Annotated in this window: 90 protein-coding genes and 2 tRNA genes; 28 read left to right on the top strand and 64 right to left on the bottom strand. The window is 34.2% G+C overall.

The window, feature by feature from the left end; translation table 11 throughout:
• Positions 1–133: 133 nt before the first annotated feature.
• From ABW637_RS21530 to ABW637_RS21500, 7 genes are all read right to left on the bottom strand, one after another.
• Positions 134–679 carry a 3'-5' exonuclease gene (locus ABW637_RS21530; RefSeq protein ID WP_367586803.1) on the bottom strand — a complete coding sequence of 182 codons (546 nt, stop codon included), beginning with the start codon at positions 677–679 and terminating at the stop codon, positions 134–136.
• A 17-nt stretch (positions 680–696) separates the two neighbouring features.
• Positions 697–1,224: a tetratricopeptide repeat protein gene (locus tag ABW637_RS21525; RefSeq protein WP_367586802.1), complete on the bottom strand. Its 528-nt coding sequence runs from the start codon at positions 1,222–1,224 to the stop codon at positions 697–699.
• A 2-nt stretch (positions 1,225–1,226) separates the two neighbouring features.
• Positions 1,227–1,922, bottom strand: coding sequence for a peptide chain release factor H (gene prfH, locus ABW637_RS21520; RefSeq protein WP_367586801.1), 696 nt, complete (start codon positions 1,920–1,922; stop codon positions 1,227–1,229).
• Between the two features lie 15 nt (positions 1,923–1,937).
• Positions 1,938–3,329: an RtcB family protein gene (locus tag ABW637_RS21515; protein WP_367586800.1), complete on the bottom strand. Its 1,392-nt coding sequence runs from the start codon at positions 3,327–3,329 to the stop codon at positions 1,938–1,940.
• A 746-nt stretch (positions 3,330–4,075) separates the two neighbouring features.
• On the bottom strand, positions 4,076–4,672 hold the full coding sequence (locus tag ABW637_RS21510; RefSeq protein ID WP_367586799.1) for a hypothetical protein: 597 nt from the start codon (positions 4,670–4,672) through the stop codon (positions 4,076–4,078).
• The gene (locus ABW637_RS21505; protein WP_367586798.1) at positions 4,669–6,054 is read right to left on the bottom strand and encodes an RtcB family protein; all 1,386 of its coding nucleotides are present in this window, start codon (positions 6,052–6,054) and stop codon (positions 4,669–4,671) included. Before ABW637_RS21505 ends, ABW637_RS21510 begins: the two co-directional genes overlap by 4 nt.
• A complete protein-coding gene (locus ABW637_RS21500; protein WP_367586797.1) occupies positions 6,051–6,359 on the bottom strand; it encodes a DUF6331 family protein in 309 nt (102 codons plus the stop codon). Before ABW637_RS21500 ends, ABW637_RS21505 begins: the two co-directional genes overlap by 4 nt.
• A 153-nt stretch (positions 6,360–6,512) precedes the next feature.
• Here ABW637_RS21500 and ABW637_RS21495 point away from each other — a divergent pair, with 153 nt between their 5' ends.
• Entirely contained in the window at positions 6,513–7,526 is a 1,014-nt protein-coding gene (locus tag ABW637_RS21495) for a helix-turn-helix transcriptional regulator (protein WP_367586796.1), read from the top strand.
• Positions 7,527–7,730: 204 nt separating this feature from the next.
• On the opposite strand, the gene ABW637_RS21490 is transcribed toward ABW637_RS21495, so the two are convergent.
• The 3 genes from ABW637_RS21490 to mutS all read right to left on the bottom strand — a co-directional run bounded on the left by ABW637_RS21490 (position 7,731) and on the right by mutS (position 10,825).
• Positions 7,731–7,814 (bottom strand) — tRNA-Leu (locus ABW637_RS21490).
• 19 nt (positions 7,815–7,833) lie between these two features.
• Positions 7,834–7,905, bottom strand: a tRNA-Gly gene (locus tag ABW637_RS21485).
• A gap of 292 nt (positions 7,906–8,197) precedes the next feature.
• A complete protein-coding gene (mutS, locus tag ABW637_RS21480) occupies positions 8,198–10,825 on the bottom strand; it encodes a DNA mismatch repair protein MutS (RefSeq protein ID WP_367586795.1) in 2,628 nt (875 codons plus the stop codon).
• Positions 10,826–11,229: 404 nt separating this feature from the next.
• On the opposite strand from mutS, the gene ABW637_RS21475 reads away from it, so the two are divergent.
• A complete protein-coding gene (locus ABW637_RS21475) occupies positions 11,230–11,778 on the top strand; it encodes an RNA methyltransferase (RefSeq protein ID WP_367586805.1) in 549 nt (182 codons plus the stop codon).
• Positions 11,779–11,856: 78 nt separating this feature from the next.
• On the opposite strand, the gene folK is transcribed toward ABW637_RS21475, so the two are convergent.
• Positions 11,857–12,981 (bottom strand): 2-amino-4-hydroxy-6-hydroxymethyldihydropteridine diphosphokinase, encoded by a 1,125-nt coding sequence (gene folK, locus ABW637_RS21470; RefSeq protein WP_367586794.1) that lies wholly within the window; start codon positions 12,979–12,981, stop codon positions 11,857–11,859.
• Between the two features lie 97 nt (positions 12,982–13,078).
• Between folK and ABW637_RS21465 the strand changes: the two genes are divergently transcribed.
• The 6 genes from ABW637_RS21465 to ABW637_RS21440 all read left to right on the top strand — a co-directional run bounded on the left by ABW637_RS21465 (position 13,079) and on the right by ABW637_RS21440 (position 21,167).
• On the top strand, positions 13,079–13,798 hold the full coding sequence (locus tag ABW637_RS21465) for a queuosine precursor transporter (protein WP_367586793.1): 720 nt from the start codon (positions 13,079–13,081) through the stop codon (positions 13,796–13,798).
• 76 nt (positions 13,799–13,874) lie between these two features.
• Positions 13,875–16,514, top strand: coding sequence for an AsmA family protein (locus ABW637_RS21460; RefSeq protein ID WP_367586792.1), 2,640 nt, complete (start codon positions 13,875–13,877; stop codon positions 16,512–16,514).
• A gap of 528 nt (positions 16,515–17,042) precedes the next feature.
• Positions 17,043–18,320 (top strand): beta-helix domain-containing protein, encoded by a 1,278-nt coding sequence (locus tag ABW637_RS21455; protein WP_367586791.1) that lies wholly within the window; start codon positions 17,043–17,045, stop codon positions 18,318–18,320.
• 62 nt (positions 18,321–18,382) lie between these two features.
• On the top strand, positions 18,383–18,823 hold the full coding sequence (locus ABW637_RS21450; RefSeq protein WP_367586790.1) for a hypothetical protein: 441 nt from the start codon (positions 18,383–18,385) through the stop codon (positions 18,821–18,823).
• 145 nt (positions 18,824–18,968) lie between these two features.
• Positions 18,969–19,601, top strand: a complete 633-nt coding sequence (locus ABW637_RS21445; RefSeq protein WP_367586789.1) for a LysE family transporter — start codon at positions 18,969–18,971, stop codon at positions 19,599–19,601.
• A 105-nt stretch (positions 19,602–19,706) separates the two neighbouring features.
• Positions 19,707–21,167, top strand: coding sequence for a pyridoxal phosphate-dependent decarboxylase family protein (locus ABW637_RS21440; RefSeq protein ID WP_367586788.1), 1,461 nt, complete (start codon positions 19,707–19,709; stop codon positions 21,165–21,167).
• On the opposite strand, the gene ABW637_RS21435 is transcribed toward ABW637_RS21440, so the two are convergent.
• Entirely contained in the window at positions 21,164–21,958 is a 795-nt protein-coding gene (locus ABW637_RS21435) for a DUF2797 domain-containing protein (RefSeq protein WP_367586787.1), read from the bottom strand. The genes ABW637_RS21440 and ABW637_RS21435 overlap by 4 nt on opposite strands.
• 116 nt (positions 21,959–22,074) lie before the next feature.
• Here ABW637_RS21435 and ABW637_RS21430 point away from each other — a divergent pair, with 116 nt between their 5' ends.
• Positions 22,075–23,604, top strand: coding sequence for a GH3 auxin-responsive promoter family protein (locus ABW637_RS21430; protein WP_367586786.1), 1,530 nt, complete (start codon positions 22,075–22,077; stop codon positions 23,602–23,604).
• 242 nt (positions 23,605–23,846) lie between these two features.
• Positions 23,847–24,188, top strand: a complete 342-nt coding sequence (locus tag ABW637_RS21425) for a hypothetical protein (protein ID WP_367586785.1) — start codon at positions 23,847–23,849, stop codon at positions 24,186–24,188.
• A gap of 101 nt (positions 24,189–24,289) precedes the next feature.
• Here the strand turns inward: ABW637_RS21425 and clpX are convergent, their stop codons facing one another.
• The 8 genes from clpX to ABW637_RS21385 form a co-directional block, all read right to left on the bottom strand.
• The gene (gene clpX / locus ABW637_RS21420; RefSeq protein WP_367586784.1) at positions 24,290–25,522 is read right to left on the bottom strand and encodes an ATP-dependent Clp protease ATP-binding subunit ClpX; all 1,233 of its coding nucleotides are present in this window, start codon (positions 25,520–25,522) and stop codon (positions 24,290–24,292) included.
• Positions 25,523–25,691: 169 nt separating this feature from the next.
• Positions 25,692–26,366 (bottom strand): ATP-dependent Clp endopeptidase proteolytic subunit ClpP, encoded by a 675-nt coding sequence (gene clpP, locus ABW637_RS21415; RefSeq protein ID WP_367586783.1) that lies wholly within the window; start codon positions 26,364–26,366, stop codon positions 25,692–25,694.
• 103 nt (positions 26,367–26,469) lie between these two features.
• On the bottom strand, positions 26,470–27,792 hold the full coding sequence (gene tig, locus ABW637_RS21410; protein ID WP_367586782.1) for a trigger factor: 1,323 nt from the start codon (positions 27,790–27,792) through the stop codon (positions 26,470–26,472).
• Positions 27,793–27,885: 93 nt separating this feature from the next.
• On the bottom strand, positions 27,886–28,227 hold the full coding sequence (locus ABW637_RS21405; RefSeq protein ID WP_367586781.1) for a phage holin family protein: 342 nt from the start codon (positions 28,225–28,227) through the stop codon (positions 27,886–27,888).
• Positions 28,228–28,312: 85 nt separating this feature from the next.
• The gene (locus tag ABW637_RS21400) at positions 28,313–29,878 is read right to left on the bottom strand and encodes a G-D-S-L family lipolytic protein (protein ID WP_367586780.1); all 1,566 of its coding nucleotides are present in this window, start codon (positions 29,876–29,878) and stop codon (positions 28,313–28,315) included.
• Between the two features lie 3 nt (positions 29,879–29,881).
• Entirely contained in the window at positions 29,882–31,129 is a 1,248-nt protein-coding gene (locus ABW637_RS21395) for an OmpP1/FadL family transporter (RefSeq protein WP_367586779.1), read from the bottom strand.
• A gap of 122 nt (positions 31,130–31,251) precedes the next feature.
• The gene (locus tag ABW637_RS21390) at positions 31,252–32,019 is read right to left on the bottom strand and encodes an alpha/beta fold hydrolase (protein ID WP_367586778.1); all 768 of its coding nucleotides are present in this window, start codon (positions 32,017–32,019) and stop codon (positions 31,252–31,254) included.
• Between the two features lie 8 nt (positions 32,020–32,027).
• A complete protein-coding gene (locus ABW637_RS21385) occupies positions 32,028–32,741 on the bottom strand; it encodes a pyridoxine 5'-phosphate synthase (RefSeq protein WP_367586777.1) in 714 nt (237 codons plus the stop codon).
• A 101-nt stretch (positions 32,742–32,842) separates the two neighbouring features.
• On the opposite strand from ABW637_RS21385, the gene ABW637_RS21380 reads away from it, so the two are divergent.
• The 8 genes from ABW637_RS21380 (at position 32,843) to murI (ending at position 40,905) form a co-directional block, all read left to right on the top strand.
• Positions 32,843–33,499: a CBS domain-containing protein gene (locus ABW637_RS21380; protein ID WP_367586776.1), complete on the top strand. Its 657-nt coding sequence runs from the start codon at positions 32,843–32,845 to the stop codon at positions 33,497–33,499.
• Positions 33,500–33,541: 42 nt separating this feature from the next.
• Entirely contained in the window at positions 33,542–34,426 is an 885-nt protein-coding gene (locus ABW637_RS21375; RefSeq protein WP_367586775.1) for an NAD kinase, read from the top strand.
• A gap of 100 nt (positions 34,427–34,526) precedes the next feature.
• On the top strand, positions 34,527–35,204 hold the full coding sequence (gene porG, locus ABW637_RS21370) for a type IX secretion system protein PorG (RefSeq protein WP_367586774.1): 678 nt from the start codon (positions 34,527–34,529) through the stop codon (positions 35,202–35,204).
• A 3-nt stretch (positions 35,205–35,207) separates the two neighbouring features.
• The gene (gene uppS / locus ABW637_RS21365; RefSeq protein ID WP_367586773.1) at positions 35,208–35,945 is read left to right on the top strand and encodes an undecaprenyl pyrophosphate synthase; all 738 of its coding nucleotides are present in this window, start codon (positions 35,208–35,210) and stop codon (positions 35,943–35,945) included.
• A gap of 4 nt (positions 35,946–35,949) precedes the next feature.
• Positions 35,950–38,583, top strand: a complete 2,634-nt coding sequence (locus ABW637_RS21360) for a BamA/OMP85 family outer membrane protein (protein ID WP_367586772.1) — start codon at positions 35,950–35,952, stop codon at positions 38,581–38,583.
• Between the two features lie 35 nt (positions 38,584–38,618).
• A complete protein-coding gene (locus ABW637_RS21355; RefSeq protein ID WP_367586771.1) occupies positions 38,619–39,482 on the top strand; it encodes an OmpH/Skp family outer membrane protein in 864 nt (287 codons plus the stop codon).
• A gap of 45 nt (positions 39,483–39,527) precedes the next feature.
• Positions 39,528–40,037 (top strand): OmpH/Skp family outer membrane protein, encoded by a 510-nt coding sequence (locus ABW637_RS21350; protein ID WP_367586770.1) that lies wholly within the window; start codon positions 39,528–39,530, stop codon positions 40,035–40,037.
• A gap of 79 nt (positions 40,038–40,116) precedes the next feature.
• A complete protein-coding gene (gene murI, locus ABW637_RS21345; protein WP_367586769.1) occupies positions 40,117–40,905 on the top strand; it encodes a glutamate racemase in 789 nt (262 codons plus the stop codon).
• 5 nt (positions 40,906–40,910) lie between these two features.
• Here the strand turns inward: murI and ABW637_RS21340 are convergent, their stop codons facing one another.
• The gene (locus ABW637_RS21340; RefSeq protein WP_367586768.1) at positions 40,911–41,642 is read right to left on the bottom strand and encodes a LytR/AlgR family response regulator transcription factor; all 732 of its coding nucleotides are present in this window, start codon (positions 41,640–41,642) and stop codon (positions 40,911–40,913) included.
• Positions 41,639–43,846 carry a tetratricopeptide repeat-containing sensor histidine kinase gene (locus ABW637_RS21335; RefSeq protein ID WP_367586767.1) on the bottom strand — a complete coding sequence of 736 codons (2,208 nt, stop codon included), beginning with the start codon at positions 43,844–43,846 and terminating at the stop codon, positions 41,639–41,641. The genes ABW637_RS21340 and ABW637_RS21335 overlap by 4 nt, the downstream gene beginning before the upstream one ends.
• Before the next feature lie 217 nt (positions 43,847–44,063).
• Here ABW637_RS21335 and ABW637_RS21330 point away from each other — a divergent pair, with 217 nt between their 5' ends.
• The 3 genes from ABW637_RS21330 to ABW637_RS21320 all read left to right on the top strand — a co-directional run bounded on the left by ABW637_RS21330 (position 44,064) and on the right by ABW637_RS21320 (position 47,092).
• Positions 44,064–45,236: a vWA domain-containing protein gene (locus tag ABW637_RS21330; protein ID WP_367586766.1), complete on the top strand. Its 1,173-nt coding sequence runs from the start codon at positions 44,064–44,066 to the stop codon at positions 45,234–45,236.
• A gap of 18 nt (positions 45,237–45,254) precedes the next feature.
• The gene (locus tag ABW637_RS21325) at positions 45,255–45,767 is read left to right on the top strand and encodes a rhodanese-like domain-containing protein (RefSeq protein ID WP_367586765.1); all 513 of its coding nucleotides are present in this window, start codon (positions 45,255–45,257) and stop codon (positions 45,765–45,767) included.
• A gap of 125 nt (positions 45,768–45,892) precedes the next feature.
• Positions 45,893–47,092 carry a threonine aldolase family protein gene (locus ABW637_RS21320; protein ID WP_367586764.1) on the top strand — a complete coding sequence of 400 codons (1,200 nt, stop codon included), beginning with the start codon at positions 45,893–45,895 and terminating at the stop codon, positions 47,090–47,092.
• 19 nt (positions 47,093–47,111) lie between these two features.
• On the opposite strand, the gene ABW637_RS21315 is transcribed toward ABW637_RS21320, so the two are convergent.
• Entirely contained in the window at positions 47,112–48,134 is a 1,023-nt protein-coding gene (locus ABW637_RS21315; protein WP_367586763.1) for a PorP/SprF family type IX secretion system membrane protein, read from the bottom strand.
• A 254-nt stretch (positions 48,135–48,388) separates the two neighbouring features.
• Between ABW637_RS21315 and ABW637_RS21310 the strand changes: the two genes are divergently transcribed.
• The 5 genes from ABW637_RS21310 to ABW637_RS21290 all read left to right on the top strand — a co-directional run bounded on the left by ABW637_RS21310 (position 48,389) and on the right by ABW637_RS21290 (position 53,971).
• Positions 48,389–49,294 carry a NifU family protein gene (locus tag ABW637_RS21310; protein ID WP_367586762.1) on the top strand — a complete coding sequence of 302 codons (906 nt, stop codon included), beginning with the start codon at positions 48,389–48,391 and terminating at the stop codon, positions 49,292–49,294.
• Positions 49,295–49,419: 125 nt separating this feature from the next.
• Complete coding sequence (locus tag ABW637_RS21305; RefSeq protein WP_367586761.1) at positions 49,420–49,620, top strand: dodecin family protein; 201 nt, start codon at positions 49,420–49,422, stop codon at positions 49,618–49,620.
• Between the two features lie 149 nt (positions 49,621–49,769).
• Positions 49,770–51,803 carry a thioredoxin domain-containing protein gene (locus ABW637_RS21300; RefSeq protein WP_367586760.1) on the top strand — a complete coding sequence of 678 codons (2,034 nt, stop codon included), beginning with the start codon at positions 49,770–49,772 and terminating at the stop codon, positions 51,801–51,803.
• 464 nt (positions 51,804–52,267) lie between these two features.
• Positions 52,268–52,969 (top strand): hypothetical protein, encoded by a 702-nt coding sequence (locus ABW637_RS21295; protein ID WP_367586759.1) that lies wholly within the window; start codon positions 52,268–52,270, stop codon positions 52,967–52,969.
• A 300-nt stretch (positions 52,970–53,269) separates the two neighbouring features.
• Positions 53,270–53,971: a hypothetical protein gene (locus tag ABW637_RS21290; protein WP_367586758.1), complete on the top strand. Its 702-nt coding sequence runs from the start codon at positions 53,270–53,272 to the stop codon at positions 53,969–53,971.
• On the opposite strand, the gene tsaB is transcribed toward ABW637_RS21290, so the two are convergent.
• The 14 genes from tsaB to cyoE all read right to left on the bottom strand — a co-directional run bounded on the left by tsaB (position 53,925) and on the right by cyoE (position 66,092).
• Complete coding sequence (gene tsaB, locus ABW637_RS21285; RefSeq protein ID WP_367586757.1) at positions 53,925–54,587, bottom strand: tRNA (adenosine(37)-N6)-threonylcarbamoyltransferase complex dimerization subunit type 1 TsaB; 663 nt, start codon at positions 54,585–54,587, stop codon at positions 53,925–53,927. The genes ABW637_RS21290 and tsaB overlap by 47 nt on opposite strands.
• Before the next feature lie 104 nt (positions 54,588–54,691).
• Complete coding sequence (locus ABW637_RS21280) at positions 54,692–56,020, bottom strand: TolC family protein (RefSeq protein WP_367586756.1); 1,329 nt, start codon at positions 56,018–56,020, stop codon at positions 54,692–54,694.
• 99 nt (positions 56,021–56,119) lie between these two features.
• Complete coding sequence (locus ABW637_RS21275) at positions 56,120–57,244, bottom strand: efflux RND transporter periplasmic adaptor subunit (protein ID WP_367586755.1); 1,125 nt, start codon at positions 57,242–57,244, stop codon at positions 56,120–56,122.
• Between the two features lie 36 nt (positions 57,245–57,280).
• Positions 57,281–58,543, bottom strand: a complete 1,263-nt coding sequence (locus ABW637_RS21270) for an ABC transporter permease (protein WP_367586754.1) — start codon at positions 58,541–58,543, stop codon at positions 57,281–57,283.
• Positions 58,544–58,559: 16 nt separating this feature from the next.
• Positions 58,560–59,789 carry an ABC transporter permease gene (locus tag ABW637_RS21265; RefSeq protein ID WP_367586753.1) on the bottom strand — a complete coding sequence of 410 codons (1,230 nt, stop codon included), beginning with the start codon at positions 59,787–59,789 and terminating at the stop codon, positions 58,560–58,562.
• The gene (locus ABW637_RS21260; protein WP_367586752.1) at positions 59,782–60,483 is read right to left on the bottom strand and encodes an ABC transporter ATP-binding protein; all 702 of its coding nucleotides are present in this window, start codon (positions 60,481–60,483) and stop codon (positions 59,782–59,784) included. Before ABW637_RS21260 ends, ABW637_RS21265 begins: the two co-directional genes overlap by 8 nt.
• A 219-nt stretch (positions 60,484–60,702) precedes the next feature.
• Positions 60,703–60,933 (bottom strand): CAMCR motif-containing small membrane protein, encoded by a 231-nt coding sequence (locus ABW637_RS21255; protein WP_367586751.1) that lies wholly within the window; start codon positions 60,931–60,933, stop codon positions 60,703–60,705.
• 32 nt (positions 60,934–60,965) lie between these two features.
• The gene (locus ABW637_RS21250) at positions 60,966–61,508 is read right to left on the bottom strand and encodes a DUF420 domain-containing protein (protein ID WP_367586750.1); all 543 of its coding nucleotides are present in this window, start codon (positions 61,506–61,508) and stop codon (positions 60,966–60,968) included.
• A complete protein-coding gene (locus tag ABW637_RS21245) occupies positions 61,501–62,235 on the bottom strand; it encodes an SCO family protein (RefSeq protein WP_367586749.1) in 735 nt (244 codons plus the stop codon). The genes ABW637_RS21250 and ABW637_RS21245 overlap by 8 nt, the downstream gene beginning before the upstream one ends.
• A 93-nt stretch (positions 62,236–62,328) precedes the next feature.
• On the bottom strand, positions 62,329–62,982 hold the full coding sequence (locus tag ABW637_RS21240) for a hypothetical protein (protein ID WP_367586748.1): 654 nt from the start codon (positions 62,980–62,982) through the stop codon (positions 62,329–62,331).
• A 123-nt stretch (positions 62,983–63,105) separates the two neighbouring features.
• On the bottom strand, positions 63,106–63,465 hold the full coding sequence (locus ABW637_RS21235) for a cytochrome C oxidase subunit IV family protein (RefSeq protein WP_367586747.1): 360 nt from the start codon (positions 63,463–63,465) through the stop codon (positions 63,106–63,108).
• Between the two features lie 28 nt (positions 63,466–63,493).
• Positions 63,494–64,477 (bottom strand): cytochrome c oxidase subunit 3, encoded by a 984-nt coding sequence (locus ABW637_RS21230; protein ID WP_367586746.1) that lies wholly within the window; start codon positions 64,475–64,477, stop codon positions 63,494–63,496.
• Between the two features lie 140 nt (positions 64,478–64,617).
• Positions 64,618–65,199: a cytochrome c oxidase subunit 3 gene (locus ABW637_RS21225; RefSeq protein WP_367586745.1), complete on the bottom strand. Its 582-nt coding sequence runs from the start codon at positions 65,197–65,199 to the stop codon at positions 64,618–64,620.
• The gene (gene cyoE, locus ABW637_RS21220; RefSeq protein ID WP_367586744.1) at positions 65,190–66,092 is read right to left on the bottom strand and encodes a heme o synthase; all 903 of its coding nucleotides are present in this window, start codon (positions 66,090–66,092) and stop codon (positions 65,190–65,192) included. The genes ABW637_RS21225 and cyoE overlap by 10 nt, the downstream gene beginning before the upstream one ends.
• Before the next feature lie 229 nt (positions 66,093–66,321).
• Between cyoE and ABW637_RS21215 the strand changes: the two genes are divergently transcribed.
• Positions 66,322–67,191 carry an MBL fold metallo-hydrolase gene (locus ABW637_RS21215; protein WP_367586743.1) on the top strand — a complete coding sequence of 290 codons (870 nt, stop codon included), beginning with the start codon at positions 66,322–66,324 and terminating at the stop codon, positions 67,189–67,191.
• A 59-nt stretch (positions 67,192–67,250) separates the two neighbouring features.
• On the opposite strand, the gene ABW637_RS21210 is transcribed toward ABW637_RS21215, so the two are convergent.
• From ABW637_RS21210 to ABW637_RS21080, 27 genes are all read right to left on the bottom strand, one after another.
• Positions 67,251–67,994 carry an energy transducer TonB gene (locus ABW637_RS21210; protein WP_367586742.1) on the bottom strand — a complete coding sequence of 248 codons (744 nt, stop codon included), beginning with the start codon at positions 67,992–67,994 and terminating at the stop codon, positions 67,251–67,253.
• A gap of 111 nt (positions 67,995–68,105) precedes the next feature.
• Positions 68,106–68,960 carry an energy transducer TonB gene (locus ABW637_RS21205; protein ID WP_367586741.1) on the bottom strand — a complete coding sequence of 285 codons (855 nt, stop codon included), beginning with the start codon at positions 68,958–68,960 and terminating at the stop codon, positions 68,106–68,108.
• Positions 68,961–69,145: 185 nt separating this feature from the next.
• Entirely contained in the window at positions 69,146–69,871 is a 726-nt protein-coding gene (locus ABW637_RS21200; RefSeq protein ID WP_367586740.1) for an energy transducer TonB, read from the bottom strand.
• Between the two features lie 165 nt (positions 69,872–70,036).
• Positions 70,037–70,438, bottom strand: a complete 402-nt coding sequence (locus tag ABW637_RS21195) for a VanZ family protein (protein WP_367586739.1) — start codon at positions 70,436–70,438, stop codon at positions 70,037–70,039.
• The gene (gene gcvH, locus ABW637_RS21190) at positions 70,410–70,790 is read right to left on the bottom strand and encodes a glycine cleavage system protein GcvH (protein WP_367586738.1); all 381 of its coding nucleotides are present in this window, start codon (positions 70,788–70,790) and stop codon (positions 70,410–70,412) included. Before gcvH ends, ABW637_RS21195 begins: the two co-directional genes overlap by 29 nt.
• 138 nt (positions 70,791–70,928) lie before the next feature.
• The gene (gene sov / locus ABW637_RS21185) at positions 70,929–78,110 is read right to left on the bottom strand and encodes a T9SS outer membrane translocon Sov/SprA (RefSeq protein ID WP_445012733.1); all 7,182 of its coding nucleotides are present in this window, start codon (positions 78,108–78,110) and stop codon (positions 70,929–70,931) included.
• A 5-nt stretch (positions 78,111–78,115) separates the two neighbouring features.
• Positions 78,116–78,697: a Holliday junction branch migration protein RuvA gene (gene ruvA, locus ABW637_RS21180; protein WP_367586736.1), complete on the bottom strand. Its 582-nt coding sequence runs from the start codon at positions 78,695–78,697 to the stop codon at positions 78,116–78,118.
• A gap of 146 nt (positions 78,698–78,843) precedes the next feature.
• On the bottom strand, positions 78,844–81,144 hold the full coding sequence (locus tag ABW637_RS21175) for an NADP-dependent malic enzyme (protein ID WP_367586735.1): 2,301 nt from the start codon (positions 81,142–81,144) through the stop codon (positions 78,844–78,846).
• A 137-nt stretch (positions 81,145–81,281) separates the two neighbouring features.
• Positions 81,282–83,225, bottom strand: a complete 1,944-nt coding sequence (locus ABW637_RS21170; protein ID WP_367586734.1) for a trehalase family glycosidase — start codon at positions 83,223–83,225, stop codon at positions 81,282–81,284.
• A gap of 15 nt (positions 83,226–83,240) precedes the next feature.
• Positions 83,241–84,959 carry a sodium:solute symporter gene (locus ABW637_RS21165; protein WP_367586733.1) on the bottom strand — a complete coding sequence of 573 codons (1,719 nt, stop codon included), beginning with the start codon at positions 84,957–84,959 and terminating at the stop codon, positions 83,241–83,243.
• Positions 84,960–85,163: 204 nt separating this feature from the next.
• Positions 85,164–86,090, bottom strand: coding sequence for a tRNA epoxyqueuosine(34) reductase QueG (queG, locus tag ABW637_RS21160; protein ID WP_367586732.1), 927 nt, complete (start codon positions 86,088–86,090; stop codon positions 85,164–85,166).
• A 7-nt stretch (positions 86,091–86,097) separates the two neighbouring features.
• Positions 86,098–87,426 (bottom strand): cytochrome P450, encoded by a 1,329-nt coding sequence (locus ABW637_RS21155; protein ID WP_367586731.1) that lies wholly within the window; start codon positions 87,424–87,426, stop codon positions 86,098–86,100.
• 31 nt (positions 87,427–87,457) lie between these two features.
• On the bottom strand, positions 87,458–88,480 hold the full coding sequence (gene ruvB, locus ABW637_RS21150; protein WP_367586730.1) for a Holliday junction branch migration DNA helicase RuvB: 1,023 nt from the start codon (positions 88,478–88,480) through the stop codon (positions 87,458–87,460).
• Between the two features lie 122 nt (positions 88,481–88,602).
• Positions 88,603–89,214, bottom strand: a complete 612-nt coding sequence (locus ABW637_RS21145; protein WP_367586729.1) for a MarR family winged helix-turn-helix transcriptional regulator — start codon at positions 89,212–89,214, stop codon at positions 88,603–88,605.
• A 55-nt stretch (positions 89,215–89,269) separates the two neighbouring features.
• On the bottom strand, positions 89,270–89,533 hold the full coding sequence (locus ABW637_RS21140; protein ID WP_367586728.1) for a DUF2024 family protein: 264 nt from the start codon (positions 89,531–89,533) through the stop codon (positions 89,270–89,272).
• 5 nt (positions 89,534–89,538) lie between these two features.
• Entirely contained in the window at positions 89,539–90,264 is a 726-nt protein-coding gene (locus ABW637_RS21135; protein WP_367586727.1) for a hypothetical protein, read from the bottom strand.
• A 70-nt stretch (positions 90,265–90,334) separates the two neighbouring features.
• Complete coding sequence (locus ABW637_RS21130; protein WP_367586726.1) at positions 90,335–90,568, bottom strand: thioredoxin family protein; 234 nt, start codon at positions 90,566–90,568, stop codon at positions 90,335–90,337.
• Between the two features lie 164 nt (positions 90,569–90,732).
• Positions 90,733–91,284: a DUF7010 family protein gene (locus ABW637_RS21125; protein WP_367586725.1), complete on the bottom strand. Its 552-nt coding sequence runs from the start codon at positions 91,282–91,284 to the stop codon at positions 90,733–90,735.
• A gap of 233 nt (positions 91,285–91,517) precedes the next feature.
• Positions 91,518–92,210: a hypothetical protein gene (locus ABW637_RS21120; protein ID WP_367586724.1), complete on the bottom strand. Its 693-nt coding sequence runs from the start codon at positions 92,208–92,210 to the stop codon at positions 91,518–91,520.
• 157 nt (positions 92,211–92,367) lie between these two features.
• The gene (locus tag ABW637_RS21115; RefSeq protein WP_367586723.1) at positions 92,368–94,185 is read right to left on the bottom strand and encodes a cytochrome c oxidase subunit I; all 1,818 of its coding nucleotides are present in this window, start codon (positions 94,183–94,185) and stop codon (positions 92,368–92,370) included.
• A gap of 46 nt (positions 94,186–94,231) precedes the next feature.
• Entirely contained in the window at positions 94,232–95,308 is a 1,077-nt protein-coding gene (locus ABW637_RS21110) for a cytochrome c oxidase subunit II (RefSeq protein WP_367586722.1), read from the bottom strand.
• Between the two features lie 32 nt (positions 95,309–95,340).
• Positions 95,341–96,672 (bottom strand): quinol:cytochrome C oxidoreductase, encoded by a 1,332-nt coding sequence (locus tag ABW637_RS21105; RefSeq protein ID WP_367586721.1) that lies wholly within the window; start codon positions 96,670–96,672, stop codon positions 95,341–95,343.
• A gap of 30 nt (positions 96,673–96,702) precedes the next feature.
• A complete protein-coding gene (locus tag ABW637_RS21100; RefSeq protein ID WP_367586720.1) occupies positions 96,703–97,362 on the bottom strand; it encodes a c-type cytochrome in 660 nt (219 codons plus the stop codon).
• A gap of 5 nt (positions 97,363–97,367) precedes the next feature.
• A complete protein-coding gene (locus ABW637_RS21095; protein ID WP_367586719.1) occupies positions 97,368–97,907 on the bottom strand; it encodes a DUF3341 domain-containing protein in 540 nt (179 codons plus the stop codon).
• 4 nt (positions 97,908–97,911) lie between these two features.
• Positions 97,912–99,651: a helix-hairpin-helix domain-containing protein gene (locus ABW637_RS21090; protein WP_367586804.1), complete on the bottom strand. Its 1,740-nt coding sequence runs from the start codon at positions 99,649–99,651 to the stop codon at positions 97,912–97,914.
• Between the two features lie 35 nt (positions 99,652–99,686).
• The gene (locus ABW637_RS21085; protein WP_367586718.1) at positions 99,687–102,815 is read right to left on the bottom strand and encodes a TAT-variant-translocated molybdopterin oxidoreductase; all 3,129 of its coding nucleotides are present in this window, start codon (positions 102,813–102,815) and stop codon (positions 99,687–99,689) included.
• Positions 102,816–102,868: 53 nt separating this feature from the next.
• Positions 102,869–104,191, bottom strand: coding sequence for a c-type cytochrome (locus ABW637_RS21080; RefSeq protein ID WP_367586717.1), 1,323 nt, complete (start codon positions 104,189–104,191; stop codon positions 102,869–102,871).
• A gap of 222 nt (positions 104,192–104,413) precedes the next feature.
• Between ABW637_RS21080 and ABW637_RS21075 the strand changes: the two genes are divergently transcribed.
• The gene (locus ABW637_RS21075) at positions 104,414–104,878 is read left to right on the top strand and encodes an SPOR domain-containing protein (RefSeq protein WP_367586716.1); all 465 of its coding nucleotides are present in this window, start codon (positions 104,414–104,416) and stop codon (positions 104,876–104,878) included.
• Positions 104,879–105,024 lie beyond the last annotated feature (146 nt).

Raw genomic sequence — 105,024 nt, 5'->3', positions numbered from 1 at the left:
ACCACACTTAAATCTTAATATGAAAACACCTAATTTTGTACATAACAAAAAAACCAGAGAAGCTAGCTTCTCTGGTTTAATATAAATTATTTTAAAACTGTCAACTTATTTTAGGACGACTCAGTTTTTATTACTATTTTTTCAAACACCAATCCAGAATTTTAGCAATATTCCTGGCATCATCTACTCCCCTATGATGGGTTCCTTCTAATGGAATTTCTAAAATCCCTAATGCTCCTTTCATTCCAACTCTTCGTCTTAAGCCTTTGACTTTAGAGAAAAGTACTTTCACGTTAATATGATTTTGTGATAAAGGGTAATCCACCCCTATATCTAAACATTGTTTCTTCATCATATTCAAGTCATATTGACCATAACTTGCCCAAGTATATTCTGTACTGTTGTATTGTATTCGAAGCATTTCACAAGCTGCTTCAAAAGAAATACCTTCTTCATCTAACATCTCTTGGGTAATAGTTGTCAGCTCTGTACAGAAAGGACTTACTTCTGATTTTTCAGGCTTTACAAGTATACCATGATTTTTAGAAATAGTCCCAGTTTGAGTATCCAAAAGACAGATACCTATCTCTATGATTTCACTTATTTGCCCTTGCGGAACAGATCCATTCCAGCAAGTAGCTTCAAGATCTATAATTATAATTGTATTTGTTGTTTTCATTTTTTTGTTTGTATACATTATTTCTTTTCCGATTTTTTAGAAGTATTATTCCTGGATTTTTTTTTCTCTGGCATTTTACCTTTAATCCTGGATTTTTCTTCCTTTAAATCATTAATAAAATGATTGTTATATGCATTCTCTTTTGCTAATTTCAAACACTTCAGTGCTTTTTTATAATTCTTTTTATGCTCAAAAAGAATGGCTTTCTTGAGATATAACTCTGCTTTATCAGTTCCTTTTAGGGTTAATGCAAAGTCGATTAACTTTTCTGCTTCATCATAATCCTCATTCCATAACAAAACATTGATGTACTTAGGATACACATCCACAGCGTGCATGTCTTGTGCCAGGGCTTGTTGAAAATATTCTTTTGCCACCTCAAAATTTTTAAGTTGTTCGGCATAAATCTGTCCCATTAAACCTAAGGCAATAGCATTATTTTCGTCATATGACAGCGCATAGTTCAAAGACTCTACGGCCTCTTCCAAATTATATGGATAGGCATCTAATGCCTGAAATAAATATTTATCTAATAAATTGCTCATTTTTATTCGTTTAATTTGTTGCGTAAATCCTGTTTTAATTGATTTCGCTTGTTTTTAAAGGTTTTTTGCTTCTTTTCTTTTTTGAAATCGGTTCCTTTAAATATTCTTATTGGATTACCTCGTTGCACACTCAAATGATTCTCCCATTGATCAGTTAATGATCGCTTAAGTTTATCTAACTGCACTTCTAGCATTTTTTCTTTTAATCGCTCGATGGCCATCTTTTTATTTTGATGCTGAGAACGACTATCCATAGCTACGACACTTGTTCCTGTCGGTTGATGTACCGCTCTTACAGCAGAATTTACTTTATTTACATTCTGACCACCAGGACCTGTACTTCGCATCGTTTGAAAAGTAATATCCTTTTCTGAAATCTGCTTTAGATGTATCGGATCTAGCTCATAAATACCTATAAACCAATTTTTTCGCTTATGATATTTGCGAAAAGTGGATGTTCCAATCCATTGTAAGGTTCCTATCCAAGAACTTAAGAATGTCTTTACTTCTTTTCCTTCAAGTTGAACTGTAACAGATTGAACAGTCCCATTTTCAGAACCTTTTATTCTTTGAATAATACTGTATGAAAATCCAGCTTGTTGTGCTTCCACTAAAAAATATTTAAGAACCTGGGCTACAACCCAGCAGCATTCTGCCGGGCCTCTACCCGCTGTTATTTGTATAATTTTTTGATTCATTTTGTTACTCTTTTTTTACTTGTCCATACGAACAATTTTGGGTGTAAATGTTCCTAATACTTCCACCAATTCCTGTTGATTTGCCATCACTTTATTAATATCTTTGTACGCCATAGGTGCTTCATCGATTCCTCCTCCTATAAGTGTAACATCATGTGCTTTTAATTGCTTTTTGATTTCACTTTTGGTGAATTTCTCTTTACACTTTCTTCGAGAGTGTAAGCGACCGGCACCATGTGATGCAGATTGTAAACTTTCTTCATTTCCTAATCCTCTCACAATAAAACCAGGCGCAGTCATAGATCCTGGTATGATTCCTAATTCTCCTTTGGCGGCAGGCGTCGCTCCTTTTCTGTGTACAATACACTCTTCTCCATTGACTTCTTGTTTCCAGGCAAAGTTGTGATGGTTTTCGATTTTTGCAATTGGTTTCGAACCCAATAGTTTTGCTATTCGAGCATGAATATCATCATGGCATACTTTTGCATAATCACCAGCAAGATTCATTGCCAACCAATATTCATGACCATCGTGCGTATTCAAATCCAACCAAGCCAATTGTTGCACATGCTTTGGTAACGGACATTGTTTGGTAGCCAAATAGGTATAATGTTTTGCTATATTAGCGCCTAACCCTCTGGATCCGCTATGTGATAACACTCCCAGATATTCTCCAATCGGTAATCCCCATTCATTAGTACTTTCTGAAATCGAAACCACTCCAAACTCTACAAAGTGATTACCTCCTCCAGAAGTGCCTAATTGTTTATAAGCTTTGTCTTTTAACCTTTTTACTAACGGAATGGTTTTAAATTCATCTCGTTCAAAGATCTCATGATTGTGCTTTACTTTGTGAGTTTCATACATGCCAAATTTCGTATGTTCGGATAGTATATTCTCCAGCTGATGCTTTTTTCCTTTGAGATAAGAGATAGCTATGGGATAAATCGTTAAACACATTCTACAGCCTATATCCACTCCTACACCATATGGAATCACTGTATTTTTTGTTGCCAGCACTCCACCGATTGGTAAACCGTATCCGGTATGTGCATCAGGCATCAAAGCCCCAGCAACTGCCACTGGTAATTTTAAGGCATCAAACAATTGATATTTAGCCTGCTCATCAATTTCATTTTCACCATATATTTGAAATGGAGCTCGAGTGGTTTTTAAAGCATGTCTTTTTACTTCAACAGGATTTAGTAAACTCTCGGCAATCTTTCCCCAAACCCCATCACCTTGATAGTTTTCAGGGTTGAGTAATACCTTTTTGGCTTCTGTTAATATTTGTTCTTTCTTTACTCGTTTATGATATCGATTAATCTGACCCAAAGTCACATTAATACTATTGTTTTTTGGAAAGCCTAATTTGATTAAGTCTTTTCCGCTTAGTTTCTTTCCCATTATTATAGGTTGTAACATTAATCAATAATGAGTATTCATTACTGACGTAAACTGTATAGTTTGTTTCGGGAAGTTTTATTGAGATTTCGACAAGCTCAGTCTAACACATCAGTGTGACAAAGTGGAAAGCAAAAAATCCGAAACTTTTGGGCTTCGGACTTGGTTGAATATATAAGAAAACTTATTTATCTGTGAAGTCCCGAAGCTTACTCAAAAAAAGACCTTGTCCTTTTGGAGTCGTAGTAAGTAGCTTTGTAAAAGTCATTGTACTTCGGTTTTTAAAGATTATACTATTATTGTTTGCAACACTTCGACAAGCTCAGTGTGACATTTTGTTTTATTGCGATGCAAATATGAAATCTATTTTTAAATTACACAAATAAAATATCGATTTAATATATTGATTATTAGTGATTTAAATTAAAATAACGCAAAATAATCCCTGTCCGTTTTTCAACGGATATTGACTATTTTTCTAATCAACTGTAGTTCTGAAACTTATCTTTCAAATGCCATTTGATTTTATATCAGTAGTTTTCTCAAAAAAAATCATAAAAAAAGCGTCCAATTTCATGGACGCTCTTGCTTTTTATATCTTATTATAGTTTTACTACCTATATTTTTGATTTGAAAACAGCTTTTCAGCGTCCTTTTTATGTAAAAAATATAGCAACATAGGCTTAAAACTTTTTTTTGGTTCGTAATTATGGTGCAAATATGATATAATTATCTTATTCCCTCCAAATTTATTTCCAAAATTGAAACCATTTTTTGTTTTCACTAACCTTTTTGATCGAATCAGACGTATTTGACTTTTCTTTTTGATTAACTGCTTCAATTTTATCATATCTTAGATTCAATAATGTATTATAACCTTCATTCGAATCATAAGCATTAATGTATAATTTTGAATAGGCTTTTATTTGAATTAGCAGCTCTTTCATGGAAAGATTATTACATCTAATAGTGATTAAATCCAGTTCATTATGAAAAAGAAAAAACTGCATCAAAGTATCATATTCATAGCTATATTCAGTATTTAACTGTGCTAAATCATTCACGATACTAAATACATTTTCTGGATCCTCGTTTTCAATAATTTGCGTGCAATATTTCCTTATTACATAAGTCAAATACTTACTTTCGTCCCATACATCATATATCAAATTTTCTAGTTTATTCTTCCAATTTTTATCTCTATAATTAATTGTAATAACATCAGTAATGAAATCATTGGATTCCATCTTTTCAACATAAAACTCCTGATAAATTATACTTTCAAATTCGTTTACAGTTATTAGGCCTATAAGTACTTTGAATATATTTAGTTCTAATTCTTTCATTTCTTTCTTATCTTTTTACTTCGTCTCCAAGGCGCATTCTTTTGCCAATCACCAGCCATGATACATCCGTATGGAAGTACTTCGTCAATCACATTACCCAACCCAAATTCATCCATTTGATTTCTAACGGTTTCCGCATTTTTATAGGCACTTGGTAGTTCAGTAACGTCAATTTCATTAGAAAAGAAACGAATATCCAAACCTTGTGTTTCTTCCTGAAATACTTCTTCATTGGTTCTACCTTCTTTACTCCTTCTATGTTGTGTCCTGCTCACATTACGCCCTGCTCCATGTGGTGCAAAACCAAGATTAGTAGTTGTGGTTTCACCATTTACAATTAACACAGGTTCAGACATGTTTAGAGGAATCAATCTTGGCCCTGTAATATCGGGCATGAACTTAGCATCCAATGGCGTCGCGCCTTTAGCATGGTAGAACAGATCTTCATCTTTAAAAACGAAGTTATGTTCATTCCAGTAACGATCCCATCCGTCTATGTTTAGAGCTTGTAATGTAGCATTATGAAGCACTTCATGATTTGTTTTTGTCCACTTTCTTATAATTTGTAATGCTTCCCAATAATTTTGCCCTTCTTCTGTATCAAAAGGTATCCAAGCATTTTGTTTCAGCGTTTCTGGTGACAATTCTTTTCTGAAACGTTCTGCAATTTTCATCCCTTTGGTATACAAATTCGCTCCAGGTCCTCTAGATCCGTGGTGAGTAATCATCATCGTATTTCCTGTCTTTCTTGATTGACCAATGAATAAGAAGTGATTCCCATCCCCTTGAGTTCCTAAATGAGATCTTGCTGCCTGAATCATCTTTTCATTATTCAGCATATAATTTCCTTCAAAATCTTTTAATAACTCATCTGGAAATCTATATTGAGTGTTTCGATCTCTTCCTCCAGGTCCAAAATGAGTATTTTGATGCGCGGCATCTAGTACTTTTTTAGGATCCATCTTACCAAAATCGGTAAGCATCACAGAGCAACAGATATCGGCACTATGCATCCCTGGATGAATAGCATTTTTAGCAACTGCTACTCCTCCAACAGGAATGGTTCCATTTGGTCCGGTTGGACAAGCGTCCGGCATTACTGCTCCATTAACTAGTGTTGGTGTTTTCATCAATGTATTCATCGATTCTACCACCGAATTTACATTGGTTTCTTCTAACTCATTTTCTGCTTTTATATTGATAGCAAATGAAGCCGCTTCAGTATGCAAATCTACAATTGGTGGAGATTTGAATTGCTCCAAATATGCATGCATAGCATCCCCTTTTAACTTATTTGTATTGATATGCTCGATGGCTTCCGGAAACCATTTTCCGGATCTGAAACCCAACTCGATTAATGTTTTACCTGTGATTATCTTCATGTCAAAATATTTTCTTTAATTCTTTTAATACGTTCCACAAACATTTTCTTCTTCGAATATTCATTGAATATACTACTAGAAACATATCTATACTCAGATAATTCAATCTCCTCTAACAGAAAATCCAAGTTATCAATGATTTCTTTTTTATTATAAAATGGTATAGTCTTTTCTATTTCTTCTTTCGAAAAATCAAAAGCATCAATTCCACAACATTCTGAAACACAATGTGTCTCCAAATCTTGCCAGAACTCTTTATTTAGTTCTAAATAAATATCTGCTGAAAAACTCTCCTTTAATTTCATTTCTCTTTTTTTGAAGCTCCGCCGACTCCCCGTTCAACGGAGCAATTACAAACCAATGTTTATATTTTTAATTCTGGCACAAATGTTCTATATAAGTACGCAATCATTTTGCGCAGAAATAAATAATCTCTATTTTTCCGCAAATATTTAATTATGGCACAGAATAAAAATGCCTTGATACGTTATAAAACCTTAGATAAGTGTCTACAAAACAACAATCGTAACTGGACATTAGATGATCTGATAGAAGCTTGTTCTGACGCCTTATATGAATATGAGGGTAGAGATATCAATGTAAGTAAACGAACTATACAGTTGGATATTCAAATGATGCGTAGTGATAAATTGGGGTATAATGCACCTATTGAGGTGTATGACAAGAAGTATTATCGATATGCAGATAAGGACTATTCTATTACAGATATCCCATTAACTGAAAATGACATGAATGTGTTATCAGAAACTGTGGAAATGCTTAAACAATTCAAAGACTTTTCATTATTCTCTGAACTTGTTGGCATTATTCAACGATTAGAAGATAAAGTATATACTGAAAAAACACAACAGGCCTCTGTAATTCATCTAGATAAAAACGAAAAATTAAAAGGATTAGAGCATCTGGATATTTTATACCAAGCCATTCTAAAGAAGATTGTTTTAAAAATAAAATATCAATCTTTCAAAGCGCAACAAGCTTCTGAAATTATTTTTCATCCATTTATTCTTAAAGAATTTAATAATCGTTGGTTTTTGGTTGGCAAGTCTTCAACCAGGAAACCCATTGTAAATTTAGCGTTAGATAGGATTATCGACATTGATTTTGATACCTCTATTCCTTATTTGAATGAGAAATTTGATGGAGATAAATATTACAAGGATATTATCGGCGTAACAGTAGCCAATTCTAGGGCTCAGCGCATTCAATTTTGGGTAGATAAACAAAATGCCCCCTATGTAATTACAAAGCCTTTTCATAGTTCGCAACGAATTATAAAGGAAGACGAGAACGGTGTTATTTTTAATATTCTTGTTCAGATCAATTTTGAATTGGAGCGTATGATTTTGGGCTTTGGAGATTCGATTGAAGTCCTTAAACCGGAAAAACTTAGAAAAAGGATTGGTAATAAATTGCAGAGAGCACATGAACGATATCAAATAGAGAAATGACTTGCTATGAAATATCTTTAAAGAAGTCGGAAAGCTAATTAATAATTTTTTATAATTTATACTAAAACAGTAAGTATAAACAACTTCAATTCAAAAGTTGTTCATTTCAATTTGTTGAAACCGTAAGAAAACAAGAGTAGTGAAAATCAAAAAAAGAACAATCTTAAAAACAAAAAATCCTCTTGATAAATCAAGAGGATTTTGTACTGAAGGCGGGACTTGAACCCGCACGGCCTAATGGCCATTGGATTTTAAGTCCAACGTGTCTACCAATTCCACCACTTCAGCATGGTATATATTGTCTCAGAGCGAAAGACGGGATTTGAACCCGCGACCCTCACCTTGGCAAGGTGATGCTCTACCCCTGAGCTACTTTCGCAGTTTATTTAAGAACTTCGCAACCCTCTGATTGCGGATGCAAATTTAAAACATTTCTAGTAATACCAAAGTCTTTTTTAAAAAAAGAATAAAAATTTATTCTAATTAACAGAATTTCAAAAAACTAAGACTAAAAAATTATCTCTTGGATCAAAAAAAGCCTTAGAATATGTTCTAAATTGAAATCATAACATTAATAAAAAATTTAAGACAGATCCCGTTATACAAACGGGATTTGTTCAACTTACTATTTTTAACTCCCTGTAAAAACAGGTTTTCAAAATAGAGTTTCACTAAACCTTTGAGGCTTTCTTCCTGGTTAACATGCGTTTAATCTCATTAAGCTTCATTAATGCCTCTACAGGAGTTAGCGTATCAATATCGATATGAAGGATTTCTTCCTTGATTTGTTCAAGCAATGGATCGTCTAAATTAAAGAAACTTAATTGCAGCTCATCTTCTTCCTGTACTCCTTTAATTTTATCGGTAAGTTCTTCACTACTATGCGATTTTTCAAGCTTTTTAAGCATCTTATTAGCCCTGTGTAATACTTGTTGCGGCATCCCTGCCATTTTAGCTACATGAATACCAAAACTATGCTCACTACCACCAGGAACAAGCTTACGTAAGAATAACACGGTATCCTTAAGCTCTTTGACCGAAACATTATAGTTTTTGATTCTTTCAAAGGTTTCGCACATCTCATTTAATTCGTGATAGTGCGTGGCAAATAACGTCTTAGGCTTTCCAGGATGTTCGTGCAAAAACTCGCTAATCGCCCAGGCAATCGAAATCCCATCATACGTACTTGTACCACGGCCAATTTCATCTAACAACACCAAGCTTCGATCGGATATGTTATTAAGAATACTAGCCGTTTCATTCATCTCTACCATAAAGGTAGATTCGCCCATAGAAATGTTATCACTAGCTCCTACCCGGGTAAATATTTTATCCACTACTCCGATCTTAGCTTCTTCGGCAGGAACAAAACATCCCATTTGAGCTAACAAAACAATTAAAGCCGTTTGTCTTAATATCGCCGATTTACCACTCATATTAGGCCCTGTGATCATAATCATTTGCTGATGATCACGATCTAACAATACATCATTAGCAATATACTGCTCACCAGGTGGTAATTGTTTTTCGATAACAGGATGACGACCATTTTTAATTTCTAAATCATGAGATTCGTCGATCAATGGTCGTACATATTGATTTTCTTGAGCCAATTGGGCAAAAGAACCTAAGCAATCTAACTGACCAATTAATGAGGCGTTTAATTGCACAGGCTTGATGTAATCACTCATCCATACTACCAGATCATTAAACAACTGCTGTTCTAATGTTAGAATCTTTTCTTCTGCACCAAGGATTTTTGCTTCATATTCTTTTAATTCTTCTGTAATATATCGCTCTGCACTCACCAAGGTTTGTTTGCGTATCCAAGTATCTGGCACCTTATCTTTATGCGTATTTCTAACCTCGATATAATACCCAAATACGTTATTTGAGGCAATCTTTAATGAGGTAATCCCCGTAGCTTCGGTCTCTCGCTCCAGCATTTTATCCAAATAATCTTTTCCAGAGAAAGCAATAGACCGCAATTCATCTAATTCATCTAAATATCCATCGGCTATGGTATTTCCTTTTAATATATTTACAGGTGCTTCTTCGTTAAGCGTTTCTTTGATTTTATTACGAAGCAACTCACAATCATTAAGTGTATCACCGATAACTTTTAAAGCTTCATTCTCACTTGTTGATGCTTGTGATTTAATAGGAACAATAGCCTCTAGTGAATTTTTAAGCTGAATCACTTCTCGAGGACTCACCTTACCCGTAGCCACTTTAGAAATTAGACGTTCAATATCCCCTATTTGCTTAATTTGATGCTGGATCTTTTGATGCAATGTTGCATTATCCTGAAAGTACTGAACCACTTCTTGACGTTTCTGTATCGCAGCAATATTTTTAAGTGGCAAAGCCAACCAACGTTTTAGTGTGCGACCACCCATTGGCGAGATCGTTTTATCAATAACATCCAATAAGGTAACTGCATTTGCAGCATTGGCTTGATATAGTTCCAGGTTACGAATCGTAAATCGATCCATCCAAATATATTGATCCTCGGCAATACGCTGGATCGCAGTTATATGCTGTAATTTATGGTGTTGTGTTTCATTTAAATAATGAAGAATCACTCCCGCGGCAATAATACCTTCATGCAAATGATCTACCCCAAACCCTTTTAAAGAAGAGGTTTTGAAATGGTTGTTTAATGTTTCGTTGGCATAATCGGTTTTAAATACCCAATCCTCAAGAAAGAAAGTATGATGATCCTGCCCAAAATCTTGATAAAAAGCTTGTTTTTTAGGTTTTGTGATGAGTATTTCGCTAGGGCCAAAATTCTGCATCAATTTATCCATATGTGCTACATCACCTTGCGCTGTTAAAAACTCACCTGTAGATACATCTAAAAAAGCTATTCCTAATTCCTTTTTCCCATAATGCACTGCACATAAGAAGTTATTGGTTTTACTCTGCAAGACCTCATCATTTAGGGCTACCCCTGGAGTTACTAACTCTGTTACACCTCTCTTTACGATGGTCTTAGTTTGCTTAGGATCTTCGAGTTGATCACAGATAGCTACACGCTCACCCGCTTTAACCAATTTTGGCAAATAGGTATTTAAAGAATGATGAGGAAAACCAGCTAGTGCTGTTTCTTGATCGCTACCATTACCTCTTTTAGTCTGAACAATATTAAGGATTGCAGCTGCTTTAATGGCATCTTCACCAAAAGTCTCATAAAAATCTCCTACTCTAAACAACAACAATGCATCAGGATATTTCGCCTTAATTGCATTATATTGTTTCATCAACGGGGTTACTTTCTTAGCGGTTTTTGCTGCCATTAAGCCTAAAAATTTATCAATCAGGCTAAAGTAGCCATTCTTCTATTTTTTTTGAAATATCACAACCGGGAGTTATTCAATTTTATTCACAATCATGAGTAGTTAGTATTTTGGAGGTAGTAGTTAGAGGGTAGTATTCAGTAAGTAGTATTCAGCAAGTAGTATTCAGTAAGTAGTATGAAGTAGGCAGTACTCAGTGGGCAGTATAGCCCCTTGCAGAATGAATTTTTTGTCATTCCAGCGTAGGCTGGGATCCATTTACAATGTGTTCTTTCCTGTTTATACCATTTACAATACTCTTACAATTTGCAAAACATGTAAAAACAGAAATTATTTAGTGTAGATGTTATGAAATATAGATTCCGGCCTACGCCGGAATGACAATAAATGATATTTTTGCAACGATGGAAAAAAACAGGAAACTCAAAAACAGCGAACTTGATCGCAAAACTATCGAAGAATTCAAGGCTTCAGAAAAGACACGGCTAATTATTATTTTAGACAATATTCGAAGTTTAAATAATATTGGTTCTGTTTTTAGAACGGCAGATGCATTTTTGATTGAAAAAATATACCTATGTGGTATTACCGCTACCCCACCACACAAGGATATTCAAAAAACTGCGCTTGGCGCTACCGATACGGTAAGCTGGGAACATACAAAGGATACACTTTCATTAGTACGAGATCTACAGTCTAAGGATGTAAAAATTCTTTCTATCGAGCAAGCAGAAAATGCGGTGATGCTTAATGATTTTACCCCAGAAACTAATCAAACCTATGCCATCATTTTTGGAAACGAAGTTAAAGGCGTACAACAAGAGGTCGTTTCAGAAAGTGATAGTGTAATAGAAATACCACAGTTTGGAAGCAAACACTCTCTAAATATTTCGGTTAGTGCCGGGGTTGTAGTTTGGGATTTGTTTTGTAAACTAAATTCTAATAGTTTATAGGGAGTTAGTAGACAGTATTCAGTAGGTAGTTTGCAGTAGTCAGTTGCCTATGTTCAAATACCTGCAAACTCCTAACTCCTAACCAACCTCTTCCAAAATCCAAATATAATCGGCTCGGTTTGCTATAAAATCCCGATCAGACACATCAATAATTTTGACATTCAACTCTGTTTGTGATTTTATATATTGAAGATATCCTTTGTTGATTTTATTAAGATATTCGGCAGGGATTTTTTGCTCATACTCGCGCCCCCTTTTTTTGATATTTTCTAAAAGACGTTCTGTATTTTGATATAAATAAATATACATCCCCGGTTTTGGAAGGTTTATATACATCAAATCAAATACCTTTTTATACAACCTATACTCTTCTTCTTGCAATGTAACTTTGGCAAAAATCAAAGATTTAAACACATCATAATCACTTACCACAAAATCCTTGAACAAATCAAACTGAGCAATATCATCTTGCAATCGCTGGTACCGATCCGCCAAAAAAGACATCTCTAACGGAAAAGCATAGCGCTCCATATCTTCATAAAACTTGGGCAAAAAAGGATTATCGGCAAAACGTTCTAAAATTAATTTAGCGTTAAACTCTTTGGAGATCAGTTTTGCTAAACTCGTTTTTCCTGCTCCAATATTACCTTCAATAGTAAGATATTCAAACTTTGATAAACTATACCTTTCTTTAGGATTTACAATACTCTCCTCAAGTTGAGTTATTTGTGATGTATCTGAAGTATTTTCTAATAATTGCGCTACAGTTTGCTTTAGCTTAGGATGTATTATCTCTGAAGCAATATCAGACAACGGTTCTAAAACAAACTTTCGATCCTGGATTGCCGGATGCGGAACAATTAGTTTTTTTGTTTCTATCTGTCCTTCCGAAGAGAAAATAACATCCAAGTCAATAGTTCTGGCTTCATACCCTTCTCCTTTATTACGATTTCTACCTAGTGTATTTTCGATTTCTAAAAGTTTATCTAAAACTTCTGCTGTCGAATAAAAAGTTCGAATGGCAATACAAGCATTATAAAAATCATTACTATCAAAACCCCAAGCCGGAGTTTGGTATACTTTAGAAATTAGAACTACATCTCCAATAATTTGGTATATATGATTGACCGCTTTTTGAATAAAGTCAAGGCGATCACCCATGTTACTGCCTAACGAAATATGTATATGATGAGATGTTTTCAAGGTTAGAAATTTATAATCTGGTCAGAACTCCTTATTTTTAAGAGCAAATTAAGCAAAACAAAATCACATCACCTTATTTTTGCGTGAACTATTATTAATGACATCTATTTTGAACGAATCCACCCTTAGTTTAAAAGACAAAAAATCTGCTTATAGAATTTATCTAATCCTTGGCGCATTATTTATTTCATCATTAGTGGCATCCAACCTTATTTTTCAAAAATTCTTTTATTGGGATTTTTTTGGAGTATATACTTTTGAAATTTCAGTGGGTATTCTGCCATATCCAATTACTTTTTTAATTACAGATATTATTAGCGAAGTATTTGGAAAAAGAAAAGCCAACCAGATTGTTACCGCTGGTATTTTTGCTTCATTTTTTTCGTTAATTATAGTCTCTGCATCTGCGGCAGTACCTGCAACCTCATGGTCTCCAATAAATGACGACATATTTAGTAAAGTTTTTGGAGCTACAGCCATAGCCGTTTTTGCATCGATGATAGCTTATCTTTTTGCACAATATATCGATATTCAGATTTTTCACTTCTGGAAACGTGTTACCAAAGGAAAGCACTTATGGCTACGTAATAATTTTTCTACATTCTCTTCGCAATTTATAGACACGTTAACCGTTCTTTTATTGCTTTGCTCTACCGGGATCATACATTGGGATCGTTTTGGCGTATTATTGGTTAATGGATTCTTGTTTAAAGTGCTTGTAGCCGCATTAGACACACCAATTTTATACCTGGGAGTATACATCTTAAGAAGAAAGTTTAGACTAAAACAAGGAGGAGAACTCGCCTTAGAAATTTAAAATCTAACAAATAGTTAACTTAAAAAGTTACATAATATCTTTGTAAACCTTTATTTTACACCAAAGCCTTACGCTCATGAAAAAAGCCCTCAAAATCCTAGCTATTGTCCTACTATTATTTATTATCGGAATCGTTTCTATTCCCTTTTTATTTAAAGGAACCATCCAGGATAAAGTACGCTATTTAGTGAACGAACATGTTAATGCCAAGGTTGATTTTGCCGATATAGACATAAGTCTTATACGAAGCTTCCCTAAAGCTTCAGTAATAATTGATGAACTTTCTATACTTAATTACGCTCCCTTTGAAGGGGATACATTAGCTTATTCTAAAAGAATAGCACTCGATATGTCTATTAACGAATTATTCAAAGATGCCTCTGAAGCGATAAGTGTACAAAAAATAATAATCGACAAGGCCAATATCGCCATCAAGACTGACTCTTTGGGAAACTCGAACGTTGATATTGCCCGAAAAAATGACGAAGCTCCTGAGCCTGCTCCCGAAGGAGAAGATAGTTCTTTTACTTTTGCCCTGGAACATTATGAAATTAATGATAGTAATATTGTATTTAAAGATGATGTAAGTAAAACATTCTTAGAAATGTCACATCTAAACCATAGCGGTGATGGATCTGTGTCTGGCAAAAAGGTTATTTTAGACACACAAACTAATTCTGAAGCCTCTTTTAGCCTTGATAACACTAAATATTTAAACAAAAATAAAATAGAGCTAGACGCTCAGATAGAATTAGACCTCGAAAATCAACGCTATTCTTTTAAAGAAAATAAAGCTTTGATCAATAGATTACCATTAGAGTTTACAGGTTTTGTTCAATTACAAGAAAAATATACCGATATAGACCTGAGTTTTAAAACGCCGACCTCAGATTTTAAAAACTTTCTTGCCGTTATCCCAGAAACCTATGCTAAGAATCTAGATGGCGTACAAACCAGTGGGGACTTTTCAATTAATGGTAGTATTAAAGGAAAATCAGACGATACCTATATCCCTAAAATGGATATAAATATTGTATCACATAATGCAGCCTTTAAATATCCAGATTTACCCAAAGGAATTAAAAACATTAATATAGACACGCAAATTAAGAATGAAACCGGTCTTGTTGATGATACCTATATTAAAATCGGCAATCTTACCTTTAAGATTGATCAGGATTCTTTTGCCGCAAACGGTAGTTTAAAAAACCTTACCAAAAATATGATTGTAGACATGGCTTTAAAAGGAACTTTAAACCTAGCCAATCTAAATCAGGCATATCCTTTAGAACTTGAAGAAAAATTAAATGGTATTGTAAATGCAGATATTAAGACTCATTTTGATATGCAATCTTTAGAAAAAGAGCAATATCAAAATGTAAAAAGTTCGGGTACCGCCAGTATTTCCGAATTCACTTATGCTTCTACTGACATGCCCAATGAGATAAAAATCGAGAAGGCTAATATTAGTTTTAATCCTCAAACCATTTCTTTGGATCAAATGCAAGCAACAACAGGTAAATCTGATCTTGCCGCGACCGGTACTATTGATAACCTTATGGGATTTCTATTTGCAAAACAAGATCTAAAAGGAAATTTTGATGTCAACTCCAATGTTTTTGCAGTAAGTGATTTTATGATTAATGAACCCGAAGAAGGGGGAGAAAAAACTAAAGACGTCAATACTACAGAAGAGGAGAGCATGAAAATTCCTTCTTTTTTAGATGCTACACTTAATTTTGATACTAAAAAGGTACTATATGATAATTTAGAACTACAAAATGCAAAGGGAACAGTAAAAATAAAGGATGAGACAGCCTATTTAGAAAATGTAACTTCTAATATCTTTAACGGAGGCATGGCTATAAATGGTAATGTATCTACCAAATCCGAGGTTCCTACCTTTGCCATGGCATTAGATCTAAGCAAAATTGATATTGTACAATCATTTAACAACCTCGAATTATTAAAAGGTTTAGCACCAATTGCAAGAGCACTCGCTGGTAACCTTACAACACAAATGAGTCTTAACGGTAAACTGAATGATGATCTAACTCCTGTACTCACCTCTTTAAAAGGGAAGGCACTTGCAGAAATTCTTAATGCTCAGGTGTCAACTACTAAAACACCTCTTTTATCAAAACTAAATAGTCAACTTAGTTTTGTGGAGATGGATAAACTAAATCTTAAAGACATTAAAACAAACCTTAGTTTTGATGACGGAAAAATTAACGTAAAGCCCTTTGAGTTTGATGTTGAAGGCATAAAAATTACTGCCGGAGGTAGCCATAGTTTTGATCGAAGCATGAATTATAATGTTTCTTTAGACCTGCCCGCAAAATATCTGGGTGATGAAGTAGGTAGCCTAATGTCTCAACTCAACGAAGAAGAAGCAAACAATATGACTGTTGCACTTCCTATTGGAATTTCAGGAAATTTCACAAACCCAAAAATTAATCTAAATACCGGGCAGGCAGTAAAAGAGCTCACACAACAGTTAATAAACAAACAAAAGGAAAAAGCCAAAAATCAATTGGTGGATAAAGGTCAAAAAGCGTTAACTGATCTATTAGGTGGATCTAAAAAAGAAACCGATTCTAACAAAGATGACTCACAAAACAACACAGAAGAAACTTTAAAAAACACGGCCAAAAATATTCTAGGTGGTTTTCTTGGAAAGAAAAAAAAGAAAGACACTACAAAGACAGGTAATTAAACCAAAGAAATATACTATAGTTTGTACTACTAAATCAGCTTCATTAAGAAGCTGATTTTTTTTATGTGAATTTTATAATGTCTAACACGTTAGATATCCTTGTTTTTACATAAAGTTTTACTTTAAAAAAACCATCTTTATCGCTAAATTCTATATAGTTATATTTCAAAACAATCGTTTTCTAAGCTATTTTGAAGAAAATAATTCAGGAAAAAATGAATAAAAAACACCAAAAATTAGGGAAAAAACCCCGTTTTTATTCAAAAATTAGCCTAAAACATAAGTATTGTTCAATATTTTAACTCTATTATTGAACATTAGTTAAAATACTGGTTTTCAATAAAATAAATGTTAAAATTGTAAGAATAATACTAATAAAAATGTGATAATTCTAGTTAAAATACCGATTAACGTACAAAGTTTACGGTAAACACGTAACCAATTTATTTAAAACTCTTCTAACTTAGTGTTCCTGAAATTGGCAGAAAGAAATTTCTTCCAAAATTTTAACCCCAAAAATAACCTATCATGACAAAAAGATGTTCTTTAGTTACAGCTTTTATATTACTATTTTCTTCTTTTATTACAATTGCACAAGATTTTAACGAAAACGACAACAAATGGACAAGAGGCTGGACCAACTTTGCTCCGAATAAAACGGATTACCCGGCAGCCGAAGAAAAATTACCCAATATTATCGCAAACAATACATACCTAACAAACGATATTGTTTATTTAATGTCTGGTGATGTATATGTTATTAATGGTGCATCTTTAACGATACAAGAAGGAACCATAATTAGATGCGATCATCAAAACCCGGCAAACCTTATTGTTACCAAAGGTGCAAAATTAGTTGCCGCCGGATCTGAGGCTTACCCTATTGTATTTACCTCTAACAAAGCTGCAAAATCAAGAAATAGTGGAGACTGGGGCGGAATAGTAATAGCTGGGTCTGGAAAAATCAATAGTGTGTCTGGTAATGGGATCATAAAAGGAAATTTCAAACCTCAATTCTCGGTATATGGAGGTAATCTGCACACTGAAGAAACAACAATTCTAAGATACGTTAGAATAGAGTTTTCTGGAAACACAAGTAAAAGAAAGGAAGGATCTAATGGTTTATCTCTATACGGTTTAGGCACGTCTTCTATTGTAGATAATATAATGGTAAGTCATACTGGTCAAGACTCTTATAATATTCATGGTGGAAAAAACAATATCCGAAACCTTGTATCACTAAAAGCTCAAGGAAATGACTTCAAGGTTTCTGAAGGATTTAAGGGAAATTTAAATAGCATCATTGCTATTCGCCACCCATACATTACCAACTCAATAGGTTCTTATGCCATTGTAGTAGATGGTTATGACAAAAACATGGGATATACTAATCTCAGTTCAGTTACCGATGTTACTATATCTAATGCTACTCTTGTTAATTTATCAGATAAAACGAATTATCAACACACTACGTCTGCGATTTCAACATCTAATCTTGCAATGACATATATTCATAATTCTAAAATATCTGGCTTTTCAGATGTTGTGAAGTTTGATAAATCTTATGTTTCTCTTCCAAAAATACAGAAAGCTTTTATGATGGATAATAGTTTCTTTAATATCCATGGTGAAGGTGTAAAAGTTGTAAATCAATCTATCGAAAAAGAATCACTTAATATTCTTAAATATAACAGGTTTACTAAAACTTTTATAGAGGTAAATGAATTGTTTAGCAATCCATTAAGTCATGTTGTTCCGAAGTTTCAATTAAAACAATCATTAAACACTTATATGGTTATGCAATAATAAATGAAGTTTATTTTAATTTCATGATGTCAAACCAGTTTGAATATAATTATTAAAATACTATGATTAGATTATTAATGGGCTTTGTTTTCTTTTTATTAGTGAACTCTGTTTTTTCTCAAAAAGTTAACGAAGCTATATTTTTCACTCAAAAAAAACAGATCAATAAATTTCACACGATTAGCGACCTTGAAACTCGTAAGAAAGGAGAGCTTATAAAGTTATATCAAGATCGGGTAGAAGAAATCATGACTGTACTTCCGTTCTTATCTCTTACCAATGAACCTGGTGTAAGGTTAGAAGATATAGGTATAAAAGAAGATTCTCGTCATCTTAAAATTTTAAAAAATAATACAGAAAGTACCGAGAAAAATTTTGAGACCACCAAAGAAGCTATAGAAGAATTGGTTGCGTATGCCGACACAGAGAAAATCATAGGGACTATACTATATTTTGAAGAAATCATCAAAAAAATGAGAATAGGAGTTAATGGAAATTTCTAAAAAAAAGAATAAATAAATTGTAATGTGTTTAAATTATCATATTTACTTAGGGTTGGAAGCGGTTATATATAACCGCTTCCATATTTTTTAAACAACTCACCTGTGCGATTTGTAAGATTCCCAAAGTAAAAGCTACTAACCCATCATGATACTACTATATCTTTTAATAGGTACACTTATAGCCATAGTAGGCGCAATACCTCTTGGCGCGGTTAACCTAGCTGTTATTAACACCTCTATAAAAGAAAATATTAAAAATGCTTCTTATATTGCTTTGGCAGCTGGAATTGGTGAAGTATTATTAGCTCTTTTTGCATTGCATTGTAGTATGGAATTATCGGAGTTTTTTCTTCACAATCAATGGATACAAATTAGTTTTATAGTAGCGTTCTTTTTAATCGGTTTATATTTCATGTATTTGGCAAGTAAAACTACTCCCAGTAGTAAACGACGTAAGCCTAAACTATTCAACTCTAAATTTCTTACTGGTTTTTCCTTAGCCTTATTAAATCCACCAGTAATCGTATATTGGATCTTAGCAATTTCTCTTACCAACAAACATATTCTCAAACTTACTACTCAAAACCCAATATCATCTCTGTTACTTTTCTTTTTAGGAATTTACCTGGGAAAAATAGGAACACTTTACTTTTATGGTAAATGGGGTAATAAAATGGCTCAAAAACAAGGAGATTCTAAAGCAAAACTTCATAGAATTATAGGATCCGCCTTACTGGTTATTTCCGTTTTCCAAAGTATTAAGATTATTATCGAATAATATTGTTTAATAGTAGTAAAATACTGTTTTTTCACTTAAATATACAAGTATATATCTTTAGATAGTTTTTATATTTGTAGGTTATTTCAATAAAGCTATATACCAATGACCAAAGATGCTGTAAACCCTAAATTAAGGCTATCAAAAGAAGAGATGCGACAATATGGATATAAAATCATTGACCACATTGTAGATCATTTTGAAACTCAAAATTCGAAAAAGCCTGTTACTATTGCCACCAGAGAGGAAATGGATTTGTTACTAACAGAAGCTATTCCCGATCAGCCAACTCCTGCAAACGAAGTATTGGATTTTGTTATGGACCATGTTATTCCCAACAGCAATATAGTATCGCATCCAAAATCATATTCTTTTGTCCCAGGCCCAAGTAACTATGTAAGTGTTATGGCCGATACTTTAGCTACTGGTTTTAATATATTTTCTGGTGGTTGGGCTGCATCTCCCGCTGCTGCAGAATTAGAAATAGTAACCATGAATTGGTTACTTAAAATTTTCGGATTTCCAACAAAAAAAGGAGGTGGTATATTTACAAGTGGTGGCTCAATGGCTAATCTTACTGCTTTAGTCACTGCAAGAAGAATAAAATGCAAAGATGATTTTTCTAAGGCTATTATTTACTTATCTGATCAAGCTCATTCTTCAAACATAAAAGCAATTAAGGTGATTGGCTTTAAAAAAGAGCAAATTCGCATCATCCCAACAGACATAGAATTTAAAATATCATTAAATAAGCTAAAAAATGCTATTGCCAAAGATCGACTAGAAGGATTACAACCTTTTTGCATTATTGCCTCTGCAGGAACCACAAATACAGGCACAGTGGATCCTCTTGATCAAATTGCAACCATTTGTAAAAACGAAAACTTATGGATGCACGTAGATGGAGCTTATGGTGGAGCAGCAATTCTTGCAAACAAGGGAGATCTGCTTTTAAAAGGTATTGAAAAAGCAGATTCGTTAACTGTAGATCCTCATAAATGGTTTTTTCAACCCTATGAAATAGGCTGTTTATTAGTAAAAGATCACAATTGGTTAAGTGGTACTTTTACAGAAAAACCAGAATACCTTAGAGATATCGAAGGGAATGAATCTGAAATCAATTTTTATGATCATGGGATTCAATTAACCCGTCGTTTTCGTGCATTGAAGTTTTATATGTCTTTAAAAACATTTGGTTTAGATAGTTTTAAAAAAGCCATCCAATATACCATAGATCTTGCCGAACAAGCTGAAACTATCCTAAGAAAAAGCAGTAATTGGGAAATCACATCTCCTGCTACACTAGCAATAATTAATTTTAGATACCACCCTATAGGTTTTGATTTAACCGAAGAAGAGTTGGATTGTATAAATCAAAATATTTCTAATAAAATAATCGCATCAAGAGAAGCGCTTTTGGTCACTACAGTATTACAGGGTCAAATAGTACTTAGAATGTGTCTTATAAACCCTCGAACTACCATTGAAGATATCCAGGATACTTTAGAAAAATGTGAAACGTTTGCTAAAGAGGAGTTAACAACATTACAAAAGCAACTTAGCTAAGAGATTGTCAAATCAACTACATACCCTTCATTGTTACGCACATTAAAAACTGTATTATCTTCAAAAATAAGATACTGCCCCTTAACACCTTTCAAGGTTCCAGAAAACTCTGGTGTCTTTTCAAGATTAAGGCTTTTTAATTTATCAGGGTATTTTACCACTGGGAACTTAAGCTCGGTTTCCTTTCCGTTTTCGATAAAATATTCCTTTACTTCTTCTGGAATAAAATCTTTGAGTCTATTTTTATAAGCTATTAAGTCTTCATCGACCACTTCATTTTTAAGCATTGTACGCCAATTGGTTTTATCGGCAACATGTTCTTTTAGCGCTACTTCGGTGATCCCGGCTAAATATCGATTAGGAACCTCAACAATTTCAATTGCCTCATGTGCACCTTGATCAATCCAACGTGTAGGCACTTGTGATTTTCGGGTAACCCCTACTTTAACATTACTAGAATTTGCCAAATACACAATATGCGGCTGTAATTGTGCTTTTTTTTCGAATTCGAGATCCCTATCTTCAACTCCCAAATGAGCCGTGCTTAACTCTGGGCGCATTACCCAATCCCCTACTTGAGGTTGATTATAAAAATCATCATAACAATACCCTTGCCTATATATCTTTTTGTTCTTACCACAAGCAAGACATTGATACCCTACAAATTTTATACTTACTTTTTTATTTAATAACTGGTTTACATGAATAAAATCAGTTTCAAAAATCAGGTAATACTGAATCGGATCTCCAATCTCTGTCTGCATTTTGGTAAGCACTCCTTGATATTGCATAAAGTTTTGTTATAAATTGACCTTGCGAGAAGAATGTAAATATTTTTATTATTTTAGTTGATAACAACCAAAAATAGTAAGTTAAAAACTATTTATACCTAAATATACGTCAAAAAATGCCAATCCCATTAGTTAATTCTATTGCCAGCTGGTTCCTAAAAAAGCGGTTTCATCAAATGGAGCTTTTTCTTAAGTACCCTAATGAAGTTCAGCTTGAATTACTAAATGTACTATTGGAAACAGCAAAAAACACAGAATTAGGAAAAAAGTATGATTTTGCTTCTATACGCAACTATGAAACATTTTCAGAACGTGTACCTATTAGAACTTATGAGGATTATGAATCGATGATTGAGAGAAGCCGTCATGGCGAAAACAATATTTTTTGGCCTACTCCCATTAAATGGTTTGCTAAATCGAGTGGTACTACTAGTGCAAAAAGCAAATTTATACCCGTAAGTCAAGAGTCGTTAGAAGATTGCCATTTTGCTGCAGGAAAAGATCTTTTGTGCATGTATCTTAATAATAACGAAGGTTCTAAACTTTTTACTGGTAAAAGTCTTCGATTAGGTGGAAGTAAGGAATTGTATAAAGAAAATGGAACATCTTTTGGAGATTTATCTGCCATTATTATTGACAATATGCCATTTTGGGCCGATTTTAGCTCTACTCCCAGCAGTGAAGTATCATTAATGAGTGATTGGGAATTTAAAATGAAAGCCATTGTTAATGAAACTATCCAGGAAAATGTAACAAGCTTAGCGGGTGTTCCTTCCTGGATGCTCGTTTTACTTAATCAAGTACTAGAAACTACCGGAAAAGAAAATCTCTTTGAAATCTGGGATAATCTCGAGGTATATTTTCATGGCGGCGTAAGTTTTGAACCATACAGAGATCAATACAGTAAAATTCTACCTAAGAATACTTTTAAGTATTACGAAATCTATAATGCTTCAGAAGGATTCTTTGCTATTCAGGATCATAATGATTCTTCAGAATTATTATTAATGCTTGATTATGGGATATTTTATGAGTTCATTCCCATGGATACTTACGGAACCACTTTTGAAAAGGTAATTCCTTTAAGTCAAGTAGAGATAGGAAAAAATTATGCTGTGGTCATCACTACTAATGCAGGATTATGGAGGTATATGATAGGAGACACAGTACGTTTTACATCGATCAGCCCTTATAGGATTAAAGTATCCGGAAGAACAAAACATCATATCAATGTATTTGGAGAAGAGTTAATCATTGAAAATGCTGAAGAAGCCTTGAAAAATACCACAAGGCAAACTAATTCTGAAATCGTTGATTATACGGTTGCCCCTATTTTTATGAAGGGAAAAGAAAAAGGTGCTCATGAGTGGATTGTCGAATTTAAAAAGCCACCAAAAAACTTAACAGAATTTACACATATTCTCGATCAAAACTTGCAGCAGGTTAATAGTGATTATGAAGCCAAAAGATATAACAATACAACACTTAACATACTTCAACTGCGCGAGGCAAGACCAAATTTGTTTTACGATTGGTTAAAGAAGAATGGAAAACTAGGGGGGCAACATAAAATTCCGAGATTGTCTAATAAACGAACGTATGTAGAAGAATTATTAGTACTTAATAAGGTTACTTGTTCCTCTTAGTACTAAAATAAATTTGATCTAAAACGCTACTTTTTTTCGTAAAATCGTGAGTTATTGATTGTTAAAATTACGGTTTAACCATAAAAAAACTATGTAAGAATTCTTCTTTTTGGCAAAAAAATTAGTATTTCATCGCCCAAAAAAAGCGTTTGATCTAAAAATTACCAAATCATTTTTAGTCTTCTTTTTTTCATATTAAATTTGATCCCAGATAGTTACAAACTCATCAAAGCCCCTTACATATGAAAATCATAATATTTCTTCTTGTTTTTTTTACGTTAGCTACCAATATTAATGCACAAGAAACCCAAACTACTAATACTAAAAATGACTCTAAGTTATTAGTTGTTAAAACGACTAACGATAAGACTTCCATAAAAAATAGTATTACACCCGTAAGTGACAATTCACTTGAAGAAGATATATGCTATGCAGAAATATCTAAAGTAGCTTTTTATAAAGCTCTAATTAGGCAAAATGGTTTTGATATACACATTAAAGACAATGAGGATGTGGGTTTTGCCCTAAGAAGTACCGAAGAGATCATCACTAATAACAAAGAGCGAATATCATATTCTAAATAGTATGATGTAATATCCAACTAATCAACCAACAAAAAACACCGTTATAAAATTTTATAACGGTGTTTTTTTATTGTAGTCTTTTAAACTTTATAAATTCTTTCTTAAGAAACAGCTTTAAGTTTTTTGATGGTAGACTTATTCAATTTCTTCTCAGCATAATCTTTAGTCACTCTAAACTCACTCTCTTCACTCTCAGGCAATTCAAACATCGCATCTGTTAAGATAGCTTCACAAAGTGACCTTAATCCTCTTGCTCCAAGTTTGTACTCCATAGCTTTCTCCACGATATAATCTAAAGCACCATCAGTAATTGAAAAAGATATACTATCCATTTCAAATAATTTCTTGTATTGCTTTATTATTGCATTTTTGGGCGCTGTTAATATAGATCTTAATGTCTCTTGATCTAATGGGTTCATATAAGAAAGTACCGGAAGTCTTCCGATTATTTCAGGAATTAACCCAAAGTCTTTTAAATCTTTAGGGATTATGTATTGAAGCAAGTTATCCTTTTCTATAGTGTCCTCGCTTTTAGAAGCACTATATCCAACAGCCTGCATATTCAAACGCTTCTGGATCATTTTTTCGATACCATCAAAAGCTCCTCCCGCAATAAAGAGAATATTTTCGGTGTTTACTTCAATAAATTTCTGATCTGGATGTTTTCTACCTCCTTTTGGCGGAACATTAACGACAGTCCCTTCCAATAGTTTAAGTAATGCCTGTTGAACACCTTCTCCAGATACATCTCTGGTAATACTAGGATTATCGCTTTTACGGGCAATTTTATCGATCTCATCGATAAAAACGATTCCTCTTTGTGCTTTTTCGAGATTATAATCTGCTGCCTGCAGAAGTCTGGTTAAAATACTCTCTACATCTTCTCCTACATATCCAGCTTCAGTAAGTACAGTGGCATCAACAATAGCCAAAGGTACATTAAGCATTCTAGCAATGGTTTTAGCCATCAATGTCTTACCAGTACCCGTTTGACCTACCATAATGATATTACTTTTCTGAATCTCAATATCATCTTCGGTTTGAGGTTGAAGTAATCTTTTATAGTGATTATATACCGCGACAGACATTATTTTCTTGGTAAACTCTTGCCCAATGATATATTCATCCAAAAATTTCTTGATCGCCATAGGTTTGCGCAGCATCAATTCGCTACTTAACTCACCTGTTTCATCTTCTTTTGCTTCTTCTACTACAATTCCATGAGCTTGAACTATACATCGATCACATATATGTGCATCTAATCCTGCTATCAGCAAATTAGTCTCAGGCTTTTTTCTCCCACAAAAAGAGCATTCTAAATCTTCTTTGGCCATTGCTATTTAGTTTAAATTTCTATCTTATTTTTTACTTTAAAATAGAACTCACATAATAAACTATTAAAAGGTTATTATCAATCTTTTATTACGCTTATTTTATAAGATTTCCTGTTTGTATTAACTACTTTAAAGAGGATAAAATCCATCTTTCTAACAGGAAAACACTTTATTCTCTAGTTAAAATTTCATCAATCATTCCGTACTCCAGTGCTTTATCAGCCTTCATCCAATAATCTCTATCACTATCTTCGTATACCTTATCATAGGTTTGCCCAGAGTGCTTAGAAATGATCTTATATAATTCTTCTTTTAAGATTAAAATCTCTCGAGCAGTGATCTCTATATCACTTGCCTGCCCTTGAGCTCCTCCTAATGGTTGGTGAATCATTACACGGCTATGTGGTAAACCAGAGCGTTTTCCTTTCTGACCTGCGCATAATAATACTGCACCCATTGAAGCTGCCATACCTGTACAAATTGTTGCTACATCAGGTTTTATAAATTGCATAGTATCATAAATCCCAAGACCTGCATATACACTACCTCCAGGAGAATTAATATAAATCTGAATATCTTTTGAGGAATCTACACTTTCAAGGAATAACAATTGAGCTTGAATAATATTAGCTACCTGATCATTAATACCTGTACCCATAAATATGATTCTATCCATCATTAATCTGGAGAAAACATCAAAAATAGCAATATTCATTTGACGTTCTTCGATGATATTAGGAGTCATACCTGTTGGATACATACTACTTACGATTTTACCATAGTAATTACTATTAATTCCATGGTGTTGCGTAGCATATTTTTCGAATTCTTTTCCGTAATCCATATTTCTTATTGCTGAAAATTTTATTTATAAAAAAGGCGCTAAACTAAAGATGGTTTAACGCCCTAAATATAAGTATAAATTCCTTAGTAAATTACAACATTAATTATTTGTAAACTTCTTTTATGAATTCGTCAAAACTAACCTCTTTTGCTTTAAGTTTAGCGTTCTCTTTATAATAATTTAACAATTTTTGACTCATCAATTGTTCAGAAATTCTCTTAACTTCTTCTTGGTTAGATAATATTCTAGCCGCTATATCTTCTAATTCTTTATCCTCAGGAGAAGTTTGCCCAAATTGAGCCATTTGTCCTTTAATCAAGTCTTTAGCAAAGTCTTTAAGCTCGTCAAAAGTAACCTGAAGATTATTATCATTAATTATTTTTCCTTCGATCAACTGATAACGCAACCCTTTTTCACTTTTTTCATACTCATCTTTAGCCTGATCTTCGGTTAAAGGCTCCTCTCCAGTAGCGCGAATCCACTTCTGTAAAAACTCAACTGGTAGTTCGAATTTGGTATTTTCTAATGCATTTTCTGTAATATCATTAAGCAATCGCTGATCTGATTGTTGCTCGAATTGACGCTCTGCATCTTCTTTGATTTTTTCCTTAAGATCTGTAACTGTTTTTACATTACCAGGCCCATATAGTTTATCAAATAAATCCTGATCCAGATCTGCAAGTTCTTGAGTGTTTATTTCTGAAATAGTAAAAGAAACTTCTATATCTAAGTCATGAGCTTCGTCATGGTTAATTTTTAGTGCGCTAATAAGATCGTGATCGTCACCAAACAATCCTTTCGTTTTAAGCTTAATAACATCTCCTACTTTAGCATCGATAAATTTATCAAGATTTTTCTTTCCTTTAATCTTCTCTAAAGAGACAGTAGATACATTATTGATCTCTTTTTCTTCATTTACAAAAGTCCCTGCCACCAAATCGTCTTTTTCTACAGTATCTTTAGAAACCAATTTACCGTATTGCTTTTGGATAGTTTTGATTTGGTTATCAATCATATCGTCTGTAGCAGTAATTTTATAATGGGTAATGGCTTTTTTACCATTTAACTTTACTTCAAATTTTGGTGCTAATCCAAGCTCAAATTCAAAAGAATAATTATCGGAATCCCAATCAAAATTCTCTTTTTCTTTAGGTAATGGGTTCCCTAAAACATCAAGTTTTTCCTCGGTTAGGTATTTATTTAACGCATCCTGTAACAGTTTGTTTACTTCATCTACTAAAACCGCTTTTCCGTACTGCTTCTTTACAAGTCCCATAGGAACATGACCTTTTCTAAAACCAGGAATATTGGCATTCTTTCGGTAGTCTTTAAGGATGTTATCCACCTTATCACTATAATCTGCTTTGGCGATATCTACTGTTACAACAGCATTTAATTCGTCTAATTGTTCTTTTGAAATATTCATAATCTACTACGATTTACTACTAAAAATTGGGTTGCAAAAGTAATACTTTTTTATGTCCCAACAAATTTTTAACTACTTGAAAAACAGTTAGCTTTAATCTTTTTTCAAAATAGAATGTAGTATCGATTGAAAAACTGATAACAATACGCTAAATATCAAGGCCCAAAGCCATCCACGAACATCGAAACCGGCTATAAAATAATCTGCTAACAAAATAATTGCAGCATTAATAACCAGAAGAAACAACCCTAAAGTAATAATAGTAGCTGGTAATGTTAAAATTACCAAAATAGGTTTTACAATTGCATTTAAAATTGCTAAAACAAGTGCTACAATCAAGGCGCTAACATAATTATTAATGGCTACACCAGGTAATACCTCTGCCAATAACAGCACGGCAACAGCCGTTAGAATCAATTTTAGTAAAAATTTCATATGCCTGTATTTATTTTATATGAATATAAAAAAACCTGCTAACAAGTTAGCAGGTTTTATATTTTAATTAGAATCTTATCTCTATTTAATTCACTTCATTACTTACGGTAACCGTACCAAATTCACCTGGGTTCACTCTTGGTACTACTAAACCATATGTTTTCTCTAAGGCATCTAATACTCCATTAGCTACTAATGCATGGCCTCTTGGTGTTGGATGAACTCCATCTAAAGAGAACCCTCCCCCAGAAGCGAATGTCGATGTAATAATACCACCGTCAAAAGGAACCCCACTACTTGCCACCTGAGCCAATTGAGATTTCATACTCACAAAAGCCAAACCGTTAGCAGTAGCAAGATTTCGAATAGTTTCATTATATGAATTCTGAGCCACTGTAATAGCTGTTTGTTCTGCTGGGACTAATACATATTGATCTTCTAAAGGCAATGTCACACCTTTTACAGATAATTGTCCCGCAAGATCTTGAGGAACTCCCAGTCCAACCAACTCGGCAACTCTATCTGTATCCAGTTGAGCAATTACACGAGAGCTCGTTAACACTAATAAATCTTCTTCTGTAGCTTGTCTTGCCTGACCATATTGCGCTGCAATAATTGGTGCAAGAGGTCCAAATGCAGGAGTGATCGCAACAGTTAAATTAGCCGTTATATCTGTTAATGATTCATCTTTAATAACTACAGCACTAGCTGCAGTAGTAGAAAACTCTATAGCTCGTTCTGGAACTCCTAATGCTGCAAATGCCATATTTAATCCAGCATACGTTGCATTAATTGTTGGTATCTGTGATGCAAATTCCTCATTTAAAGGGCTCAATGGTGCAAAAGGCACTGTTGTAAAGAAAGGAATAGAGGTAACATCTGGCAAATCAATCAATACCCCTTTTCTACCTCCAGCAGCAAGCGCATCAACCAAACCGGCATATGTTTGTGCAAATACCCCGTTATTTGTAATATCACTATCACCGTAAGTACTTGGATCTATATTACCAGTCATATTATGATCTTCTCCAGTACCACCAGAAGTTGCATAACCAAGAATATCATTGTTACCTATCCACAGACTAAATAATGAGGGAGTTTGCGCTAAGGCATCGCCAACAACTGTTGATGTTGCAGATTGTTGAAAACGTCCGAAATAAGGATTAAGAGCACCATATCCTGGAAACGCTAAATGGAAACTCTTAGCTCCAGGAACACCCATATTATTGAATGTACTACCTAAATTAGCAGTGATATCGGTGGTAGAAGCAGCTCCGGTATAAGGAGCAGGCCCTACTGGTTCTTGATTCTCATCAAACACCAAAACTAACCTTGGAGGAAAAACATCGTTATTTCCAGCAAACCCACCAGTGTTATCAGCCATTAGGGGCTGCGTAAATTCTCCACCTCCGGCAAATTTAAATTGCTGAGCCAATATATTTGGATACGAATTTTCTTGCCCAGTAATATACAAAGCTCCATCTGCAAAACCTGCAGTAAGAGAATTTCCTAGCGCTACAAAATTACTTAAGTCTAATTCTCCGCTAGTAAAATTATTTGTTTCTTCAATTGGATTATCAAACTCTGGCTCACATGCAACTAATCCTAGTGCCAGAATTGCTAAATATTTTATATTATTCTTTATCATCATTAATTACATTTTATAAGTTAAACCAAGTCCAGGCCCAAATGCGCTTGACTCATAAGTTCCTCCAAAAGGAACACTCTGTCCATTTTCCTGATAAGAATCGTATGACGCATCAACTTCATCGAATCTAAGAAAGAAGAAAGAAGCATCAATAGCTAACTTAGGTGTAATTGCATAGCTAAAACCACCTGAGAACCCATCAGAATCATTACGTGGTGTTTCTGGAGCAAAGAAACCTTCCTGAACAGGAGATTCGTCTATATAATAACCTGCTCTTAATGTAATCTTTTTTGTTGCCTCATACTGTAATCCAAAACGGTATACAGATGAGTTTTTGTAATTACGAGGATTTATAGATGCCGGTGCACCATTACCAAATGTAAGATCTAAAGATTCATATACATCCCAGAATTGTCTGTTGAAATCAAAGGCAAATAACCATTTCTTATACTCATAAGACAAACCAACAGTTAACTCTGCTGGTAACGGTAGTTCTGCTCTAAAACTTGTTGGCCCATTAGGTGGAGCTGCCAAAGAATTAGGGAAGTTAGCAAAAGTAGCTTCTCCATCTTCTGATTCAATAATAATTTTACTACGGTAGTTAAATCCTACTCTAAGATTTTTTGTTGGATTAAACATGGCTCCAACACTCCATCCCCAGTTAGTTACACCAGAGTCATCAACAGTAACATTTGATCGAACACCATTAATATCTGTTGTTGTTCTATTAGAATTACGATTAAAGTTTACAGAACCTGTAACATAGATTGGACCACCACCAATACTAAAATACTCTGAAAGTTTAAAAGAAACTACTGGCTGAACAAATATAGCCGCCAAATCGATATCATTTACCAAATGAGATCCAGACCAATCTGTTGGCCAAGTTACCTCACTACCATATGGCGTATATACCCCAAGACCTACAGACATCCAATCGTTAATCCTGTACGACCCATATAGACTTATTGGTGTCCCCACAGAATTATCGGTTTCGGCTGTAACTCCGGCTTCTGCATTTTGAAAAATCACTTCGCTAAAAATACCACTTATACCTGCACTAACATTCAGATTATTCTCTAAGTATACAAGTCCAGCTGGATTAAAGAAGACAAGTTCGGCACTATTAACCACAGCTACTCCGGTATGTCCCATAGCCATTGCCCTTTGCCCTTGTATACTAACTCTATATCCACCTGCATATGTGACTGCAGTCACCGTGATGAATAGAACTAACAATAGAAGTTTTTTCATAATTAATTTAGAATTGTTTTTGTTTATTAAGGAATTTATAAAATTGATTTTCCAAATTTAATAGAAAATACTAATTATCCAAGGTAATCCATAAAATATTATGCATACATAATACTTTATGTCTATTTTTTAACAAATTCCAATACTTCGTTTAAAAAATCGATAGGATTTTCGGCATGTAACCAGTGCCCAGCATTAGAAATTTCTTTGAGCATAAAGTTAGGAAATTGCTTTCTAATTCTAACCAAATCACCCTCAAGAATATAGTTGGATTTTTCCCCTTTTAGGAATAGGGTTTTACCTTCGTAAATTAATTCTTTTTCAAGCTCTACTCCTATTTCTGAAGCATTTTTGATTAACGCCTCCAGGTTTAATCGTAATCCTAACACTCCTTTTTCCTTCCAGTACAGGTTTTTCAAAAGAAACATCCTTATACCACTATCTTGCACATAAGAACTCAACTCTTTATCCACCTCTCCTCTTGATGTTAAAATCTTAAAATCTAATGCATCTAACCCATCTAAAATATCCTGATGATGTAACGGATAATACTTTGGTCCGATATCAGCAACCATTAAATGATCAATACTATACGGATACATTGTAGCAAAAAGCATTACCGTTTTACCTCCCATGGAGTGACCAAGAAGATTAATGTCTTTCAGGTTATTCGTTTCACAATATTCTTTTAAATCCTGAGCCAGGAGAGGGTAACTAAATTCATCATCATGCTCACTTCTACCATGATTACGTTGATCCAACAAATGAACCTGAAAACCTTGTTCAGAAATTTTTTTACCCAAGGTCTTCCAATTATCCCCCATACCTAAAAATCCATGAAGAATTACAAAAGGCTGTCCTTCACCAAAAACATTAGCATGCAATTTCATATACAGTATTATTTTAAACGATGTAGGTACATATTAATAACATTCTCTAATCCAAGATAAATAGACTCACTTATTAAGGCGTGCCCGATTGAGACCTCTAGTAAACCAGGAATGTTTTCTTTAAAAAACTGAATATTATCCAAAGAAAGGTCATGCCCTGCATTAACACCTATACCCATATCAAGTGCTAATTGAGCACATTCGGCATACGGTTTTATTGCATTTTTATTTCCTTTTGCATATTCTGAAGCAAATTCTTCGGTATATAATTCTATTCTATCAGTTCCTGTTTCTTTTGCCCCTTCTATCATTTCGATTACCGGGTCAACAAAGATTGAAGTCCTGATCTCATTTCGAGCAAATTCTTCTATCACTTCTTTTAGAAAATCCTTATGCTTTTTTGTGTCCCAACCGGCACTACTTGTTATCGCATCTTCTGCATCAGGAACCAGGGTTACTTGAGTAGGTTGTATAGCCAATACCAGATCTACAAATTTAGGAATTGGATTTCCTTCAATATTATATTCTGTATGTACAATTGGCTTTAGATCATAAGCATCCTGATACCTAATATGCCTTTCGTCTGGCCTTGGATGTATGGTTATCCCCTGACCTCCAAAATCCTGAATATCTTCTGCAACCCGAAGTAAATTTGGAGTATTGCCCCCTCTAGAATTTCGCAGCGTAGCTATTTTATTAATGTTAACACTTAACTTTGTCATAGTTTTTGATGTCTTTATCTAAAAAAGCAAAAATACAAAGTTGAGAACGCCTCGATTGTATATTTTTTGATTATTTTGCATAATATAGCTTCTTATACATTATGAAGACAAACTTATATATCGTTAATGAAATAGCACCGCTTGAAGTAGCCACAAAGGTTACCGACGCGCAATTATTATTTAATGAACTTACATATACCCATTTCCCTGTTATAAAGGACAACGTATACATTGGATGTATCGCCGAAGCAGATATTAGATGCTTTGAAACTGATAAGACTTTGATCGCATATCAATACGCTCTTGAAGGTTTCTTTGTGAGAAAAGATAATAATTGGATAGACATTTTAGAGTCTTTTGCGCAAAATCACTCTAATATAATGCCAGTTTTAGATGACAACAATAATTATCTAGGTTTTTTTGAACTGGGAGACATCATGAATCTCTTTAACGAAACCCCTTTTCTTAGTGAGCCAGGAAACATTTTAATTGTAGAAAAAGGAATCTTAGATTATTCTTTTAGTGAAATTTCACAAATCGTAGAGTCTAATAGTGCAAAGATTTTAGGGTTGTTTATCTCGAATATGGAAAATGATGTGGCTCAAATCACTATTAAAATTAATGATAGTGACATTAACAATATAGTTCAGACGTTTAGACGATATAGTTATAATATTATATCCAAGCACCAAGAAGATTCATTTTTAACTAACTTAAAAGAAAGGTCACAATACCTGGAAAAATATCTCAATATTTAAAAAGGCTATTTTCTAACAATCAACTAACACAATCAAATTACAATGAAGATCGGTATATACGGCCAGTTCTACCATAAAAATTCTGGAATTTACATCCAGCAACTTCTAGAAAACCTAGATAAAAACGGTGTAGAAGTAGTCATTGAAAAGAATTTTTTAGAATTAATAAATCTTCATGATGAGATTGACAAAACCTATTCGCATTTTAGCACTTTTGAAGAATTAGACACCTCATATGACCTTTTCTTTAGTATTGGTGGAGACGGTACTATTTTAAAAACGATTACCTATGTAAGGGATCTGGGGATTCCTATTGCAGGAATCAACACAGGTAGACTTGGTTTTTTAGCAACCATTCAAAAAGAAGAAATTCAAGACAGCATAGATTTAATATTAAATAAAAAATTTTACATCTCATCAAGAAGCCTTGTAACCGTTGAAACATTACCTGTTAATGAAGAATTCGGAGTATTAAACTTTGCTATGAATGAAATTGCTGTGAGCAGAAGAAATACAACCTCTATGATCACAGTGCATACAAGTCTTAATGATGAATTTCTTACCAGCTATTGGGCAGATGGATTAATTGTTTCGACACCCACAGGCTCTACAGGATATTCGTTAAGCTGCGGGGGACCGGTAATAATGCCTGAAGCAAAAAGCATGGTGCTCACTCCTATTGCCCCACACAATCTTAACGCAAGACCCCTCGTAATCCCCGATGATCAGGAAATTAAATTACAAATCTCTGGAAGAGAAGACACCTACCTAGTTTCTTTGGACTCAAGGATTCACGCACTACCAAATGAAACAACTATAGTAATAAAGAAAGCCTCATTTAATATTAAAATGGTAGTATTACAGGACGATAGTTTTCTAAAAACATTGCGCAAAAAGATGCTTTGGGGAGAAGATAAACGCAATTAAACAATAAAATCTACTAAAAAGTGTTTTTAAATTCATACTATTTTACTCAAATCCTTGTGTACTAAAGTTAATTGTTATATTTGCAAACTTTTGAAAATCTATGAGATACTTAGCATCATTCGTAATTGTTCTGTTTTTTGTACAATCTATCACCTCACAAACCTATGAAGTAGGATTGATGGCAGGGGGAGCTAATTATATAGGAGATGTAGGGTCTACCTACTATATAGCCCCTAACGATATAGCATTTGGAGCTATCGGAAAATGGAACCGAAGTAAGCGACATGCTTTCAGGGCTTCATTTCTATATGCGAAACTGAATGCAGATGACAGCAAAGGAGACGATAGAAGAAAAGAAAGAGGGCTAAGTTTTAATAATTCTGTAAAAGAAATATCATTAGGAATGGAATTTAATTTCTGGGATTGGTTTCTTTACGATGGAAAATCACAATATACGCCTTATCTTTATAGCGGGATCACAGCATTTAGTCATGGCGCATTAGCTTTGGATGCAAATAATGAATTAGATGCGTATAGTGACAAATGGAACTTTGCTATTCCTATGACTATAGGAATTAAAAAAACATTGGGCAGAGATTTTGTAATTGGTGCAGAGATAGGTGCTCGATACACTTTTACAGACAATCTAGATGGCAGTAATCCAGATGATAGATTTGGTACAGGATTTGGTAATTTAAACAACAATGACTGGTATGTATTTACCGGCATAACATTATCTTACACTTGGGGTAGGATACCATGTTATTGTGCATTCTAAAAAATGATTGATAAAAAACAATTAAACTCTAATATTCCTAAGCATGTTGCCATAATTATGGACGGCAATGGCAGATGGGCCAAAAAGAAAGGCTTGTTTAGAGCTGCCGGTCACGAAAAAGGAACAAAAGCAGTGCGCGAAGCCGTAGAAGGCAGTGCAGAAATAGGAGTAAAACACTTAACGCTCTACGCATTTTCTACCGAGAATTGGAATAGACCAAAACTTGAAGTGGACACATTAATGAAACTTTTAGTTAGCTCTCTTAAGAAAGAAATTAAAACTCTTCAAAAAAATAATATCCAACTTAATGCAATCGGTAACTTACAAAACTTACCAAAAAAAGCAAGAACAGAGTTAATGGAGGTTATTGAAAAGACAAAGTCTAATGACCATATGACGCTTACCCTTGCCCTTAGTTACGGAAGTCGTGAAGAGCTCATAAAAACTATAGAAGAAATAAGTATTAAAGTTAAAAATGGTGTAATTTCGCCACATCTTATAAATGAAGCAGTCATTAATGAGCATTTGTACACTAAAAACCTGCCAGATGTTGACTTATTGATACGTACCAGCGGAGAACAACGTATCAGTAATTTCCTATTATGGCAGATTGCGTACGCAGAATTATATTTTACAGAAATTTTATGGCCGGATTTCAAAAGAACAGATTTATACGAAGCCATATTGAATTATCAAAAAAGAGAAAGAAGATTTGGAAAAACTAGTGAGCAGCTCAGTTAAAGGAATGATAAAAAAATTACCTATTACGTATTTTACGTTACTCGTCTTATTATTACACTCAACATCAATTACATCACAAAATATACCTGGTGCAAATGGCAAAGAGTACACTATCGGAGAAATCAAAGTTACTGGCATAACCAGTTATAATGAAAACACCGTAATTACTTTTACAGGTCTCAAAAAAGGCCAGAAAATATTCCTTCCCGGAGATAAAATAAGCAAGGTCATCAAAAAATTATGGGATCTTGAATTATTTAGTGATATCAACTTATACATTACCAAAATCGAAGGAGATGTAGCGGATATAGAGATCAACATACAAGAAGTTTCTGAATTAAACGAAGCCCGTATCGAAGGTGTTAAAAAACGTAAAGCCGAGGAATTAATCAAAGACAATGGATTAACTAAAGGCGCTAAAGTTACCGAAAACCTCATCACAACTACGCGCAACTTCATCTCTAATAAGTACAAAAAAGAGGGGTATTTAAACACCAAAGTTGCCATCAATACTATCACTATAAAAGATAGTGTGCCAAGTAATAAGGTAAATATACTTGTGCGAGTCGATAAAGGAGATCGTGTAAAAGTGGATAACATTGTAATCACAGGAAATGAGCAACTTTCTGATGCTAAGGTGCGTGGGGCAATGAAAAACACCAAACGAAAAAAGCTTTTGAGATTCTGGAAACGATCAAAATATATACAAGCAGACTATCTCGAGGATAAAGATAATATCATATCAAAATATAAAGAAAAAGGGTATAGAGACGCTCGTATTACCTCTGATAGCCTTATTGTCGAAGATGATAACAGCGTGTCTTTAAACCTTACCTTAGAAGAAGGAAACAGACACTATTTTGGAGATATTACATTTCTAGGGAATAGTGTATACACAGATAAACAACTAGCCAGACAATTAGTAATTAGAAAAGGAGATGTGTATAACGGTGTTCTTCTTGAAAAACAAATTGCTGACAACACCAAACCAGATGCAGACGATCTGACTAATTTATACCAAAACAATGGATATTTATTCTCATCTATTGATGCGGTAGAAACTAGGGTATATAATGATACTATTGATTTCGAAGTAAGAATCCGTGAAGGAAAACTAACTTATTTTGATCATATTACAGTTACAGGAAATGACAAAACAAATGATCATGTAGTATACAGAATACTAAGAACTAAACCAGGGCAACGTTATAGTAAAGATTTAGTAGTAAGAACAGTTCGTGAAATTGGGCAGCTTGGATTTTTTGACCCAGAACAACTAGAACCACAATTTCAAAATGCTAATCCTCAAGCAGGAACTATCGACATTAACTATCCTGTAGTAGAAAAAGGATCTAGTCAAATCGAACTCCAAGGTGGTTTTGGAGGTGGTGGTTTTGTAGGAACCCTTGGGTTAGCTTTTAACAATTTTTCTATACGAAATATATTTAATGGAGAATCATATAGCCCGCTTCCTATGGGAGATGGCCAAACGCTTAGAGTAAGAGCTCAGGCAAGTAGATCTTTTCAAACCTATAGTCTATCATTTGTAGAGCCTTGGTTAGGAGGAAAAAGACCCTACCAGCTATCTACCTCTTTTTCTCATACTATTCAATATTTATTTACAGGTAGAAATCAAGTAGATAGAAACAGTAAATTTCTTATTACAGGAGGTTCTATTGGTATTGCTAAAAGACTTAATTGGCCTGATAACTATTTTACCTTATCCCAGGCTGCCAGTATACGACACTATAACCTAAAAAATTATAACACTGCCTTGTTTACATTTGGTAATGGATCCTCTAATGATTTAGCCTATACCATTGGATTAAGTCGTAACAACACTACTGTAAATCCAATTTTCCCGGTGGGAGGTTCAGAATTTAATTTGGTTGCTAAACTATCACTCCCCTATTCTCTTTTTGATGGTGTAGATTATAGCGCCCTTGCCGAAGAAAGAGATGACCTTGAAACAGAGCAAGACGCTCTGCGTAACAGTTCAGATCCAAGTGCTCCTATACAATTTTCAGAAAATGCAGAAAGAATCGGAGAAATTGATCAGGAGCGTTTTAAATGGTTAGAATATTATAAGATCAAATTTGATGGTACCTGGTATACTAGCCTTTTCAACATTGGAAAAAAACCATTAGTACTAAAAACTAATGCAGAATACGGATTTTTAGGAGCTTATAATGGTGATCGAGGAAATATCCCTTTTGAAAGATTCTTCTTAGGAGGTGTTGCTTTGGGAGCAAATGCCTTAGATGGCCGTGAACTTGTGGCTTTAAGAGGGTATCCAGATCAATCACTTCGACCAGAAAGTAGAGCCAATGCTCAGAATTTTGATGCAGATGGGGCAACAATTTATAACAAATATTCGTTAGAGCTTCGTTATCCTATAACGTTAAAACCTGCAGCATCCATTTATATGCTTACATTTTTAGAAGGAGGAGCATCTTATGACAGTTTTAAAGATTTTAATCCTTTCCAATTAAATCGTTCAGCTGGAGCAGGTTTGCGTATATTTATGCCAGCTTTTGGTTTGCTCGGTATAGATTTTGGATATGGGTTTGATCCAATTCCTGGTACTAATCAGCCACACGGTTGGGAAACCCATTTTATTATAGGGCAACAATTTTAGTTTTGGCACGATTATTTCAATATACACACAAAATTATGAAAACAAAGGGTCTTTTATTAGTTGCAACAATAAGTTGGCTATTCTTTACGAATGTAATACATGCACAAAAAGGTATAAGGATAGGTTATATCGATATGGATTATATCTTGGAAAACGTTCCAGAATACAATGAAGCATCTTCTGAACTTGAAACCAAAATTCAGAAGTGGAAAGTAGAAATTGAAGCAGAGTTAAAAGATGTTGAAGAAATGCGAAAAGAGCTTAACAATGAAAGAGTTTTGCTTACCAAAGAACTTATTGAAGAAAGAGAAGAAGATATCTTTTTTAAAGAAAAAGAAATATTAGAATATCAACAGAAACGATTTGGACCTAACGGAGATTTATTTATCCAAAAAAAACGATTAGTTCAACCGGTACAGGATCAAGTTTTTGTAGCAGTTCAAGAAATTGCAAAAAACAAAAAATATGATTTTGTTTTTGATAAAACAGCAGATCTTGTTATGTTGTATTCTGCCGATCGTCATGATATTAGTGATCAGGTATTGCTGCGAATAAATAGGGTTTCTAAAAGAAAACAATTAAACAGCAAAAAAGACAAAAAATCATTAGAAAGAGCTGAAAAAAGAAATGTTGAACAAGAAAAAGAAGTTAGCGATAGAGATAGAGTAGCCAAGGAAAGACTATCTGAAAGAGAAGCACTCCTGGAGCAGAGAAAAGCAGAGAGAGATTCTATTCGCGAAGCTAAGAAAAAAGATTTCGAAGCGAGAAGAGCAAAATTATTAGAATTACAAAAAAGAAAAAAAGATTCTATTAATGCTCTAAAAGCTCAACGAGAAAAATTAAAAGAAGGAGAAAATCCGTCAGACTCTGATAACGGAAGCGAAGAAAATAATAATTAGAATATCAATTTTTAAATTTATAACACCTATTAATATTACTTACAAATGAAACAATTTAGAACATTACTAGTAGCTTTTGCACTTACTATAGGAACATCAGGCTTTGTAAATGCGCAATCAAAAGTAGCACACATCGCTTCACAAGAACTTGTAGAATCAATGCCTGCTTTTAAAGCTGCTAAAAGCGAGATCGAAAAGCTAAACAAAACGTATGATGCAGAGATTAGAAATATGGTATTAGAACTGCAAACTACAATGAAAAAATACCAGGCCGAAGCTCCTACTAAAACCGAAGAAGAAAATGCCAAAAGAGCGCAAGAGGTTCAGGCAACAGAAAAAAGCATTACAGATTACAGACAAAATGCGCTTCAGGATCTTCAGAAAAAAGAAATTGAGCTAATGAAACCTATTTACGAAAAAGCACGTACTTCTATTCAAAAGGTTGCAAGAGCACAAAAATTTGAATATGTACTAGATTCTACTACAGGAACTGGTGTAATTATGGCCGATGGTAAAGACCTTATGGCTGACGTAAAGAAAGATTTAGGGATTTAATACTTCTACTCTAAACAAAAAATAAAAAAAACAGTAAGAGATAATTCTTACTGTTTTTTTTATTTTTGAAATTGTTATCATGCAACATCAAGCAATAGGCATATTTGATTCTGGAATTGGAGGTACTTCCATATGGAAAGAAATTTCTGTAGCATTACCTAATGAAAATACCATTTATTTAGCAGATAGCAAAAATGCTCCTTATGGAAAAAGGAGTAAAGATGACATCATAGCATTAAGCATTAAAAACACAGAAAAACTTCTTGAACTTAATTGCAAAATTATTGTTGTTGCCTGCAATACAGCTACGACGAATGCCATAAAAGTGCTTCGATCTACTTATGACATACCTTTTATAGGGATAGAACCAGCTATAAAACCTGCAGCTCTGCATACTAAGACGAAAAAAGTAGGTGTTCTTGCCACCAAAGGAACCCTATCTAGTGAATTATTTGCTAAAACCTCAGATGTATACACTAATAATATTGAAGTCATTGAAGTAATCGGAACCGGGCTGGTAGAACTTATCGAAGAAGGGAAAATTGATAGTCCAGAAATGCACACATTACTTACTTCATACATTAAACCTATGATTGAAAAAGATATTGATTATCTGGTTTTAGGTTGTAGTCATTATCCCTATCTTATTCCCATTCTTAGAAAAATACTTTCTGATAAAGTTACTATTATAGACTCTGGTGAGGCTGTAGCCAGACAGACTAGAGTTATATTAGATGCAAACCACTTGTTAAACTCTAGTTCTAAGACGGGAACTCACAACTTATACACCAACGGTGATGTACATACACTAAAAAGTATGTTAAGATCAAATACAGTTGCACATACAGTAAGTTCCTTAGATTTTTAATAAAATTACTTGAAATAATCCAGGAGCGTTCCTTTTTTAGAAGAAGAAACCGATAATTCTTTACCCGAAGAAAGTACGATGCTCCCGCCCTTTCCTTTTCTGTATCTTGTAATTTCATTTACATTGACCAAATAACTTTTATGTGTCCTTACAAATCCGTGAATGCTTAGAGATTCTTCAAAATATTTTAATGTTTTACTTACCAATTTCTGTCCTTTTTCAAGATAGATCTTAGTATAGTTATCATCTGCTTCACAGTACAAAATATCCGAAATTCGTAGTACTTCAAAACCATCTTGTTGTGGTATTGTGATTTTACCTTCAGCAGAAGTTACTTTAGGCACTAAAACGGTATCCTGAAGCTCTTTTTCACGCTGTTTAATATGACTAACATGATCTACTGCTTTAATAAGGTTATCAATTGCAATAGGTTTTAATAGATAATATGTGGCTTGTGCATTGAGAGCATCTACCGCATAATGATCATAAGCCGTAACAAAAACAATCTCGAATGTTCGCTCAGGAACTTGTTCTAACAAATCAAATGCGTTTCCGTAAGGCATTTCTACATCAAGAAATAACAAATCCGGAGTATGAGATTCTAATAAAACCAAAGTTTCCTGTACACTTGCTGCCTCGCCCAAAATGGTAACCGAAGGACAATATTTGGTTAGATAATTTCTTAGAATAGCCCTGCTATTTGCTTCGTCGTCTACTATAATAGAAGTTAAATTCATGCATCTTTATTAAGGGTTAGCTTTACTTTAGTTCCTTCGGAACTCTCTTCTAAATCGGTTATAAAAACATCTACTTTATCCTTATACATTTTATTAAGGATTGCAATTCTCTTCTTGATATTACCCATCCCTTTTGATTTTTGTAATTTCTGATTTTGAGTTTTAAGTTCTTTGGATTTCTTACGCCCAATACCATCATCAACAATAGTAATTTCAATTGTATCTGATGTAACATTACGAAAATGTATAGACAGCTTCCCTTTTTCAGATTTATATCGTAATCCATGCCAAACTGCATTTTCGACATAAGGTTGAAGTAACATTGGAGGTATCATGTATTCGTTAACATCTATTTCTGGGTCAACATCAATAGTATAGTCAAATTTATCCTGGAACCTGAAATGCTCTAACTGCACATATAACCTAAGTAGTTCTATCTCTTTCTCTAAGGGAATAAAATCTTGTTCACTATTTTCTAAAACTGCCCTCATCAGCAAAGAAAAATCGGTTAAGTATCGATTTGCAGTTCTTTCATCATTTGTAGCTATAAATGTATTTACAGAGTTTAATGCATTAAAAATAAAATGAGGGTTCATTTGAGAACGCAATGATTTTAATGCTAAAAGATTATTAGCATATCGCTGTTGTTTCATATTACGAAACATGAGATAGGCCGCAAGAAGTAATAAAATGGTAAGTCCCACTAAGAAATATATCACTATTTGCTGTCTTATACTTTGTTGATTAGCCAATTCTTGAGAAGCAAATGCAAGTTCGTATCTCGCCTCATTAAGCTCTCTATCTTTTTCTAGTGTGGTTATTCGATTAGCCCTCTGAGTTAATTCTCGACTAAAACGAGCGGCTTGGGATATTTCCTGATCCTTTTGGATGTATAATTTATCAATAATTACTTCGTACTCTTCAAAAGCTTCAGACGCCTTTTTTAACTCCCCTTTTTCTCGATATACTTCACCCAATTTTCTGGCAGCATCTTTTTGAACAATAAGATCGTTTTTCGATTTAGCTTCCTTTTTACTTTCTTCTAAATACGTAATAGCTTCATCATATTCCTGTTGAGCAGCAAAAGCACTGGCAATCTTATAATTCTGCACCTGCGGCGTTAGAGATTTGTCCTCATTTAATGGAGCTTCATCATCTGTCTCTTCAAACTCCTCTATATCTTCTAAGGCTTCTTTTCTTAATTGAATTTCTTTTTCGTAACTACTATTCTTATTATAAAAATCAGCAGCCACACTTCTTTGCTTAGCGGCTGTCTTTTTATCTTTACGTCTGCTCGCCAATTGTACCGAATTATCCAAATATTGTTCTGCTCCAGCATCGTTACCCTGTTGTTGCAATACCTCGGCAAGTTTAGAGTTTAATGATATAACCATGTTATCCTCACCTTTTCTTTGACTAATAGATAACGCTTTATTATAATTCTTAACGGCACTAGAGTAATTTTGCAATCCTTTGTAACTATCCCCTAATCCCTCATGAATCAGAATTCGTTGATCTGCATTTAGTCTGGATTTTTGTAACTGGTTAAACGTATTTAGTGCAGCTTGGTAATTTTTGTTTTCAAGCTGTGAGCTTCCTAGTTTTATTTTAACATCTGTACTATATTTATTAGTAAGGCTAATCAAATAGTTACTTTCTGCAAGATCAGGTTGTTTCCAATATTGATAAATATCTGCCAAGGCTTCGAACAACTCCCCTTTTTTAGCATTTGCAGAGGGGTCATCATCGCGTACTGTTTCTAAAGCATTAGTAATATACTCAATACTGGTCGCTGCATCTTTTTTTAGATTATTTTTTGCGGCTTTTAGATTTTCATCATATCTGGATTCTCTCTTTTGTTCTGCAGCCTTGCTTAATCTAGATTCATTTGGGTTATCTTCAACTAAAACATCTATTTTCTGCCCGTCTTTGATCGTATATCGAACCGTTGTAAAACTATCATCAGTGATTATAAGTTCATCTCCCACATGGGCTTCAATTTTGAAATCACCAAATACATCTGTGGTTACTGTTCCTTTTCCGGCAACAGTTACTTCTACACCTTTAATAGGTTTTCTTGTACTTTTTTCTTTAACAGACCCCTTGATACTCATTGGAGCTGCACGCCTGGAAGCCTCCTGACCCGAAACCAGCATAGGTAACAGCCAAAAAAACACGAGTATCAACCCTATCTTCTTCATCATATATTAATTTAATAATGATAAACTTACTCCATTTAACCGGGATAATAAAATCATGATCTCCTCATTAACAGGTTTTACAGTGGTTTTTAGAGAGAAAATGAAAAGCACACTAATTAAATAGACCCGTTCACTAATTAAAAGTCACCATTCCCTCATTTTAGATTTTTAGGCAAAAAAGTTCCATCTAGTTTTATCTCGAATTTAAAAGGAAAAAATTATGAAAACTATTTTTATATGGAGTGCTTTATGTTTGTTTACACATATTTCGTGTACAGCCAATACAAAACAAAATAATCAACTTGCATTTCAAAAAGAACAACATCACGAAATTCGTACCACCAAAACCGATCCTAATACTCGCAACATTCAGGTGGCATTGTTATTAGATACTAGTAATAGTATGGATGGTCTAATCGACCAGGCCAAAGCGCAACTTTGGGAAATTGTGAATGAGCTTTCCTATGCCAAGTGTGGGCATAACACCATTGAACTACAGATAGCCTTGTATGAATATGGCAATGATGGCCTTTCTTCTAAAGAAGGTTTTATTAGGCAAGTATTACCATTTTCAGAGGACTTAGATGAGATCTCTAAAGAGCTTTTTGCCCTTACCACCAATGGAGGAAATGAATATTGCGGAAAAGTCATAAACACTTCTATTAACCAATTAGATTGGAAAAAAAATGACGATCATCTAAAGCTAATTTTTATTGCAGGTAATGAACCCTTTACTCAAGGACCTCTTAACTACAAAGACGCTGCAACAGATGCGTTAGAAAAAGATATTACGATCAATACCATTTTTTGCGGTAATTATAGACAAGGGATAGATACGATGTGGAAAGACGGAGCAGATATTACTCATGGAGAATACACTGCCATAGATCACAACCGTCAAACCGTACACATTGCCACACCTTATGATGATATCATTCTTCAACTCAATCATAAATTAAATGACACTTATATCTATTATGGTCACGAAGGTTCTGCGAAAAGAAAATTACAAAAAGAACAGGACAGAAATGCCGAATCTTATAGTACTGCCAATGGTGTAAGCCGAACAGTAAGTAAAAGTTCAGGTTTTTACAAAAACAAAAGCTGGGATTTGATTGATGCCGCAGAAGATGAAAACTTCGAGTTAGAAGAAATTGCTGAAGAACAACTCCCTCAAGAACTTAGAAAAAAATCTAAAGCAGACTTAAAACAGCATATCACCAAAAAAAGTAAGGAGCGTAAAGAGATTCAGCAAAAAATCCAGGAGTTAAATAAAAAGCGTGTAACCTACATCAAAAACAATCGTAAAAAAGAAGAAACTAATCTAGAAGCAGCATTACTTAATGCTATAAAAAAGCAGGGAAGAAAAAAATCTTTCAGCTGGGAAGAATAACCTTAAACAGATACCATCATGAAAAATATTTTCAAAATAATTATATTAATTCTTATACCCATATCAATGCAGTCTCAACATAAGAAGAAGCTTCCTAAATCAAAAGTTGATTACGATTCTTTTCTAAAAATATCTGAAGAAATTTTAGACTATAGACAAGAAAGATTAGTTCCTCTAGATACATTTTTAGAGTATATGGCTGAAGAGAATACCATAATATTAGATACTCGTTCTGAAGCAGCGTATAAACAAAAACATCTAAAAGGAGCCATGCACATCAACTTTTCGGATTTTACAGAAGGGAAGCTTGCTAAAAAGATTCCATCAAAAGACACAAGAATCTTGATTTATTGTAATAATAATATTGATGGAGATCCTATTCACTTTGCATCCAAGAAAATGCCTCTTGCATTAAATATTCCAACATTTATAAACCTGTATGGATACGGGTATAAAAATGTTTATGAATTATCTATACTTGTTCCTATCAAAGATTCAAGGATACAGTTTGAAGGTACTTCGGTAAAATAGATAATTCATATCCATACATTAAAAATGCTTGCATACTTTGCGGGCATTTTTAATATCTCGACACAACAAGTGTCTACTATAAAAAATCTGCATTATATTTATAAGTATTTTGTTAATTACAAAAGATGAACAAACAAAAACAAGATCCTAATAGAAGAGATTTTCTTAAAAAATTTGGTTTTTCAACGGTTCCATTTTTGCTTCCGACACTAGGAGTAAATGCAATGCCTTTTTTAGAAGTTCAACCAGAAAAAAGTACAACCTCTGTTAACTTTATTTATGATGGTTTGGCATTTTCACCTGAGGAATATATAGAAAAACTGAACGAAATTAATAAACAAAAGCCCATTGAACCTGATTTTTATGGTAATGGAGGAGAAACAAAATTGCTAGAACTTGAATTTGCCAAAATAACGGGTAAAGAAAAAGCTATTTATCTTCCCACAGGTACTATGGCAAATCAATTAGCGATTAAATTACTTAATGGAAATAACACAAAAGTAATCGTACCCGAAAACTCACATGTATATAGGGATGAAGCAGACGCAGCACAAAGCGTTCATAATAAAAGACTAATACCCATAGGAAAAACTAAATCATATTTTGAGCTTAATGATCTAGAAGAAGCTATTAACTATGCTAATAAAAATGAAGTATTTAAAAGTGGTTTAGGTACTGTTGTAATTGAAAACCCGGTAAGACGTGCAGATGGAACAGCAGTACCGATTGAAACCATAAAAGAAGTATCAAAGTATTGTAAGGAGAATGGATATAAGATGCATTTGGATGGGGCTCGTATACATTTAGCATCCGCATATACCGATGTCTCACTTTTAGAATACGCGTCTTACTTTGATACTGTATATATCTCTCTTTATAAATACCTAAACGCCACTGGCGGAGCCATACTTTGTGGCAAAGCAAAGCTCATTGATCAAATTTCGCATCAAATAAAGATTTATGGAGGAACTGTGTTTCAAAACTGGAATAATACATCTATGGCATCTCATTATTTAAAAGGTATCGAAGCGCGGTGGAAAAAGGTCATCCAATCTGCTAACCACCTAATTTCAGAATTAAATAACATTGATGGCGTTACTATCAAACCTCTAAAGAATGGAACGAATATTTACAATCTGAAAGTAACCAAAGGAATAGATCTAAAGGAACTTGCTATATTTCTATACAATGAGTACAGCATCTGGTTAGGTCGAGCCAACGAAAAGGGAATAGTAAAATTTACAGTGAATGAAAGTATACTAACTAGAGATATTACAGAAATCGTCGGGGCTTGGAAAAAAGGTGTGGATAAGGCACGTGGCTAATAAACATTACCAAAAAGTTTTATTTAGAATTAACAGCAGGACATTTACAGTTCCAACGTTCTTTACGTTTTCCGAAATCATACCCTAATGTTATTTGATGAAAACCTCCATTATTTAGAACAACAGAGTTGGCTTGATAACTATAGGTATATCCCACCATCCATTTTTTATAATTAACCCCTAAAAATGGGGTAAAGTATTGCAAATTCTGACTTTGCACAGAAACTCCATCTTCAGAAAACTCTGCACCATCCAGATTACGTCTGTATGATAATCCTCCCCATACTGTAGCCACCTCGCTAAGATCTCTATATACTTTTAGATTCGCATCAAAACTACTCTCCTGCGTTTCATCAGTCACTTGGTATAAAACAGATGGTTCTACACTCCATGGAGTAGCACCAATACCAAAAAGGTGGCCAACAGAAAGTATATATCTACGCTGGTTATTTGATTCTTGAATAGGTGTATTATTATTAAAAATATCTCGTGTAGTAGGTAAAAGATTTTTAACCGTAAAATGGGCATACCATTCTAAAAAATTATACGATAACCCAACGTCTACATTATAATAAGAATCTTTTTGTACTCTATCTAGAATTACAGGATCAGGATCGGCAATATCAAATAATCCAACTAAATCGACATTAGATTGAATAAATCCTCCACTAACTCCAAAAGATAACATATTTAAATCAGTTCTATCTCTAGAAAATAAAAGATGATATGCTGCTGTTATATAAACCCCTGTTTGAGAAAACCTCCCATTCTCATCTTTAAATATAATACCTCCTAATCCGGTCTTATCCCCTACTCTAAAATTGATATTAGCGGATTGGGTACTAGGAGCATTATCAACATCAAACCATTGTTTTCTGGCGGTTAACCTAATTTTATTAGCATTTGCTGCACCAGCCATAGCTGGATGAACCAAATAAAGGTTATCTGATAGATAATCTGCATATACGGGGATTCCTTCTTGCGAAAAAACAGATCGCGAAAGTAACACCAATACTACTACATAAAACGTTTTTAAGTTCATTTGGGTTCTATTATTTACGGGGCTAAATAGAATTTGTGAATTTAATCTAAACTATTAAAAACAGCTTATATTGTGGGGCTTCACTATTTATTTATAAAAAACCTTATCTAATTATGTTAGATTCAAAGATATAAATTTTTGTTAGAAACAGGGATTTCGCTACGATTTATGTAATAATAGTTAAAAAGTGTTAGTAGAACAAATACCTTGATGATATCGAATTCCTTTTTAGTAAATTTGCAAAAAATTAGCGCATGGAAAAGAATTTTGAAATAAAAATAGAGGCTACATCCAATCCGGGCATTATTAAATTTGAAGCCAATTACTTCTTAACGCAACATACTAGTTACGAATTTGAGAATATTGATCAGGCAAAAAATTCTCCTTTAGCACAACAATTGTTTTATTTACCTTTTGTTAAAAGAGTATTTATAGCTCAAAATTTTGTAGCTATTGATAAATATGATATTGTAGAATGGTCGGATGTACAGGAAGAGGTAGCCGAACAGATTAAAAACTACCTCAATAGTGGCCAAACTGTGATTACTGAAGCTGAAACTAATAAAAAGGTTCCTATTACAATATATGCAGAAAGCACTCCCAATCCTGCAGCACTAAAATTTGTAGCCAATAAAAAATTAGTAACCACTGGACATGAGTTTAAAAATATAGACGAAGCTAAAGAAGCTCCTTTGGCACAAGAATTATTTCATTTCCCATTTGTAAAAGAAGTATACATAGCCGAAAATTATATTTCGATCATCAAGTACGATATGGCCGATTGGAATGACATCACTATAGAAATCAGAGAGTTTTTACGAAACTATCTAGAGCAAGGTAAAGAAGTTTTATCCGCTAATGCCGCTATATCTAAAAAAGAGGTAGAAAAACAAGCAGATGTAGACTTCGAAAAACTTGATGATGTTTCAAAAGATATTATCAATATCATTGAAGAATATATAAAACCTGCCGTTGCAAGTGATGGGGGAAATATATTATTTGATTCATATGATCCAGAAAGTAAAGGTGTAAAAGTTATTTTACAAGGAGCATGCAGTGGATGCCCATCTTCTACTTTTACACTAAAAAATGGTATCGAAAACATGTTAAAAGAGATGCTAAAAGATAAAGTTGAATATGTCGAAGCATTAAATGGGTAGTTCGCCGAAAAAGAGCGAATTACATCGAAAAAACTGTTAAAATAATACCTTCTTTTATTTCAAAAAGTACAAAGTAAGCCGTATCTTAGAGATTCTTTTAAAATATTAACTAAAAAATCATTAAAATGGCAATTATTAAAACTATTGAAATAATAGCAAGCTCTGACAAAGGTTGGGACGATGCAGCTAAAAGCGGAATAAAGCAAGCTGGAAAAACCGTAAAAGGCATCAAATCTGCTTGGGTCTCTGATCAAAAAGTTATAGTAAAAGATAATGAGGTTGCCGAATATAGAGTAAGCCTTAAAGTATCTTTTGAAGTAAAATAAGAATTTTACATTTTTTTATTTAAGAGCATTCTGAAAATATTCAGGATGCTTTTTATATTTTAGACCTCATCAAAAAGACAATCATGAAGTACTGGTTTTTCTATATACTAATTATAACTGTCTCTTGTACAAGTCAAAATCAACAATCCATGAAACACGCTTATACCAACGATTTAGCCCAGGAAACAAGCCCTTACTTACTTCAACATGCCCATAATCCTGTAGATTGGAAACCTTGGGGAGAAAAGGCATTAGATGCAGCCAAAAAAGAAAATAAATTGATTATCATTAGTATCGGATATGCTGCCTGTCATTGGTGCCATGTAATGGAACATGAAAGTTTTGAAGATCTACAAGTTGCAGAAATAATGAATGCCAATTATATCAACATCAAAGTAGATCGTGAAGAACGACCAGATATAGATCAGGTATATATGAACGCCGTGCAATTAATGACCGGAAGTGGTGGTTGGCCTCTTAATGTGATCGCCTTACCAGATGGAAGGCCCGTTTGGGGAGGCACATATTTCCAAAAGGGAAATTGGATTGATGCACTAAAGCAGATTACAAATCTATATGATAAACAACCGGAAAAGCTTTTAGAGTATGCCGAAAAGTTAGAACAAGGGATCAAAGCTATCGACATTATTGAAACCAATACCGAAGAGCAAAATTTTAGTAAAGATTTTATTGCTTCAGCTGTAAAAGACTGGAGTGCCAATTTTGATCATAAACAAGGAGGCACTAAACGGGTTCCAAAATTTATGATGCCTAACAATTATCAATTCCTTCTTCGATATGCGCATCAGACCAAAGATAAGGAGCTAATGAATTATGTAATAAATACGTTAACAAAAATTTCTTTTGGAGGTGTATACGATCATATCGGGGGTGGATTTTCGAGATATTCTACAGATGGAAAATGGCATGTACCACATTTCGAAAAGATGCTATATGATAACGCGCAGCTAGTAAGTTTATATTCTGATGCCTATTTAATCACCAAAGATACATGGTTTAAGGATGTGGTATACGAAACTCTCGATTTTGTATCAAGAGAACTAACAAATAGCGAAGGTGCTTTTTACTCTTCTCTAGATGCTGATAGTAAAACTCTAGAGGATGAGTTAGAAGAAGGTGCTTTTTATGTCTGGACTAAAAAGGAATTAAAAGCCATCCTGGAAAATGACTACGAACTATTTTCTAAATATTATAACATCAATTCATACGGTTTCTGGGAAAAAGAGAATTATGTATTAATACGAAAGGATGTTGATCAATTATTTTGTGAAGAAAACAACATTAGCTATCAACAGCTTAAAGAAAAAGTCCAGCAATGGAAAAAACTTTTGCACCAGTACCGAGAAAAACGCTCCAGACCCAGATTAGATGATAAAACTTTAACATCATGGAATGCATTGATGCTCAAAGGATACCTGGATGCATATAGAGTTTTTGGGGAAAAAGAATTTTTAGATGCTGCGATAAAAAACGCCACCTTCATTAAAAAAAACCAGCTACAACCCGACAACTCCGTATTACATAATTATAAAAATGGAAAAAGTAGTGTAAATGGATATTTAGAAGACTATGCTACACTTATAGAAGCATTTATTACCCTATATCAAAATACCTTCGATCCAGAATGGATTGATATTTCAAAACAACTTACAGAATACACCTTAGCACATTTCTTTAATAAAGAAAAAAGTATATTCTACTTCACATCAGACAAAGATCCAAAGCTCATCACCCGTACAATAGAGTCTAGTGATAATGTAATTCCTGCATCTAATTCTATTATGGCCAAGAATTTATTTATGTTATCCCATTATTATGATATGAAGCACTATAAAGAAATAAGTAGGCAGATGTTACATAACATGAAGCCACAAATTCAATCATATGCATCGGGATATTCTAATTGGCTTGATCAAATGCTTAATTTTTCGTTTGATTTTTATGAAGTAGCTATCACCGGTATCGAATCTAAAAATAAAGTACAAGAACTGAACAAAACTTATATCCCGAATAAGTTACTAGCCGTAAGTTTATCAGATTCTGAAAGAGTACTATTAAAAAACAGATTTGCTGAACGTAAGACTTTGATTTATGTCTGCGTAAATAACTCTTGTAAATATCCTGTAGAAGACACAAAGGATGCCATTAAATTCTTAGAATGATTTTTTAGGGGTAAATTTCGTCTACAAACAGGTATCAAACAATACAAAAAGTTGATCCTTGTAGAGTAGATTAGTGTAGATCTCGATGCAATAGGATTAGATATCGAAGGGATCCTATCATGAACATTAAATATGTACTCTTTTTCCTACCTGTATTATTACCAAATACCTTACCAAAAAATCAACTTATGCAAAAATAAAGTGTTAAAAACAACCGATGAATGATGATAAAAAACTCAAAAAACATTCAATTACAACGTTTTCGTAATACAAATCTTACAAAATTTACGGTTAAACCATAATTAAATTATGTGGATTTTCTGTTAAAATTTGCTTTTTACCCTTAAAAATTCAACTTTACCTGTCATAATATTAAAAAATTCGTAAAAATATCGCCAAAAATCTAAATAATTGTGTTTAAACTAGCGTTTTTTTTAAATTTACCTCACCTAAATCTATGTAACATGAAGAAAATACTACTTTTATTTTTTTTAATAATTTCGTCTACATTACTTGCACAATTACCAAGGAGTTTATTAAAATCTTCCCAGAGAGTTTCGACATTTGATGAATACGATGGTACTTTATATATGAAAGCAAGATATAAAGAATCAAGTGTTATAGATGAAAAAGCTGGAGCTTTTGATGCTAAACTTAAGTATAACATCTTTACAGATGCCTTAGAGTATAATCAAGGATCAAAACTCTTCGAAATACTCAAGAGTACAACTATTCATGCTCGAATTGATGGTGATTATTTTTACTTCTGTGAATTTAAAACCACAAGAGGTCTTAAAAGGGAAGGATATTATGTTTTGGTAGAGCTAAATGATAAGTATAGAATCTATAAAAGATTTACACTTGATATTAAAGAGCCCTCAAAAAATACATTAACACAGATAGCCGAACCAGGTGTACTAAAGATGATAACTACATATTATGTAGAAGAAGAAGGTAAGATAATGGAGTTACCAATGAACAAGAAGGACATGTTAGCTATCTTTAGTGATAAAGAAAATGAGTTAAAAGAATATTTAAAGAAAGAAAAAATTCGTTTAAGGAAAGAAGAGGATTTAATTCGATTAGTAGCTAGGTATAATGCTTTAAAAAGTACTGATTCCAGTCCTTCTCAAAGCCTTCTAAGTAATCTGAGCAGACGTAATTAGATACTTTTCAATTTCTTCTTTTATTTAAAAAATATTTAGGAAACATACATAATATTGCCACCTCTTGTAGGTGGCTTTTTTTATGTCAAAAATCACCAAGTACCTATATAAACAAAAAATATTCTTTACCAACACAACACTATTACACTATACCTTTCTTAAAAAGATAACACGTGTCAAATTACTTTACTAATTTTCATGCCTATTTTGCTGTATTTTAAAAAAATAACGCACAAAAACCTGTTTTTTTGCATTTTGTCGAATATTTTTAGTATATTAGAGATATTAAAATCATATACTATGAGAAAATTACTACAAAATCTGTTTTTTTTAGCTACACCCTTATTATATGCGCAATTTTCACAACCAATAGAACCTTCGGAAGCAATATCTGAATTGGAAAAGTATGTTGGATCTGTATATATGAATAAAGAATACCAAAAAGCCAATGTAATTGATGAAAAATCTGGCACATATGACACTAGACTTAAATACAACATCTATACAGATGCTCTAGAGCATACCGTTGGAGGAAAATTACATGAAGTAATCAAAACACCTACAACATATGCCAGGATTGATAATGATTACTACTATTACTGTGATTTTCAGAGCCAACATGGTCGTAGAATAAAAGGTTACTACGTTCTTGTAGAAATGAATGACTCCTATAGGGTTTATAAGAAATATGATCTTAAAATAACAGAACCTCAAGAGATGGACCCTATGACTGGTAGTGCTGTCACGGGAAAAATTAAAGTTTTAACAACATATTATATTGAAGAGGATGGAATACTTCTGGAAGTACCACTGAACAAAAAAGATGTCTTACTTGCATTTTCAGACAAAGAAGAAGAATTAAAACAATACATCAAAAAGGAAAAAATTCGCCTTAAAAAGGAAGAGGATCTAATACGACTTGTTGCTAAGTATAATGCTCTAAAATATTCAGGAACTAGCCCGTCACGAAGTCTTTTAAGTAATAGGGTTCAAAATAACTAACGTCCTCAAAATCTTTTGCTAAAAACTTACTATAACTTAATCTTGCCATCTCATTTGCAGATGGCAATTTATTTTGAATAAAAACGGCATTATTGTTTTTGCAAATCGAAGAAAACTTCTCTACCCCATTACCAATGAAGTAAACTTTACCTCTTTGCAGATAACTTAAAAAAGACTCTTCAGTTAAAATTTCGGCCTTAGTCTCTCTTATTTCTTTATAAGAACTAGAAAAAATAGCCGAGTAAACTTCCATTCGTCGCGCATCAATCATGGGCACAATAACGCTATCATCTTCTAGTGCTACCTGCATTGATAATGAATGTAATGTTGGTATTGATATTAGCGGAATATCTAAGGCATAACACAAACCCTTAGCTGCAGAAACCCCAATTCTTAACCCAGTATATGATCCTGGACCCATACTTACAGATATTGCCGAGAGGTCTTTAAAAGACACTCCTCCCTTCTTAATTACTTTATCTATGAAATTATGCAATCTCTCTGCATGAGAATACTTCGTATCATAATCCTCTTCAAATGCAATGATTTCATCATCTTTTGCTAATGAAACAGAACAATTAGTGGTAGAAGTTTCAATGCATAGAATATATCCCATCTTTGTAAAATTTTGGCAAAGATAACTAAATAGACAAACTATTTTTTTGGATTCTTTTTCTATTTCCGAAATGACAGCTACATGAAACAAATATAGCGCTGTAGCTATAATTTTATATCCGCGATCTTTATTCCAAAATAAAGTTCTAACACTTTTAACTTAAAAATATAGTCAAATTTATTTTGCACCTCTTGGCTTTGCGCATTCTCTAATCTAAATTTAGATTGGCTAAAATCAAACGCATTGGTTAAACCAACATCGTAACGGTCTTTTGCATACTCATACGCTCTTTCTTGTGCTTTTACTGATACTAAAGACGCTTCATAAGCTTCTGCGGAGCCTTTTGCATCAAGATAGGCCTGATACACATTACTATCTAAGTCTAATTGCGCTTGTTCTAATTGAAACTCAGTTCGTTCAACACTTACTTTGTTTCTTTTCACATCATTTCTGGCAGAAAACCCATTAAAGATGGGAACCGAAAGAGATACCCCATACGAAGTACCATCATTGGTATACAATTGCTCTATAAAAGGTGTTGGGCTTACTCCAGATTCTCGTGTACTATATCCAAATGAACCATTAAGCGTAGGATAGTAAGCTCCTCTAGCAATCTCTAGATTCTTTTCTGCAATCAACTTATTTTGTTCTGCTATTTGCACCTCATACCTGGATTCTCGGGCACTTGTAATAACTTGATTTATAGGTTTTTCTAACAATTCTGATCCCGGAACCAGATACTCTTGTTCTGCAATATCAAAACTCTCATAGTCTTTTATTAAGAGAGTTTGCGCAAGGCCTATTCTAGCAATTTGCACAGCATTTTCAGCTTGTACAATACGGGTCAATTCATCTGCCGAAGTCGCTTCAATCTCTAAGAGGTCTCCTTGTGGCAAAACACCGGCATCAACAAGATCTTTAGTCCGTTTTAACTGCTCTAAAGTAATTTCATGTTGTTTTTCGATTACTTTTAGCGATTCTTTATTTAGCAGTACCTGTAAATAACTATTCGCCACAAAAAGTGCAATATCATCTTTAGATTTCCCTAAATTATATTGACTTAACAATTGGTTTAATTTCGCTCTCTGAAATGTTTTTAAATTTCTTAACCCATTAAATAAAGTAATCCCTATACTGACTCCATAATTAGAAGATCTAAATGTTTCTGTTTCATTCGTATTTGTAATCGGGTTAGTTACCAGTCCGGAATTCCAAAAATTAGAAGCAGAAGCGTTTAAGGTGGGTAAAAAATTACCAAAGGCATCTACCTTATTAATATCGGCATTCTCAACCTCTAGGGCCGACTGTTTTATGGTTATATTATTCTCTAAAGCATATTCAACACATTCTCGTAATGTCCATTTCTTTTCTTGTGCTTGAGATGTCAACACTCCAAAAAGAGTAAAAAACAAAATTGAAATTCTAATTCTCATAATGTCTATTTGTATATAATTGGCTGATGTTGTTACAGATGTTTTTTTTAAAATCAGCTTCTTTAATTGGTGTATTCTTTTAACAATTTAGATGTTATTCTAGCCCTGTCCCTCTTCGCCTTCTTCTTTCTTTACAGGTTCTGTTTTGTTCCAAACTTTAATATCATCTTCCTTAGTCACTCCAGATAGTATTTCAACATTAATTCCATCAGAAAGTCCTATTTTGATATCTCTTCGCTCAAATTCCTGATCCCCTGTCTGCACTTCTACGAATGGTTTTTCGGTTTCTCTATCAAATTGTAACAAGGCTTCTTTAATGGCAAGAACATCATTTTTAGTATCCAGTACAATGGAAGCATTGGCGCTATACCCTGCTCTTATAAAGTATGATTTATCAAGAAAAACTTCTCCTTCTATTTTAAATTGAACGGCTCCTTGCTCTTCACTCCCTTTGGGTGCAATAAACTTTAACTTAGCATCAAATTCTTTATCTCTAATCGCACCTAAACTCACCTTAAGCGGCATATCTATTTTAAGCTTGTTTACCTCGGCTTCATCTACCTTTCCTTCAAAAATCATCTTACCCAGATCTGCTATTGTCGCTACGGTGGTTCCATCATTAAAGTTATTACTCTGAATCACCTGATCACCTTCTTCTACCGGAATCTCCAAAACGGTTCCAGCAACAGAAGCTCTAACATTTGTAATCGCTTGTGCTCCTCCTGTAGATCCTTGACGAATAATCTGAAGGTCATTTCTTGCATTATTTACTTCTTGCTTTGCCTGATCAAAACGTAATTGCACATTCTGAAAATCTTGAGTAGATATTACCCCTTTATCAAACAGCGCTTTATTACGATCATAATCTTGTTTGGCATTAGCCAGGCTTATGTCTGCATTTTTAACTCGCCCTCTTGCGCTATTTAATGATTGCTCATTAGGAACGACTTTTACCTTAGCTATTAAATCTCCTGTTTTTATTGGCGCTCCTTCTTTTACATATATCTTTTCTATAATACCCGAGACCTGTGGCTTGATTTCTACTTCATCTTCTGGCACCACTTTCCCTGTAGCTACTGTTTTTTCTTCGATAGAGGTTTTAAAAGCTTTTTCGGTAGTAAATACTATTGGTGATTTACTATTAGAATCTATTAGATATTTACCCGAAAAACCAAGTAAGGCTACAAAAACTACGATTAATAAAATTTTAAAAAACTTTTTCATTTGACTGATTATAGATGATTATTCTGATTTATTATTTTATTCTTCTCTTAATGCTTCGATTGGTTTAATACTTACTGCTTTTTGTGCAGGAATCAAACCTATTATTGTTCCCAACAATACAATAGATAATAATGCTCCAACCACTGCAAAGAAATCTACAGAAGGATTTAATATTGGTATATCGTCATTGTTTCCTATAGCAGTATTGATGCCCCAAAGCACCAGGGTTCCGAAAACAAAACCTATAAGTCCTGCAAGGAACGTAAGTAAAATAGACTCTAACATGATCTGCCCTCTTACTTCTGCGGGTGTAGCTCCAAGAGCTCTTCTTACTCCTATTTCTCTAGTACGTTCTTTTACTGTTATTAGAAGTACATTACCAATAGCAATCACTCCTGCTATTAGCGTTGCAATACCCACGATATAGGTGATCAATCGCATCCCAGAGAGGAATCCGTTAACCTTAGCCACCTCTTTTCCTAAATTGAAACTACCAAAAGCCTGTGTATCATCTGGATGTACATTATGCATTCTCTTAAGCATTGTTTTTATAGTGGCTTCTGTATCCACAATATTTTTGTCTTGTTTTGCAGTAACCACCATCCATGATATATCTTTTCCTTGATTAAAAATGGTCTGAAATGTGGTAAATGGCAGAAAAACAGAGTCGTCCCCTTCAAATCCTGTTTGTGTTGGTTTATACACCCCGATAACCTTAAAGTAAATTCCGTTAATCCTCACAAAATCTCCAATAGCCTCTTCCCCTTCATCATAAAATTGTTTATAAATATCCTCCCCTATTACGCAGACCTTACGTTCATACTTAATATCTTCTTCATTAATAAACCGACCACCATCAAATATCTTTTTCTTCGAGACTTTGTCTATAGTTGGATAATCTCCAAACACTTTAAAAGCTCCTGATTTAGATCCTCTCACAAACTGTCCTGGCGGTGTTCCCCATTGACCGGTAACGTTACGCGGAGTAATATATTCTATATCACTAACCTGAGATTCTAACGCTGCCACATCATCAAGGGTGAGTTGCATTCTTCGTCCTCGTTTAAACCCTCCATTAGGTATACTGGTTTGTTGTCCCCAGACAAACATCGTATTGGTAGCAAAATCATTAAACTGGCTTCGGAAGCTATTATCAAGTCCTTTGGCCATTCCTAAAAGAATGACAAACAAGAATACTCCCCATGTAACTCCAATAACCGTAATTACCGTTCTGATCTTATTCTTACGAATTGCACCATATATTTCTTGCCAAGTATCTTTTTCGAATATAAACTTCATACCAACTTGATTTTAATTATTCATCTCTTAATGCAATAATAGGTTTTATTCGGGCGGCCCTTCTTGCAGGTATGTACCCTGCCAATAGACCAGCTAAAATTAGAGTGATTGTTGCGACCATGATTACACCAGTATCTACCTTAGGATTGAGGATAAAAAACTCTTCTAAATTATTACCTATTAATTTAAGTGCGAAAATCCCTAAAAGTAAACCGACATACCCCGCTACAGAAGTTATTAAAACCGATTCTTGCAATACCATCGCTATAATTGATTTAGGTGATGCTCCCAACGCTTTTCGAATCCCTAACTCTTTCGTTCTTTCTTTAATACTAAACGTCATAATATTACCAATACCTATAACTCCCGAAATCAAGGTACCAATACCGACAATAAAAATCACAAGATAAATCCCTCCAAGAATAACCATAGTTTCTTTAATATCCTCTGCAAAACTTCGAACCCTAATTGCGCTTTGATCATCTGGAGCAACCTTAAATTTTTCTTTAAAATCTTCTTTTATTTGATCGGCAAATGCTATTGCCTGCTCAGAACTCATTGCCATGTTGTATGACAGGTTAATCTGATTGATATGATCGTTATTACCAAAAAGTAATTGGACTGTTGTAAAAGGAATATAGATGATTCGTTCTTCATTATCCCCCCCACTGTCTTGAAAAACACCAACAACTTTGTATGGGATACCATCTACGTCCAGCATTTTACCTAAGGCACTTTCATTCTTAAAAAGGTCTTTTTCCACTAATCTTCCGATCACGATATTCTTGGTACGCTCATTTACATCGGTTTCATTAATGTATCGACCTTTCATCATTATTGTCTTTTCGAGATACTGATGGTCTTGGTTAACTGCTCTTATATTATAGCTACCCGATTCTTTTTTATATTTTGCCTGGCTGTTTCGATACACTCTTGGCGTAGCAAATTCTACTTTACCAATATAATTGCTTTTGATAAACTCAAAATCTTCATTCTTGAATTGAATTTTCCTATTCTCCTGAAAACCCTTGTATGCTTTAGAAGTATTTCCCGAACTAATAAAAATAATATTTTGGGCATCATCAACAAAACTGCTCAAAAAACTATTAAGCAACCCATTCCCCATCCCCAATAACACAGTGAAAATAAGGATTCCTAAAGCTACTGTAAACCCCGAAAGGAAAGTTCGCAACTTGTTTTTTCCTATTGCTTCAAATATTTCCTGCCACCTATCTCTATCAAACATATTGGGATGCTCTTACCTGTTCTACTTTCTTATCTTCTACGATAACACCATCCTTGAGATGTACAATACGCTTACACATATTAGCAATATCAGGTTCATGCGTTACTACTAGTATAGTTTTTCCTTCATCATTGATACCCTGGATGATATCCATAACTTCATAAGATGTTGTACTATCTAATGCCCCTGTAGGCTCATCGGCAAGTAATACTTTAGGATCAGCTGCTAGTGCTCTGGCAATAGCAACACGTTGTTTTTGCCCTCCAGAAAGTTCGCTAGGTAAATGTGTTGCCCAATCGGCTAAACCAACTTTACCAAGATAATTCATCGCTTTCTCAGTTCGTTCTTTTCGCTTTTTTCGTTGATAATATAAGGGCAACGCAACATTTTCTAGAGCAGTCTTATAATTAATTAGATTAAATGACTGAAAAACAAAACCCAGAAATTTATTGCGATACTGTGCCGCTTTGGTTTCATTTAAACCTTTGATAGGTACATTATCTAAGAAATAACTACCGCTATCAGCCTCATCTAGCATTCCCAAAATATTAAGCAATGTCGATTTTCCAGAACCTGATGACCCCATTATAGCTACCAATTCTCCTTCTTCAACATTAAAATCTATTCCTTTGAGTACATGAAGAGAATTACTACCCATCTGGTAAGATTTATGTAAGTCTTTAATTTCAATCATAACACTTGATTAAGATACGGAAGGTGCAAAACACACCCGAATTAATTAATGACTCACCACTGCCTTTTTAACAAAATTTTAGATCGATCCTCTAGTTTTTCCCTTGAAGACTTTTTGATTGGCTAGTGCAGTCTTGTTACATAAGACTAACATGACATCATTTTTGTTACAGGCCAAGTTGTTATGAAAATGTTAAAAGTTTATATCAAACTTAATTCACTACCCTTTAGGGTTTGTGGGTTTTCTCTTATTCTTGTAGATAAAATACCCCACAGCACCTATTAGGATATATGGTATAATCATTAGATAAATAATTCCATTATTAATTCCTTTTGCTATCTCCTGACCTTCTTCACTTTCTAAAACAGCTCTACACATAGCACATTGTGCCTCTGTTGGTATAGAGAACAACAGTAATAATATCGATATATATAGTATTTTGGTTTTCATAACTACTTCGATAAGCTTAGTATAGCATTCTTTTAGATATAATAAGGCGAAATCATCAAATACACAATCACTCCGCTTACAGCCACATACAGCCAAATTGGGAATGTAATTCTGGCAATCTTACGATGTTTATCAAATCGCTTTGCTAAAGCTCGTACATAAGTGATCAATACAAAAGGAATAACCACTACAGATAATACAATATGTGTAATCAAAATAAAATAATACACATATCGTATCATACCTTCTCCTCCAAATTTAGTAGAATCACTAGTAATATGATAAGCCACATACATTATCAAAAAAAGTATAGAGCATAGAATTGCAGTTTTCATTAGCCTCTCATGCAATCCTATTTTTTTGCTTTTTATGGCCCATAGCGCAGCGATTAAAATAACGGCAGTCAAACCATTTATTGAGGCATAGATTGGCGGTAAGAACGTAAGAGGTTGGACATCAAATCCCAATCTTCTTAGGTTAACTCCAAATAAAGCAGCCACCGCAAGAGGGATGACTATCGATAAGATAACAATCCATTTATTATACTTTTTTTCTACTGCCGATATATTATTCATCCTTATTTAAAAGTTTTTTTATGTCTTCTAACAAAATAGTTATTTGTTCTTTTTCTCCACCATCGTCTATTTTTTCATCAACACCTATAGTACCTCTATAATAAATGATAGGGTTCCCTGATGCATCGTATCGTGATCTAATATATCCTTCTTGATCGATAAGTGCAAAATAACCATTGTGCTCAAATCCACCGGGAACTTCCGGATTCTCTGCAGCATAGATATTAAAACCTGCATTAGCTAAATCATACATAGCCTCTCTATCACCGGTTAAAAAGTGCCAATCTGGGTCGTTAACTTTATAATTATCAGCATATTTTTTAAGCCTGGTTGGAGTATCCATTTTGGGGTTTATGGTAAATGAAGCTACTCCAAAATCTTTATCATCCATTAACTGATTTTGCAGATACACCAAATTTTTAGTCATTTTTGGGCATATGGTAGGACAGCTTGTAAAGAAAAACTCGGCTACATAGACTTTACCTTTATAGTCATGATTAGTGATTAGAATACTGTCTTGGTTAAGAAATGCAAATTCGGGCACCTTTTTTGGTTCTCCATTTATCTTAACGTATGAAAGCTTTTCATTAGCAACAGGATTATTAGCACTCATCCTGTCATTTTTAACTACAGAAGTATTTTTTATTCGATTTACTATCCTTGGAATAAAGATAATCCCAAAAATTAATGTGATAAACGATATGCCTACGTATGAATATTTTTTCATTAGTCCTTTTAATGTTTTAGAGGTCTCATGTAATATTTGATGTTTAAAAATATAGACTACTTATTGTCCTAAAAACCTCGATTTCATTATTGTTTATTTGTCTTTACGATCTGCTTTATATTTTTTCAGAGCTAGTCGATATTCTGCAAGAATCACTTTGATATCATCAGTCATTACATTTGCTAAATCTGCTACAGAGCTTGCATCATATCCATACACTTTGGATTCATCTTCTTTTAGTGTTCCATCTCTACCTCTTAAACTCCCTTTTTTATCTATTATATATACATAATGGGTAGCAAGGTTATCATCTAATTGATGTGGAGCTTTAAGGCTGTTAAATAATGTTTCTATACTCTCCTTCGTGCCAAAAAGGAATTTCCAACCAGAAACATCAGCTATATTATCTAATTCATCTAAAAGTTCTTTCGTAGCTTTTTCGCTACCATAAGGCAGTACCATAACAAATTGAAAATCCTGAAATCCATGGTTTTTTTTATAGATCTTTTGATTTAGGTTAAATGCGTTTCCTTGTTTATTATAGATATCCTTACCTAAAAACCCAAGTACAGTTATCTTATCTTTAAATTCAATTTGTTCTTTGGTATGACTTTCAAAATTTTTTAAATCTCCTACTGTATCATTTAAAACGGGAAGTTTAGCAAAATTATGAACCCCCGAAGCGAAAAACAAATATGCTACTAATGGCAAAACAAACAAGACACCTAAAACGATAAATTTTTTCATTTACAAATTAACTTTGTCTTTTAATAAATAACCTTAAGGCAGGATAAACTGCGTACAAAAATAGAAAAAGACGGTTTAAAAAACCGTCTTTTTACAATGCTTTTAACTTAATGATTTAAAGGATTAAAAGTCCCATGCCTTGTACCCTCCTTTAAACACTTCGTATATATAATCTCCTTCTGTAAGAAGTATAAAAATCAAATAACAGATAAGAAAAATAGCAGTCCAAACGACAGATCTTCTTAAACCCTTGGTTTCTCCTTCCATATGCATGAATGCCCATGTAATGTAATACGCTTTCCATATGGTAAGGATGATAAAAATCCAGTTCAGCAACTTCATGCTAATCAAAGTTGTTTCAACTAAGAATGCAGGTTTAATAATACCTAAAATTACTTCTACTATAGTAATAACCGAAAGGATAAAAAATACTTTCCAGATTCTACCAATATTCGATTCGTGATGTGCTGTATCGTGTGCCATATTATTATATAACTCTTTATTTTTTTTATTAAACCAGGTAAAAGAATGTAAATACAAATACCCAAACCAAATCTACAAAGTGCCAGTATAAACCAACTTTCTCTACCATCTCATAATTCTTTCTTCTCTCATATGTACCTAAAATCACATTGATAAAGATGATGATATTAATAATTACGCCGGATAATACGTGAAAACCGTGAAAGCCAGTAATAAAGAAAAAGAAGTTTGCGAACAATGGTGTGCCGTATTCGTTATGTACTAGATTTGCTCCTTCAACTATACCTATAGCATCTGTATTTAATCTTTTTAGAGACTCTTCTCTCGACAAAACAGTTTTCTCTCCTTCTTCTGTAAGTATCTGAGTCCTTATCACGACATCATTACGTTTAGCAAAACCTGCTCTTATTTCCTCTATTGTATATGTAGGAAGTGTAGCTTCTTTTTCATACCAAATCCCATTTTTCTCTTCGTGTTGAACTCTATCACCGTGAGGATCTACAAGAGCTAGCTCTTTCAACCCTACCCTATGCCCTTCGTTGTCAACAAACTGTAATATTTGTCCTGCTTTAGTCTCAACAGCACCATATTCTCCTTTGATGAAATTTTTCCATTCCCATGCTTGAGATCCGACAAAAATCGCACCACCAATTATGGTCCAGAACATATACAAGATTACTTTTTTCTGTTTCATATGATGACCGGCATCAACGGCAAGTACCATCGTTACAGAAGAAAATATCAATATAAACGTCATTAATGCCACATAATACATCGGTGCATCTACACCATGTAAAAATGGAAAGTGATTAAATACTTGATCGGCGATTGGCCATGAATCAATAAATTTAAATCTTGAAAAACCATATGCAGCAAGAAAGCCTGAAAATGTTAGTGCATCTGAAACGATGAAAAACCACATCATCATCTTACCATAACTCACCTTAAGTGGCTCGTTACCACCTCCCCAGGTTTTATCCTCTGTACCTGTTTTAGTAACAGCTGTTTCCATATAAAGAATTTGGTATTGTTAAATTTTCCACAAAAATAATCAATTTTATCATTTCAGCTGCTCAAATTTATTTTTTAATTAAGTCAGGTCTAATTCATAGAAGCATTCTATTTTATTGACATCTGGTCAACGAATAGTCTTTACTTCACGAAATACAAAAATAAAAAGAGATAAACCCACAGAAAATCAACAAAATGCCAGTACATAGCACCTAATTCGAGACCCAGAGTTTGACCTGTTTTATATTTTTGTTTAAAATGATTATAAATTACAACTAAAAGCACTAAGATTCCACCGACTATGTGCGCTAAATGCGTTACCACAATGATAAACATAAATGTAGTAACAATATTTGACGTTGGGCCGGTAAAATGATACCCTTGTCTAATGATATCAGAAAAACCTTCGAACTGAAGAAATACAAATACTACCCCTAAAACAAGAGTAGACAACAATAAGATGGTTGCCAGACTTCTATTTTCGTTTTCGATTGCTTTTTTTACCAGGTAAAAAGTAATACTACTAGCTAGTATAACTACAATACTATATACAAAAGCTTCTGGAAAAACAAGATCTGTCGACCAGTCTTTTCTGGTTTTACTTACTACATATGCACTTGTAAGTCCTGCAAATACCATTGCCATGCTCACCATAGCAAACCACATCATGGTTTTCTTTGCTCTTTTTATTTTTTCGTTTGTTGTTCCTTGCGTTAAATCCATACTCTAATAAATTTATCTGCCACATAAATAACCTGAAGCAGTGTAATATACAAAACACTCATTAGCATAAGCTGTTTTGCCGTTTTAGCATCTCTAACCTTGTATAAACGAATTGCCGATCTCAACAAAATTAATCCTAATGCTAAAATAATAACTCCAGAAACAGGAGTTAGATATAGTTTTCCTGTAACCCCAAATACTGGTATTAAAGAGGTAACAATTGTCCAAATTGTATACACAATTACTTGAGTTGCCGTTCCCTGATCTCTTTTGCCCGTAGGCAACATAAAAAAGCCTCCTTTTTTATAGTCTTCAAATAAAAACCAACCAATTGCCCAAAAATGAGGAAACTGCCAAAAGAATTGCACCATAAACAACGTACCAGGTTCTATCCCAAAATCATCGGTAGCGGCTACCCAACCCAACATAAAAGGAATTGCTCCTGGGATTGCACCCACAAAAACAGATAATGGAGTTTTTGTTTTTAATGGAGTATATAAGCTTACATAAATAAATATTGAAATCGCCCCGAACATGGCCGTTTGCGGATTGATTGTGTATAACACGGCAATACCCGCAATAGTAAAAAGAGTCGCAATTGCAAATGCCGTATTTACAGACATTCTTCCTGATGGAATCGGCCTATTCTTGGTGCGATCCATCAATTTATCCAAATCTCTTTCTATAATTTGATTAAAAGCATTTGAAGCTCCTACCATAAAATAACCTCCAATAGCAAGAAGCAAAAGTGTGCTCCAAGAAACAGTTTCTACACCAAGCAAGTACCCGGCAACAGAAGAAAAAACTACACTTAACGCCAAACGCATTTTGGTAATTTCTTTAAAATCCTGAACAACAGAAACTTTTGCAGTATTGATTTGGGTAACGCTCAAATTTTGCACGGTATCGTATTAGATTTTTTAAAAGTGGTGCAAAGATATATCTTAAAAGCTTTTTAGGCAACTTATAGCTCTCTATAATTCACCTTTTAACAACTACCAATACAATTAGCCTTTGTAAAAAGTCTTTTCAAAACATTTTTTTTATGATTATAAAACTAAGCCGTGGTAATTTTTGTAATTTGAATTCGACAGAAATATCACACAAAACACTTTCACTCTTATGAAAAGGCTATTTATTCTAGGATTATCGATATTTTGGGTCACTTCTAATGCACAAAAAAAAGAAGTTAACATTGCTATACATCCTTTATCAGAAAACATTTATATGCTCACAGGCCAAGGCGGAAACATTGGTGTTTTTAAAAACGAAAAAGGAGTATTTATCATCGATGATCAATTTGCACGTTTATCTAATAAAATTCTTGAAAATTTAAAAACCATTAGCGACCAACCTGTAACCATGGTTATGAATACACATTATCATGGGGACCACACAGGAGGTAATGAAAATATGACCAAACAAGGTGCAACTATTTTTGCTCAAAAAAATGTACGATCAAGAATGGAACGCAAGCAAAAAGAAAACGGAAGCATAATCGAAGCATCATTACCCATAATTACTTTTGACGAAGGGCTGCAATTGTATTTTAAAAATGAAAATGTAAAAGCTTTTCATGTTCATAATGCACATACAGATGGGGATACCCTGGTGTATTTTGTTAATGGAAACGTGCTACATATGGGAGATACATTTTTTAATGGACGATACCCATATATAGATTTAAAATCAGGCGGAAGCATCCAAGGGTACATAAAAGCCTCAGAAAAGGCGTTAATGATCATAAATGATGATACTAAAATCATCCCCGGTCACGGAAAATTAGCTACAAAAAAAGATCTTGAAGGTTTTTCGAGAATGCTTAAAGAAATCACTAAGTCTATTCAAACAGAAATTGAAGCCGGAACATCTGAAAATAACATCATAAAAAACACCAGCTTAACAGCCGTGTACGACGCAAAAGGTTTTGGAGATGGCTTTATCAACTCAGAACGTATGCGAAAAACGATTTATCAGAGCCTTACGAAATAGTATATCATTGTATAATTTTAATAAGGTTCGGTGATCAATGATCACCGAACCTTATTTATTTAATTCTGTATTTTAAATACAATTGGTAAAGAATATTTTACCGTTACTGCTTTGTCCCTCTGCTTGCCAGGTGTCATTCTTGGAAATGATTCTACGACACGTTTTGCTTCTTTTTCCAATGAAGAGTGAGGCGCTCTTGCCACTATGTTTTTTATTGTACCATCTTTATGCACATCAAACTGAACATAGATTCGCTGAAGTCCTTCTAGACCAAGACCAACCCCTAATCCTGTATCAAATTTTTTAGCTACAATCCTCTTGATTTTATCTGAAAAGCAAGAAGCTCTTTCGCTATTTGTCTCCAACTTTTCGCAACCAGGAAATATGGGAGCAAACTCAACTGCAATAAACGGCACTTCTTCTGGATCATCATCCCCACTTGGCACGTCTTCTATATCACCTGGATTAATAGGAGCTATATCTACAGGTTTGCTTACAAATACCTTGTTTATATTCTTGATCACATGATCATCCTTAACAATTTTAAACTCCTGTGGATCTCTAACTTTTTTAGGTTGCTTAACGGCAATTTGCTTAGGTTTTGGCTCTTCATACATTTTGAATCTTGTATTCCATTCAACCGGAGGTTCTTCCATAGTAAAACCCTCATCATTGGGTTTAACAATCTGCGAAGTAGTATACACTTCAAACATAAAAAAAGTAAATAACAGACTTGCTATAAGTCCAATCTGAAAGTTCACCAATGTAATTTTTCGTACATTAGCATCGTGCTTGTTACTCATAATATTTAGTTTTAACGTTACAATTAAAATCTAAATCAACAAGCATACCAAAAAAGAATCCCGTCTACTATATAGTGACGGGATTCTGATATATTCACAAAGGTTTTTACCTCATTTTTTTTGATAAATTATAGGTAGAGAAAAGGTAACATTAACATTTTCATTTCTTATTTGAGCTGGCTCCATTTTAGGTAATGTTTTTATTACCCTAATAGCTTCCTTTTCAAGAGCTGGGTGAGGTCCCCTTGCCCTAACATCAACTATATTACCACACTTACTAATCATGAAACGAACAAAAATCCTGTTTATTCCGTAAAGACCCAATCTGTCTCCCAACTTACCATCAAAATTTTTATTAACGTATTTCTTTATTTTTTGACTTAGACATCGTCTATCTTTCTCAGGTTTACCAGTTTTTCTACAATCTGGATGTATAACATAATGATAAAGCTTTGTATCACTTAAATCCACTTCATAATCTCTTCCAATAATCAATCTTTTATTTTCCATTTTCTCAAATGATTCGGCTTTAATTTTAATCGAATAAAAAACATCCACAGGTTTCCCTTGATGCTTTCCACGCAAAATTCTTGGTGTTTTTGAAAGTCTTAAAATAGCTTCTTTAGAGTACCTGTTTAACACTTCATCCTCACCAATTGCTTCAATTTTTTTTATACCTCCAACACTATCAATAACAAATTGAAGCGTTGTTCTTAAAGTCAAAGAAACATCAACCCTTTCTTGTTCTAATTTTTTTTCTACATGATTTTTAACAAACTTAATAATAGAGCGATCAAAACAATTACGTTGTTCACAATCTTCTTTCCATTTGCTACACCCGGCAAAAAGAGGCGGCACATCTACTTCAGCAAAAGATATAGTATTACTGATCGATTTTTTAATCGAATCATTTTCAATTTGGAATGACTTAGCATTTACAACTGAAAAATTAAATACTAATATCATAATTATAAAGCAATGAATATATCGACCTAAACCCAGTTTTGTAATTTCACACATAGTTATTTTTGAATATTTTACACATTAGTATATATCCTAACATAGGATTATGTTACCTGCTTTACATGGCAATAAAAAAACTTCCACTAAATCAATAGTGGAAGCCTTCAATATTAAGAATATTTTTCTTCTTAGTCCTGCACTTGGAAAACTATTGGTAAAGAGTATAATACCCCTACAGCTTTTCCTCTTTGTTTTCCTGGAGTCATTTTTGGTAATAACTTCACTACTCTCTGTGCTTCTTTTTCTAGTCTTGGGTGTGGTCCTCTTGCTTGAACACCAACAATGTTACCACTTCTATCGATTTTAAATCTCACATAGATTCTATTAACACCTGATAATCCAAGTTCACTTCCTAGCTCTGTATTAAACTTACGGTTAACAAACTTCTTAACCTTATCACTCATACATTTCTTTTTTGCAGCATTACCTCCTGCATTTTCACATCCTGGGAAAATTGGCACATTTTCGATCACTGCAAATGGTACATCTGCAATTTCTTCTTCATCAGATACATCTTCAACCTCTTCTATTTCTACGATTTCTTCTTCCTGATTTGTTTCAGTAGACTCGATAATTGTCTCTTCTACCTCTTCCTCATCCTCTACTACATCAATAATTTCTGGTGCAGGTGGCGGTGGCGGTGGTGGAGGTGGTGTATTTAAATTTTGAGTAATTGGAACATCTTCTTCTTCCAATTCATCAAGATTAACCTGACCTATATCAATATTACTTCTATCATAGGTTTTCCACTCTATACCTTGCCATGTTATCAAAAGAACTAAAATAAGCCCTAATTGAAGGAATAAGGTGCTTCTTTTAGTTAAATCTGCTTTAGGATTTTTCTTTGGTTCCATATTATATATTACGTTATAGGATTGCTAAAATAGCTAATTTCTTTTGTATTTTCCAATTAAAGATAAAAATGTAAACTAAAAAATAAGTTTTTTAACTTTTATCCCGTTCATCTATCAAAATAAAAACCATCATAAAGTTTTTATTTAATTAACGCTTCGTTTCTTTTACTTAAAACTAACTAATTTGTTTTCAAGTACTTTTAAAAATAATGCCGCAAAAACTATACCGCTTGTATTTGCCATTACATCATACCATTCAAAACTTCGGTAACTGGTTAAAAGAAATTGCAGCGACTCCATAAGAAATCCATACAAAAAACAAAAAACCATAGTCTTTGCAATGCTCTGAATAAAGTTTTGTTTTTCTTTTTTTCTGAAAAAGAAAAATAAAAACCACACCATAGTGAATATAAAATATGCAATACAGTGTGCTATTTTATCGCTTCCTTTTACATTAAAACCAATGGGGTTTACAAATTTTGCTAAAGAAGCCCATGTTATTATGCCTGTAGACAAAATAACCAGAACAAAAAAGTATTTATGCCCCAATAACCTCTTTATACCCATCAGCTGATAATAAGTCGTCTATTTGAGATGGATCAGATATTTTAATCTTTACCATCCAACCGTCTCCATAAGGATCATTATTTACCAATTCTGGATCTGTCTCTAAGGTTTCATTAAATTCGATAATCTCTCCTGTTAGTGGAAGAAATAAATCTGAAACAGTTTTTACAGCTTCTACTGTACCGAAAACTTCTTCTTGCTCAAGCTCTTCTCCTACCGTTTCTACCTCTACATAAACGATATCTCCTAATTCACCTTGTGCAAAATCGGTTATACCTACCGTGGCAACATCTCCATCTATCTTGATCCATTCGTGATCTTTAGTGTATTTTAATTCTGAAGGAATATTCATCCGAAAACGTATTTATATGTTGTTATTATTTTGAAGACGAAAATAAATCTATTTTATCAAATTTTAAGAAAACCTGATAAAAATTATCAAAAATCAATTGTCGATAACCTTTTTTTCAAAAAAACATAATTTTCGATCTTAATTTCCGAAATTATATCGCAATGTAAATCCTCCTCGTATAGTGGTTTGCGGGAAAGCAGTTGATATAGAATACTCAGAAAATGTATGATCATAAAAGAATAAAGCGGTCAGATTTTTACTAAGCGCATAATCTGCTGTAAACTTTAACCCATAAATATCTTGTCCAGCAGTAATTTGTGTATTATCTAAGTCAAGATACCTAACTAAAGTTTCATTTTGACGCAATGATAAGTCTGCTCTAAGATTAAGATCACTCTTTACAACTTGTTTCCTTCCACCAATTCTAGTAGTAAAGGTAAGATCTTGCAACCTATATCCCAAGCCAATAATATATTCATTCCCCTGAATTTCGGTAAGTAAATTATTATCAAAACTTAACGACAAAGCACGATCTTTCTTCCACTCTGCTAGGATTTTTATAGAACTTTTCATTTCCATATCCAATCGCATTAGAGGACTAAACTGTTCGGTTAAATTAATATTAGAATACAATTCGGGATTTCTAAAATTGCCTGACTGATCTACATCATCACGATTTTGAAATTCAAGGTTCGTTTGAAACTGATTAATCGTATAGTTTGCCCTATATCCATGAGCTACAGAAAAACGTTTAAATCTTTTCTTAAACCACTTTATATTCATCAAACCGGTATACTTTACATCCCAATTAGGTAACGGGACATCCCTAAAAGCCCCTTTCTTTACTTTAGAAGCATCAGAACCCGAATATGCAGACAGAAAAGCTGGCAATAATACTGCCTGGTTCGTTTTACCAAAGCCTACAGGATAACGATACCCATTAGGTTCTTCTTCATCACTTCTAGGAAAAGCAGAAGTACCATAAAACTCTGTTGCCAAACGATCAGCTATTACCTGTCTATTTTCTCTAAAATCATCAAATGGCTTAGAATTAAATTGATCACTAGAGCTAAATGCTGTTTTAATAAGTAGCGTAGAAATTGTAAAATTACCAAAAGTGTTCGGCGTAAGTGATTGATATTCTAAATCACTATTTACTCGATAATTTTCAGAATAAGTTTCAGAGTAATTCCTGTTTGCACTAATATCAATCTTAAAATCTTTAAGCAATCCTAAAGAAGCTTGAACGTTAAACTGTCTTCCTTCAACTTCTTGATATTGTTCATTATAATCTTCATACAAGGTAAGCCATCCATTACGTGCCGCTATATCTCTTATTTCTGCCTGGCTTCCAAAAGTAAAACCAACGGTTGGTTTTAAAGTACCAACAAAACCAGGCTCTCTGGTATATCCTGGCAGAAAAATACCATTATCTTGCTGATAGTTCACACTTACTTTTTTTACAGCCGTAACTAGTCCGATAAGTGTGTTGTATGCTTTATCGCCAATACTTAATTTACCTCTTCCTTTTCTGGTATTCGTTTTTGAACCCTCTTTAGCATTCTCCAGAGCTCCTAGTTGTTTGCTATCTTTTTTATCTTTTTCGCCTTTCTTTTTCTTGGTATTCCTGCGTCCAGGTTTTCTTTTGGTTAGTCCTACATATTTATATAATGTATTCATATCCAGGGATCCATTCAAAGTATGCACATTTGCATTTTGAATCGTATTTCCCAAATCAGGAATATCATCAAGAGTCTTTAACGCTTCACTCCCTTTTACCCATTGAAAATCTGCATTATACGAATATGTCGCACGCATAAACTTAAATAGAGGTATTTTCCTGAAAGGAATTTCATAATTCACCTGAAGTTGCTGGTTAAGTGTATTAGGATCTCCTATTTCAAAAAATCCACTCCATATACCTATAGTATTATCAACCTCATTATTATCATTAATGAAATTTTTGACAATTCGATTATTAGCCGAAGTGAAGTTTACATTCAACGACTTGGTTAAATTATAATTAAACCCATATTGCCAATCAAAAAGGAAGTTACGTTGAAACAGTGTTGGCAATCTTATATCATCTGGTCCCAAGGTAATATCTCTAAATATTTGCTCGTTATATTGCCTATTAATATTTGAACTTACAGAAATGCTGGTAGGAAGAAGATTAAAGTTAAAATCTTTAAGCAGGTCAAAATACTTACTCTTCCCTAAAAGTTTAATTTTCTTAAAAGGCTCTATTTCTTTTGGCTGAAAACTAAAATCGTATGTTGCTCCTGCTCTAACATTTTGATCTAAGGAATTTTCTATTTCAAAATCACGATGATTTGTCTGGTTATAGGTCCCCGAAAAGGTAAAGTTCTCTACATCATATGGCATTGGTTTAGCTTCTCCTGTTCTATCTTTTCGAAGTCCAATTACGTTAAAACTTTGTCTTTTTGTATAATCTGTTGATTGCCTCTCGATTCTCTCTTTTTCTTGAGGATCTGTCTCACTATCTAATCGATCCTGCAGTTCTATATCCTGAAATTCGGGATCAAATTGAGGGGTAATTAACTCTTCTCCCCTACTATAATTAAATGGAATTTGAATTCCCCATTTTTTAGGCAAGAGCTGTCCTAAATTAACATTTGTCGTTAAATCATACTGCCTAAGATCTTCTCTGCTTCGTTCATTAGGGCCTTGTTCAATGCTTCCAAATCCAATCGTACTTATTCTTCCTGAAGCACTTACATTGGCAAAATCTGCAATGTTAGCATCCAGACTACCTACAGAAGCCCAACCGCCTTGATTTTTAAGATCACTAAGGCGCATTTCATTAAACCATACTGTCCCCGATTGGTCACTACCACTTTCATTTTTAACACCTACCATAATCACCCTTACATCTCCAAAATTAGGGTTACCTTTTATCCCTATTCGAAGATTATTGGGCCCATCAATAAAATTAAGGGCTGCAGGGCTTAAATTATCATTTCCAAGCACATCTGATTTTACTTGTTGCAGCAATTCTAATGGTAGGCTTAACCTATTGGCTTCTGGCCAAACATCGTTTTGAGTTCTATCACTAAGATCAGATACTGCTAAGGGTAATTCGATTTGGTAAAAATTATTGGTAAAATCATTCCCCATTCGTATAAAGGCTTTCAAATCTCCATCATTAATAACGGGTCGATTTGGTACCGGTTCTGCGTGTATGAATAACTCCAGGTTTTCATATTGTCGCATATCAACATTAAAGTTTTTATACACACCACGTGCATCAACAGATCTAAGATCATTTACCGTAAGCGCTAATGATCTTTCATCATCTCTAATAATATTATTATTATTGTTTAATTGCTCTCGCACTACTCCCGGAGGAGTTACATAGTTTGGGGTTTCTTCCTCACTAACCGAAGTAACAATAACCTCACTATCGCCAAACACGTTTAAACCACTGGTTGGATCATTAGTTTCATTACCTTCTACAATATACCTTCTATAATCCCCTCTTACTAAATCCATATTACCAAAACGTAAAAGCACGCGTTCTGAGAAATCTGTAAGGTACATTCTCATAAATCGTATAGATCTAAAATCACTAACATTTCTGGCTCTTGTAGGTTCATATACCGGTATTTTGAAACGAACCCAACGATATTCTATATTTCTACCAGAGACCACAACATCATCTTGTCTTATATCGGTTATGTACCCGGTGTTATTATCGTTACCAATACCCATGCCGCTAAAAATAGGAATCTCGTACTCAAAATAACTATCAATAGTATTCATTGTATTATCCCTATTCACATCCTCGGCAGTAGGAAAAGTAGTATTACCGCGATCATCATTAGATACATCAACAGGCGAATTCCCTTGTACTCCATTATAGTTTCTATAGCGATCTAAAACACTCCCGGTAGCCTGAAGAAAATAAGTATAATTATCTGCTGCCGGATCATCACCCGTAAATCCTAAATCCCCATATTGAGTAGCTTCTTGCTCATCATTTAATCCATCATACCCAACATCTTGATTAATTCTTGCCTGACCCTCAGAATCAAAGGCATAAATCAATGACTGATTTACAGGAACCTGAGCTCTATAGGTTGTTGCACTAAAAGTATTTGATATAGTTTCTGGAAGACCATTTTCATATTGCTTTCTTCCATCTTTTAATACATCTTCACTAATATTTCCTAAGTTAAAAACAATAGTCCCCTCTGTATCATTAGTTAAAGGTGCCTGACCCCCTGTTTCGCCAGTATAAAATGGATCTAATACCCAAAATTCAATAAACTCGACATTAGATTGTTCAAAATTAGTCGATGTTATTTGCCTAATAATCCCTCCAAAATTTTCTTCCGGATCAGGATCTGGCAAAGAACTTCCTGGTGCATACGCAGGGTTAAAGTTATATTGCCCCCTAGTATTTGGATCATAATTTAAATCCAACGTAAATAAGGCCGTAGTTTGCCCTTGTGCTATATCGGTATCTGGAAAAATCTCATCTATAAAAACTCTTCTGGTTTCATTTGAAGCCAAATCCTCTTCAGATACTCCGCTAGGCCTACTATTGCTATAAAAAATTGGGTCAATAGAATACCACGATAATTTTGCTCTTTTATACCCTGATTCTATCCCATTTACTACTACATCTCCGTTTGGATTAGCAGGATCACCAAAACCAATAGGTACACTTGAAAGTTCCCAAGAGATTGGCGAGCTTACATCAATTCTAGTTTGAGCTCCTTCAAAATCATCGATATACGTAGTAACTTTACCATCAAAATCTGCTCCTCTAGGGGCTCCTGCGATAAGATATGCTGCCTCTGCTCTTACCGAAATATTTGAAGGTACATCGGTATCGATATTAGGCAATTTATTAACCATTCTGGTTAAAAAAGGAACCTCGGTAGAATATGCGGCATTAAACCCTAATATAGTATTGTTTATGGGTTCAAAATCGTAATTGGATTTTTGCGTAACAGGTCTTTCATTAAGGTTTAAATAGGTTCCTCCTATAATAAAATCATCACTAAATTTATGTTCTATATTTAATCCTGTAAAACGTTTTGTTTGTTGTCCAAAAACAGCATTGTTTTCGGTAGAAACATCAATCGGGGTATTAGAAGCTAATAATGCTTCATCTAAAATAGTAACTCTTCCCAACTGATAATTTACAGAATAATCTACTCCTTCTTGCAAAACTCTTCCTCCAGCAGTTACCGTAACCGAACCTTGCGGAACATTAAATGCTCCTAAAGAAATACCACCCTGCCCTGATGATTTATACCTTCCTTTAAGTTGAAAATAATTTTTATCGGCTGATCTTTGCTCTGCAACAATTTTGGTTTGTGTATATAGATCTCGAAATACATATTCTGCCTGATTAGGGTTGTATGAATCAGGATTAATATAAGAAGCCCCTACAGTATTATTTAATTTATTAAAAAGATGTTCTCCAAAAGGTTCGATAGTGGTAAATACAATGCGACCATTTTCTGAATCTATCGTAATGCCTTGTACATAATCAAAAAAACCATCTCCTCCTTGTACCGGATCATTATTAGGGTTAAGGCGATCAAGATTAAATACTTTAAGTAATGTAGTTTGCTCTACATCATCTGGCAATGGGACCGATGACCCTTCTGCAGCTGTTATGTAGTTTACCGGAGACGGATTCGAATACAAAATATTTAGTCTAAAATCATTTTGTTCTAATCTAAATGCCCCAGTACTGTAGATGTTTTTCATCATTAAATCCCAAATAGGAAGATCAACATTAACAATTGGGCTTTTCAGCATCTTAACTACCAAACTCTGGCTTGATCCAGATTGAACATCATCTGTTCCAGCGGTATCTCCTATTGTTGCATCAACACCATCATTGGCAAATTCTCCTACCTGAAAAACTCTTCCTCCTACTGTATACTGGTATGCCACGGCCAAAACCTCATCATTGTTCAATCGTTGACTTAATGAGATATATCCTAACTGAGTATTTAATGTATACTCACTGGTATTCAATTTTCTAGCATTTTCTAAAATTGCATAATCAAATCCTTCATTAAAACCAGCTATAGCACCTGTAAATCCTTGTTGAACAGTAGATATTTGACGAACTGCATCTGTAATCGGCCCACTTGGACCAATAGCTAATGGATTAAGATCGTTATTGCCATTATCTGGAAAAGACCCTGAACCCGGATTAAACAAAGAGGGAGGAATGGTAAAATTACCATCAACAGCCGATTCTCCAAGATCCTGAAGCGCTACAATATTACGAGCATTAGTAAGCGTTTGAGCACTTGTAGCTCGATTTGTTACCCATACCTCCAACCTGGTTATTTGAATATTATTATTAATAAATGGGTAATTCGCTAAAGATCTATCATAGGTGTCTCTAAAATGATGCGCTAAGAAGAAATGTCGATTTTCATCATAATCTAATGCAAAAAGCTCAAAATCTTCTACTGTACCTCCACCTTCAACGCTTACTGATCGAGTTTCAGATCTTTGTTCAGAAAATACCCCGGTAATAGTAGTCCTACCAAATTGTAATCCCATTTTAACTCCAAAAAGACTTTGTGCCCCCTGAATCAAAGAACTATTTAATGGCATACTTACATTACCCACTTCGATACTTTGGATAATATCGTCTTCTGTAGGTGTATATTCTAATTTTAACTGATTCTGAAAATCAAAAGTAGATTCTGTATCGTAGTTTGCGGTTATCTGTAATCTCGTTCCTATTTTACCTAACAAACTCAAGCTTATCCTTTGATCAAAATCAAAGGTAAAGTTACTTCTATTACGAGGTGAAAATGCGGGATTATCCTGTTTCGTAAATAATAATCCCAAATCCATTTCTACCGATCCTTGTGGGATAATTTCAATTTCATTTCCTCCGAAAACCGATTCAAAAAAACCAGAATTCACATAAAATATAGGGAGTAAGTTTTTCCTTTTTTCTTCGCTACCGTCTTTTTTCCCACTAAATGCTTCGATTTTTTCTTTAAAATAATTTCTTCTTTGTTCTTCTGCAACCAGGGCTTCAAACTCAGCCGGAGTTAAAAACAAAGGATACCTCACATTAAAATCACCAAGCATTTCACGATAGATATATCGATCGGTAACTGGATCATATTCGTATTTAGTAACAATACTATTAGGGTCTGGTAAAGAAATTTCTCCTAAAGAAAATGTAGTACTTGTAGAATCACGAACGGTTTCGTTTTCCTGACCATGTAACACCCCGCTATAAAGTGCTATCAAACATACTAATATCCTAAAAAAATTAAACTGAAAGTAATTCAACGAACTCAATGTTTTTATAAGTTTTTTAGTGCCTGTTTAATAATATTTTCAACTGTTTCTTTGGGGGTAGTTTTTAGAACTCGATCGATAGCTTTTTCTGCGAGCTTTCGATTAAATCCAAGGGTTTCTAATGCAGATAACGCTTCATCTTTGTTAGTATTGTTTTGAGATACTGAAACTTCATCAATATTGTAAACTTTAAGTATTTTATCTTTTAAATCAATAATAACACGTTGTGCCGTTTTAGCACCTATTCCTTTTATGGATTGAATGGTAGCTACATCATTAGAAGCTATTGCCTCTTTGATTTGATCTGGGTGTAATGAAGACAACATGGTTCTGGCCGTGCTGGATCCTATTCCTGAAACAGAAATTAAAAGCCTAAAAATTTCTCTCTCGGATTTTTCGGCAAAACCAAATAAGGTGTGAGAATCTTCTTTTACCTGAAGATGTGTATATAATTGAAGTACTTCCCCTTCTGGAATCAAAGAAAAAGTATGTAATGAAATATGTAATAAATACCCTACTCCACCACAATCTATTATTACATCAGTAGGGTTTTTTTCTACAAGCCTCCCCTTGATATGTGTGATCATTTGTTAAGTTGATGTTAAGCAATCAAATGTAATAAAATTATACTATATAAATTGGGATAAAAAAATAAGCTTTAAAAAGGATATTTTAAAGCTTATAAACACACTATATTTTTTGTCTATTTTTATAGAAGTATTTTCTAAATATGCTAAGAAATTAACGATAATTCTCTTTCTCTCTTCTCTTTTTCCTGAGCATCGATAACGGCTACAGCAGCCATATTGATCATTTCTTCTACACTTGCTCCTAACTGAAGAATATGCGCTGGTTTATTCATACCCATCATGATAGGACCTATTGATTCTGCATTATTTAATTCACTCAACAACTTATAATTACTATTAGCCGCATCTAAATTAGGGAACACCAATGTATTTACTTTTTGATCATTAAGCCTAGAGAATGGAAACTTATCTTTACGCATTTTTTTATTTAAGGCAAAGTTCATTTGTAAACCTCCATCTACAATCAAATTAGGATAATAACGATGTAAATATGATACAGCATCTTTTACTTTAGAAGCGCTTGGATGAGTAGATGACCCAAAGTTTGTATACGATACCATCGCCACAACTGGCTTAATACCAAACATTTCGACCGTTCTGGCAGTCATTTGTGCAATTTTAGCCAAGTCTTTAGAAGAAGGATCTATATTTATAGAAGTATCACTAATAAACAAAGGCCCCCTATCTGTCATCATAACGTTCATAGTTGCAATACGAGTTGCGCCTTTAGCCAAACCGATAAGGTCTAACATTGGTTTTACTACAGTTGGATAACTACGAGAATATCCCGACAACAATGCATCTGCATCTCCCTCATTAACCATCATAGCTGCAAAATAATTACGTTCTCTTAATAAACGTTCTGCATCATATAAGGTTATTCCCTTTCGCTTGTTGTCTTCCCAATATTTTTTAGCATAATGATTTTTTCTTTCACATTCTTCATCTGCCTTTGGATCAATGATATCAACTCCTTTAGGGTCAAAATCAATTTCCTTCATCAATTCGAGTATAATATCTTTACGCCCCAATAAAATTGGAAAAGCAATACCTTCTTCTTTTACAGTTTGAGCCGCTTTTAGCACATCTAGATGATCTGCCTCTGCGAACACTACTCTTTTAGGGTTTGTTCTTGCTCTATCTAATAACAATCTTACTAGCTTGTTATCATTACCCATTCTTTCTAACAGTTCATCTTCATATTTTTCCCAATCGGTAATAGGCTCTGTTGCAACTCCACTTTCTATGGCTGCTTTTGCAACTGCTGGTGGCACTTTTGCGATTAATCTAGGGTCAAAAGGTTTAGGAATAATATACTCTCTTCCAAAATTAAGACGAGTTTCTCCGTATGCAATATTTACTTGTTCAGGAACTGGTTCTTTTGCCAACTCTGCCAGAGCTTTTACTGCGGCCATCTTCATTTCTTCATTAATCCCTGTCGCTCTAACATCCATTGCTCCTCTAAAAATAAACGGAAATCCAAGTACATTATTTACCTGATTAGGGTGATCACTCCTTCCCGTTGCCATAATAACATCTTTACGAGCTTTTATAGCAAGGTCATATTTTATTTCGGGATCCGGATTAGCCATGGCAAAAACTATAGGATCATTTGCCATAGATACTAGCATCTCTTGAGTTACCAAGTTAGCCATAGACAAACCGATAAACACATCGGCCTCTACCATTGCATCTTCTAACTCATTTAGATCTCTATCGGTTGCAAACTCTGCTTTCTCTGTGGTAAGGTTATCACGATCCTTTCTGATCACACCTTTACTATCGGTCATGACAATATTTTCGGCTTTAGCACCAAAAGCTTTGTAGAGTCGTGTACAAGAAACTGCTGCTGCACCTGCTCCACTAACTACTATTTTTACCTCTTCAATTTTTTTTCCTGCAATCTCTAATGCATTAAGTAAAGCCGCTGCAGAAATAATTGCCGTACCATGCTGATCATCATGCATTACTGGGATATCCAGCTCTTCTTTTAATCTTCTCTCTATCTCAAAAGCTTCTGGAGCCTTAATATCTTCAAGGTTTATCCCTCCGAAGGTTGGTGCTATATTTTTTACGGTTTCAATAAAAGCATCGACATCCTTGGTGTCTACTTCGATATCGAACACATCAATATCTGCAAAAATTTTAAAAAGCAATCCCTTACCTTCCATTACCGGTTTTGATGCTTCGGGACCAATGTCACCTAATCCCAAAACTGCAGTACCATTAGATATTACCGCTACTAGATTTCCTTTTGCTGTATATTTATAAACATCAGATTTTTGTTTCTCTATTTCGAGGCATGGTTCTGCAACACCAGGAGAATATGCCAATGACAAATCCCTTTGAGTTGCATACTTTTTGGTAGGAACTACTTTAATTTTACCTGGGGTTGGCTTTGCGTGATATACTAAAGCTTCTCTTCTTTTACTTTCGATACTCATACTAAATCAGGATAAATGTGCAATACAAAGTTACAAGTCTGCTTGAGATGCAGAAATTAATATCGGGTTATCTTCAAAAAAATTAGGAATAGAAAAAAGAAGTTATTTTTTTAACTAATACATTAAGAATTTGCTAATCATTTTGCGGTAATTTTAAAAATATCATCAGGATCTATTAATTGATTAAGATTACTCTTAAATTCATCATTTAAAAGACTTAGTCCTAATTGATATGAAGCGTTCATCCAACCAAACCCACTAGGAGTAATATAATCAAACTCTGTCCCCACGTTACCGTATTCTGCATACACTTTGTGTGTACATTTAACCACATCATATTTTTCTGGGATCGTACCATTATAATGTACTGCATTTTTAGTAATCATCCATAGCCATCTGTATATCAATTCTTGTACTTCGATTTGATATCCATATTCACTTAAACCTTTCCAGATTAGCATTTGATGCGGAGCCCAGCCGTTTGGGTAATCCCATTGTCGTTGCGGGGCATGAGTATTTGTTTTGTCAGAAATATCAGTGGTTGCAGCTACTCCTCCTTTTTGCACAAGGTTCTTAAACATATTTTTCACCAAAGAAGCTGCTTGTTCTTTGGTACAAAGACCTGCCCATAATGGGTAATAATTTGTAGCCGATTCTATTGGAGCCTGTTTTTTGGTAACAAAATTATAATCATAGAAAGATGCTTTTTCTTCATTCCACATTAACAGGTTCATTTGTTTCTTTCTTTTTTCAGCCTTGTTCAACCAAAATTGACTGGTATACTTGGTAGTATTAAAATCAAAGCTATCGTCAAAAACGTTTTTGATTAAATATGCGATGTCGCTTTCATACTTATACAACAGACTATTTAACCCTACGGTATTAAGATCAGCACATATATCATCTAGGCGATTAGAGGTATCGTGACCACTTTCTCGCATTGAACGGTCATGGATGAAATATTGATCTAGCCCTTCATCCTTAATCCTACCGTCCTGATACATTACTTTAAAAGTATCAAAATCAGGTTTATGCTTATTTGCATACTCTTCCAATATATAGTCAAAGTGCCCCTCTTCAGTTTCTGGTGGCATCCCAATACCTTCTCCATAAAAACGATTTAAACCCGTATCGGTTAGACGAACTCCATCCTGCATCCAGACTGTTTCATACTCTTGTACTACCATTTTGAGGTTATCTGAAAGCCATTCTTTAGAAATTTTAGGGTTATTCTCATATATTTCCTTGAGTAAAGAGCTAAAAAAAGGAGGTTGCGTTCTGGTAAGATAGTAACTTCGATTAGCGTTTAGTATTTTCCCGTAATGCTTGATTTGATATCCAAAATTATCTGCCATTGCCATTGCCAAATCCTCTCTATCATCTATCAATAACCCAATAGATTCAAAGTAACTATCCCAACCGTACATCTCATTAAACCTCCCGCCTGGCACCACAAATGGCCGGCCTTGATAATTTTCATTTTCTTTAGTATGAGCCAGATTTAAAATCCCTGGTTTATTATTTAAGGTTTTTACATATTCTGGAGTAATGTCTTTGGGAAGAACAACTACTTTCAGTTTTTGAATTTCGGACTCTAGAGATTGAAAATATGTAATCGCATCTTTATCATTGAAAGGGATATACAATCGTAATGTATCTGTAGTAGACTTAGTATCTGCTAGTACTTTTTTTAAGCCATCCTTATCTATAGATCGGGTAAGATTATCCCAAAACCTTGTCTTGATTAAACGTGAAATACGATCTGAAGGAGCTTCGATTATTTTAGCTATAGAAATAGTATCCTTATCTGTAGCAATAGCCAGCTCCTGAAGTAGGTTAGACAAGTGATATGTTCCTTCTATGCCATGAGATATTCCTTTTTTATTTGTAAACTCAAATTTTTTTGGACCTTTATCTTCAATGGTAATCTTCTTGTCTCCATCGGTATCTTCTTGAGCAATCAAACTTTCTAAAACAGATCTATGATCTAAACTTTGAGCTTTATCCTCTTTACAACAAATCAGTAGAAAAGGAAATATAATCACAAAAATATATTGAAATATGTAACTCTTTCTACCCATGATTATTAATTCTATTTACCAAAAGAAACCTACTACAATTGTCGTTGCAATTAAAAGAATAACCGACAAAATTCTATAGTTTTTATACCAAGGTAACCCTGCAAGATCTTTTGATTCTTCGGCGAACATTTCTTTTTTATAGGTATATTCTTTGATCTGTTGTTCGGATTGAGGTTTGGTCATTAAACTCACTACCACATGTATCGTTACACAAATAATAAACAACCAGGTTGCTTTTGCCAAGAAATGAAGGTCATTTACTTCTGGTACCCAATCAAAAGTTTGAGATAGTATCATCAATACAGCCAACGAAAAACCGGTTAATAAGCTTACTATAGACCCAGTACCATTAGCACGTTTCCAGAACATCCCTAAAACAAAGGTAGAAACTGCCGGCGGACACGTATAGGCAATTACCAATTGTAAGTATGTCCAAAGTGAATCGCTTACACTCTCGATAAACGGCACCCACGAAATTGCTAAAACTACCAAAATCACCGTGGTAATTTGCCCTACTCTTACCAGTTGTTTACTGGTTAAATCCGGTCTTAATTGTTTCACAAAATCCATAGTTACTAAAGTAGATGCAGAATTAAACGTTGCAGAAACCGAGGACATCATGGCTGCCATTAAACCTGCTACTACTAATCCTAATACTCCAACAGGCAATAACTGGAACAATAATACGGGATAAGTAAGATTAGGACAATCTGAAAGATTATTACAAATTGCCCCATTGCTCAATTCATAATTAAGTCCTGAAATATCTAATGTATTAAATAACAATAATGCCAAAACCCCTGGCACTACCATAATAAATATTACTGGCAGTTTTAAGAACCCTGCAAAAAGAGCACCCCATCTTCCATGATTTAAATCTTTAGCACCAAGAACACGTTGTACCATAAATTGATTATTTGCCCAGAAGTAAAATCCAAGCAACGGAACCCCGGTAAGTAGTCCCCACCACGGCATAAATTCATCATTATCAGGTCTAACTAAACTAAATACTTCACTAGAGTTTTGCGGTATGTGTTTACCTTCTATTAACCGATCTCCAAAATTCACCTCTCCTGCAGATAGCATACTATCCAATTTAGCCATCATACCAGACCATCCACCACCTAATTGGTCAAATGCAAAATACGTTAGTAAACAAGAGCCTAATATTAGCAATATAGCCTGGATAACTTCTGTTTGAATTACAGAGTTTAATCCTCCTGGTATCGTATATGCTGCCGCTGCCACAGCTAGTATTATCAAAATTAATGTAGAATCTAAGGAAGGAAACAGTAGAGTCAATACTATTTTACCTACATATAATCCTGCGGCCGTATCCACTAAAATGTTACCTACTACTGTTATAAATGAAAAGTAATACCTTGATCTACTATCATAACGTCTTTCTAAAAACTCTGGCATTGTATATACTCCTGATCTGAGATAAAAAGGAAGAAAGAATATTGCAAAAAATATTAAAACAACTACAGCAAACCACTCATAGTTATAGACATTAACATTGGTCTGAAAACCATCTGATGCTAATCCTACCAATGTAGAACTAGAAATATTAGCAGAAAACAGTGCTATCCCAACGATCGGCCAGGTCATGGTGCGTCCTCCTAAAAAATAATCTTCAGAGCTTCCTCTTTTTGATTTTGATATTCCGTAGATAATGATCCCTATCAAATAAACTACAATGACAGTAATGTCGATATACGATAATTCGTTCATGTGTGAAGTATTTTTGTACTAAATCAAAAATTAATTGTTTTTAAAGTGAAGATTTGGGGGGCTTTAAAAATCAAAATTGTTTATTTTTTGTTAAAAACAAGATGAATATACAAGATTATTGCAAAATGCATGTTATTTTATTAATCAAAATATCTGAAACTAAAAATACAAACGTTTGTATTATGAAATTTTCAAAAAAAACCGTTACTCCTTCAAAAATTGAATATTCCTACGTAATCCCGAAAATTTTGTTCTTTTTACCGCAGATTTTTGAAAAACTTTAGAAAACACTTCTTGAGTAATCTCCTCCCAATCTTTTTTTGTCATTTCTAACAACTCTGGCTTTGGGTTAAAAAGTGGTTCATTATGAGGCTTTGAAAAACGATTCCATGGGCATACATCCTGGCAGACATCACATCCGAACATCCAATCGTTAAATTTCCCTCTATAACTATCGGGTATTTCTTCTTTGAGTTCTATAGTAAAATAAGAAATACACTTACTACCATCAACAACATAAGGATCCACAATGGCTTGTGTTGGACACGCATCAATACATGCAGTGCAAGTCCCACAATGATCTGTAACTGGTGTATCGTACTCTAAATCCAAATCCACAATTAATTCTGCAATAAAGTAAAAAGAACCTACTTGTTGGGTAAGCAAATTGCTATTCTTCCCGATCCATCCTAAACCACTTTTTGCAGCCCAGGCTTTGTCGAGTACAGGAGCAGAATCTACAAAAGCACGCCCATGTACATCTCCAATTTCTTCGGTAATAAAATGTAGTAACTCCTTCAATTTATCCTTAATCACAAAATGATAATCGGTACCATAGGCATATTTGGATATTTTAGGTGCACTGGGATCTTTTTGCTCTTCAGACGGAAAATAATTAAGCAGTAGTGATATCACACTTTTTGATCCTTCAACGAGTTTTGTGGGATCTAGTCGTTTATCAAAATGGTTTTCCATATAGCTCATCTCCCCATGCATGTTTTTCTTCAACCAATTTTCTAAACGAGGTGCTTCTTGTTCTAAAAAACCCGCCTGACTTACTCCACAAGATAAAAAACCCAAACGTTTTGCTTCGGATTTGATGAGTTGGGTATGTTTAGCACGAGAATTCATATATCATTTACCTTCTTGTAAACTTTAATCCAGAAGCTAAAGGTTTTAATGTGATCAATGGCTTAATCATTACTTCTTTTAATTCTGTAGTTATCTTATAGTTTTTCACCAATTCACTTACTGCAAGGATCATTTCAGACATGGCAAAATTATTACCGATACACATTCTTGGGCCGGCACCAAAAGGAAAGTACCAGTCAGAATATTCCTTTTTATCTATACTGGGGTCAAATCTATCGGGGTTAAATGTTAAAGGGTCGTTCCACAAGTCTTGATGTCTATGAATTTCAAAAAAAGAGATGAGAATCGTGGTTCCTTTTTTTAAGGTAAGATTATTGTATTGATCATCACTGATGGCCACACGATCAGAAAAGTAAGCCGGAGGATATAGTCGCATAGACTCTTCTATACATTGTTTGGTGTATTGATACTTTGCCACCAACTCCATTGGAGATGCCTCATCTGCACTTTCTGAAATCTCATTATAAACTTTTTCCTGAATTTCTGGATGAAGCGCCAATAGCAATAATGTAAAAGTCAAAGCATTAGATGTCGTTTCATGACCTGCCGTAAAAAGAATCAAGATTTCATCTATTAATTGCTCATTATCCATCGCGCTACCATCTTCGTATCTTGATTCTAATAGCATATCTAGCAGATCATGGTAATTCTCATCTGATCTTTTTCTCTGCTCAATAATATCATTTAGAATATCACGAGCTTCTTGTGTTAGTTTGAGCGTACTTTTTATTTTTCCGCTAAGGTGAAACCACCATCGTTTATAGGGCTGTCTTATCTCTTTTATTAATGTTTTCTGCGCTGTTTGGGTAATATATTGAAGGCGTGAAATCGTATTTCCTGTGTCGGTATAGCTAAACAATGATTTTGCCACTACTTTAAAAGCTAAATCGCTCATCAACGAAAAAATATCGATCGTTTTACCGGGTTCGATTTGGGATAATTCTTCTTTGATTACACTTTGGATTGTCCCGATAATTTCTTCCAGCTTTTTTTTATGAAAAGCCGGTTGAATCAATCTTCGCTGTTTTAACCATTTTTCTCCATTAGAAGTTAGCAACCCTTCTCCGATATATTTAGCCAAATCTTTGGATTGTAGTGCCGACTTATGGTAGTTTCTATGTTGTTTTTGAAGAGTATGCTTTGCTAAACCAGCATCCCGAGTAAAGATTACGCTATGACCAAAACCTAATTGAACTTTGAAAATGTTTCCGTGTTTCTCAAAATTCTCATGATGAAAAGGCAATGGGTTCTTAAGAATGCGGCTTGCATTTTTAAGTACAGTAAAAAAAGACACTACTGGAACAGTATTGCTCATATCATTCATATTGGTCAATTAAAAGTGAATTTCAAAATAATCCTCCTTGGATTCCACCTTTTACACGACCCAAGTGTTTATACGCAGCTTCGGTAACTTCTCTACCACGAGGAGTTCGCATAATAAACCCTTGTTGAATTAAAAACGGTTCGTATACCTCTTCTATAGTCTCGGCACTTTCGCTAACGGCAGTCGCAAGAGTTGTTATACCTACAGGACCTCCTTTGAATTTATCGATTAAGGTCGTTAAGATCTTATTATCCATTTCATCTAATCCGTGTGCATCGACATTAAGTGCTTTTAGAGCAAATTTTGAAATTTCGATATCGATCTTACCATTTCCTTTTATTTGGGCAAAATCCCTCACCCTACGCAATAATGCGTTGGCAATACGTGGTGTTCCTCTACTTCTGCCGGCAATTTCGATAGCTGCTTCCATAGTGATAGGAACATTAAGAATATGTGCACTTCTTTCTACGATTGTAGATAATAGTTCTGTGGTATAATACTGTAATCTTGATTGAATACCAAAACGTGCCCTCATCGGTGCTGTAAGCAATCCAGAACGTGTTGTTGCGCCCACCAGAGTAAAAGGGTTAAGATTAATTTGTACGGTACGTGCATTAGGACCGCTTTCGATCATAATATCGATTTTATAGTCCTCCATAGCAGAATATAAGTATTCTTCGACTATTGGGCTTAATCGATGGATTTCATCTATAAAAAGTACGTCTCTGTCATCTAGATTAGTTAATAAACCCGCTAAATCACCTGGTTTGTCTAATACAGGGCCAGAGGTTACTTTGATTCCTACTCCTAGTTCATTAGATAAAATATGTGCTAATGTAGTTTTACCTAAGCCCGGAGGACCATGAAACAATGTATGATCCAAAGCTTCATCTCTAAGATTTGCCGCTTGTACAAAAATCTTTAAATTCTCTAACACTTGATCCTGTCCTGCAAAATCCTCAAAGGTTAGAGGTCGCAATGCTCTTTCGATATCAAGGTCTTCCCCTGAAAAATTTTCGTTTGTAGGATTAAGATTTTCGTTCATAAGTATCTATCTCACTTTTCTTTTTGAAGTATAAAAGAAGAGCATTTTACATCAATAAAGCAAATATAACTCAAAAAAGAAAAGCCTTTTTGTTTTTGTCTTCAACAATCTTCATATTCTTTTTAATCTTTTGCTTTTTCTTCATATTCCAGGCAGTCTAATCGTATATCTGAAGTCAACAGTTCTTTCTCTAATAAATTACAATACTCTTTGTCTCCCTTTTTGTTGTAGAATTTACATCCATAACAGGTTCTTTGCACGGTTAGAATTCCATTTCGATTAAGTTGATAAATCAATTTACTTATTATTTGAAATAAGTTTTCTAAATCTGCGGGATTACCTTCTTTTATTTGGTTTCTAAGGGGATCTGCAAAATCTTCGGTTTCAGCAACAATATTCTTTCCCAACTCAGACAAACGTATTGAATAACTTCTACTATCTGAAGATGAAAAGTCTTTAATAATCATTTCTTTCTTATTCAAAATACGAACAGCATCACTAATCGTTGGTTTTGTAACATTAAACTCCTTCGCCAAATGACTAACATTGCAAAACTCTTGCCTGTGATAGGTTATAAAAATCAAAATCTGGATTTGAATAGGGCTTAATCCAACCAACTTAGCTTTTTCCCAAAGAAGTACCTTAAATACTTCTGAAATCCGCTCTAAGCCTGCAATTATTTTACTCGGAATATCATTTTCTTGTACTTGGGGGTTAAAGATTTTCTTTTTCATAATAAAATGCCTGCCGAAATTTGTTCGACAGGCAAAGTTAGCAATCCTAATTAAATTAATCACAATGCTCCATTTCGATGATAAAATATCCTTTTTCCTGGATTTTTGATATCATTTCATGAGTTGCCTGTTCGATATGACAAAACCTACATTCTTTTGTGGCCAAATCATACGCTTCATATTCTTTTGTTTTCACATATTCTTTTCCGTATTCGAAAATGATCTGCTCGTCCTTTACGTTGCTTGGCACTACAATATCAAAATGCATTATTGTGCCATTTTTTCTAGGTACGTAAGTATCCCATACTGAAACTTTCATATTTTCTACTTTTTTACTTTATATGGTAGGGATAAGTTACCACTTGCAACGCTAAATACTTCATAAACTCCTAACATTGGTAAATCAGGATTACTGGTATTGACTTTCATAAAAGCCGTTACACCATCGTAACTAAAATCTATTTGGTTATTAATCCTATAGTCCGGAACTATAACTTTTATTACATTATCTTTTGAAGTAACAGGATAACCCGGTGAATCCATATACATTGGCATCCCGGGGTTTGTTGGAGGTAGCACTACTGTTTTATCCTCTTTTTTAAACTGTTTTACAGATAATCCTCCTTTGACTCTTTTGTCTTCGTGCAAAATAACCCAGTGTGGATGCCACACTACCCCGTCATTGTCAAAAAGATTGTCACTATTCTCATCCCATAAAGGTGTGTCATCAAAATCTGGATGCGATGTAAGTGCCAGAGCAACTATGCCATCTGTGGCATTAAAACCAACATCGATTGGCTTCAAACTTGTTGGGAATACATAACCCAAAACTGGTGCACCATCTAATTGACCTGCCTTAGTGGGAGTAGTCTTACCTGCTGTTCCATTCACTCTTAGTTCCCAGATTGATATCCCTAGATCAGCGTTATGTGTAATGTTTACGTCATTAATAACGAAGTCGCTGTTTTTATACTTGTTTTCCTGGGCACAAGAATTTGTGCTTATCCCGAAAAGTACAATAGCCGCATATAGTATTATCTTTGATTTCATTTTAGTTTGTTTTTTTAAGCTAGGAATCTTAAAAATTAAATTAGGATTCCTAACTTTTTAAGTTAAAAAATTATCCTTTCACCTCTTCTATTGAAGCACCGAAGTTAATATGAAGTGTATTACCGTTAGCTAGTACTAATGCCGGAACAGATTTAACACCAGCTTTTTCTGCTTCAGAAATTCTCGACTTATCTTCTCCAATATTAATAATTTCTACATTATCTGTACCAATTAAATTGATGATATCATGTTCTGCAGATACACATACAGAACATCCTGCATGATAAAAAATTGATTTACTCATTTGATTTAAAATTTAAGTTAATGCATAATTGCAATACAAATATAGTAAGGATTCCTAACTATTTAAAATATAAACAATAAATTTAAGATACTTTTAATATGATCTAGGCAAAAAAACTCACTGTTAATTGACTATTATGTACATAATCGACTTATACCAAAACCTTATTTAATTAGTGCTCTCTTATTTAAGACGAAAATGGTTGCGATATACATTAAAACAATAACAAACGGAATAGCTACAAATCTGTGCTCGGGCAGCATATACCAAAGCAGAAGTATTAATACGGTTCTGGTCACTGCATGAAAAACCCCTACCCAGTGTTTAATAATCCAAGAGAATGGCATCCACATTAGCCCTGTTAAGATTCCAACTGTCATGGGTAACGAAGAATAATCTATAATAAAAAAAGGAATCGCAATTGAATATACTAAAACTGCTTGTCCAACGGCCAATAAAAAAAGGGTATCAAATGTGTTTTTTGGCCTCTTTTTATCCATGAAATTCTCTCCGGTAAATTTTGATATAATCATTCCTAAGTATACAATACTTCCTGTACCGATAAACAATACCCAAATCGTTGCTGTAATAGGCAATGTTAATCCTGCAATCCCAACTATCAGCCAAACTATTAAGCCTGCTAATGGAGTGGCTAAAAATTTTCTATTGACAAATTCATCTCTTTGTTCTTCGAGTGTTCTTGTAATTTGTTTCATTACCCTGTTTTAATGCATAATACTATAAATATAATAGGATAATTTTACATGCACTGAAACGGTCGAAATACTTCTAATCAAAAAAACCCTTTTAGTCTTCCCATTAAGAAGCAAAAGTCATATACATCGTTATAATCATAAAACTCAATGAATTTCAATTCATTTAAAGGTTTTAAATCTTGAAACGCAATTTTAGTGCTTAAGATCAGGTTTTTTAAATTCAATAGCATGCCTTAAAGAAAATCAGAATGATTAGTACTTTCTATGGGTTTAGCACAAATTAAAAATTTTAGATAGAAAAACATAGCTACAATATCTGCCGAATATATAACAGCCTCAAAAATCGAATTATTGTAGTAAAGCTCCTGTATCGGAAGCATCGCATTCACCAAAACACTACTACTTGCAGCAATTAATAAATAATAAGCGTGCGTATACAGGTTTCTTAAGTAGATTACAAAACAACATCCCAAATAATAAAATAATGAAACAATTATGAGTACAACATAAGCCATAGAATCTTCAAGGTTTGGCATCAATAAATTGAGTATTGAAAAAGTAAGATAGATAATCAATAATATACCTATCAATAAGGACGGTGAAAAAATCTCTTTATATCTAAAATGTTTAAAAGAGATAAATGGTCTTAAAAGATAACAGCTTAACACATAATATAATGGTAGTAATATGCCAATGTAATTAAGAAATCGATCAAAATCACTTAAGACAAATACATCGTTTACTATGATGATTGCAATAATCAGTGGATACAGAATATTTACTTTTTCTCTATTTTCAAAATAAATCCAAATAAGAGCCAAAGATGAAATAGGTTTTATAAAAACCAATTCTTGATTACCAAAAAATAGCCCACAAAAAAACACAATGACCATCATTATATAACAGAAAATATGTGCTGGTGACATGAAACTCAATGTAAGCTGTTTTATATGCCTAAAATAAAACTTAAATTTTATTTAACACCATAACAATGTATTAATTAAGGCATGTCTGGTTACTAAAAAACACAAAAAAGCCCTTTCAAAAATTGAAAGGGCTTCTTATATTTTTTAGGCATCTCTTTTAGTGATGCATTTCTTCTTCTCCGTCTTGTAATGGAACTATTTGTGAAACAAAATCTTGTCCTGCGATTACATATTCACCATTTTCGTTAGTCTTGCTATAATCATAAGGCCATCTATGTACAGATGGGATTTCGCCTGGCCAGTTACCGTGCATATGCTCTACTGGTGTAGTCCATTCTAACGTATTAGAACTCCAAGGATTTTGCGTTGCTTTTTTTCCGTAGAAAATAGAACTGATAAAATTATATAAGAATACTAATTGTGCTGCCGCAGTAATTAATGCAAAAACTGTGATCAACACATTGGTATCTGCTAAGTCATCAAAATAAGGGAAATTAGAATTGGTATAGTAACGACGTGGTAATCCAGCCATACCGATAAAGTGCATTGGGAAGAATACTCCATACGCTCCCACGGCTGTTACCCAGAAATGTACATAACCAAGATTCTTATTCATCATCTTACCATACATTTTAGGGAACCAGTGATATACTCCTGCAAATAATCCATAAAGCGCAGAGATACCCATTACCAAATGAAAATGCGCTACTACAAAGTATGTATCATGAACGTTAATATCTAATGTACTATCTCCAAGAATAATTCCTGTAAGACCTCCTGTAATAAAAGTAGATACTAATCCTATAGAAAATAGCATAGCAGGGTTGAGCTGCAAGTTACCTTTCCATAGGGTTGTTATATAATTAAATGCTTTTACTGCTGAAGGAATTGCAATCAATAAGGTAGTAAATGTAAATACAGACCCTAAGAATGGATTCATTCCCGAGATAAACATATGGTGACCCCATACTATCGTAGATAAGAATGCAATTGCTAATATCGAAGCAACCATTGCTCTATATCCAAATATAGGTTTACGTGCATTTGTAGCTATAATCTCTGAGGTAATCCCCAAAGCAGGCAATAATACAATATATACCTCTGGGTGCCCTAAGAACCAAAATAAGTGTTCAAAGAGTACCGGTGACCCTCCTTGGTTATGCAATACTTCACCCTGTATATATATATCACTTAGATAAAACGAAGTACCAAAACTTCTATCCATTATCAATAAAAGTGCTGCAGACAATAATACTGGGAAAGAAACGATCCCGATAATTGCAGTCACAAAAAATGCCCAAATTGTTAATGGCATTCTGGTCATCGACATTCCTTTAGTACGCAGGTTAATTACTGTTACCACATAGTTTAATGAACCAAGTAATGATGATGCAATAAATATTGCCATAGAAACCAACCATAATGTCATACCGGTTCCAGAACCACCAATTGCTTGTGGTAATGCGCTTAAAGGAGGATAAATCGTCCATCCAGCAGATGCAGGACCAGCTTCGGCAAACAAAGACAATACCATAATTACACTACTCAAGAAGAATAACCAATATGATATCATATTTAAGAAACCAGAAGCCATATCACGTGCTCCGATTTGTAATGGAATAAGTAAATTACTAAATGTACCACTTAGTCCAGCGGTAAGCACAAAGAATACCATAATAGTACCATGTATAGTAACCAAAGCAAGGTAAATACCCGGATCCATTATTCCATCTTCACCAAATTTCCCTAATAAAACCTCGTAAATAGTAAATTGATGATCGGGCCATGCCAATTGCATTCTAAATAAAATAGACATTGCAATACCAATAATACCCATGATCAAACCAGTAATTAAATACTGCTTAGAGATCATTTTATGATCCTGACTAAATATATATTTAGTAACAAATGTCTCTTTATGGTGTCCGTGATCGTCGTGACCGTGATCGTGGTTATCTCCGTGATTTTCTGACATAACGCTATTTCGTTTTAATAAAATATATTAATTTTTCTTTTCCTTCTTAGTTACTTGCCTGAGCTGATAATTGTTCTCCAAAAGTTTGTTGAGTTTTCAACCAAGCATTATAATCCTCTTCTGATTCTACAATGATCTTCATCTGCATATTATAGTGCGATACACCACAAATTTTGTTACATAAAAGATAATAATCAAAAGTATATTCTTCAAGGGCTTCATCTCCTGCTGCCACAAGTTTCTTACTTTTTTCTTTTCTTATCTTATTGATCGTAGCAACCTTCTCCACCATAAATTCACTATTCCTCATCTCTTCGGAAGTCATTGTAGGTGTATATGAGAATTCGGTAATCATTCCAGGAACTACATTCATTTGAGCTCTAAAGAATGGCATATATGCTGAATGTAGGATATCCTGAGATCTCATTTTAAAGATCACTTTTCTGTTCACAGGTAAATGCAATTCGGTAGTAATTTTATCATCTTTTCCGTAGGTATCAGAAACATCAAGACCTAACGTATTAATTCCTTCAATAAACCTAACATTGGCTTTACCTAATTCGTTATCTGCCCCAGAATATCTTGCTCTCCAATCAAACTGATAAGCATATAACTCTACAATTAGAGGATCACCTTCTTCTTCATCGATATTCATGATATCGGTCCAAGTAAATAATCCATATATGATCAATCCCGCTAAAACAATTACAGGAATGATTGTCCAAATAAATTCTAATTTATCATTATCTGCAAAAAACAATGCTTTGTTTTCTTTTTTCCCTCTGTATTTATATGCGAAGAAATGCAGCAATCCTTGAGTAAGGAATTGTACAATAAAAATTAAAACCATAGAAATTAACATCAGTTGATCATAATCTACCCCATGCTCAGAAGCTGATTCTGGAAGGAAAAAAGTATGATACTGTACAAAACAATATATGGTTAATAAGTACATAAATATTACAAACGCAAGCATTAACTTACCGTGTGTATTATTATCCTTATCATTTGCCACTTGGGAAACATCTGCACCTTTTAATTGAGACAATTTCAATATTTTGGACATTTGCCACAATGTGATTCCAAAAAGTGCTATAACTACTATGGTTAAGAATACAGTCATTTTTATCTATCTTCTTTTTTACAATTCAATTTTTAATAATGAAAGTGTTTACTTTCTTCTAAATATGGGTTTCCTTTTGCTAATAACGGAGCCTTGGTAAGTGCTCTAAACACAACAAGCAAGAACAATCCTAGGAACAATAATACCGCACTTATCTCACTAATGCCAATGAACCAAGATTCACCAACAGTTGCAGGCATTATCATATTAAATACATCTATATAATGACCACAAAGAATAACGATACCTGCCATAACAACAAACCAGTTTACTCGTTTGAAATCACTGTTCATTAATACCAATAATGGGAAGATGAAGTTCATTACCAACATTCCGAAGAATGGTAATTTATAATCTTCTATACGAGTAATAAAATAGGTAACTTCTTCGGGAATATTAGAATACCAGATTAGCATAAACTGAGAGAACCAAAGGTATGTCCAGAAAATACTGATACCGAACATAAACTTAGCTAAATCATGGATATGGCTATTGTTTACAAACTCCAGATATCCCTTTGATTTTAGGTAAATAGTCATCAATGCGATAGTAGTAATACCAGATACAAATAAACTTGCAAACACATACCATCCAAATAATGTACTAAACCAGTGTGGATCAAAACTCATAATCCAATCCCAAGACATCATTGATTCTGTATAAATAAAGAACACTAAGAATCCTGCTGATATCTTAAAACTCTTTTTATACCACTTATTACCTTCTGAATCTTCATCTTGTTTTCTTGAATACTTCACTGCGAAATGGCGATATAATAACCAACCTCCTAAGAAGATTGCTGCTCTTATAATAAATCCAGTACCATTTAACCAACCTGCTTTACCTTGAATTAATTTATCATGAGCTACTACTTCTGGATCTGCCCAAACAAATAAATGATTCACATGAAATCCAGACAATGCTAAGATTACAAAAAGAATCAATCCACCAGGCACTAAATATGCTGTAATAGCTTCCATTACTCTAAACAACACAGGAGACCATCCAGCTTGTGATGCAAATTGTATTGCATAAAATGCTAACACGCCTAATGCGATCATAAAAAAGAAAAATGCTGCAGCATATAATGCAGCCCAAGGTTTATTTTGTAATTGATGCAAAACGTGCTCATAATGTGCATCACCACCGTGAGCATCTTGCGCGTGTTCTTTACCGTGTGATTCACCATGATCAGCGGCTTGTGCTTCACCATAACCACCACCGTGATCATCGTGCGCTGCCATCATTTCTTTAACCTCTTCTATAGATCCAGGTCTTTGTGCAAATCCAATAACAAGACCCACAAGACCTACAACCATAAGGATGATAGAAAATAATCTTAATCTATTTGATAGCGTATACATATCTTTATTCTTAACTTTTTTACTAATGCACTAGTGTGCGTTATCGTGACCTTCAGTAGTTTCGTGATGTTCTTCTTTTGCCTCTACATTTGATGTTTCTACCACAGCAACATCAGCATCTATTCGAGGAGTTTTACCTTCTAGATCGGCTTTTAATTTCTCTACATATTGAACAATCTGCCAACGTTCATGTTCGTTAGTTTGAGAAGCATATGATCCCATAGAGTTAATACCGTAGTACATTACATGATAGATACTACCTTCGGTAATTGCTCTACCCACATCATCGTAACTAGGTACCCCAAGAATTTTTTCTCTTTGCACTAAAGTACCTTTTCCATCCCCTTTACCTCCATGACAAATAGCACAGTAAATATCATACAATGCTTTCCCTTTTTCCTCATTTTCCTTGGTGTATCGAATAGGGTTCTTAAGTGTATCTTTAGCTAGTTGATAACCTACGTTTGAATTCTCAAAATCGTATGGCATCCATCCTCTAGGTATTGAACCTTCAGCGGGTTGCATAGCTTCCATAGTCCCAGGGAACACACCGTATTCACCGTATGTTTCATAGCCTACAGACTCATACATATTAGGCATATACTGATAATTAGGTTTTTTGTCGTTTTGACAAGAAACAACACTAATCATCACAATTGCCAATGCTAATATTTTTATAGTATTCTTCATTATTACTAATGGTTATCTTCTTCCTTATCTATTACTTTAATTTCTACTGCTCCTGTATCACCCAACAAACTAGTTAGTTGATCTACATTGTGATTTCCTGCATCTACTTCCATCAAAAAATGATCATCGGTAGTTCTAACGTCAGGATTTTCTGCTTCTTTAAATGGCCATAATCTACTTCTCATATAAAAAGTGATCACCATTAAATGCGCAGCAAAAAATACAGTAAGTTCAAACATAATAGGAACAAACGCTGGCATATTTTCGATATAGCTAAAACTTGGTTTACCACCAATGTCTTGAGGCCAATCTTCGATCATGATAAAATTCATCATCAAAATAGCTACTGTTAACCCTACACATCCATACATAAACGATGTAATTGCAAGACGTGTATGAGGGATTCCCATTGCTTTATCTAATCCGTGAACAGGAAAAGGACAAAAAACCTCTTCGATATGATAATGTTCTGCGCGAACTTTCTTAACTGCGTCCATTAGGACATCATCATCTGTATATAATGCATGTATAACTTTTGATGCCATACTTCTAATTATTTTTAAGTTTTTCGGCCTGACCAGCCCAATCATCTCGTTGTGCTCTACCAGGGAAAGATCCCGTGATACTATCTAATAAATTGTACTCTGTTTCGGTCATTCTACTCACCTGATCAAAAGTAAATATTCCGATCTCGTTGAGTTTCTTTTCCATTACAGGGCCAATACCGTTTACCTTTTTAAGATCATCAGCGATTTGTGTTGACGGATCAAAAGTTCCTAGATTACCTAGTAAGCTATTGATATCTTCCTGACTTGCTTCTGGTTTAGCTTCAGTTTTCTTAGGAGCTTCTGTCGCTTCTTTAGTTACTGGAGCTTTCACCTTAGGAAGTTCATCTCTATGATCTATACCAGCTTCTCTAAGCTTCTTATATTTTTCTCCTGAAGATTTCAGGATTGTTTTTACTTCAGCTTGCGCTATTACAGGAAACGTACGTGCATATAATAAGAATAACACAAAGAAGAATCCAATGGTTCCAATAAATATCCCAATATCTACAAATGTAGGAGAGAACATAGTCCATGACGATGGCAAGTAATCTCTGTGAAGTGAAGTCACAATAATTACAAAACGCTCAAACCACATTCCTATATTTACTACTATAGAGATAATAAAAGAGAACATAATACTTCTTCTCAATTTTGGAAACCACATAAACTGTGGTGAGAATACATTACAAGACATCATTGCCCAATATGCCCACCAGTATGGCCCTGTTGCTCTATTTAAGAATGCATATTGTTCGTATTCTACTCCAGAATACCAAGCAACAAACAGCTCTGTGATGTATGCTACCCCAACAATAGAACCTGTAATCATAATTACTATGTTCATTAATTCTATATGCTGAACAGTGATATAATTTTCTAGGTTAGATACTTTTCTCATAATAATAAGAAGCGTATTTACCATTGCAAATCCAGAGAAAATTGCCCCAGCAACGAAATACGGAGGGAATATTGTTGTATGCCATCCCGGTATTACCGAAGTAGCAAAGTCAAATGATACAATAGTATGTACAGAAAGTACTAATGGTGTTGCCAAACCTGCAAGTACTAGAGATACTTCTTCAAAACGTTGCCAATCTTTTGCTCTTCCACTCCATCCAAAAGAAAGGATGCTATATATTTTCTTATTAAAAGGTGTAATTGCTCTATCTCTGATCATTGCAAAATCAGGTAATAAACCAGTCCACCAGAATACTAATGATACCGATAAATAGGTAGAGATTGCAAATACATCCCAAAGTAACGGTGAGTTAAAGTTTACCCATAATGACCCAAACTGGTTTGGTATAGGTAATACCCAATATGCCAACCAAGGGCGACCCATGTGGATAATCGGGAATAGCCCTGCCTGAATAACAGAGAAAATTGTCATTGCCTCTGCAGATCTGTTAATTGCCATTCTCCATTTTTGACGGAATAACAATAATACTGCAGAAATAAGAGTTCCGGCGTGACCAATACCTACCCACCAAACAAAGTTGGTGATATCCCAGGCCCATCCTACTGTTTTATTTAATCCCCAGGTTCCTATACCTGTAGAAACTGTATATATAATACAACCTATCCCCCAGAGGAAAGCAATAAGCGCGATAGAAAACACAATCCACCAAGATTTATTTGCTTTACCTTCAACCGGAGCGGCAACATCCACTGTTACATCATGGTATGTTTTATCGCCGGTTACTAAAGGCTTTCTTATAGGTGCTTCGTAATGAGACATAATCCTTTATATATTGAATTGATTCTTTATTTAGTTAATTAGGCTTCCGAAGTATTTCTTACTTTAGTATGATACATCACATTAGGTTTTGTACCCACATGTTCAAGTAAGTGATACATACGATCATCCTCTTTTAATTTAGCTACTTTACTATCCTTGTCATTGATATCACCAAATACCATTGCACCTGATGAACAAGCTGCAGAACAAGCCGTCTGGAATTCTCCATCCTTAACTGGTCTACCTTCTCGTTTTGCATCCAAAATTGTCTTTTGAGTCATTTGGATACACATAGAACATTTTTCCATAACCCCTCTAGAACGTACAGTAACATCAGGATTAATAACCATTCTACCTAAGTCATTATTCATATGATAATCAAACTCGTCATTGTTATTATACAAGAACCAGTTAAATCTTCTTACTTTATAAGGACAGTTGTTTGCACAATATCTTGTACCCACACAACGGTTATATGCCATATGGTTTTGACCTTGTCTACCATGAGAAGTTGCCGCAACCGGACAAACAGTCTCACAAGGAGCATGATTACAGTGCTGACACATTACGGGCTGAAATACTACTTCAGGATTATCTGATGGACTTTCCATCTCACCAAACTCTGAAAGAGAGCTATCCAAACCAGCGATATTGTTTTTCTTTTCATTATCAGATTCAAAACTATCCTCTGAAGAATAATAGCGATCAATACGTAACCAATGCATATCACGTGATCTACGTATTTCTGACTTTCCAACAACCGGAACATTATTCTCGGCATGACAAGCAATGACACAAGCACCACATCCAGTACATGCATTTAAATCTATTGAAAGGTTAAAGTGATGCCCTACCGAACGATCAAACTCACCCCAAAGGTCTACTTCTGGAGAAGTAACCTCATACTCAATATGATTTTTACTTACTTCAGGAATAGCATTCCAATCGTGCTTATCTTTTGTATTGAATATTTCGAGCGTCGTTTCCTTAACAATATCTCCACGGCCCATTAGTGTATTATGCAATTGCACACAAGCAAACTCGTGCACACCTTCTGCAGCAGCAACAGAAACATTTTGCACTGCATTAAAGTTCTTATATAAAGGGTATGCGTTAACACCCACTTTCATTTCTTCTTTAAACCCTTTAGATTTACCATACCCTAAAGCAAGTCCCATAGAACCTTTAGCTTGTCCAGGTTGGATAATCACAGGAGCAACCACTTCTACTCCATCAACAGTTACTTTAGCATAACTACCGTTTAAAGCTCCGTTTGCCACATTTTCATTGGTCAACCCTAACTGTTCAGCATCTGCCTTAGAAACTGTTAGATAGTTATCCCATGAAGCCCTAGTAATAGGGTCTGGCATTTCTTGCAACCAAGGGTTATTAGCCTGTTGCCCATCTCCTAATGCTGTTTTAGTATATAACACAAGTTCTAAACCATTAGATTTAGCATTAGAAAGTCTTCTGGCAGCAGCACCTAAGTTAGGTCCTTGAGATACAGAAGTTGCCGTAGCATCTACACCTGTCGGCGCATCTCCTTCTGGTGTCTCAAGCGCTTCTACTAATTCTTGCTTTGGAAGTGAAGGTTTTACCAACACACCATCATGTAATGCTTGGTTCCAAGAGGTATTTCCTAAAATCCCTGTCCATGCATCTTTAATATAATCATGATATGTTGAAGAATTACCAGTCCATTTCAATAATGTTTCCTGAAATTGACGTGTATCAAATAACGGTTTAATTGTAGGTTGAATCAAACTAAAACTACCTTTCTTAAACTCAACATCTCCCCAAGACTCTAAATAGTATGGAGTTGTCGCAATATAATTACACTCTGAAGCTGTCTCATCATTATGCATACTAAAGGCAACAGAAACATCAACTTTCTCCAGACCTGCTTTAAATTCATTTGCATTTGGCAAGGTATATAAAGGATTAACACCAGCGATTAACAAACCACCAACGCGACCCGAATTCATATCTTTTACCAACTGAGTAACAGCTTTAGCATCCCCCTGACGTATTACACGCGGAGTACTCTTATTAAATGCTTTACTTTGTATCTCTTTATTGATAGCCAACACCACTAATTGCGCATCTAGGTCTTGAAGACCAGTTACTACAACAGCATTACTACCTGCTTTTTGTATTTGCTTAGCTACTTTTACTACTTCTGCATCTAAATCTGCCCCTAAAGAGCTTTTAGAACCAGAGCCAGTTATATACGTATATAATGCAGCAAGAACTTGTTTTTGTTGTGAAGGCGTTACCGGAATTCTCTTATCAGCATTAGCACCACTCAACGACATATTAGACTCAAACTGAATATGCTTGGACATTTTTCCATTTTTAGGAACACGACCTTTTGCATACCCACCATCATATCCTCCTCCTTGCCAGTCTCCTAAAAAGTCTGCAGCAACACTTACTATTGTATTTACTTTAGCAAAATCATAATCCGCAAGTGCTCTTTCTCCGTACATTACTTGATACGCATCTAAAGCTTCGCTTTGCGATACAGCATCGTAAACAACATGCTTTACGTTTTGATATTTAGCTTTGAATTCTGTGATCAATTTAGAAGTAGATGGACTTGCAAAAGTTTGTGTTAACAAAACAATTTGTTTACCGCCAAGACTATTTAACTTAGCTCCAACTTCTTTATCTAATGCATCCCAGCTAATATCTTCTCCTGCTTTTTTAGGTCCCTGAAGACGAGAACTATCATAAAGTGACAAAACAGAAGCATGCACTCTAGCGTTAGCGTCACCATTAGAAGTAGCAAGATTGTTATTTTCAACTTTTATTGGTCGACCTTCTCTTGTCTTAATCAAAACACTAGCAAAGTCATAACCATCGGCTATTGTAGTAGCGTAGTAGTTAGCGACACCAGGAACAATTCTTTCTGGCTGCACCACGTAAGGTATTGATTTTTTAACCGGGCCTTCACAAGCTGCCAATGAAGCAGCAGCAGTACTAAAACCTACATATTTAAGAAAATCACGACGTGATGTCGAAGAATTCTCTAACGATGATTTATCTCCTAAAAACTCGTCCGTTGGAATTTCCTGAACGAATTCGTTTTGTTGTAGCGTCTCAACAATAGAGCTGTTTTCGTTTAGCTCCTCAACACTTTTCCAGTATTTCTTGTTTGATGACATATATAATTGATATTAGCTTCTTACTATTTTCCGAATTTCGGATATTTTTTTTATTAATAATGACATTTACCACATTCTAAACCACCCATCTGAGCCGCTGTCAACTGGTCTACACCATATTTTTTCGAAAGTTCTTTATGTATTTTCTCATAATACTCATTATCAGCAACCTTTACATTAGTCTCTCGGTGACAATTAATACACCAACCCATTGTAAGCGGAGCATGCTGATACATAACTTCCATTTCTTCTACTGGACCATGACATTTCTGGCACTCGACCCCAGCAACACTTACGTGCTGAGAGTGATTAAAATATGCAAAATCAGGTAAATTATGAATACGCACCCATTTTACTGGCTCAGTTTCACCAGTATATTTTTGAGTTTCTTCATCCCATCCAACAGCTTTATACAACTTTTGAATCTCACCATCATAGAATTCTTTTGAATGCTCTGCTGTAGCTGTAGCATCTGCCACCTCACTAATAGACTTATGACAGTTCATACATACATTAAGCGAAGGAATCCCAGAGGTCTTACTCACTCGTGCAGAAGAGTGACAATATTTACACTCTATCTTATTATCACCAGCATGTATCTTATGCGAATAATGTATTGGCTGAATTGGAGCATATCCTTGATCAACACCTACTTGCATGAAGTAGCCATACACAAAATACCCACTTGTTAGAAGCAATAGAATAGCAGTAACCAAAACCAAAAATTGATTTTGAACAAAAGCTTTCCAGATTGGTGTTTTTGACTCAGAATCTGGCAGCTCTATATTATTAGCTTCAGCAAAACGTCTAAGCGTATTGTTCACTAAAAACAGCACTACCATCAACATTAGAAAAACTAACGCCAATATAGCCAAAAGCACATTTGCAGAAATACCCGAACCACTATCAGCTCCAGCAACTGCTCCAGCACCACCAGCAGGAACAACAGGATCTGCTTTAGGTACCATTACATACGCAAGGATATCATCTATATCTGTGTTTGTTAACTGCGGAAAGGCATTCATTGCAGTCTTGTTATACTCTTCGAAGATAGCAACAGCTTGTGCATCACCCGAGGCGATCATCGCTGCACTATTCTTTACCCAAGAATAAATCCATTCTCGCTCGTACTTGTCTGCTACTCCAAAAAGAGCCGGACCGGTCATCTTTTTATAGCGCTTATGACAAGCAGCACAAAGAGATTTAAATAACTCTTCCCCTTTAGCCACATCTCCTCCAGACGAAGCTTCGGTTGCAACTGCTGTATCCGCAGCTACTTCATCCTGCGCAAAAACAGGATTAAAAAAAGTAAATAAAAAAACAGTTCCTAGAATTAGGATTTTAGAGGCTGAATTTCGGTGTTTCACCTGTTTCATATTATTAAGTAGAATTATCGTCTTAATTTTGGTATGGTTATTTCATTCTATGTCTTAAAAAAACACAAAACCACCACTTTTAATTCGACGACAAAAGTACTATAATAAGTCGATTTTGGAAATGTTAGAGAACTCTTAAGTATTAATTTATAATAATTCTAAATAATAATTTTTAGCAATTTTGAGTTATTAAACTTTACCTTTACGCCAAATTAATTTGTAATGAGAATGTTAAACACGAAGCACCATCTTTTACTACTAGGTATTTACCTTGCATCAGCTACATCAATAATTGCACAAGATAACTCAAACCCTACCCTTGATCCATCAAATAATAACAATTTTGTACCAGTAAACATATTACCTCTGCCCGAAGCTGTGGTAACTATCAATCAGGATCCGAAAATAAAAATACTCCTTGACATAAAGGCTAAAATGGAAAAAAGTGGTGATTTTAGTGATCGATATAAAATTCAGTTGTATTACGGAAATTTAAATCAGGCTAATAACATCATGAAGTCTTCAAAAGAATCTTTCCCGCAGTGGGATTCATCAATACAATGGGAAACACCTAATTATAAAGTTTGGATGGGGAACTATCGCACCCGACTTGAAGCAGATAGAGCCCTTAAAGAAGTTCACTCTGTTTTTCCTAATGCATTTATTTTTAAGCCAGAGAAAAAATAAAACTATATATCACCAAAATGGTGTGAGTCGTCCTAAAATAAGTTGACAGTTTTAAAATAATTTATATTAAACCAGAGAAGCTAGCTTCTCTGGTTTTTTTGTTATGTACAAAATTAGGTGTTTTCATATTAAGATTTAAGTGTGGT

Source organism: Aquimarina penaris, from assembly GCF_040786285.1.
Lineage (GTDB): Bacteria > Bacteroidota > Bacteroidia > Flavobacteriales > Flavobacteriaceae > Aquimarina.
The sequence above is the reverse complement of the archived record's forward strand: the minus strand, read 5'-3'. Positions and strand labels throughout refer to the sequence as shown.

What these genes read in the sequence shown, in the direction of transcription:
- ABW637_RS21530 (WP_367586803.1), bottom strand. Translation starts at nt 679, where the DNA reads ATGAAAACAACAAATACAATTATAATTATAGATCTTGAAGCTACTTGC.
- ABW637_RS21525 (WP_367586802.1), bottom strand. Translation starts at nt 1,224, where the DNA reads ATGAGCAATTTATTAGATAAATATTTATTTCAGGCATTAGATGCCTAT.
- prfH (WP_367586801.1), bottom strand. Translation starts at nt 1,922, where the DNA reads ATGAATCAAAAAATTATACAAATAACAGCGGGTAGAGGCCCGGCAGAA.
- ABW637_RS21515 (WP_367586800.1), bottom strand. Translation starts at nt 3,329, where the DNA reads ATGGGAAAGAAACTAAGCGGAAAAGACTTAATCAAATTAGGCTTTCCA.
- ABW637_RS21510 (WP_367586799.1), bottom strand. Translation starts at nt 4,672, where the DNA reads ATGAAAGAATTAGAACTAAATATATTCAAAGTACTTATAGGCCTAATA.
- ABW637_RS21505 (WP_367586798.1), bottom strand. Translation starts at nt 6,054, where the DNA reads ATGAAGATAATCACAGGTAAAACATTAATCGAGTTGGGTTTCAGATCC.
- ABW637_RS21500 (WP_367586797.1), bottom strand. Translation starts at nt 6,359, where the DNA reads ATGAAATTAAAGGAGAGTTTTTCAGCAGATATTTATTTAGAACTAAAT.
- ABW637_RS21495 (WP_367586796.1), top strand. Translation starts at nt 6,513, where the DNA reads ATGGCACAGAATAAAAATGCCTTGATACGTTATAAAACCTTAGATAAG.
- mutS (WP_367586795.1), bottom strand. Translation starts at nt 10,825, where the DNA reads ATGGCAGCAAAAACCGCTAAGAAAGTAACCCCGTTGATGAAACAATAT.
- ABW637_RS21475 (WP_367586805.1), top strand. Translation starts at nt 11,230, where the DNA reads ATGGAAAAAAACAGGAAACTCAAAAACAGCGAACTTGATCGCAAAACT.
- ABW637_RS21465 (WP_367586793.1), top strand. Translation starts at nt 13,079, where the DNA reads ATGACATCTATTTTGAACGAATCCACCCTTAGTTTAAAAGACAAAAAA.
- ABW637_RS21460 (WP_367586792.1), top strand. Translation starts at nt 13,875, where the DNA reads ATGAAAAAAGCCCTCAAAATCCTAGCTATTGTCCTACTATTATTTATT.
- ABW637_RS21455 (WP_367586791.1), top strand. Translation starts at nt 17,043, where the DNA reads ATGACAAAAAGATGTTCTTTAGTTACAGCTTTTATATTACTATTTTCT.
- ABW637_RS21450 (WP_367586790.1), top strand. Translation starts at nt 18,383, where the DNA reads ATGATTAGATTATTAATGGGCTTTGTTTTCTTTTTATTAGTGAACTCT.
- ABW637_RS21445 (WP_367586789.1), top strand. Translation starts at nt 18,969, where the DNA reads ATGATACTACTATATCTTTTAATAGGTACACTTATAGCCATAGTAGGC.
- ABW637_RS21440 (WP_367586788.1), top strand. Translation starts at nt 19,707, where the DNA reads ATGACCAAAGATGCTGTAAACCCTAAATTAAGGCTATCAAAAGAAGAG.
- ABW637_RS21435 (WP_367586787.1), bottom strand. Translation starts at nt 21,958, where the DNA reads ATGCAATATCAAGGAGTGCTTACCAAAATGCAGACAGAGATTGGAGAT.
- ABW637_RS21430 (WP_367586786.1), top strand. Translation starts at nt 22,075, where the DNA reads ATGCCAATCCCATTAGTTAATTCTATTGCCAGCTGGTTCCTAAAAAAG.
- ABW637_RS21425 (WP_367586785.1), top strand. Translation starts at nt 23,847, where the DNA reads ATGAAAATCATAATATTTCTTCTTGTTTTTTTTACGTTAGCTACCAAT.
- clpX (WP_367586784.1), bottom strand. Translation starts at nt 25,522, where the DNA reads ATGGCCAAAGAAGATTTAGAATGCTCTTTTTGTGGGAGAAAAAAGCCT.
- clpP (WP_367586783.1), bottom strand. Translation starts at nt 26,366, where the DNA reads ATGGATTACGGAAAAGAATTCGAAAAATATGCTACGCAACACCATGGA.
- tig (WP_367586782.1), bottom strand. Translation starts at nt 27,792, where the DNA reads ATGAATATTTCAAAAGAACAATTAGACGAATTAAATGCTGTTGTAACA.
- ABW637_RS21405 (WP_367586781.1), bottom strand. Translation starts at nt 28,227, where the DNA reads ATGAAATTTTTACTAAAATTGATTCTAACGGCTGTTGCCGTGCTGTTA.
- ABW637_RS21400 (WP_367586780.1), bottom strand. Translation starts at nt 29,878, where the DNA reads ATGATGATAAAGAATAATATAAAATATTTAGCAATTCTGGCACTAGGA.
- ABW637_RS21395 (WP_367586779.1), bottom strand. Translation starts at nt 31,129, where the DNA reads ATGAAAAAACTTCTATTGTTAGTTCTATTCATCACGGTGACTGCAGTC.
- ABW637_RS21390 (WP_367586778.1), bottom strand. Translation starts at nt 32,019, where the DNA reads ATGAAATTGCATGCTAATGTTTTTGGTGAAGGACAGCCTTTTGTAATT.
- ABW637_RS21385 (WP_367586777.1), bottom strand. Translation starts at nt 32,741, where the DNA reads ATGACAAAGTTAAGTGTTAACATTAATAAAATAGCTACGCTGCGAAAT.
- ABW637_RS21380 (WP_367586776.1), top strand. Translation starts at nt 32,843, where the DNA reads ATGAAGACAAACTTATATATCGTTAATGAAATAGCACCGCTTGAAGTA.
- ABW637_RS21375 (WP_367586775.1), top strand. Translation starts at nt 33,542, where the DNA reads ATGAAGATCGGTATATACGGCCAGTTCTACCATAAAAATTCTGGAATT.
- porG (WP_367586774.1), top strand. Translation starts at nt 34,527, where the DNA reads ATGAGATACTTAGCATCATTCGTAATTGTTCTGTTTTTTGTACAATCT.
- uppS (WP_367586773.1), top strand. Translation starts at nt 35,208, where the DNA reads ATGATTGATAAAAAACAATTAAACTCTAATATTCCTAAGCATGTTGCC.
- ABW637_RS21360 (WP_367586772.1), top strand. Translation starts at nt 35,950, where the DNA reads ATGATAAAAAAATTACCTATTACGTATTTTACGTTACTCGTCTTATTA.
- ABW637_RS21355 (WP_367586771.1), top strand. Translation starts at nt 38,619, where the DNA reads ATGAAAACAAAGGGTCTTTTATTAGTTGCAACAATAAGTTGGCTATTC.
- ABW637_RS21350 (WP_367586770.1), top strand. Translation starts at nt 39,528, where the DNA reads ATGAAACAATTTAGAACATTACTAGTAGCTTTTGCACTTACTATAGGA.
- murI (WP_367586769.1), top strand. Translation starts at nt 40,117, where the DNA reads ATGCAACATCAAGCAATAGGCATATTTGATTCTGGAATTGGAGGTACT.
- ABW637_RS21340 (WP_367586768.1), bottom strand. Translation starts at nt 41,642, where the DNA reads ATGAATTTAACTTCTATTATAGTAGACGACGAAGCAAATAGCAGGGCT.
- ABW637_RS21335 (WP_367586767.1), bottom strand. Translation starts at nt 43,846, where the DNA reads ATGATGAAGAAGATAGGGTTGATACTCGTGTTTTTTTGGCTGTTACCT.
- ABW637_RS21330 (WP_367586766.1), top strand. Translation starts at nt 44,064, where the DNA reads ATGAAAACTATTTTTATATGGAGTGCTTTATGTTTGTTTACACATATT.
- ABW637_RS21325 (WP_367586765.1), top strand. Translation starts at nt 45,255, where the DNA reads ATGAAAAATATTTTCAAAATAATTATATTAATTCTTATACCCATATCA.
- ABW637_RS21320 (WP_367586764.1), top strand. Translation starts at nt 45,893, where the DNA reads ATGAACAAACAAAAACAAGATCCTAATAGAAGAGATTTTCTTAAAAAA.
- ABW637_RS21315 (WP_367586763.1), bottom strand. Translation starts at nt 48,134, where the DNA reads ATGAACTTAAAAACGTTTTATGTAGTAGTATTGGTGTTACTTTCGCGA.
- ABW637_RS21310 (WP_367586762.1), top strand. Translation starts at nt 48,389, where the DNA reads ATGGAAAAGAATTTTGAAATAAAAATAGAGGCTACATCCAATCCGGGC.
- ABW637_RS21305 (WP_367586761.1), top strand. Translation starts at nt 49,420, where the DNA reads ATGGCAATTATTAAAACTATTGAAATAATAGCAAGCTCTGACAAAGGT.
- ABW637_RS21300 (WP_367586760.1), top strand. Translation starts at nt 49,770, where the DNA reads ATGAAACACGCTTATACCAACGATTTAGCCCAGGAAACAAGCCCTTAC.
- ABW637_RS21295 (WP_367586759.1), top strand. Translation starts at nt 52,268, where the DNA reads ATGAAGAAAATACTACTTTTATTTTTTTTAATAATTTCGTCTACATTA.
- ABW637_RS21290 (WP_367586758.1), top strand. Translation starts at nt 53,270, where the DNA reads ATGAGAAAATTACTACAAAATCTGTTTTTTTTAGCTACACCCTTATTA.
- tsaB (WP_367586757.1), bottom strand. Translation starts at nt 54,587, where the DNA reads ATGGGATATATTCTATGCATTGAAACTTCTACCACTAATTGTTCTGTT.
- ABW637_RS21280 (WP_367586756.1), bottom strand. Translation starts at nt 56,020, where the DNA reads ATGAGAATTAGAATTTCAATTTTGTTTTTTACTCTTTTTGGAGTGTTG.
- ABW637_RS21275 (WP_367586755.1), bottom strand. Translation starts at nt 57,244, where the DNA reads ATGAAAAAGTTTTTTAAAATTTTATTAATCGTAGTTTTTGTAGCCTTA.
- ABW637_RS21270 (WP_367586754.1), bottom strand. Translation starts at nt 58,543, where the DNA reads ATGAAGTTTATATTCGAAAAAGATACTTGGCAAGAAATATATGGTGCA.
- ABW637_RS21265 (WP_367586753.1), bottom strand. Translation starts at nt 59,789, where the DNA reads ATGTTTGATAGAGATAGGTGGCAGGAAATATTTGAAGCAATAGGAAAA.
- ABW637_RS21260 (WP_367586752.1), bottom strand. Translation starts at nt 60,483, where the DNA reads ATGATTGAAATTAAAGACTTACATAAATCTTACCAGATGGGTAGTAAT.
- ABW637_RS21255 (WP_367586751.1), bottom strand. Translation starts at nt 60,933, where the DNA reads ATGAAAACCAAAATACTATATATATCGATATTATTACTGTTGTTCTCT.
- ABW637_RS21250 (WP_367586750.1), bottom strand. Translation starts at nt 61,508, where the DNA reads ATGAATAATATATCGGCAGTAGAAAAAAAGTATAATAAATGGATTGTT.
- ABW637_RS21245 (WP_367586749.1), bottom strand. Translation starts at nt 62,235, where the DNA reads ATGAAAAAATATTCATACGTAGGCATATCGTTTATCACATTAATTTTT.
- ABW637_RS21240 (WP_367586748.1), bottom strand. Translation starts at nt 62,982, where the DNA reads ATGAAAAAATTTATCGTTTTAGGTGTCTTGTTTGTTTTGCCATTAGTA.
- ABW637_RS21235 (WP_367586747.1), bottom strand. Translation starts at nt 63,465, where the DNA reads ATGGCACACGATACAGCACATCACGAATCGAATATTGGTAGAATCTGG.
- ABW637_RS21230 (WP_367586746.1), bottom strand. Translation starts at nt 64,477, where the DNA reads ATGGAAACAGCTGTTACTAAAACAGGTACAGAGGATAAAACCTGGGGA.
- ABW637_RS21225 (WP_367586745.1), bottom strand. Translation starts at nt 65,199, where the DNA reads ATGGATTTAACGCAAGGAACAACAAACGAAAAAATAAAAAGAGCAAAG.
- ABW637_RS21215 (WP_367586743.1), top strand. Translation starts at nt 66,322, where the DNA reads ATGAAAAGGCTATTTATTCTAGGATTATCGATATTTTGGGTCACTTCT.
- ABW637_RS21210 (WP_367586742.1), bottom strand. Translation starts at nt 67,994, where the DNA reads ATGAGTAACAAGCACGATGCTAATGTACGAAAAATTACATTGGTGAAC.
- ABW637_RS21205 (WP_367586741.1), bottom strand. Translation starts at nt 68,960, where the DNA reads ATGATATTAGTATTTAATTTTTCAGTTGTAAATGCTAAGTCATTCCAA.
- ABW637_RS21200 (WP_367586740.1), bottom strand. Translation starts at nt 69,871, where the DNA reads ATGGAACCAAAGAAAAATCCTAAAGCAGATTTAACTAAAAGAAGCACC.
- ABW637_RS21195 (WP_367586739.1), bottom strand. Translation starts at nt 70,438, where the DNA reads ATGGGTATAAAGAGGTTATTGGGGCATAAATACTTTTTTGTTCTGGTT.
- gcvH (WP_367586738.1), bottom strand. Translation starts at nt 70,790, where the DNA reads ATGAATATTCCTTCAGAATTAAAATACACTAAAGATCACGAATGGATC.
- ruvA (WP_367586736.1), bottom strand. Translation starts at nt 78,697, where the DNA reads ATGATCACACATATCAAGGGGAGGCTTGTAGAAAAAAACCCTACTGAT.
- ABW637_RS21175 (WP_367586735.1), bottom strand. Translation starts at nt 81,144, where the DNA reads ATGAGTATCGAAAGTAAAAGAAGAGAAGCTTTAGTATATCACGCAAAG.
- ABW637_RS21170 (WP_367586734.1), bottom strand. Translation starts at nt 83,225, where the DNA reads ATGGGTAGAAAGAGTTACATATTTCAATATATTTTTGTGATTATATTT.
- ABW637_RS21165 (WP_367586733.1), bottom strand. Translation starts at nt 84,959, where the DNA reads ATGAACGAATTATCGTATATCGACATTACTGTCATTGTAGTTTATTTG.
- queG (WP_367586732.1), bottom strand. Translation starts at nt 86,090, where the DNA reads ATGAATTCTCGTGCTAAACATACCCAACTCATCAAATCCGAAGCAAAA.
- ABW637_RS21155 (WP_367586731.1), bottom strand. Translation starts at nt 87,426, where the DNA reads ATGAGCAATACTGTTCCAGTAGTGTCTTTTTTTACTGTACTTAAAAAT.
- ruvB (WP_367586730.1), bottom strand. Translation starts at nt 88,480, where the DNA reads ATGAACGAAAATCTTAATCCTACAAACGAAAATTTTTCAGGGGAAGAC.
- ABW637_RS21145 (WP_367586729.1), bottom strand. Translation starts at nt 89,214, where the DNA reads ATGAAAAAGAAAATCTTTAACCCCCAAGTACAAGAAAATGATATTCCG.
- ABW637_RS21140 (WP_367586728.1), bottom strand. Translation starts at nt 89,533, where the DNA reads ATGAAAGTTTCAGTATGGGATACTTACGTACCTAGAAAAAATGGCACA.
- ABW637_RS21135 (WP_367586727.1), bottom strand. Translation starts at nt 90,264, where the DNA reads ATGAAATCAAAGATAATACTATATGCGGCTATTGTACTTTTCGGGATA.
- ABW637_RS21130 (WP_367586726.1), bottom strand. Translation starts at nt 90,568, where the DNA reads ATGAGTAAATCAATTTTTTATCATGCAGGATGTTCTGTATGTGTATCT.
- ABW637_RS21125 (WP_367586725.1), bottom strand. Translation starts at nt 91,284, where the DNA reads ATGAAACAAATTACAAGAACACTCGAAGAACAAAGAGATGAATTTGTC.
- ABW637_RS21120 (WP_367586724.1), bottom strand. Translation starts at nt 92,210, where the DNA reads ATGTCACCAGCACATATTTTCTGTTATATAATGATGGTCATTGTGTTT.
- ABW637_RS21115 (WP_367586723.1), bottom strand. Translation starts at nt 94,185, where the DNA reads ATGTCAGAAAATCACGGAGATAACCACGATCACGGTCACGACGATCAC.
- ABW637_RS21110 (WP_367586722.1), bottom strand. Translation starts at nt 95,308, where the DNA reads ATGACTGTATTCTTAACCATAGTAGTTATAGCACTTTTTGGAATCACA.
- ABW637_RS21105 (WP_367586721.1), bottom strand. Translation starts at nt 96,672, where the DNA reads ATGTATACGCTATCAAATAGATTAAGATTATTTTCTATCATCCTTATG.
- ABW637_RS21100 (WP_367586720.1), bottom strand. Translation starts at nt 97,362, where the DNA reads ATGAAGAATACTATAAAAATATTAGCATTGGCAATTGTGATGATTAGT.
- ABW637_RS21095 (WP_367586719.1), bottom strand. Translation starts at nt 97,907, where the DNA reads ATGGCATCAAAAGTTATACATGCATTATATACAGATGATGATGTCCTA.
- ABW637_RS21085 (WP_367586718.1), bottom strand. Translation starts at nt 102,815, where the DNA reads ATGTCATCAAACAAGAAATACTGGAAAAGTGTTGAGGAGCTAAACGAA.
- ABW637_RS21080 (WP_367586717.1), bottom strand. Translation starts at nt 104,191, where the DNA reads ATGAAACAGGTGAAACACCGAAATTCAGCCTCTAAAATCCTAATTCTA.
- ABW637_RS21075 (WP_367586716.1), top strand. Translation starts at nt 104,414, where the DNA reads ATGAGAATGTTAAACACGAAGCACCATCTTTTACTACTAGGTATTTAC.